Origin of the sequence: Streptomyces crystallinus, assembly GCF_039521265.1 — a bacterium.
GTDB lineage: Bacteria > Actinomycetota > Actinomycetes > Streptomycetales > Streptomycetaceae > Streptomyces > Streptomyces crystallinus.
On record NZ_BAAACA010000066.1, the window covers coordinates 155,452 to 249,563 of the forward strand.

Consider the following 94,112-nt stretch of genomic DNA (forward strand, 5'->3'; position numbering starts at 1 on the left):
GAGCGCCCGCCGGGGGCGCTCACCGCGTACAACACGGGCAGCGGGACCCCGCACACGGTGGGCGAGATGGCCGCGGCGCTGGCGGACGCGTACGGCGGGCCGGCGCCGGTGGTGACCGGCGAGTACCGGCTCGGGGACGTCCGCCACATCACGGCCGACTCGGCGCGGCTGCGCGAGCAGCTCGGCTGGCGTCCGGCGGTGGGGTTCGCGGAGGGGATGGCGGAGTTCGCGCGCGCGGAGCTGCGGCCCGCGGTGGGGTGAGACCCCGTCAGAGCGGGTGTGCCGGGCGGCGGGCCAGGGACGGGGTCCAGCGGCAGGCTCTCAGGAGCCGGCCGCCGGCAGGATCAGCTCGAAGCGGCAGCCGCCGTGCACGTTGTGGACGGCGGCGCTGCCCGCGTGGGCCTCGACGATGCCCCGCACGATCGCCAGGCCCAGGCCCGCGCCGCCCGGCGGGGTGCGCGCCTCGGTGCCGCGCCAGCCGGTGTCGAAGACACGGGTCAGATCGTCGTCGGGGATGCCGCCGCAGCCGTCCGTCACCGACAGCACCACGGACTGGGCGCGCGCCTCGGCGGCGACCGCGACCGTGCCGTCGGCCGGGGTGTGCCGGATCGCGTTGACCAGCAGGTTGGCCAGCACCCGGGTCATCTCCTTGCCGTCCACCTCCACCGGGACCGGCTCGACGCGGTCGCCGACCAGCCGTACGCCGTGCTCCCGGGCGAGCGGGTCGGCGCCCGCCAGCGCGTCGCCGATGAGGTCGTGGACGGACATCCGGGCCGGGTTGAGGGCCAGCGCCCCGGCGTGGATACGGGAGAGCTCGAAGAGGTCGCCCACCATGCCGTTGAGGCGCTCGACCTCGGTGCGGATCTGCCGGAAGTAGCGGTCGGGGTCCTTGGCCATGCCGTCCTCCAGGGCCTCGGCCATCGCCCGCAGCCCCGCGAGCGGGGTGCGCAGGTCGTGCGAGATCCAGGCGACGAGCTCGCGGCGGGAGGTCTCCAGGGCGCGTTCGCGCTCGCGGGAGGCGGAAAGCTTGGCGCTGGTGGCGGCGAGCTCGCGGCTGAGCGCGGCGAGCTCGGCGGTGGCCGGTCCCTCGGGCGCGGCGAAGCTGCCGCCGTCGCCGAACGAGCGGGCGGCCAGGGCGAGTCGGCGGCTGCTGGTGACGACCCGGTGGCCCAGGACGAGCGCGGTGGCCAGCGAGACGGCCGCGGCCATCGCGATGACCAGGGTGACGACCTTCAGGTCGTGCGAGGACAGGAACATCTCCCAGGCCACGGCGAGCGTTCCGGCGAGCATCGCGGTGACCGCGACGGCGGCCACCACGGCGAGCGAGGCGGTCACCGACCGGTGGCGCAGCAGCCGCAGCGCGAGGGCTCCGAGCAGCCCGGCCGCGGCGGCGCCCAGGAACGCGTAGACGGCGATGAGCAGGACGTCCTTCATGTCAGAACCCCTCGCCGGACGGGGCAGGGCTCTCCGGCTCCTCGAAGCGGTAGCCCACCCCCCACACCGTCTGGATGAGCCGGGGTTTGGCCGGGTCGTCCTCGACCTTGCCGCGCAGCCGCCGCACATGGACGGTGACGGTGGACAGGTCGCCGAACTCCCAGCCCCACACGTCCTGCATCAGCCGCTCGCGGGTGACGGCCTCGCCGGGGTGGCTCATCAGATAGGCGAGCAGGTCGAACTCCCGCAGGGTCAGGGCGAGCTCGGTGCCCTGTTTGACGGCCCGGCGGGCGGCCGGGTCGAGGACGATGCCCGCGCGCCGCACCGGCGGCCCCGGCCGGGCGTCGGCGGCCCTGCTGCGGCGCAGCACCGAGTCGACACGCAGCACCAGCTCGCGCGGGCTGAACGGCTTGGTCACATAGTCGTCCGCGCCTATCTCCAGGCCGAGCACGCGGTCGTCCTCGTCGCCGCGCGCGGTGAGCATGATCACCGGTACGGGTCCGGTGCCGCGCAGGGTGCGGCAGACCTCCAGGCCGTCCATGCCGGGCAGCATCAGGTCCAGGACGACGAGGTCGGGGCGGCGGGCCCCGGCGGCGCGCAGGGCGGCGGGGCCGTCACCGACGTGCTCGACCTCGTATCCGGCGCGTTCCAGATAGCCGGTGACCACCTCGGCCACGGTCGGGTCGTCGTCGACGACGAGGATGCGGGACCGGTCACTGTGCATGGCCACAGGGTCGCATCCGGCGGGCGCCCGCGTCGCCACCCGGATGGCGGAGCCGGGACGATGTCCCTGTTTCGTAAGAACCCGAAGTCCCGGTTTGTCCGCCGCTCCTTCGTACCGTGAGGGGCGTGACCGACTCGATCCCCACGACGGTGGACGTCGTACTCCCCTGCCTCGACGAGGCTCAGGCGCTGCCCTGGGTGCTGGCCAGGATCCCCGAGGGCTGGCGGGCCGTCGTCGTCGACAACGGCTCGACGGACGGCTCGGCCGAGATCGCCCGCGCGCTCGGCGCGAGCGTGGTGCACGAGGCCCGCCGCGGCTTCGGCGCGGCCTGCCACGCGGGCCTGCTCGCGGCCGAGGCCGAGTACGTCTGCTTCTGCGACTGCGACGGCTCCCTCGACCCCGGCCTGCTGGCGCCCTTCGTACGGGAGGTGGCCGCCGGGGACGCCGACCTCGTCCTCGGGCGGCGCCGGCCCACCGCGCGCGGGGCCTGGCCGCCGCACGCGCGCGCCGGGAACCTGGCCCTGGCCAGGATGCTGCGCCGGCGCACCGGGCTGCGGCTGCACGACCTGGGCCCGCTGCGGGCGGCCCGGCGGGCGCCGCTGCTCGCCCTCGGTGTCGCGGACCGGCGCAGCGGCTATCCGCTGGAGACGGTGGTGCGCGCGGCGGACGCCGGGTGGCGGGTGCGCGAGCACGACGTGCCGTATCTGCCGCGCACCGGCAGGTCCAAGGTGACCGGCACCTGGCGGGGCACCTGGCACGCCGTACGGGACATGCGCGCGGTGCTCAGCCTGCCGCCCGCCGCACCGGCGGACGCCCGATGACGGCCCCGGGCGCGCCGGTCGCCCTGCTGGTGATCGCCAAGGCGCCGGTGCCGGGCCGGGTCAAGACACGGCTGACCCCGCCGTACTCGCCCGGGGAGGCCGCGCGGATCGCCGAGGCGGCGCTCGCCGACACCCTGGACGCGGTGCTGGCCGCGCCGGCCCGGCGCCGGGTCCTGGTGCTGGACGGGGAGCCGGGCCGGTGGCTGCCGCCGGGCATCGAGGTCGTCCCGCAGTGCGCGGGCGGCCTGGACGCGCGGCTGGCGGCGGCCTTCGCGCTCGACGCGGGCCCGGCCCTGCTCGTCGGCATGGACACCCCGCAGCTGAGCCCGGCGCTGCTGGCTCCGGCGCTGGGCGGCTGGGGGCCCGGGGAGGCGTGGTTCGGCCCGGCGGCCGACGGCGGCTTCTGGGCACTCGGCCTGACCGCCCCCGACCCCTCGCTGCTGCTCGGCGTGCCCATGTCGGTGCCCGAGACGGGCGCCGTCCAGCGGCGGCGGCTGCTCGACGCGGGGCTCGCGGTGCACGAGCTGGCGCCGCTGCGCGACGTCGACACCGCGGCCGACGTGGCCGAGGTGGCGGCGCTCGCCCCGGACGGCCGCTTCGCACGGGCGGTGGCCGCCTGCCGGGGCGGCGCCGCGACGGCCGCCGGGCGGCAGGGCGCCGCGCGATGACCCTGACCGCCGTGTCCACCGCGCTCGCCTGGCGGGCCGATCCGTACACCGACGCCCTGCGCAGCGGGCGCGGGCCGCTGTTCCTGCACCGCCAGGACGGCTGGCTGCTGCCGCTGGAGGTGGAGCGCTGGTGCGCGGCGCCGGACCCGGCCGACCTCACCGTGCTGCGGCGGTGCCGGGGCGCCGTGCTCGACATCGGGTGCGGGCCCGGCCGTCTGGTGGTGGCGCTGGCCGCGCTCGGTACGGCCGCGCTCGGCGTCGACGTCAGCCCCGAGGCGGTCCGCCGCACCCGGCGCTCGGGCGGCAGCGCCCTGTGCCGCTCGGTCTTCGACCCGCTGCCCGGCGAGGGCCGGTGGCACACCGCGCTCCTGCTCGACGGCAACGTCGGCATCGGCGGCGACCCGGCGGCGCTGCTCACGCGGGCGGCCCGACTGCTGGAGCCGGAGGGGCAGTTGATCGTGGAGGCGGCGCCGCTCGACGTGGACGAGCGCGTCGAGGTGCGGGTCGCCGACGGCCGGGGCGCCTTCGGGGCGGCCTTCCCCTGGTCGCGGCTGGGAAGCGCGGCTCTGCTGCGGTACGCGCGCGCCACCGGCTGGCGGGCGGCCGAGCGGTGGACGTCCGCCGGGCGCCCGTTCGTCGTGCTGCGGCGGGCGTGAGCCGGGCCGGACCCGGACTCCGGGTGGGAGTCCGGGCCCGGCCTTCCTTCACCGTGGGGGGTCAGCTGAGGGTCAGCGCCGTGTCGTCGACGACGAACGACGTCTGGAGGCTGGAGTCCTCGACGGCGTTGAACTTGAGGGTCACCGAGGAGCCGGCGAGCGACGACAGGTCGAAGCTCTTCAGCGCGTACCCGGAGTTCTTGTTGAGGTTGGAGTAACCGGAGAGGGTGGTCGAGTTGGCCGTCACCGTCAGCTTGTCGTAGGCGGTGGAGGTGGTCGTCTCGCCCGTGTCGATGTGCAGGTAGTAGGTCAGCGTGGCGTGGCAGCCCTGCGGGATGGTCACCGTCTGGGACAGCGTGTCGGTGTGGGTGGTCCCGTAGCCGTCCAGCCACGCCTTCCAGGAGCCGGCGTGCGCGGGCTCGCCGCTGCTGCTGTCGATCACCCCGGCCGTGGCCGCCCAGGGCGCGGCCGAGCCGGTCTCGAAGCCGGGGTTGCCGAGCAGCTGGGCGGGCTGGCAGTTGCCGGTCTGGGTGACGGTCCAGCTGAAGGAGGTGCTGCCGGTGGCCCCGGTGGTGTCCCGGACGGTGACGGTCACATTGGAGGTGCCGACGGCCGTCGGGGTGCCGGAGATCAGCCCGGTCGAGGAGTTGATGGACAGCCCCGCCGGAAGGCCCGTGGCGCTGTACGTCAGGCTCTGGCCCGGGTCCGAGTCGGTCGCCTTGACAGCGAGCGAGACCGCCGTGTTGACCTGGGTGCTCTGGTTGCCGGGGTTGGTCACGGTGACCGTGTTGCCCTGGCTGGTGCCGCCGGTGAAGGCCGCGGCGCCGTTCGGGGTGCCCAGGCCCGTCGGGCCGTCGTAGCCGGTGCCCGCCTTGCAGAGGTAGGTGCCGCAGGAGCCGTTGGCGCCGGTCGTCACGTCGTAGAGCGAGGAGGTGTGCGCGTACGGGTAGGAGGCCGGGTAGCTGCCCGCCGCCGGGGTGCCCGCCAGGGCGTAGACGCCCGCGATGATCGGCGCGGAGGCGCTGGTGCCGCCGTACACGTTCCAGCCGCTCGCCTGGTAACTGTCGTACACCGCGAGGCCGGTGGCCGGGTCGGCGACCGCGGAGACGTCCGCGACGGACCGCTTGGCGCAGCCGGTGTCCTTCTGCCAGGAGGGCTTGGCGTCGTACGCGGAGCAGCCGGAGCCCGCGCCCTGGCCGCCGGAGCTGGTGCCCCAGACCGACTCGGACCAGCCGCGCGCGTTGCTCGCGCGGCTGAGCGAGGTGCCGCCGACCGAGGTGACGTACTGGGAGGCGGCCGGGTACTCGACGCCGTAGCCGCTGTCGCCTGAGGAGACGGTGATGGCGACGCCGGGGTGGTTGAAGTACGCGGAGTCGGAGGACGGGTCGGTGGAGTCCTCGCCGCCGCCGTAGCTGTTGGAGACGTACTTGGCGCCCATGGTGACCGCGCGGTTCACGGCCGCGCCCAGGTCCTCGATGGTGGGCTGGGCGGCCTCGACGAGCAGGATGTGGCAGGACGGGCACACCGCGCTGACCATGTCGACGTCGAGGGAGATCTCACCGGCCCAGCCGGAGTCGGGCGTCGGGTAGCTGGTGCCGCCGTTCTGGTCGACCTTGCGGAAGCAGCCGTTGGCCGTGGTGCAGGCGGGCAGGCCGTACTGCGAGCGGTAGGTCGCCAGGTCCGACTCGGCGTTGGGGTCGTCGTAGGCGTCGATGATCGCCACGGTGGCGCCGGAGCCCCCGGAGGGCAGGGCGTAGGCGCCCTGGAGGTCGGAGGGTCCGTAGCCGGAGGGCGCGGCGCCCGGCACGACGCCGAGGTGGTGTGCGACGTCGGTACGGGCCAGGGCCAGGCAGGACATCCGGCCCGGCTGGGTGGCCTGCGCGCACAGCCGCTCGGTGGGGGCGGCGGCCGTGCGGGGAGCGGCCGGTGCGGGTGCGGCGGAGACGGACGGGGCGGCGGCCAGCAGTCCGCCGGTGGCCAGCGCCACCAGGGACACGAGTGCGGCGGCGGCTCCGCCGCTCGGCTTTCTCAGGCCGAAGGGTCTCTTCGCGTACATGGAACTGCCCTCCATGGGGGGTCGGCTCGCCGGGATGAGGAGCGAGCGGAAGGCGACCGTCAGCGGATCTTCCAGGGGAGCGGATCTTTATGGCGAGTGCATGACAAGATCGCCTCGGAGAAAGTGCCACCCGGCTGAGTGGTGGCACGGTTGAACGTAGGACAGCCGCCTCGCGCCGACAACTCCCGTACGGGCAAAGCGAAAGGCAAGGATTCTTCTCGGTTTCGGCTGGATCACACCGCACTGATCGCGTATACCGTGGTTGACCATGGAGCCGGAGCAGGAGTCGGTCAACGGCCTTGTCGCCCTCGGTCTTTCGCGGTACGAGGCGCGGGTCTACCTCGCGCTGGTGCGGCGCGACTCCTACACGGCGGCGGAGGTGGCGCGCGAGGCCGAGGTGCCCCGCCAGCGGATCTACGACGTGCTCGACGGGCTGGTCAGGGCGCAGTTGGCGGTCGCCCACCAGGGGCGGGTGGCCACCTTCGGCGCGGTGGCCCCGGAGCTCGCGCTTACCCGGCTGATGGCCCGTCAGCGAGAGGCGCTGGAACGGCTGGAACACGTCTCGACGGGACTCACGGCGGCGCTGCTGCCGCTGTGGGAGGCCGGGCGCTCGCACACCGACCCGCTGGACTACATCGAGGTGCTGCGCGATCCGAGGACGATCGCCGAGCGGTTCGCGGACATCCAGGACCAGGCGGGCCGCGAACTGCTCACCTTCTGCCGCCCGCCGTTCGTCGCGCCCGCCGCCAACCTGCCGGGCCTCAGGGCGGCGCGGCGGCTGCGGCGGGGCGGCGGCACGGTGCGGGCGCTGTACACCTACGACGCGCTCCGCGACGAGGAGGTCCTGGAGAACGTCGCCCGCTTCGGCGAGGCGGGCGAGGAGGCCCGCTTCACCGAGGAGCTCCCCCTCAAGCTGGTGATCGCGGACGCGGCGCTGGTGCTGTGCGACATGCCGGATCCGGTGGCGGGCACCGGGGCGACGACCGCGCTGTACATCGAGCATCCGGCGCTCGCGGCGTGCCTGCGGCTGGCGTTCCTCACGGTGTGGGAGGGGGCGGAGACGATGCGGGGTGCGCGTGCGCAGTAGGTGCGGCGCGTGTGGCCGCGGTGCGTGTTCACCCGCGGGCCGGTGGACGCTTCTCGCGCAGTTCCCCGCGCCCCTTACGGGGCGCCCGGTGCCCCCTTTGCCACCGCTTGACCAGCAAGGCCAGGCCGGACCCGACCCCCACCACCCCCAGCAGCGCCAGCCAGTTGCGTACGTAGTCCAGCGGCAGCACCGTCGCGTTGTTCACCGGGCCCGGGCGCAGGATGTCCGGGAGGGCGATCGCGGTGAGGCAGCCCGCGGTGACCAGGGCCGCCCGCACCGGGCCGCGCGCCCAGGGGCGGGCCGCCAGCACGCCCAGGCCGACCAGCAGCACCAGCGGCGCGACCACGCCGTCGTGCAGCACGACCGCGCCCACCAGCCACACCGCCACGTCGTACGGCGACTGCGCCCACACCAGCGACACCCCGAGGCCCATCAGCGCGAGCCCGAGCGCGCCCACCACGTAACGCCCCGCCATCACCGCACCTCCAGCCGCGAGACCCACTTGGTCTGGAGCACGCCGGGGCGGTTCGGGGCGATGATACGGGCCGGATAGCCGTGGTCGGGGGTGAGGACGCGGCCGTTGAGCCGGAGCGCGAGGAGGGTGAGCGGGTCGCGCGCGTAGGTGCGGCCCATGTCCATCACGCGGTACGCGCCGTGCCGCTCCAGCGAGACGACCCGCAGCGCGGCCCCGGGCGCCCCGGCCCGCTCGGTGAGGTCCTTGATCCGTACACCGGTCCAGCGGGCGTTCTTGCTCCACCCCTCGACACAGGCGATGGGCAGCTCCACCTCGTACTGCGGCAGTGCGTTCAGCTCGTCGAGCGTCAGCTCGTACGGGCGCGGCCCCGCCACCGTCAGCCGCCAGGCCGCCATGTCGACCCGGGTCGTCCCGGCGGCCGCCGCCGTGCGGTTGACCGGCAGGCCCAGCGGGCCGTGGTCGGGGTGGCGCGGCGCCAGCAGGTCGAGGGACTTGAGCGGGGTGAGGGACTGGCCCACGGTCGTCACGGTGACCGCGCCGACCGCCACCGCGAGCCCGGTGAACAGCGAGCGCCGGTCGAGCGCGTTCTCCGCCTCGCCCGGCAGCGCGCGCGTGGCGGCCGAGCGCCGCCACCAGTACGCCTTGATGTCCGGCCACTTGACGGCCAGGTGGAGCAGCAGGGCGCCGGTGAGCAGCCAGGAGACGGCGAAGTGGACGGGGACGAAGCTGAACGGCCACGGGTACCACTGCACGGTGTTCAGCAGCCCGGTCAGCACCTCGAAGACCGCGCCCGCCACGAGCACCGCCACCGAGAGCCGCTCCAGCGCGTGCCGTACGCCGGTGAAGGCGGGCCACACGAACAGCTTCGGGTAGACGGACCACAGCTTGCCGAAGAGCAGCGGGATCGCGGCGATGCCGACGCCCACGTGCAGGCCCTGGGTCAGCCGGTACCCCCACAGGGGGCGGGCCGGAAGCTCGTTCGCCAGCCAGCCCGGCGGGTCCTGGAGGTAGTGGCTGAGCACCCCGGTGACCATGCAGACGAGCATGGCGACGCCGAGCAGCCGGCCGATCGCCGTGGTGGTGCGCCTGTCGTGCAGAGGGCCCCGGAAGGACGGCAGCAGTGCCGACGGCGGCGGGGGGAACGGAAGTCGTGGCCTCATGTCTCCATGACACCCCCGGACCACCCTGAACAGGGCTCCTGACACCTTACGGTTCACGGACGCGTGGTGCTCTGGGCCGTCCGGGCGCCCCTTCGCCTGCGAATGTGGACGGGTGATCACACCGCGTACCGCCACCGCCCGGGCCGCCCGCCCGGCCGACGCGCCGCCCGCGCTGCGCCGCTCGGCGCCGACCGCCGTGCTGCTGGCCGCGCTGACCGCCGTCCTCGCCCTCACGGTCGTCGAGGACGGCTACTACGTCCACCCGGGCACGCTCTCCTGGTGGTATCTGGCCTGCTGGCTGCTGTTCGCCGCGGCCGCCCGGTCGCTGCGGCGGGTGCCGGTCCGCCACCGGGCGGGGCTGGTCCTGGCGGGCGGAGTGCTGGTCGCCGCGACCGGCCTCGCGGCGCCGCCGACCACCAGTACGGACATGTTCCGCTACGCCTGGGACGGCCGGGTGCAGGCCGCCGGGATCTCGCCGTACGACCATGCCCCCGCCGACCGGGAGCTGGCCCGGCTGCGCGACGGCTGGCTGTTCCCGAGCGGCGCCGGCTGCGAAGGCCCGGACCGGGCCCGGTTCGGCGAGCCGGACCGCTGCACCCGCCTCAACCGCCCCAAGGTGCACACGATCTATCCGCCGGTGGCCGAGGTGTACTTCCTGGGGGTGCACGGGCTCTCCCCCGGCGGCGCCCGCCACAAGCCGTTCCAGGTGGGCGGCGCCGTGCTGGCGGTGGCCACCACGGGCGTCCTGCTGCTGGTCCTGCGGCGGCGCGGGGACGACGCGGCGCGGGCGGCGTACTGGGCGTGGTGCCCGGCGGTGCCGATCGAGGCGGTGAACAACGCGCATGTGGACGTGCTGGCCGTGCTGTTCTCGGTGGCGGGGCTGGGCGCGGTCGCGGTGCGCCGCCGGGCCGCCGGGGGCGTGCTGATCGGCGCCGGGATCGCGGCGAAGATGCTGCCCGCGGTGGTGCTGCCGGGCGCCCTCGCGGGCGTCCTGGCGGGGCGCCGCCCGGACTGGCGGCGCGCCGCGGCCGTACTCGTCCCGGCGGCGGCGTGCGTGGCCCTCGCCTACCTCCCGTACGCCCTGGTCTCCAATGCCTCCGTCTTCGGCTATCTCGGCGGCTACGCGAAGGAGGAGGGCTACGACGACGCCTCCGCCCGCAGCCGCTACGGGCTGCTGCGGCTGGTGGTCCCGGACGACTGGGCGCTGCCCGCCGCGCTGGTCCTGATCGCCCTCGTCGTCCTGTACGTGCTGCGCCGGGGCGATCCGGAACGGCCGTGGAGCGGCGCCCTGTTGGTGCTGGGCTGGGCGTTCTGCCTGATGACGCCCGGCTACTCGTGGTACGCGCTGCTGCTCGTCGCGCTCGTGGCCCTGGACGGCCGCTGGGAGTGGCTGGCCGTCGCGGCGGCCGGGGCCGTCTGCTATGTGACGGCGTGGGCGGTGCCGCACTCCTTCGACGTGGTGCGGACCAGCGCCTATGCGGTGGCGGCGGCGATCGCGCTGGCCGGGTGGGGGGTGCGGCGACGGGCGGTGTCACAGGCCCGGGTTAGTGTCTGACGTATGACCGCAACTGCCGTGATCGAGACGCGAGTAGGGCCGATGCTGCGCGGCTGGCGCGAGCAGCGCAGGATCAGTCAGCTGGAGCTCGCGCTGCGCGCCGACTCGTCCGCGCGGCACATCAGCTTCATCGAGACCGGCAGGTCCCGCCCCAGCCAGGAGATGATCCTGCGCCTCGCGGAGCATCTGGAGGTGCCGGTCCGCGAGCGCAACGCCCTGCTGCTGGCCGCGGGCTACGCGCCGCAGTACGCGGAGACGCCCCTCCAGGACCCCTCCATGGGCGCCCTGCGCGAGGGCATGGAGCAGCTGCTGCGGGGCTACGAGCCCTTCCCGGCGCTGATAGTCGACGGCACGTACACGGTCCTGGCGGCGAACCGGGGCATCGAGATGCTCCTCGAAGGCGTGCCCGAGCGGCTGCTCGCCCCGCCGCTCAACGCGATGCGGCTGACCCTGCACCCGGAGGGGCTGGCCCCGCGCATCCGCAATCTGCGCCAGTGGCGCGGGCACCTGCTGGAGCAGATGGAGCGTCAGATCGCCCTGCTGCGCTCGGACTCCCTGCGCGAGCTGTACGAGGAGGTCGCGGCGCACCCCGTGCCCGAGGCGGCGGACGAGGCCGCCGCGGACCACCCCGTCTGCCCCATCGCGCTGCCGCTGCGCATCGAACACCGGGGCACGGTCCTGTCGTTCATATCGACGATCGCCACGTTCAACACACCGATGGACGTGACCGTCTCCGAGCTGGCCATCGAGACGTTCCTGCCGGCCGACCCGGAGACGTTCGGCTACCTCCAGTCGCTCACGCCGTAGGGGGTACGCGGTCGAGGAACCCGGCGACGGTCGCGATCCGGCCGTCGGCGGCGAGCGTGACCACATCGGACCCGGCGACCGGCGCGGACCCGTCCGCGACCGAGACCAGCTCCCAGCGGAACCGGGCCACGTCGTGGTGCCCGTCGACGGCCCCCTCCAGACAGAACTCGTAGCCGGGGAACTGGGCGTGGGCCCCGCCGATGAGCGCGGCTATGGCCTCGTGGCCGGTGACGTCGGCCAGCGGGTCGGTGTAGGAGCCGTCCGCGCTCCAGGCGGCCTCGACGGCCTTGGCCAGCTCCTCGGCCGAGCCGGTGGCGTTCCACGCCTCGAAGTAGCGGGCGACGGCGGTCTCATAGCGGTTCTCGGACATGGGGGATCGGCCTCCATAAGGGCATCGGGTTCAGGGACGTGTTCACTGCGGGAACCCGGGCCCCGGCCGGAGTGCGCCGCCCGGGACCCGATGGCTCCACCTTGCCCGGCGGGGGTGGCGGGGGTCGATTACCCGGCAGGTAATGCGGGCGGCGCGGAGGAGGGGCCGTTCCGACCGACCCCCGAGGACCGCCGCGCGCCCGCTTCTCGGGGGCCTCCCGTCACCCGAGTGACGTACCCGGTCCGCAATATCCCTCTAATCGGTTAATTGCCCTGATCGAGGACATGCGCATGATCACGCTCGGGGATACCTGCCAGGCACACGACCGCACACCCCTGGAGCACCCGCGTGGAAACCGCAGGCGTCCGCCCGGCAGGAGACAAGGAAGTTCCATGGCCACCCTGTGCCGCCCCTCAGTAGCCGTACCCGACCATGTGATCACGCAGGAGGAGACGCTCGCGCTCGCCCGTGAGACACATGCCGACCACCCCCAGCGGGACCTCGTCCTGCGCCTCATCCAGAACACCGGGGTCCTCACCCGCCATATCGTGCAGCCCATCGAGGACACCCTGCGCCACCCCGGCTTCGAGGAGCGCAACCTGCTGTACGAGGCGGAGGCCAAGGCCCGGGTGCCCGGTGTCGTACGGCAGGCGCTGGCCCACGCCGAGGTGGAGCCCAAGGACATCGACCTGATCGTCTATGTCTCCTGCACCGGGTTCATGATGCCGTCGCTGACCGCCTGGCTGATCAACACCATGGGGTTCAGGACCGAGACCCGGCAGCTGCCGATCGCCCAGCTCGGCTGTGCCGCCGGGGGCGCGGCGATCAACCGCGCGCACGACTTCTGCACCGCCTATCCGCGCTCCAACGTACTGATCGTGTCCTGCGAGTTCTGCTCGCTCTGCTACCAGCCGACCGACATCGGCGTCGGCTCGCTGCTCTCCAACGGTCTGTTCGGGGACGCCATCTCGGCCGCCGTGGTGCGCGGCGAGGGCGGCACCGGTATGCGGATCGAGCGCAACGGCTCCCATCTGGTGCCCAACACCGAGGACTGGATCTCGTACGCGGTACGGGACACCGGGTTCCACTTCCTGCTCGACAAGCGCGTCCCGGGCACCATGGAGATGCTGGCACCCGCCCTCAAGGCGCTGGTCGCGCAGCACAGTTGGGAGATCCCGCAGATGGACTTCTTCATCGTCCACGCGGGCGGGCCGCGCATCCTGGACGACCTGTGCCACTTCCTGGAGCTGCCGCCGGAGATGTTCCGCTTCAGCCGGGCCACCCTCACCGAGCGCGGCAACATCGCCAGCTCCGTGGTCTTCGACGCGCTGGCCCGGCTCTTCGACGAGGGCGGCGCGGCCGACGGCGCGGGCGGCCTGATCGCGGGCTTCGGCCCCGGCATCACCGCCGAGACGGCCCTCGGGCGCTGGGCCAGAGCGGCCCCGATGGCCGCCGCGATGAGCAACTGAGAGCCCGCGGCCCTCAGTGCTCCGGGGGCGTCTCGCGGGCGCAGGACGTCCCCTCGGCGGGCAGTGCGCCGTCGAGCAGGAAGGCGTCCGCCTCGTCCCGGACGCACTGCGAGGCGCTGTACCCGCCGTGGCCCTCGCCCTCGTAGGTGAGGACCCTGCCCCTGCCCAGGCGGCGGGCGGTCTCCGCGGCCCACTGGTACGGCGTGGCGGGGTCGCCCCGGGTGCCGATCAGCAGGACGGGCGGCGCGCCGGTGCGGTCGATCCCGCGGAGGTAGTCCGTACCGGCGGGCCAGCCCGTGCAGGAGATCGCGGCGCCCACCTGCTCGGGGCCGAACATCGGGGAGGCCTTGGCGAACTTCTCCTCCAGCGAGGCGAGTTCCGCGGCCGGGTCCTTGGCGCGCACCGGGTCGTCGGCGCAGTTGACGGCGAGCATCGCCTCGCGGCTGTTGTCGTCGGCGGCGCGGTCGCCCTGCGCGTCCTCCCCCGCGAACCGCTTGTTGATCTCGTCGAGGACCGCCGGGTCGCCCTTCTCGTGGAGGGTCGCGATGCCCTGGGCGAGGACCGGCCACAGCTGCTCGGCGTAGAGCGAGTTGGTGATCGCGGTGCGCAGGTCGCCCGAGGTGAAGTCGGCGCCGGAGGCGGTCTTGGCGCTCTTGCGGTCCAGCTGGGCGACGGTCGCGTCCAGGGTGCTGGTGGCCTTGGACGTGGTGGCGCCGAGCGGGCAGGTCGCGCCCTGGGCCGCGCAGTCCGCGAGGAAGGTGTCCAGGCCCTTTTGGAAGGCCGTGGTCTGGGCGAACGCCGACTGCGCGGCGTCGGCCGTCAGCGAGTCCACCGCGTCCAGGACCATCCGCCCGGTCCGCTTGGGGAACTGGGCCGCGTAGACCGCGCCGAGCCGGGTGCCGTAGGAGATGCCGAAGTAGTTGAGCTTCTTGTCGCCGAGCGCCTGCCTCAGCACGTCCAGGTCGCGCGAGGCGTTGATGGTGCCGACGTGCGGGAGCAGCTTGCCGGTGGTCCTGAGGCACTCGCGGGCGACCGTCCGCAGCTCCTCGACGAGCTGCGCCCGGCTCTCGGCGTCGTTCGCCGAGGCGCTGTCCGAGGAGCTCTCGATCTCCTGCTCGGCCTCGTCGCCGCAGTGCACGGGCGCGCTGCGGCCCACCCCCCTGGGGTCGAAGCTCACCAGGTCGTACGCCGGGGCCAGGCGCGCGGTGTCCGCCATGAAGCCGCCCAGGCCCTTGAGCCCGGACTCGCCGGGGCCGCCGAAGTTGAAGACCAGCGAGCCCTTGGGGGCGGGCGCGGAGGCCGCGCCGCCGGATGAGTCCGTGCCCCTGCCGGTCGGGCCCTCGCCCGCCTCGGCGGCCCGCACCCGGGCCACCGCCAGGGCGATGGTGCCGTCCTCGGGCCGGGCGTAGTCGACGGGCACGGTCAGCTCGGCGCACTCCATGCCCTTGGGGGCGTCCTTGACGGTGCAGCCGCCCCAGGTCAGGCGCTGGGCGTAGAAGCGGCTCAGATCGGGCTCGGCGCCGTCCGCCGCGGCCGGGACCGCCAGGGCGAGCAGCGCCATCGCGGCACCGGCGGCGCCCGCTGTCGTACCTGCGCGCATGGCAGACCTTTCGGTCGGGTGCCCCCCGAGCAAACGTAAGCCGCCGAACGGAGTACCGCACGACGGATCGCCCGCTGTCGTCACTCCCTGTGAGAACAGCAGGTCACCAGGGCGGCGGCCCGGACCGGCCCACCGCCCTGCCGTGGCGGTCCCGGCTACTCGCCGTGCGGGTCGGCCGGGTTTCGGCGCTGCTCCTCTGCGGGCTCGGGGTCCTCGCGCTCGGCGGGCACGGGGGCCGGTCGGATCCGGGCGGCCTCGGCGCGCAGCATCGCGTTGAGCGCCGCGAAGGGGTCGATGGGCATGGCTGAACCACCTCGCTGGGCTGGTGAGTTGACGTACCGCTGGGCTCGTTCCGCACGGAACGCTCAGCAGCGCAGCACCACACCGCGCACGGCATCGAGGGAGGCGGGACGGCCGGGGGCCCGATGGGCAGGCCGTACGGGCCCGCGCGGGGCGGGCCGGGGCGCCGTCGGCGCGGGCCGGGCGTCCGGGGCCGGGCGGCTGCTCCGGGCCGCCACCGGGGGTGCGGGCGCGGCCTCGTCGGGCAGCTCCTCGCTCACCGGGCCCGGCACGGCCGACGACACGGCGGCCCGGTCCACGGCCGGCGGCCCCGCCGCCTGCGCCCCCGGCGCCGCCCCGAGCAGCGCGGCCACCACGAGCAGCACCGTACAGGCGCGGCGCGCGGCGGCGAGGACAGCGGGCGGCATGTCTCAACCCTGCCCGCCCACGCCCATGGCCTGCCCGGATCGGGGCGAGAACCGCTCTCCCGGGTGAACGTGCGTCAGCTCACCGGGAGGACTTGCACCTTGGGGGTGGCCGGAAGCGGGCGGGTCCCGCGCGCAGCGGGTCTCCTACGCGCGGGCGTCCTCCCGTACGGCCTGCTCGGGGAGTTCCACCACGTCCGCCACGTCCGCCGTGTCCTCCCGCCGGGCCTGCTTGCGGGCCGCCAGCAGCGCGTACACCAGCACGCCCGCGAAGAGGAACAGCACGCCCTGGTAGACCGCCTGGTAACCGGAGCCCGCGACCAGCCACAGCGAGAAGGCGGCGGCGAGGGCGGCGAGCAGTCCGTCGCGCACCAGGCGGCCGCGGTGGACGCGGTCGGCGCGGCCGGAGGCGAGGAAGTAGATCTGGGCCGCCGTGGACAGCAGATACGGGACGGTCGCCGTGAAGGTGGTGACCAGGACCAGCATCTCGAAGACGCCCTGGGAGCCGGCCGTGTAGTTGTAGACGGTCAGGGACGAGGCGAGGACGACCGTGACCAGGACGCCGACGGTGGGAACGCCCCGCGTCCTACGGGCGAAGGCCTTGGGGAACAGGCCGTCCTGGGCCGCCGCGTACGGGGTCTGGGCGCTCAGCAGGGTCCAGCCGTTGAGGGCGCCGACCATGGAGACCAGCGCGGCGACGGCGACCGCGGTGCCGCCCCAGGCGCCGCCGAACATGGCGTTCACCGAGTCGGTGAAGGGCGCGGTGGAGGCCACCAGGCGGTCGTGCGGCACGGTGCCGAAGACCGAGAGGGTGCCCAGGAGGTAGATCAGGGCGGCGCCGAGCGTGCCGAGGACGGTGGCGCGGCCGACGTTGCGGCGCGGGTCGCGGACCTCGCCCGCGCTGACCGCGGCGGACTCCACGCCGAGGTAGCTGAAGAGCAGGATCGCGGCCGAGGCGGAGACGGCGCCCATCGCGCTGTGGTCGTCGGCCTGGAGGGGGCCGAGGTTGGCCGGGTCGAAGAAGAAGAGCCCGCCCACCGCCACGAGCAGCAGCGGCGCGAACTTCAGGACGGTCGAGACCAGTTGGACCGCGCCCACATAGCGGGTGCCCGCGAGGTTGGCGAGCGCGGGCAGCCACTGGAGGGCGAGCGCCGCCGCGATGGTCGCCGCCTTGTCGCCGTGCAGCGGTATCAGCACGTCGAGGTAGCCCACGGCCGCCACGGCGAGCGCCGCGTTGGAGACCCAGGTGGTGATCCAGTAGCTCCAGGCGGCCAGGAAGCCGGCGAAGTCGCCGAAGGCCTCGCGGGCGTAGACATAGGGGCCGCCGGTCCGCGGCAGCCGCTGGGCGAGCCGCCCGAAGACCAGCGCCAGCGCGATCGCGCCGACGGTCAGGACCGCGAAGGCGAGCAGGCTGATGGTGCCGAAGGGGGCCACCGACGCCGGCAGCAGGAAGATCCCGCCGCCGATGATGTTGCCCATGACCAGAGCGGTCGCCACCGGCAATCCGAACTGCCGGGCATGCCTGCTCTGGGTCTCTTGCGTGGTCATGGGGTGGTGCGCCTCTCTCCGTGCCAAAACCCGTTCATGGTCGGGTACGGAGGGCTCCGCTCAAAATCACGCGGATTTGTCCCGCAGGGCGGCCCCCTCAACCGGAAAAGGTTCGTCCGCTTCGCTCTCGGACCGGGGAATCTGCGTGGCCGCCACCAGAGGCACCTGTGGCCCCATGGACTCGCGCAGCCAGCGCCGCAGCACGTGGTGCACCTGCTCGGCGCCCACCAGCGGCCCCGCGTCCGGGACCGGCGCCGACAGCTCGCGCGGCGACAGCAGGAACGGGCGCCCCTGCTCGCCGCCGAGGCCGCCGTGCGAGCCGATCTGCTCCTCGAAGGCGTGCACCTCGCCGGTGACCGGGTCGTACATGGAGTTGACCATGATGTCGGCGGTGTGCGGGAAGGTGTCGGTGCGCCGCACGGCCTCGGCGGCCCCCGGCCCGAACCCGGTCAGCGGGCCCTTGTCGTCCTGAAGTTCGGCGATCGGCACCTCCTGGATCCGCTCGCCTGCCGCGCCCCCGATGACCACCGCGCCGCACTCCTCGCTGCGCACCAGCAGGAACCCGATGCCGGGGTGCCCGGCGAGGGTGCGCAGCAGCGCGGGGTGGCGGCGGTCGATCTCCTCACGGCTGAGCCGCCCCGCGGTGTCCGGGAAGGAGACGAGCCCGAGGTTGCCGGAGGCCAGCACGATCGGGTCGGAGGCGGGCCCCGGCTCGCCGCCATGCGGAACCGGCCGGTGCAGGGCCACCCGCACCGCGTCGCGCGCCTCCGCGCCGCTCTTGGTGCGCCCGGCGCTGCGCGGCACGGGCAGCCCGCACCCGGCCCGCACCAGGTCCTTCAGGGTCAGCCCGTAGGCACTCGCGAACGTCTCGCCGGGGCTCTGCCCGTGGTCGGAGAGCAGCACGATCCGGTATGCGCGCGGGGCGTGCTCGGCGACCTTGGCGAGCAGCGCGATCGAGCGGTCCAGCCGCTCCAGGACCTTCTGGGCGTCCCGGCCGCGCGGCCCGGAGTGGTGGGCGACCTCGTCGTACGCCACCAGGTCGGCGTAGACCGCGGTGCGCCCGGCGAGCATGTCGCCGAGCACCGCCGCGACCACCACATCGCGCTCGACGACCGTCGCGAACGCCCGGATGAACGGGTAGAGCCCGCCGCGCCGCACCCGTGGCGCGTCCCCGCGCAGCCGGGCGCGGGTGGACTGGCCGATCTCGCGGCCGACCTCGGCGACGAAGGAGAGCGCGGTGCGCACCGCGTTGGCGGGGTCCGAGAAGTACGCGAAGTAGCCCGCGCGGGAGCGGTTGCGGCGGCCGCGCCGGGCCGCCATCGACAGGACCAGGGCGAGCTGGTCGGCGCCGCCGGAGAAGAGGTTGCCCCGGCTGGCGCCGTCGACGGTGAGCAGTCCCCCGTCGCCGGTGCGCTGCACCGCGCGGCGCTGGAGCTCCACCGCGGAGGCGGGCCGGTTGGAGACCATCAGCTCGCCGCTCTCCTTCTCGTACCAGCGGAAGGCCGGCACGTCGAAGGTGCAGCCGTGCAGGATGCCCAGCTGGCTGGCGCCGGTCTGGCTGGACCAGTCGGTGTGCCAGGGGGTGAGCCGGTGGGTGGTCTCCAGCCAGCTGGCCACCGTGGGCATCAGACCGGCGGCGACCGCGTGGCACAGCACGTCGTGGCCGACGCCGTCGAGCTGGAGGAAGACCGTGCCGGGCGGCTCGGCGCCGCGGTCCTCGTCGCCGCGCCGGCGGCGGCGCCGGTCGGCGAGCCGGGAGAGCCTGCGCCGGTAGGCGTTGTCGTCCCGCACCGCGAGCGCGGTGGAGGTCGCCGAGGCGACGGCCGACATGGCGGCGGCCACCACCACCGCGGTCTCCGGCTGGGCCGCGCCGCGCCCGCTGGGGATCAGGCTCAGCGCGACCAGCAGCAGCGAGCCGTTGAGGAAGAACACCAGAAGGCCCAGGACCAGGGCCGGGACCAGCAGGAAGGCCCGCACCACCAGCGGCCACACCAGGGCAGAGAGCAGACCGAACGCCCCCGCGCCCCAGGCGGCCGTGAGCGCGACGCGGGTGACGCTGTCGCCGCCCGCCGACTTCAGCTGGAAGTCCGGCAGGATCCCCGCGAGCACCATCATGGTGAGCGTGGAGACCGCCCACACCACGACCACCCGTACCAGGGCGCTGCCCGCGGTCCGCCATCGCCCTGTGTTCACGCCGCTCGTCACTGCCTTCCGCCTAGCCGTTCCCTCCCAGCCTGTCACAGGGGTGGAAACCGGCCGACGCAATTGTCTGTGGGCGGGCGGCGGCCCGGGTCAGCAGCCGTCGTACCCGGCGGTCGGCATCGAGAGCCTGCGGTGGATGTGGGCCTTCTTGGCCGCGTCGTACGACGGTTCGTCCAGGCCGGCCGTCTCCAGCCGCACCCCGCGCCGCTCGCACTCGGCGGAGAAGTCCGCCACCGACGTCAACGCCCGCTCCAGGACGCGCTCGTTGGGCGCGACGAAGAGGTCCACCTGGCCCGCTTCCACGTCCGCCCACAGGCCGAGGTGGTCGGGGCGCAGTCCGTAGAAGAGCAGCTGGCGGGTGACCACGTACCCCTTGTCGGCGGCCCAGCGCGCGCACATCTCGTGCTGGCTGCGGGTGTCCACCAGGAAGGGATCCAGGTCGAGTTCCTCCAGCGGGGTCAGACTGGCGATCGCCGCCACTCGCACGTCACCCATGACCGACCCCCATGCCCTTCGTTGTGGTGCCGACCCTACTCCTGGTTCAGGGCGGCGAGGAGTAGCCGCAGGAGTGGCAGATCTTCCAGCCGTCCTGGGTCACCGCGAGTATCCCGCCGCAGCGCGGGCACTGCTCAGAGTGCATGATCATGCCGGGCCTTCCCTTCGTGCACCGATGCCTACCCGGACTCCGTCCTGTGCGCCCCACGACACTTAGGCTCGTACCCAACAGCGCGCACGGTGGTTTTCGAGCGGAGGAGATTTTCGGTGCCGGTGGAGATCACCTGGTGGGGGCATGCCACCTGCACGGTCGAGGACTCCGGGGTACGGGTGCTCACCGACCCGCTCTTCGCCCGCCGCCTGGCGCATCTGCGCAGGCGGCGGGGGGCGGTGCCGCCGCCGGACGCGGCCGTCGCCGAGGTCGTCCTCGTCTCGCATCTGCACTCCGACCATCTGCACCTGCCCTCGCTGGCCCAGCTCCCGCCCGGCACCCGGCTGGTGCTGCCGCACGGCGCGGTCCGGGCCGTGCCGGGCTTGCGCAGGCTGGGGCTGCGGCTGACCGAGGTGCGGGCCGGGGACCTCGTCGAGGCCGGTGACCTGCGGATCCGTGCGGTGAGCGCGCGCCACGACGGGCGGCGGCTGCCGTTCGGGCCGCATCGCGCGTCCGCGCTCGGCTATGTCGTCGAGGGCCAGGCGCGCACCTACTTCGCCGGGGACACGGGGCTGTTCGACACGATGGCCGAGGAGGTGGGCCCGGTCGACGTGGCGCTGCTGCCGGTGGGCGGCTGGGGGCCGTATCTGGGCCCGGGCCATCTGGACGCGGGCCGGGCTGCCGAGGCCCTGGCACGGCTCGGGGCGCGGGCGGCGATTCCGGTGCACTACGGCACGTACTGGCCGATCGGGCTCGACGGGGTGCGCCCGCACGAGTTCCACGCGCCCGGCGAGGACTTCGTCCGCCACGCGGCCCGGCTCGCGCCCGGGGTGCGGGTGCACCGGCTGACGCACGGCGAGAGCGTACGGCCCGAGGTCGCCCGGTGATCGCGGCGGTCCTGGCGCGGGCGGCGGGCCAGGTGCCGGCCGAGTCGACCCAGCAGGCGCTCGGCTATCCGTCCCTGTTCATCCTGGTGGTGCTCGGCTCGCTGGTGCCGGTGGTGCCCACCGGGGCGCTGGTGTCGACGGCGGCGGTGGTCGCCTTCCACCAGACCGCGTGGTTCTCGCTGCTGCTGGTCTTCGGGGTGGGCGCGCTCGCCGCGTTCCTGGGGGACGTCGGGCTGTACTGGCTGGGGCAGCGCGGGGTGCGCTCGCACAGCGGGTCGCGGTGGCTGGCGGCGCTGCGGGACCGGGCGGCGCCGGACCGCCTGGAGCAGGCCCAGGAGAAGCTGAACCGGCACGGGGCGGCGGTCCTGGTCCTTTCCCGGCTCGTCCCGGCGGGCCGGATCCCGGTGATGCTGGCGTGTCTGCTCGGCGGCATGCCGCTGCGCACCTTCGTCCGCGGCGACGTGCCCGCGTGTGTGGCCTGGGCCGGCGCGTACGGACTGATCGGCATCCTGGGCGGCTCGCTCTTCCCGGAGCCGTGGCAGGGCGTGGTCGCGGCGGTGGTGCTGACGGTCGTGATCAGCGGGGCCCCGACGGTGTGGCGCCGGCTGCGGCACGGGGCGCACGCGGAACCGGCCGAGGCCCCGCACCCCAAGTAGCCGAAAGCGGGTGTGGCGGCTGCGGTCACGCCCGAGTTCACAGCCCGTCGAGCGCCTCCTCGAACGCGGCCAGCGCCCGCCGTACGTGCGGCAGTTCCAGCGGGTCCGCCGCGTCCAGCGTCCCCGCCCACTCCTCCTCACTCGTCCCGAGCAGCGGGCCCGTGGCGAGCCGGGCGCGCAGGGCGCCCAGTTCGTCGCCGAAGCGGTGGCCGCCCGGGGCCGGGGCGCCGAGCCGGGCGGTCAGAAGCTCCTCCAGCTCCATCGAGTCGGTGACCCCGCGTGCGGCCAGCCGGTTGCGGAGGGGGCCGAGGTCGGCGTAGAGGTGGCGGCCCGCCTGCGGGGGCCGGGCGAAGGCCCCGGCGGCCAGGACCAGCCGGTGGGCCTCGGCGGCGACGGCGCCGTGCAGCGCGGCCGCCCGGCGCATCCGTACCGCCACCGGGTCCGGCTCGCCCAGGGCGTACGCGGCGGCCACGGCGACCGGGCCCGCCACGACCGAGCCCAGCGCCGTGAGGACGTCGAGGGTGCGGGCCCGGCGTTGGGCGCCGCGCTCGGTGGCCGGGAAGCGGGCGACGGCGGCGGGCCACCCGGCGGGGGTGAGCGCGCCCGACAGGTCGGACAGGACGGTGACGTCGTCCGGGCACATCTCGGCCGGGCTGAACAGGACCGTGTCGTGCGGCCGGTGCAGGGTGTCGCGCCAGGTCTCGTCGCTGATGATGTGCAGCCCCTCCCCCACGGCCGCCTCGCACGCCTCCCGTACGGTCTCCGGCGGCGCGACCGTCGCGGTCGGGTCGTCGGCGACGGAGAGCACCAGGAGCCGGGGCACCCCGCCCTCGGTGCGCACCCGGCGCACGGTCTCCAGCAGCGCGAACGGGTCGGGGACGCCGCCGCACTCCGCCGGGGTCGGCACATGGTAGGCGGGCCGCCCCAGCAACCGGGCCTGCGGGGTCCACCAGGCCGGACAGGGACGGGGCAGCAGCACGTCGCCCCCGTACGAGGCGAGCAGCGCGAACAGCAGCGGCTGGGCGCCGGGCGCGGCGGCCACCAGGTCGGGCTCAGCGCGCAGTCCGCGCCGCCCCCAGTGGCCGCACGCGGCCGCGCGCAGCTCCAGGCCGCCGCCGGGCGGCTCGGGAGCGGTGCGCCGGGCCGCGCCCGCCAGGACCCCGGCCAGCGCGGGCAGGACGGGCAGCCCGGTGCCGGGCGCGGGTGGTCCGTAGCGGACGGGTCCCCGGCCTTCCGCCACCGTCCCGTGCATGCGCCGCCTCCTTCGCGCCCCGCGGTCCGCCGTTTCGGGCCCTTGAGCCCTTTATACGGACGTTTGCTCAGCGGCGCCGCTCCGCACGCGTACCCGCGCGGGCCGGATCGATCCCCGGCACGCGGCCGTCAGGCGGGGCGGGTGAGGGCGGCGAGCTCGTCCTCCAGGCCGCGGCCCTTGGTGCGCACCACGCCCTCGGCGACCTCGGACAGCTTGCGGTTGGCGTGCTGCGAGACGGTGCGCAGCAGCGCGAACGCCTCCGGGGCATCACAGCCGAGCACATGCATCACGATACCGCTGGCCTGGTCGATCACCGGGCGGGAGCGCAGCGCCGTCTCCAGCTGCTCCACCTCGGCGAGCGCCGCGTGGTAGCGGCGGTCGCGGACGAGCCCCGCGGTGGTCTCCTCGCCGAGGATGCGCACGGCGCCGCCCATGGCGTCGTCGAGCGAGCCGGGGCGGAAGCTGTAGAGGCTGAGGGTGACTTCGATGCCGGAGCGGCGGAAGGGAAGGGTGACACAGGACCGTACGCCCGACTTCAGGGCGAGGGCTCGGTATCCGGGCCAGCGCCGCTCCGTCAGCAGGTCCTCGGTGTCCACTGGGGCGCCGACGTCCAGCGCGGTCGGGATCGGCCCCTCGCCGCAGGCCAGCTGGACGCCGGCGAGGGGGTCGAGGTCCGGGTGGGTGGCGGTGACCCGGCGATCGGCTCCGCTGTCGGCGAGGGTGGCGACGGCGCCGCAGGAGGCGGGCGCGCAGCGCACCGACTGCTCGGCGAGCCGGGAGAGCCGGCCCACGGGCGAGACGGAGTGCGGTCGTTGACGTTCCGGCTCGGAGAACATGGGAGAACCTCCTGAACGGCGCTTTCCCCGGCCCCGGCCCGGGAAACGGTACGAGCGGCTAACTTGCTGGTATGACGCGGACTGCGGACGAATTCGGCGAGGAACTGGCGGACTTCGTCAGACGGGTGGGCGAGCTGCGCACCGCGCGCTCACAGGACGTCGGGGAGCAGCTCCTGGACGCCGCGCTCTTCGAACTCCAGCACGTGGCCGACCGGTTGTGGCCCCGGTACGAGCAGTGCGTCGCCGACGCCGCGGGCGCGGCCGGCTCGCCGGGCGACCGGCAGGAGCGGCTGCTGCTGAAGGCGCTCTTCCAACGGCTGCCGCTGCCGGTGGTCCTGGTCGACCGCGAGACCGTGGTGCGCCGGCTGAACTTCGCGGCCACCGGGCTGACCGGGGCCCGCGCGGGCTACGCCGCCGGACGGCCGCTGGCGTCCTGGCTGACGCCCGGCGACCGCGGCGCGTTCCGCTCCCAGGTGGCGGCCGTGGCCCGCGGCGAGGGCGACCGCGGCCTGACCCTGCGCCTCCAGCAGCGCCCCGAGGAGCCGCTGCTGGCCACCCTCACCGCGCTGCGGCCGCCGGACGAGCCGCACCCGGCCGTCCTGGTGGTCTTCCAGGCGGGGCGGTCCGGGACGGCCTCGGCCGCCGCCCCGGCGCCCGAGGTGGCCGATCTGGACGAGTCGACGCGGCACGCCCGGCTGATGGACCTGGTGGACACGATGGCGGCGGCGCTGCTGCGGCTGCCGCCGGGCGAGGGCACCGAGGTGCTGGGGACGGCCGCCCGGGTGCTGTGCGGGCGCTTCGCCCAGTGGGTGATCGCCGATGTGGTGGAGGGCGGGGTGCGGCGGGTCGCCGTCCTCGGCCCGGCGGCCGCCGAGGACGCCGAGCTGCGCCGCGCGGTGGCCGGGCAGGACCCGGCGAGGGCCCCACTGGTGGCGGAGGCCGCGCGGGCCGGGGCCACCTCGCTCCAGGTGCAGCCGGAGGACACCGACGGCTTCGGTCACGACCCCTCGGGCGCGCCGGTGCTGGCCCGCGCGGGCGTGACGTCACTGCTGTGCGTACCGCTCGGCGCGCCCGGCCCCGTACAGGGAGTGCTCACGCTCTTCCGTACGGGGCCGACGCGGCCGTTCTCCATGGCCGAGGCGCAGGCGATGGATGTGATGGCCCGTCATGTGGCGCTGGCTATGCGGCGTCCCGGTCCACCGGCCGATGAGCGGCCGGAGCCTGCTCCCGCAGGGCCTGGTCCCGCAGCCGAGTGCAGCAGCGACTGATCAGCCGGGAGACGTGCATCTGGGAGATGCCCAGGTCCTCGGCGATGCTGCTCTGCGTCATGTCGCGGAAGAACCGCATGTAGAGGATCTGCCGCTCCCTCGGCGGCAGCCGCCGCAGACCCGGTTTCACGGACTCGCGGTCGACGACGACGTCGAGCGCCGGGTCGGGCGCGCCCAGCGAGTCGCTGAGGGTGTAGCCGTCCTCGGCGCCCGGCAGTTCGGCGTCGAGGGAGAGCGCGGAGAAGCTGTCCAGGGCTTCCAGACCGGCCTTGACCTCGTCCTCGGTCATCCCGGTGTGGGCGGCGATGTCCGCCGCGGTGGGATTGCGGGTGCCCGCGGTCTGCATGAGCTCCTGGCGGGCGGCGCGGACCCGGCCGCGCAGGTCCTGCACCCGGCGGGGCACGTGCAGGGTCCACATGTGGTCGCGGAAGTGGCGCTTGAGCTCGCCGGTGATGGTCGGCACGGCGAAGCTCTCGAACGCGGCGCCGCGCTCCGGGTCGTACCGGTCGACGGCCTTGACCAGGCCGAGGGCGGCGACCTGGCGCAGGTCGTCGAGGGCCTCGCCACGGTTGCGGAACCGGCCGGCCAGCCGCTCGGCCATCGGCAGCCAGGCCCGCACCAGCTCCTGGCGCAGGGCGTGCCGCTCGGGCCCGGCGGGCAGGGCGGCGAGACGGGTGAACGCGGCCGCGGTGTCGGGCGCGTCGTCGTGCGGGTGCTTGGCTGTTGCGGGTGCGTGCGTACGCATGCGGACAGCTCCCTGAACGGTGGAATCGGATGGTGGTCACCGCTGGGAAGGGGCTGCGCCGGGGACCCCGTCCTGAGCACGGGCACGCCCGGAGCGGACAGCCGCTCCCACGGACGTGCCTCCGGTCCGAAGCACGAGCTGCGCCTGCCCGGAGTCATCCGCTCCAAACTCCTCCGGTCGGGCATGGCCGGCGCGGGGCGGGGTACTGCGCCACAACCGGCTGCGACACAGAAGGGGCGAACAGCGATGGCACGGTACGTCCGGGAAGTCATGACGGCGGGGGTCGCGGCCGTGCGGCCGGACGCCTCGCTGGTCGAAGCCGCCCAGCTGATGCGCGCCCAGGACGTCGGGGATGTGCTGGTCGCCCGGGGCGACCGGCTGATCGGGGTGCTGACCGACCGGGACATCGCGGTGCGCGCGGTGGCGGACGGCGTCGACCCGCTGGCCGTCAGCGCCCAGTCCGTGTGCACCCGTTCACCGGTGTGCGTGGGGCCCGACGACGAGGTGGCGACGGCGCTGCGGCTGATGCGGCGGCACGCGGTGCGGCGGCTGCCGGTGGTCGAGGACGGTCGGCCGCTGGGCCTGGTGCGGCTGCGCGATGTCACCGCGCCCCAGGAGCCCCGTATCGCGCCGGCGGAGGTCGGCCGGGCGGCGCCGCGCGGTACCGAGGTGCCCCGGCAGGGCCGCCGCAGCGACGTGCCGGGACCCCCTCACTCTCCCTGATCTGCCGTCAGGCGGCCCGGCCCAGCATCGCGAGCAGCCGCGTCTGGGCGTCGGCCCCCTCGGGCACCTCGACGGGCGGGTCGAACAGGCTCGGGGGCAGTTGGTCGGCGTATCCGCCGAACTCCCGCGCCGCCGCGTCGACCAGGTCGTCCGGCAGCCGCTCGTCCGCCCCGATCGCCCGGGACAGGTCCCAGGAGTGCACCACGGCGTCCGCCACCATCTGCGAGCAGTAGGCGGCGGTGGGCGTCTTGCCGTACGAGAGGTCGACCGTGCCGTCCAGCGCGCCCGGCCCGGCGAACGCGGCCACCGCGGCGGCCCGGGCCTCCTCCCAGACGGCCACCGGGTCGGTGCCGAGGACGTCGCCGTCGAAGGCGTCGCCGACGTCCGCGATGGTGCGGCCCTGGGCGACCAGCGGCGGCACCCACAGCTGCTCGACGGCGAGATGGTTGACGAGGTCCCGCACGGTCCACTCGGCGCACGGCGTGGGCAGCTCCCACTGGTCGGGCCGGACGGCGTGGACACGGGAGCCGAAGAGGGCGACGGCCTCGCGGTGGCGGTCGAGGAGCCGGGCGTGGTCCGCAGGCGCTGGGGATTCCATGGGGCCACTCTGGCCGAGCGGGGCGTCCGGCTCAAGCACGATTGCGCTCGCGGCGCGCGGGTACCCATGGTCCATGTCTTTTCCGTCCCAGCCGTCCGAGCCGCCCGCCACCACCCGGTCGTTCTGGACCGGTGGCCTGCCCCGCCGCCTCAGTGACAAGGACCGCGCGCTGTTCCAGGTGGCCGCGGGCCGGAACTGGCCCGGCGCCCGCGCCGTGTTGCCCCGGCTGAGCCGGGCCGCCGACCACGGGCTGCTGTGGTTCGGCGCCGCCGCCGCGATGGCCGCCACCGGCTCGCCCCGGGCGCGCCGGGCCGCGCTGCGCGGGGTGGCCTCGCTGGCGCTGGCCTCGGCGACCGTGAACACGGTGGCCAAGCGGTCGGTGCGCAGACCCCGGCCGATACTGGAAATGGTTCCGCTGGTACGGCAGTTGAAGAGCCAGCCGATCACCACCTCCTTCCCGTCCGGGCACTCCGCCTCGGCGGCGGCCTTTGCGACCGGGGTGGCCCTGGAGTCGCTGGGCTGGGGCGCGCTGGTCGCTCCGGTCGCCTTCTCGGTGGCCGCCTCACGTGTGTACACGGGGGTCCACTATCCGGGTGACGTCGTGGTCGGCGCGGCCCTCGGCGTGGGCGCCGCGTTCGCGGTACGGGGTCTGGTGCCCACCCGGCGCCAGCTGCCCGCGCCCGGGCGGCCCTACACGGAAGCGCCCGCGCTGCCCGGCGGCGAGCACCTGGTGGTCGTGGTCAACGAGGCCTCCGGCACGGCCGCCGCGAAGGCCTCGGCGGTGCGTGACGCGCTGCCGCTGGCCGAGGTCATCGAGTGCGCCCCGGACGAGCTGACCGCGACCCTCGACAAGGCGGCCCGCAGCGGCCGGGCGCTCGGGGTGTGCGGTGGCGACGGCACGGTGAACCGGGCGGCGGTGGCGGCCGCCCGGCACGGTGTGCCGCTCGCGGTGTTCCCCGGCGGCACCCTCAACCACTTCGCGTACGACCTGGGCATCGAGGAGGTCCAGGACACCGCCCGCGCGTTGGAGGCGGGGGACGCGGTCAAGGTGGACCTGGGCCGGTTCACACCGGGCCCGGACGGCGCGGCCGCCGGGTACTTCGTGAACACCTTCAGCCTCGGCGTCTACCCGGAGCTGGTGCGGCTGCGCGAGCGCTGGTCGCCCCGGATCGGCAGCTGGCCGGCCGGGGTCCTCGCGGCGTACGAGGTGCTGCGCGGCGAGCGCCCCCTGGAGGCCGAGGTGCACGGCGAGCCGCACGCGCTGTGGCTGCTGTTCGCGGGCAACTGCATCTACCAGCGCCTCGGCCCGGCCCCGGCGCACCGCTACGACCTGGCCGACGGGCTGCTCGACGTCCGGGTGGTGCACGGCGGCCGGCTGCCCGGGCTGCGGCTGCTGGCGGCGGCGCTCGCCGGGCCGCTCAGCCGCTCCCCCGTCCACGCGGCCCGAAGGCTGCGCCGACTGCGGATCGGCGCGCTCGCGCCGCGTACCCCGGTGGCGTACGACGGGGAGGTCGCCCACATAGAGGGCGAGTTGACGGTCGACAAGCTGCCCGAGGCGCTGACGGTGTACCGGCCGCCGGTACGGGCGTGACGTGGGGGGGCCGGATAACCGGCCCCCCCACGTACTTCTCCTCAGAAAGCAGCCGCCGGTTACTCCGTGAAGGTGGCCCCCGGCTTCAGCAGCCGCAGCCGCTCGCTGAGCCCGGCGGCGGCGAACGCCTCGGTCAGGGTGTCCGCGCCCTCGCTGAAGTGACCCCAGTGCTCGAAGTGCAGCGGCACCACGTGGCGGGCGCCCAGGATCTGGGCGGCCTCGGCGGCGGCCTCGCTGGTCAGCGTCAGCGGGGCGCCGTCGAAGAGCGGGGTGCGGGCGGCCCCGGCGAAGAGCACGGCCACGTCGACCGGGCCGAAGCGCTCGGCGACCGCGCGGACGTGGTCCAGCGAGGCGTTGTCGCCGCTGACGTAGACGGTCGGCACCGCGTCGCCGTGCAGCACGAAGCCGGTGACCTCACCGGCCAGCGCCTCGGCGCCCTCGGGTCCGTGCAGCGCGGGCACACCGGTGATCCGCAGCCGCTCACCGAGCTCGTACGTCTCCCAGTTGGGCAGCGCCGTCACGGCGTCCCCGAGTCTGCCGTGCGCGGCCGGTGTCGACAGGACGAGCGGGACCCGGGCCAGATAGGCGCGCCCTGACTCGTCCAGGTTGTCGGGGTGCTGGTCGTGCGAGAGCAGGACCGCGTCCACCGCCCCGGTCTCGTCGGCCTCGACGGCCGGGCCGGCCGTCTTCACCAGCTTGCGGTTGCCGATCGGATAGTCGCCGGGGGCGTCGAAGGTCGGGTCGGTGACCAGCCGGAAGCCGCAGATCTCCACGACGGCGGTCGGCCCGCCCACGTACCGGATCGATACCTCACCCATAGTGCCCTCCCAAGTGATCTTCCTAGCTCGGCAGGGGTAACGCACCTGACGCTACGGCTTGTTCCACCCCGGCGGTAGTGCCGACTGGGCGGCCCGCGGCTGCCCCGGAGCGCGCCGGGCGGACGAGCCCGCGCTGTCCACATGTCGAAACACTCATCTCAATATCCGACATGGCGGCGTACGGTGGCCCTACCGACCGCACGTCGAGAGCGTCGAGAGAGGGAGCCGGTCATGCCGAAGGAGACCGCCGTCTACACGCACGGCCACCACGCGTCCGTACTGCGTTCGCACACCTGGCGCACCGCCGCCAACTCCGCCGCTTACCTCGTCGGTGAACTGCGTTCGGACGCACGGGTCCTGGACATCGGCTGCGGACCCGGCACCATCTCCGCCGACCTGGCCGCACTGGTCCCCGACGGCCACATCACCGCCGTCGACGCTGCGCCCGGCATCGTCGAGCAGGCGCGGGCGTACGCCGAGGAACGCGGGCAGTCCAACATGAGCTTCGCCGTCGCGGACGTCCACGCCCTCGACCACCCCGACGCCTCCTTCGACGTCGTCCACGCCCACCAGGTGCTGCAACACGTGGGCGACCCCGTTAGGGCGCTGCGCGAGATGCGCCGCGTCACCCGGCCGGGTGGTCTGGTCGCGGTGCGCGACAGCGACTACGGCGCCTTCACCTGGTTCCCCGAAGTCCCGGCCCTGGACACCTGGCTGGAGCTGTACCACCGGGTCGCCCGGGCCAACGGCGGCGAGCCCGACGCGGGCCGGCGGCTGCGGTCCTGGGCACGCGCGGCCGGGTTCACCGACATCACCTCCACCGCCACCACATGGTGTTTCGCCACACCCGAGGAGCGCGCGTGGTGGAGCGGGCTGTGGGCCGAGCGCACGGTGGCGTCGTCGTACGCGCGACTGGCGGTGGAGGGCGGCCACACCACCGAGGCGGGCCTCGCGGCGATCGCCGAGGGGTGGCGGGAGTGGGCGGCCGACGACGACGCGTGGTTCATGGTGCCCCACGGCGAGATCCTCTGCCGCGTGTGACGGTCACCAACTAGGCTCGTTCATATGGAGATCCTCGGAACGACCCTGCGTATCTGCGTCGACGACCTGGAGACCTCGGTGGCCTTCTACGAAGGGCTCACCAGGAGCAAAGCCCTGCGCTTCGAGCGCGGCGGGGTCTCGGTCGCCGCGGTCGGCTGCTTCCTGCTGATGAGCGGCCCGGAGTCGGAGCTGGAGATCCTGCGCAAGGTATCGGCCACGATCGCCGTGAAGGACGTCGAGGACGCCTACCGCGCCCTCACCGACGTGGGCGCCCACGTCATCGCGGGCCCGGTCCCGACCCCGGTGGGCCGCAACCTGATCGCGGTACATCCGGACGGGTCGGTGTTCGAGTACGTGGACCACAAGGGGTGAGTACGCGGACGGGGGCGCCCGTCAGGGGCGCGGGGAACTGCGCGACCAGCCACACCGCACCCGCAGACGAAAACGCGCCCCCTAATGCGGCGACGGCGAAGCCGGCCGCATCCGATACGCGTACCGGTCCGGCAACGGCTCATCCGTAAGACGCGCCCACACCTCGTCCAGCACCTCCGCCCCCTCCCGAAGATCCGCCACTTCGAACCCCGCGTCGAAGACGGCCCGCGCTCCGCCCAAGTCCCCCTCGGCCAACAGAATCTGAGCCTCCAGCAGCCGGAACGCCCCCCGCCCCTGCACAGGGGAACGCAACCGCTCCCACACCGCACGCGCGCCCGCGGGGCGCCCCGCCGCGAGCAGCGCCGTGATCGCCTCCCGCCCCAGCGCGGCGACCGCGGCCACCCAGTGCTCGCCCTCCCGCCGCTCCTCGCAGAGGTCGTCGAACGCCTCGGCGTACAGATCGGCGGCCCGGTCCACGTGGCCCGCGAGCCGGTCGGCGACCGCCAGACAGCGCAGCAGCGGCCAGCGCGAGGGCGCGAGCGGCAGCCCGCGCTCCCAGCTGCGCACGGCCTGCGCCCGGTCGCCCGCGTGCCACTGCGCGACCCCGAGGTGGTACTCGGTGAGCGGCGAGGCGGGCGCCGTCTCCAGCATGTCCCGCCAGTGCGGGGCCACCAGGGTCGGTCCCGGCGGGACGACCCGGCGCGGTTCGGGCAGCACCCCGGTGTGCAGCAACTCCAGCCACGGCGCCTGTTCCTCGCCCATGGCCGACTCGGCGAACGGCGTCCCGGGCAGCTTCAGGTTCCCCCGCAGCACCTCCAGCGCGCCCCACCCGGACCCGGTGGCGAGCGCCGTGGTGGGCTCGGTGTCGGCGTACGGGCGCCAGGCCGCGTACGCCTGCTCGACGCGCTCGCGCGGCAGCGCCGCCTCCAGCCGCCGCGCCACCTCCTCGCGGGCGGCCGGCCAGTCGTCTCCGTGCACCGGCCCGGGGGCCGCGGCGAGCGGGCCGTACGCCTCCAGCCAGGCGAACTCCCCGCCCGCCTCCAGCGGGATGTGCTCCAGCTGGGTGCGGGCCAGGCCCGCCTGGATCTCCGCGTAACCCGGGGTGCCGGGCTCGGTCAGCCACTGCTGCCAGCGCCGTCCGCCCCGGCCCGAGCCCCACAGGAACAGCTTGCGCCCGCGCAGCAGATCGGTCGACGTCTGGACCAGGCCCCGCCCGGACTCGTCGAGCGAGGCGATCCAGCGGCGCTCGCCGTCGGGCAGGTCGTAGAAGTAGTCGGCGGGGTACTCGCCGTTCAGCGGATACGTACGGTCGGCGCCGTCCCACTCGGGCACCGGCACCCGCCGCAGCGTACGGGCGTATCCGAAGTGCCAGGCGTGGTCGGCGGGAGCGAGGACACGGGTGCGCTCGGCCTCCTCCACCGCGATGTTGGACCACCAGTAGACGGGCGCGGGCCGCTCGTGCGGATTGCGTACGCGGACGCCCACGTACAGGAAGTCGGAGTCCTCGGGCAGCCAGAGGTCGACCTGGAACGGCAGGTCGCGCAGCCGCTCCCACTCCCACAGGCGCAGCATCTCGCCGCCGTCGGGGGCCGGGACGGCAGCCGCGTGCACGGGGGCGCAGGAGAGGGTGGTGTGGCCGGTGGCACCGATGTTCCACTCGATCCCGCCGGAGAACCAGGCGCCGTTGAGCGCGAAGTCGGCGGGCTGCAACACGGGGTTGACGTAGAGGAGTTCGCGGCCGGACGGCTTGTGGAAGAGGGAGCGGATCCGGCCGCCGAAGCCGGGCAGCACGGTGACGCGCAGCCGGGAGTTCTCCAGGACGAGGGTGTCGAGCTCGGTGGGGGTGCGGTCGCGGCCGTATCCGTCGAGGATCCGTACCGGCAGGACCGTTCGCAGCGGCTGGTGGCCGATCTGCCGGGCCATGTCGCGCGGCAGGCCCTCGCGGTCCTTCTCGTCGAGGGTGTGCACCTCGTCGAGCGGCCGCAGCGCGGGCAGCGGGTTGGGCTGCCCCAACGGGGCGGCGGGCAGGGTCAGTACGGAACGTCGCACGGTCGTGGCCAAGACACCCTCATTCCCTCGCGCGGCCGGCCGCCCCGTCCCCGCGGCCGCCCCGTGACCATGGAACACGGCGCGCGCCGCACTGACCAGAGGACCCCCTGGTCAGGATTGCGCAAAGGCGTCCGCGCGGCGGGCGTCCGTACGGCGGCGCATCAGCGGGGCTCGACCATCTCGGCCGTGATCGCCCAGCGCTGGTGGTCGCGCCAGGCGCCGTCGATGAAGAGGAAGTCCGGCGAGAAGCCCTCCAAGCGGTATCCGGCGCGGCGGACCAGGGCGATGGAGGCGGTGTTGGCGGGCTGGATGTTGACCTCCAGGCGGTGCAGTCCGAGCGTGCCGAACGCGTACCGGGTGACCAGGTCGAGCCCCTCGCCCATCAGCCCGCGCCCGACGGCGTGCGCGAAGGCGCCGTAGCCGAGGGCGCCGCTCAGGAACGCGCCCTGGACGATGTTGTTGATGTTGATGAACCCGGCGATCCTGCCGTCCTCGCGGGTGCAGACGAGGAAGCCCTGCCGGGTCGGGTCGTCCACCAGCCGTCCCGCGTACGCCGCGTACGCCTCGGGGTCGGTCGGCGGGAAGAGCCAGGGCGCGTGCAGCGCCCGGCTCTCGCGCGCGAGCGCGGTGAACTCCCCCGCGTCCCGCGGCGTGAAGTAGCGGATGCCCACGCGGGGGCCCTCGGCCAGGTACGTGATCTTGTCGGGCATCGGCTCAGGGTACTGGGCGCCCACGGACGGCCGTCAGGGCTCGGGGGGCGGGCGGCCGGGGGCGCTCGGGGTCACTTGCCCCGGAGCGACTCCACCAGCTTGTCGATGCGCCGCTGCCGCGTCTCGGGGCTCTTGGCGCTCTCGATCTCCCCCACCTGCTTGCGCTTGAGGCTGAAGGCCATCCGCTCGTACGCGCCGCGCAGCGCGGGGTCCGCGTCGAGCACGGCCGCGAGGTCCTCGGGCGCCTCCACCACGCGCGGCTCGTCGTCGAGCCGGAGGTCGACCTCGATCTCCTCGCCGAGGTCCACGCCGCTCGCCTCGCGGTTGGCCGCGCTGATGCCGATGAGGATCTGGCCGCGCATGGCGGCGACCCGGGTGCGCCAGGAGTGGCCGTTGATGTCGACGACCACCGGGGGCCGCTTGCCCTGGCCGAGTTCGTCGATGACCTCCTGCGGCACCTCGACGCCCAGCGCGTTGCCGGACGGGATGACCGTGGCCTTGAACTTCATGCTCGCACTCCTCGCCCGTGCCGTGTGTGGTGTCAACCGGTCACGATATACGGGGAGTCGCCGCGGCTCCGCCCGTTCTCACCGTCCCCGGCGGCGGATGAAGTAGCCGCCGCAGATCACCCCGACCACGAAGACCGCGAGCAGCGCCAGATAGAGCGGCATGGAGACCTCGGGGATCAGCAGCCGGATCTTGACCTCGCGGGTGTTCTCAAAGATGAAGACCAGGGCGAGGATCCCGATCACGATGACCGCGACCCGCGACGGTGTCAGGGCACCCCCGGCCCCGGTGCCGCCCTTCGTCCCGCCCGACGCGTCCTTGGGGCTCATGACCCGGCCCTTTCTGAGGTGCTTGGTCAGGGGTGCTTCGGTGGGTGGTGCCACCCCTTCCGTACAGGATGGGCGGATCCCGTACGGGAAGGGCTCCTGGAGTGGTCCGTACGGGTGAGCCGGGCATCCGGGGCCATGGCCCGCCCGGGCCGCCTTGTCAGACAAGTGGCGGCCGGGCCATGCTTGCGGCATGGCAGTCAGCGGACAGCAGCGCAGACCGGTCGTCGCCCTGTACGAGCGGATCGCCGACGCGATCCACGACGGCACCTATCCGCCGGGCTCCACCCTGCCCTCGGAGCCCCGGCTCGCGGGCGAGCTGGGGGTGAGCCGGCCGGCGCTGCGCGAGGCGCTGCTGCTGCTCCAGGAGGACGGGCTGCTCACCGTGCGCCGGGGGGTCGGGCGGACCGTGAACGACCGGCCGCCCCGGCGCGGCTTCGAGCAGCTCCAGCCGCTGGAGGAGCTGCTGGGCGCGGGCGGTCCGGTACGGGTGCGCGCCCTGTTGCGCAGCGTCGAGGAGCCGACCGACTTCACCACCCAGCATCTGCTCCCGACCGCCGGGGCGGAGTTGCGGTTCTGGGAGTCGGTGCTGGTCGGCGAGGCCTTGGCGGTGGCGCTGTGCCATGAGTGGGCCGCGCCCCAGGACGTGCTCGAACGGCTGCACCCGGCGTTCGCCGCCGCGCTGGCCGACGAGCCCGCCCGCTCGATGCTGGCGGTGCTGGCGGACGCCTCACGGGGGGTGGCACTGACCGCGCACAGCGGGGTGACGGCGACCCTGCTCGGCCGCCGCCGGGGCGAGCAGCTGGAGCGCCCGGCCGAGACTCCCGCCGTCCTGGTCACGCAGGTCGTACGGGTGGCGGGCACCCCCGTCCTGGCCGCCAAGCACATGCTGCCGAGCGGGGCCCCGGCACTGCCGCTGCTCCAGAACGGCTAGCGACGGCGGCTGGGCCGCGGGCACGGCGGCCGGGGGTCGGAAGGGGCTGGCGGGCGGGGGCCGGAAGGGGCTGGCTGTCGGGGGCCGAGGATGTACACTCCCCGGTCATGCACTTGTCTGACAACCTCGCCGCCCAGCCCGTCGCCGACTGGATACGCCGCGCGCCCAAGGCCGTCCTGCACGACCACCTCGACGGTGGTCTGCGCCCCGCCACGATCGTGGAGCTGGCCCGCTCCTGCGGCTACGGCGGACTGCCGACCGAGGACCCGGCCGAGCTCGCGGTCTGGTTCCGCGACGCGGCCGACTCCGGTTCCCTGGAGCGCTATCTGGAGACCTTCGCCCACACCTGCGCGGTGATGCAGACCCGCGAGGCGCTGGAGCGGATCGCGGCCGAGTGCGCCGAGGACCTGGCGGCGGACGGGGTCGTCTACGCGGAGGTGCGGTACGCGCCCGAGCAACACCTGGAGCGCGGTCTCACCCTCGACGAGGTCGTCGACGCGGTGAACGCGGGCTTCCGCGAGGGCGAGCGCCGCACCGGCGGCCGGATCACCGTGCGCGCCCTGCTCACCGGGATGCGCCACACCGACCGCTCCCTGGAGATCGCCGAGCTGACCGTCGCCCACCGCGACCGCGGGGTGGCCGGGTTCGACATCGCGGGCGGCGAGATCGGCAACCCGCCGGCCCGCCACCTCCCCGCCTTCCAGCACCTGAAGCGGTCGAACTGCCACTTCACCATCCACGCGGGCGAGGCCGTCGGCGCCGAGTCGATCCACGAGGCCGTGCAGATCTGCGGCGCCGAGCGGGTCGGCCACGGGGTGCGGATCACCGACGACATCACGGTCCACGAGGACGGCACGGCGCAGCTAGGCCACCTCGCCTCGTATCTGCGCGACAACCGCATCGCCCTGGAGGTCTGCCCGACCTCCAACCTCCAGACGGGCGCGGCCAAGGACTACGCCTCGCACCCCATCGACCTGCTGCGCCGCCTCGGCTTCCGGGTGACCCTGAACACCGACAACCGGCTGGTCTCGGGCACCACCATGAGCGAGGAGTTCCAGCACATGGCGGACGCCTTCGGCTACGGGCCCGAGGTGTTCGAGCAGTTCACCGTCGCCGCCGTGGAGGCCGCGTTCCTGCCGCTGCCGGAGCGCCGACGCATTATCGACGAGCTGGTCCGCCCCGGCTACGCGGCCCTGTAACCCTGAGGTCTGTAGCTCTGTAGCGGACGCATGCCCGGTGCGCGCCCCGTCCGGCGCGCACCTGCCCGCCGTACGCCTCCCCCTCCCCCGGCGTACGGCCTACGCCGTCGCGGGCACCTCCAGCGTGAGCGTGCCCGCGCCGGCGTCGAGCACCGCGGGCACCCCCAGCGGCATGGTGAGCGAGGGGGCGCAGTGGCCGAAGCCGAAGTGCTCGACCACCGGCACCCCGAGCGGGGCGAGCCGCTCGTACAGCACGGCCCGCACCCTCTCGTACGGTCCGCACTCCTCCCAGGAGCCGAGCACGACCCCGGCGACCCCGTCCAGCCAGCCCGAGCGCAGCAGTTGGGTGAGGATGCGGTCGATCCGGTAGTCCTCCTCGCCGACGTCCTCGATCAGCAGCAGTCCGCCGCGCACGGAAGCCCTGCTGTGCGGGGTGCCGAGGCCCGCCGCGAGCAGGGCGAGGCAGCCGCCCACGGTGACGCCCCGGGCCCGGCCGCCCACCATCGGGCGGGCGCTCTCCAGGCCGAGGGTCAGGGCCGACTCGGGTGCGAAGAGCGTGGTGCGCAGGGAGCGCTGGGTCGGGTCGTCCTTGAGGAACGTCGCGGCCGACACCATCGGCCCGTACAGAGTGGAGAGCCCCAGGCGCACCGCGAACGCCTCGTGCAGCGCGGTCACGTCGCTGTAGCCGACGAACACCTTGGGTCCGGCGGCCCGCATCGCGTCCCAGTCGAGGAGGTCCACCATGCGCTGCGCCCCGTAGCCCCCGCGCGCGCAGAGCACCGCGTCGACCGACGGGTCGCACCACGCCTCCTGGAGGTCACGCGCGCGGCCCTCGTCGCCGCCCGCGAGATAGCCGAACTCGGGGTGGCGGTCGCGGACGTGGGGCATCACTATCGGGTCCAGGTCCCAGCCGCGCAGGATGTCCAGTCCCGCGTCGAGCCGCTCCCCCACCACCGGCCCGCTGGGGGCGACCACCGCCACCCGGGCGCCGGGGCGCAGCCGGGCGGGCCGGGTGAGCGGGACGGGGGCGTGGTGCGTCGAGGTCACTTCTTCAGCTCCAGAAGGGGGACGTCGGGCCGGTCGATGCCGAACGTCTGGGCGTACAGGGAGAGTTCGGCCTCCAGGGCGCGGACCATGGTGTCGGCCCGGCGGAAGCCGTGTCCCTCGCCCTCGAAGGCGATGTACGCGTGCGGAATGCCGCGCCCCGCCGTCCTGGCCAGGAACCGTTCGCACTGTACGGGGCGGCAGATCACGTCGTCGAGGCCCTGGAGCAGCAGGAACGGCGCGGTGATCCGCTCCGCGTGGTTGATCGGCGAGCGCTGCGCGTACCTCCCGGGGAGCTCGGCGCGGGGACCGATGAGGGACTCCATGTACTGCGACTCGAAGTCGTGTGTGCCGTCGTCCGACGACCAGTCGGTGAGGTCGAGGACGGGGTAGAGCACGGTGGCGCAGGCGTAGACATCGGTGGTGGCGAGGGAGGCCGCGGCGGTCCAGCCGCCCGCGCTGCCGCCCCGGATCGCGAGCCTCCCGGGGTCGGCGGTGCCCTCGTCGGCGAGCGCCTGGGCCACGGCCGCGCAGTCCTCGACGTCGACGACGCCCCACTGCTCGCGCAGCCGGTCGCGGTACTCCCTGCCGTATCCCGTCGAGCCGCCGTAGTTGACCTCGGCCACGCCGATGCCGCGCGAGGTGAAGTAGGCGATCTCCAGGTCCAGGACGAGCGGGACCTGGCCGGTCGGGCCGCCGTGGACCCAGATCACATACGGCGGCAGCTCGTCGGCGGGCGCCGCCCGGCCGGGGTGGTGCGGCGGATAGACCAGGGCGTGGATGTCGCGGCCGCCCGGGCCGGTGAAGGTGCGGATCTGGGGTTCGGGGTAGTACGCGGGGTCCACCGCGTCGTCGTGGGCGCGCCCGACCACGCGGGTGCGGCCCGAGCGGGTGTCCAGCTCGACGACCTCGGCCGCCGTGCGCGGGCTCGCGGCGACGCCGGCGACCCGGCTGCCGTGCACCGCGAGCGTGCTGCCCCAGGCGGTCCAGGGTCCGGCCGCGTCCACGACCTCGCCGCTCTCCGGGTCGAGTATGCCGAGCGCGGTCGCGCCCCGGCCGTGGACCACCGCGATCAGACCGCTCTCCAGCGGGTGGAACCAGCGGCGGCCGACCTGCCAGAGCGGCCCGCCGAACTCCTCCTCGCGCGGACAGAGCGCCTCCGGCGCGCCCGGGCGGTCCGCCGGGTGGGAGGAGGGCGTGAGGGCGGGCGGCGGGTCGGCGCGGTAGAGGTTCCACCAGCCGGTGCGGTCCGAGGAGAACAGCATCCTGCCGTCGGGCGCCCACTCCACCTGGGCGACGGACTCACGGGGTCCGCCCGCCACCAGGCGCGTGTCGGCGAAGCGGCCGTCGTCCCCGAGGTCCGCGAGCAGCAACTCGGTGCCGTCCCAGGGCATGTTCGGGTGGTCCCAGGCGAGGTAGGCCACGCGGGAGCCGTCCGGGGAGAGCCGGGGGCCGGTGACGAAGCGGTGCCGCCCGTCGGAGAGCTCGCGCACCCGGCCGCGGTCCTCGGCGGCGGTGCCGTCGAGCGGTACGGCCGCGATCACCCGGCGGACGTCGGTCGGCGCGGGGCCGGTGAACTCCTCCAGGACGCACCAGACCTCGCCCCGCTCCGGCACCAGGACCGGGTCGGCCCAGCGCAGTCCCTCGCCCACCTGCGAGAGCGGCGTGAGCGGCCTGGGATCTCCGGCGCCGTCCGGCTCGTACACGTAGAGCCGCTGGTCGGGGAAGTGGGCGAAGACCACCAGCGGGCCCTCGGGGCCGCGCGCGAGCGCCGCCCAGGGCTGGCCGCCGTACTCGATGACCCTGGTGCGCACGTTCCACGGAGACGGCAGCAGCGACCGCGCCGTGCCGTCGGCCCGGCGCCGCATCAGGGCGCGGCGGCCGCCCTCGGTGGGGCGCGGCTCGGTCCACCACACCTCGTCGCCGACGATGCCGACGAAGTCGGGCGCCCCGTCGCGGGAGGCGGCGAGCTCGGCGTCGATGGGCGACGGCCAGGTTCCGTAAGGCCCGATGGGCACCATGTCTTCCAACTCCCCCTACGCGGAACGCAGATAGTGATCGAGGACGCGGACGCCGAAGTGCAGGGCGTCCACCGGGACCCGTTCGTCGACGCCGTGGAACAGCGCCTGGTAGTCGAAGCCGGGCGGCAGCTTCAGCGGCGAAAAGCCGTAGCCCGTGATGCCGAGGCGGGAGAACTGCTTGGCGTCGGTGCCGCCGGACATGCAGTACGGCACGACATGGCCTTCGGGGGCGAACTTCTCCACCGCCGCGCGCAGTCTGGCGAAGGTCGGCGAGTCCACCGGGGCCTGGAGGGCGACCTCGTTCTGGTAGAACTCCCAGTCGACGTCGGGGCCGGTGAGCCGGTCGAGCGTGGCGCGGAACTCCTCGGCGCCGCCCGGGAGGATCCGCCCGTCCACATACGCGGTGGCGCTCCCGGGGATCACATTGACCTTGTAACCGGCCGAGAGCATGGTCGGGTTGGCGCTGTTGCGCACGGTCGCCTCCACCAGGGCGGCGGCCGGGCCGACCTTGCCGAGGAACTCGTCCACGTCGAAGCCCTCGGCGTGCGGGTCGGCGTCGATCCCGTACAGCGCGGCCAGTTCGGCCAGCGCCGCCTGGACCGTCGCGGTGAGCCGGACCGGCCACTGGTGCTCCCCGATCCGGGCGATCGCGGCGGCCAGCCGGCTGACCGCGTTGGCCCGGTTGACCCGGGAGCCGTGGCCCGCGCGGCCGTACGCGGTGAGCTTCAGCCAGCCGGTGCCGCGCTCGCCCGCCGCGATCGGGTAGAGCTCCCTGCCGGGGCCCGCGTGGAAGGTGAACGCGCCGGCCTCGCTGATGCCTTCGGTGCACCCCTCGAACAGGGCGGGGTGGTGGTCGGCGAGGAAGCCGGCCCCGTCGACGGCGGTGGACTCCTCGTCCGCCGTGTACGCGATGACGAGGTCGCGGCGGGGGCGGATCCCCGCGCGCGCCCAGGCCCGCACGACCGCCAGGACCATCGCGTCCATGTTCTTCATGTCGACCGCGCCGCGCCCCCACACGACGCCGTCGCGGACCTCGCCGGAGAAGGGGTGCACGCTCCAGTCGGCCGGCTCGGCGGGCACCACGTCGAGGTGGCCGTGGACCAGGAGGGGGTCGGCGGACGGGTCGGTGCCCTCGATGCGCGCCACCACGTTGGTGCGCCCCGGCGTCCGCTCCAGCAGGGTGGGCTCGAGGCCGGTGGCGGCGAGCCGCTCCGCCACGTACTCGGCGGCGGGGCGCTCGCGGCAGTCGCCACCGCCGCGGTTGGTGGTGTCCATGCGGATGAGCTCCGAGGTGAACGTCACCACCTCGTCCAGCGCCCTCGCGTCGATGTGCTCAGCCATACTGCTCCTCCACCGCGGCCGAGACGATCGTGGTGACCGCCTTGAAGGTGCGGATGCCGTCGTACATCGTGTCGCTGGTGTAGGCGACGCGGCGCTCGCCGGAGGGCGCCGTGCCGGGGACCACCGTGGCGGCCATCGCCAGGTGCTCCGCGTCGAATTCGAGCTCCACGGTGAACGGGCCGCCAGCCACCGGCTCATGACGCACCGCCAGGCCCGTCGCCTCCTTCGCGGCCGCCCGGATGTCGGCGCCCGTGCGCGAGGGGGTGCGGCACACCGCCGCGTACCGCGAGACGTGGTCCTTGACCGCCACCTTGTGCGCCGCCGGTGCGTACCCCTCCGCGTCCGCGCAGGTCAGGTCGTCCCCGGTGACCAGGACCACCGGCACCCCGTACTCCGCGACCACATGGGCGTTGAGCAGGCCCTCGCTCGCCCTCCTCCCGTTCAGCCAGACGCCCGTGATGGAGTTGGCGAGATAGGTGTGGGCCAGCACGCCTTCGGTGCCCGCGCCCGTGTGGTACCCGACGAAGGCGATCCCGTCCACGTCGCCGTGCTGTACGCCCTCGACCATGGACAGCGACTTGTGCCGGCCGGTGAGCATCTGCACGCGCCCGTCCAGTCGCTCCAGCAGCAGATTGCGCATGGACCAGTGCGCCTCGTTGATGAGGACCTCGTCGGCGCCGCCGTCGAAGAAGCCCAGCGCCGCCGCGTTCACGTCGGAGGTGAACAGGGCGCGGCAGCGCTCCCACTGCGGCGTGCCGGGCAGCACGTCGGCGGGCCAGGTGACACCGGTGGCGCCCTCCATGTCGGCGCTGATGAGGATCTTCATGCCACGAAACCGTACGCGCCGTGGAACGCCCTCACCAGCCCTGTGGATAACCCCCGGCGCGTGTCCTTCCGCGAGCCCCGTCGACCGCCCGCGGGCGAGCCAATTGGTGCAGACCTCTTGCGTGTTGGTCCAGACCAATGCCAGCCTCTGGTCCGAACCAGCTGAGAAGGAGCCCCCACATGTCCGTACGACGTACCGCAGCCTCGCTCGGTGTTCTCGGTGTGGCGTCCGCGTCACTGCTCTCCGTCGCCATCTCGCCCGCCGCCGCGCACGGCGCCGTGTTCAACCCCGTCAGCAGGGTCGCCGCCTGCTACGCCGAGGGCCCCGAGACGCCCAAGTCGCAGGTGTGCAAGGACCTGGTCGCCGACTCCGGCACCCAGCCGCTCTACGACTGGAACGAGGTGAACATCGCCAATGCCGACGGACACCATCAACAGCTCATACCGGACGGCAAGTTGTGCTCGGCCAACCGCGCGAAGTACCGCGCGCTGGACTGGGCCCGCACCGACTGGCCGGCCACCGGCGTCTCGACGGGGTCGTTCAACTTCAAGTTCCGGGTGACGGCCCCCCACGCGGGGACGATGACGCTCTACGTCACCAAGGAGGGCTTCGACCCGACGAAGCCGCTGAAGTGGTCCGACCTGGATCCCCAGCCGGTCGCCACGTACGCCACGACCAGGACGTCCACCGACGGCTACTACAACTTCACCGGGAACCTGCCCGCCCGCACCGGCCGCCACATCATCTACAAGGTCTGGCAGCGCAACGACAGCCCGGAGGCGTTCTACAGCTGCTCGGACGTCGTGTACGGCAAGTCCACGCAGGCCGCGGCCCAGCCCGTCGCGCCCAGCCAGCAGAAGATCGACGCGGGCGCGGCCAGGTCCACCGTCAGCCACCACGGGCACGGCGGCGGCGCGGCGCCCAAGGACTCGTTCGCTCTGGGCGCGGCGGCGCAGCCCGTGGCGGCGCTGTCCATGGCGGGCGTCCTGGCCGGCGGCGTCCTGCTGCTGCGCCGACGCAAGGACTCCTGACCCACCGCCGGCCGGGCATGCCTTCCTGAGCCGCCGGCCGGCCATGCGTCAGCCGGTGCGCCCGACCACCCACCACTTGGAGGGCAGGGCGATCCGGGTGCCGTCCGGCCGGTACTCGGTCGTGGTCAGCGGCAGTTCGCCGCGGGCCACGACCGTCAGGCCCGCCGCGCCGAGCAGGGCGGGCACGGCCGCGTCGGCGACCTCGCCCGGGGTGAGGCCGTGGGCGAAGACCGGCCGCAGCTTCGGCGGGGCGCCCGCCGGGTCCTGGGCCAGCCCCGCCAGGACCTGCTTGGCGGACTCCGCGAGCTCCACCAGGAGGGCCCGGCCGCGCGTCCCCACCAGCGTGGCCACGGCGTCGGCCAGCGGCTGACGGTCGGCCGGCTCGCACTGGTGGAGCACCCCGCGTACATAGACGTTGGCGTCGCCCAGCCGCGCGTGCAGCTCCTGGACCGCCTTCTCGTCGGTCGCGTCCAACTGCTCGAACCGGGCCCGCTGCTCCGGGTCCTGGTTTCTGGCCCGCTCCACCGCCGCCGGTGAGAGGTCGACGCCGAGCACGCTGTCGTAGCGGTCGGCGAGGAAGCGGGTCTGGGTGCCGTTGCCGCACCCCAGATCGATCATCGGCAGCGCCAGATCGGTCAGATGGGGCTCGAAGAGGGCGAGGTGGGGGCCCGCCGTGAGGGCCGGCTCGGCATCCCAGAACACCGCGCCCGTCTCATCGGGCGCCTCGTTCCAGAAGCCCTCCCAGGCATCCCTGTACCGACTCGTCACGCTCATGACCGACTCCCCAGGCTGGCACGCACAGTGTCAAGATCGGTCTATCGCTCCCGGGGCACGCCGACAAGCGCCCGGCGCAATCATTCACCTCGCGTTCGAGCCGGTTCAGCGCCTCGTGCGCCCCCTGCGCGGCAGCGGCACCTCGAACCACACGGTCTTGCCCTCGCCGGTACGGCTGGTGCCCCACTCCCGGGCCAGCCGGCTCACCACCCGCAGCCCGCGCCCGGCCTCGTCGAGCGGTCCCGCGTGCAGCAGCATCGGCAGGGTGTGGTCGTCGTCCACGACCTCGCAGCGCAGCGTCTCGGCCCGTACCATCCGCAGCCGCACCTGGTGGCTGTGCGCATGCCGTACGGCATTGGTGACGACCTCGCTGACCAGCAGCTCCACCGCCTCCGCCACCTCCTCGAGGCCCCAGTCGCGCAGTTGACCGACGGCCAGCCGACGGGCCCGGGCCACCTCGCGCGCGTCGATGGCGAGCGGCCACTCGGCGACGTCCTCGCGCGCGATGCCGTTGAGCCGGGCCATCAGCAGGGCGACGTCGTCCTTGCGGCCGCCGCGGATGTTGAGGGCGCGGATGATGGTGTCGCAGGCGTCGTCCATGGAGGCGGCCGGGTGCGCGGCGGACTCGCAGAGCGTCGCCAGGCCCACGCCGATGTCCTCGCCGCGCACCTCGACCAGGCCGTCGGTGCACATCACCAGGCGGTCGCCCGGCTCGACGGGCAGCCGCACGGCCTCGAACGGCACGCCGCCGACGCCGATGGGCGCCCCGGTCGGCAGCTCCAGGAGTTCGCTGCGGCCGTCGGCGGCGCGCACCAGGACCGGTGGCACATGGCCCGCGTTGGCCAGCAGGAGCTCGCCCTTGATGGGGTCGTAGACCGCGTACAGACAGGTCGCCAGATAGTGCTCGCCGAGGCGCTGGGCCAGGTCGTCCAGGTTGCGCAGGAGCTGGGCGGGCGGCAGGTCGAGGGCCGCCATGGTCTGCACGGCGGTACGCAACTGGCCCATCATGGCGGCGGAGTTGAGGCCGTGGCCCATGACGTCGCCGACCACGAGGGCGATCCGCGAGCCGGGCAGCTTGATGGAGTCGAACCAGTCGCCGCCGACCCGGCCGAGCAGCGTGCCGGGCAGATAGCGCGTCGCCGTGTCGCAGCCGGTCATCTGCGGGGTGACCTGCGGCAGCATCGAGTCCTGGAGGGTCTCCGCGACGCTCTCCTGGTAGGTGTACATCCGGGCGTTGTCGAGGACGAGCCCGGCGCGGGCGGCGAGTTCGGCGCCGGTCACCCGGTCCATGTCGTTGAACTCGGCCCGCTCGGCGTGGCGCAGCAGGATCATGAAGCCGAGCACCACATTGCGCGCCTTGAGGGGAACCACCAGCATCGACCGGCCGTTGATCAGAGGCCGGATGTCGCGCTTCTCGAACTGCGAGGCGATGGCGGTGCCCATCTGCTCGCTGATGCGCGGGACGAGCACGGGCTCGCCGGTGGTCATGCACTGGAAGAAGGGGGTGTGCGCGGGGAACGGCATGGACTCGCCGACCGGTACGACGTCGTCCCACCGCCCGGGTGCGTCGACGTGCTCGACGGCGACCCGGTGCCACAGGGTGGTCTCGTCCGGTGGCCCTTCCGGGAACCCCTCACCGGCGATGACCTGTTCCCGCAGATAGGTCCCCGCGACATCGGTGAAGCGCGGCACCACGGCGGCGCTCACCTCCTGGATCGTCCGGGACAGATCGAGGGAGGAACCGATTCGGCCACTGACCTCGTTGAGGAACTCCAGCCGCTCGCGCACGGCGGCGTACTCGAGATCCTGGGCGAACTCGGGCGCGGGCGCCGTACCGGCGGCGGCCGGAGCCTGCCCGGCCGGGGCCACCCGGCGCCGCGGCCGGCGGGGCACACCCCAGTCGGGCGTCACGGGCACCCGGTCGTGCTGGCTGAACTCAAGCACCGGATAACCGAGTTCGAGCACCTGCGAGACGATCCGCGAGCTCTCCCCGACGCTCATGCTGGGCAGGATCTCGGGCAGCCGCCCGGCGAGCTCCTCGGCGCCCTGGAACTCGGTGTGCAGGGCGAAGCCGGGCGCTATCCGCTCCACGCTGCCCCGGTCGGGGCCCGCGTGCTCGGCGTGCAGCAGCCGGGCGTCCGCCGCCAGCACGAGCAGCCGTTCGGAGCCCGGCCCGACCAGCGGATACGCCCACCAGAGCACATCGACACGGGGCCGCCCGGGATCCGACAAGGTGGCCCGGCCCGCGGTGGGATACGAGGTCAGGCCGTTGAGCGAGGCGTCCAGACCGGGGCCGAACGCGTCGTACTCGTCCATCTCCCGCAGCACGTCCCCGGCCGGATCCGGGCGCAGCGCTCCGGACACGGGGAGCAGGTCGAGAGCAAGCCGGCCGACCGCCTCCTCGCGGGCGGGACCGAAGAGCCGGCGCGCACCGGTCGACCAGTGCGAGACCAGCCCGTCGCCGTCCACGACGATCACGGCAAGCGGAATCCGTCCGGCCACGGCGGACTGCCGCGGCAGCGTCGGCGGAGTGCCACTGTCCATGGGTGGAGGCTCCTTCCCCGCCGCAAGGATCTGCGGCTGTGGCACCTACCGTACGGCTATGCGAAGGCGCTGCGCGGGGCAACGGCGGAATAGGGCGCACGCCCGCGTGTAGCGGGCAATCGGCTGAAGAATAGTCAGTCCTCGTGGCCCAGTTGGAGGTCCCTTTCGGTGCGTCCGCCGCCCGCGACCTGGAGGACCGTGGCGACCGGCGGGTACCCGGCCGCGATGACCGTGTACTCGCCGGAGGACAGGTCGACGAAGCGGAAGGTGCCGTCGGGTCCGGTGGTGAGGGTGTCCACCACGTTCCCGGCGGCGTCGAGCAGCGTCACGCGCGCGTCCTCGACGGGCCGCCCGCCGCTGGCCCGGACCGTGCCGCGCAGTACGGCGCCGCCCGCGAGCTCGATGTCCTGCCGGGTCTCGCGGGAGGCCTGGACGCTGACGGGCAGGGCCGCGGGCCGGAAGGCGGGGGCGCTGGCGGCCAGGGTGTACTCCCCCGCCACCAACTCGCTGATCACATAGGCGCCTTCGCGCCCGCTGCGGGTGGTGGCGACCACCTCGCCGCGTACGTCGGTGAGGGTGACGGCGGCGTCCCGTACGGGAGTGCCGTCGGCCGTGTTGACGACCCCGGCGAGCCGGCCGGCGCCGCCGAGGACCACGTCGAGCTCGACCGGGCGCTCGCCCACCGTCACGGCGACGGCCTGTGGCTGGTGTCCTCCCGCGGCGGCGATCAGGACGTACGACCCGGAGCCCGGCACGCTCAGCGCGTACCGCCCGTCCTCGCCGCTGCCGCCGCGCCCGACCTGCTGTCCGCGCACGTCGACGAGGGTGAGCGCGGCGCGCGGCACGGTGGTCCCGTCGCTGTGCTGGACGGTCCCGCAGACGGGAACTCCGCTCGTGTACGGGGCGTTGGGCATACGGGCGGGCGGTACGGGGGCGGGCACGGGTGCCGGTTCGACGGCGGGGGCGTTCTGGGACACCAGCGGTTTCTCCTTGAGGAAGAAGGCGAGCAGGAGGCCGAGCACGAGCACGGGCACCAGATAGAGGAAGATCCGCGGCATCGCCTCTGCGTAGGCGCGGATATAGCCGTCGCGCAGGGCGGGCGGCATGGTGTGGACGAGCTGGGGGGTGATCGACTCGGGGTCGGGCAGATGCGCGCCCGCGGGGAACTCGTCACTGAGGGAGTGCGCGAGGCGGTTGGTGAACAGGGTGCCGAAGACGGCGGCCCCGACGCTGCCGCCGATCTGCCGGAAGTAGTTGTTGGCGCTGGTGGCGGTGCCCAGGTCGGCGGGGTCTGCGGCGTTCTGCACGGCCAGGATGAGCACGGGCATCACGAGTCCGATGCCGATGCCGAGGACGGCCATCCAGACGCTGTAGTCGAGCCGGGGCGTGTCAATCTCCAGCCGGGAGAGCAGCCACATGCCGACGGCCGAGACGGCGCTGCCGAGCACCGGGTAGATCTTGTAGTGGCCGGTGCGGCTGATCAGCTGGCCGGAGATGATCGAGGCGGCGACGATGCCGCCCATCATGGGCAGCACCAGCAGTCCGGACTCGGTGGCGCTGACGCCGTCGACCATCTGGAGGAAGGTCGGCAGATAGCTGGCGGCGCCGAAGAGCGCGACGCCGATGACCGCGCCGACCAGAGCGGAGACGGTGAAGACGGATTCGCGGAACAGCCGCAGCGGGATGACCGGTTCGCGCGCGTAGTTCTCGACCACGACGAAGAGCAGGGTGGTGCCGACGGCTCCGGCGGCCAGCCCCAGGATGGTGCGCGAGCCCCAGGCGTACTCGGTCCCGCCCCAACTGGTCAGCAGCACCACGCAGGTCGAGGCGGCGACCAGCAGCAGCGCGCCGAGGACGTCCAGGCGCGGACGGACCGCGGGCCTGGGCAGTCTGAGGACGACGGCGATCACGGCGAGGGTGACCAGGCCGAAGGGGACGTTGACGTAGAAGCACCAGCGCCAGGAGGTGTGGTCGGTGAAGAAGCCGCCGAGCAGCGGCCCGGCCACCGAGGCCAGGCCGTAGACCGCGCCGATCAGACCCATGTAGCGGCCGCGTTCGCGGGGCGGCACGATGTCCGCGATGATCGCCTGTACGCCGATCATGAGCCCGCCGCCGCCCACCCCCTGGACGGCGCGGAAGGCGATGAGCTGGTCCATGGTCCGCGACCAGCCCGCCAGCGCCGAGCCGATCACGAAGACGACGATGGCGAACTGGAAGACGGGTTTGCGGCCGAAGAGGTCACCGAGCTTGCCGTAGATGGGCAGCCCGATGGTGGAGGCCAGCAGATAGGCGGTGACGGCCCAGGAGACCTTGTCGAGGCCGTGCAGATCCCCGACGATCTTCGGCAGCGCGGTCGCCACGATCATCTGGTCGAGCGCCGCGAGCAGCATGGTGAGCATCAGGCCGACGAAGACCAGCCGCACCCGGCGCGGGGAGAGCCCCACCGGAGCCCCGGCCGGGCCGTCCACCGGCGGCGGGGCCGTGGACGTGTCCGCCGGCCCCGCCTCCGAGAGCTCCGGGGCGGGCTCCCGCACCGCCCGCCGCGCCCGCCGCCGCTCCCCCGAAGGCCCCTTCTGCGCCGGGTCCTTCACCAGAGTGATCCCACCCACGTCTGCTCCCCTCGTCGCGCCGCCTGATTCGCCTGCGCGGCGTACATACTGCGCATCGGGCGCTAATAGGGAGCAAGCGGAAGAGAAGCGGGGCGCGGGCGCACAACTCGCCCTGGAGGGGCGCGCGTCCACCGCCCCATCAGCGTGTTTCACCCGGCCCCGGACGCGCGGGCGCACCACCGGGCCGCCGTGAAAACCACTCGAACCGGTGATGGTGGCCGCGACCCCCAGGGGCGGGCGGTCAGGCGGGAGTTACTTCTCCACCTCGGCGGCGAGCTTGTCGAGCACGGTGTCGTAGATGCGGTTGAGGCCCTTGGGGGCGAAGGTCTTCTCGAAGAAGCCGCCGATGCCGCCCGCGCCGGTCCACACCGTGGAGACGACGACCTTGGAGCGGCCCTCCCCGGCGGGGGTGACGGTCCAGGTGGTGACCATGGACGAGTTGCGGTCCTTCTCGACGAGCTGCCCCTCGGTCGGCTCGGAGACCTCCAGCAGGCAGTCGCGCACCCGCTTGCTGGTGGCCTGGAGCTTCCAGTGGACGAGGGTGCCCTCGCCGTCGCCGCCCTCGCGCACCTGGTACTCGCTGAAGTGCTCGGACAGGAGCTTGGGACGGCTGTCCTTGTAGTCGGCCACGGTGTCGAACACCGTCTCCGGGCTCGCCGCGACGATCCGCTCCGTGGTGGCCTCGACCTGCGCCATGGATCTTCCTCCAGCACTCGTGACATCCGGGAACGGGCCCGGAATCGGGGTGGTCAAAGCCAATCACCTCAGGGACGGGCCCCCAAAATCGGGGTTGCTGCGATCATGGGAACAGATGTTCTATTCTGAGATCAGTGCTACGTACGAGGCCTGAGGAGGCGTGTATGCGCTGGGACAATCTGGCCGAGAACGATCCGGCGCCGCCGGGAGCGGGCCGCGCGGCCGCGCTGTTCGACGCGGACGCGGTGGTCACTCGTACCTTCGACACCCCCGAGTTCCGCGGGGTGACCTTCCATGAGGTCCGCGCGCGTTCGATCGTCAACCGGGTGCCCGGGGCGTCCCGGATGCCGTTCGAGTGGACCGTCAACCCCTACCGGGGCTGCACCCACGCGTGCGTGTACTGCTTCGCCCGCAAGACGCACAGCTATCTCGACCTCGACACCGGGCTCGGCTTCGACTCGCAGATCGTCGTCAAGGTCAACGCGCCCGAGCTGCTGCGCCGCCACCTCTCGTCGGGCCGGTGGCAGGGCGCGCACATCGCCATGGGCACCAACGTCGACTGCTACCAGCGCGCCGAGGGCCGCTACCGGCTGATGCCGGGGATCATCGAGGCGCTCCGCGACCACGCCAACCCGTTCTCCATCCTCACCAAGGGCACGCTGATCCTGCGCGACCTGGAGCTGATCCGGCAGGCCTCCGAGGTGACCCGCGTCGGGATCTCGGTCTCCGTGGGGTTCATCGACCACGACCTGTGGCGCACGGTCGAGCCCGGCACGCCCGCGCCCGAGCGCCGCCTCGACGTCGTACGGACGCTGGCCGAGCTCGGCATCGACTGCGGGGTCCTGATGGCCCCGGTGATCCCCTTCCTCGGGGACCACCCGGACCAGCTGCGCGCCACCGTCCGCGCGATCGCGGCCTCCGGAGCCACCTCGGTGACACCGCTGGTGCTGCATCTGCGGCCCGGGGCGCGCGAGTGGTACATGGCGTGGCTCGCCGCGCACCACCCGCATCTGGTGCGGCGGTACGAGCGGCTGTACGCGGAGGGTGCCTACGCGCCGAAGTGGTACCAGCGCCGGATCACCCGGCAAGTGCACGAGCTCGCCACCGAGTTCGGCATCGGACCGGCGCACCGGGGCGCGGCCCGGCGCATTCCTCAGCGGGTGGAACCGGAGCCGGCCGGTCCGACGCAGCTCACCCTGCTCTGAACCAAAACCCGCCGACCCGGTTGTCAGTGGGATGGTCCAGGATGGACGCATGACTTCGCTCACGCACATCGCCACCCCGGACGGCGTCGCACCCGGCGTCAACTACAGCCATGTGGTGTGGGGCACCGGACGGTTCATCGCGATATCCGGCCAGTGCGCCTTCGACGAGAAGGGGAACGTGGTCGGGGAGGGCGATCCGGTGGCGCAGGCCCGGCAGATCTTCGAGAACCTGCGCCGCTGCCTCCAGGCCGCCGGGGCGACGTTCGAGGACGTGGTGAAGCTGACGGTCTTCGTCACCGACATCGCGTATCTGCCCGCCGTCCGCGAGGCGCGCGACGAGCACCTCGACAGCGGCCGGCTGCCCGCCAGCTCGGCGGTCCAGGTCGTCTCGCTGTTCCGCCCCGAACTCCTGATGGAGATCGAGGCGTTCGCGGTGGTCGGGGACCGTTGAGCGGCCGGACACAGCTGCGGGACATGACCCCGGCCGACTGCGAGGCGGTCGCGGCGGCGCGCGTCACGGGCTGACGCACGGCCTACCGGGGCCTGGTGCCGCAGTCGTATCTGGACTCGCTGAGCGTGGCGGCGGACGCCGAGCGCCGCCGCGAGCGGCTGGCCCACGGCGACGGCTCGGTCGTCAACCTGGTCGCGGAGCGGGCGGGCCAGGTGATCGGCTGGGGGTGCTACGGGCCGTACCGGCAGGACGGCGGCGGACGGACGGCCGACGGCGAGGTGTACGCGCTGTATGTGCACCCCGACCACTGGTCCTCGGGCGCCGGGCGGCTGCTGCTCGCGGAGCTGACCGGGCGCGCGGCGGCCGAGGGCCGTCCACGCGTACTGCTCTGGGTGCTCAAGGCCAACGACCGGGCCCGGCGGTTCTACGAGCGCGCCGGTTTCGCCCCGGACGGCGCCGAGGAGGACTTCGTCGTGGACGACGTCGCGGTGCCCGAGGTGCGGTACGTGAGGGATCTGCGGGGCCCTGGGGGCCCTGCGGGACCCGGTGGGGCCGGCGGGGCCAGGTCGGGTGATACGGCCCGGGTCAGGTGACGCGGGTCCGGGTCAGGTGAGGCGCCTGAGGGCCACGGCCGCCGCCGACGCCAGGCGGGGGCGGGCCAGGGCCGTCTCCAGGACCTCGACCGCCCGTTTGTCGCCGAGCTCGCCCAGCCCCTCCACACAGGCCAGGGCGACCCGCCAGTAAGGGGTGTCGGGCGAGAGCAGCGGCCGCAGGGTGGTGATCAGCGCCGGTACGGACTCGGGGGCGCGCAGTGCGGTGAGCAGCCGGACCGGGTGCAGGGCGTAGGCGGTGCGCAGCTGGTTGGTGGCGAGCGCCGCGGCGGCCCGTGCCGTGCGCGGGTCGCCCAGCCGGGCCAGGGCGTGCGCGGCCGAGACACAGCGCTCGGGGTCGCGGTGGTTGAGGAGCAGCACCAGCGACTCGAAGGCGCGCCGGTCGCCCGCGCAGCCGAGCCGGAAGGCCGCGATCTCGCGTGCCCACAGGGGGCGTTCGCGCTCGGTGAGCACGGCGGCGAGCTCGTCGTGGTCCCTGGTCGAGAGCAGCCGCTCGTACGCGGACATCGCGTCCGACGCCCTGGCCTCGTCCCGCAGCCGGTCCGCCAGGGACCGCAGCTCCTCGTCCATGCGGGAAGCGTAGTGTGCCCGGTCTTTGTCTGCGGGTGAGTGGTGGGTTGCTCGCGCAGTTCCCCGCGCCCCTTGACCCCCTTTTCGTCTGCGGACCGTGGACGGCTGGTCGCGCAGTTCCCCGCGCCCCTAGGGGGTCGGCCGCAGCCGGAGCACCCAGCTCGGCCACAGGCTTTTAGGGGCGCGGGGAACTGCGCGAGAAGCGGCCACCGGCCCGCAGACGAAGGCGGGTTTAGGGGCGCGGGGAACTGCGCGAGAAGCGGCCACCGGCCCGCAGACAAAGACCGGGCGCAAGAAGGGGCGCGGGGAACTGCGCGAGCAGCCCACCACCCAGCCGCAGACGAACACCGGGCACAAAGCGACGCGAGGCAGATCACACGGACTGGGCCGCTCCGCCCTATGGCGCGCTCGTTACTCACCAGTTAATCTCAAGTGAGCGGGCACCCCCCGCGAACTCCGGTGGCCTGGTGACGCAGCCACCGCGAGTGTTCGTCGGTTCGGCAGTTTCACGGCGTGGCCCCGGGACCGGGTCCGCCGGCCCTCAGCACCACCACGACACACCCCCGCACGCCGTGCGCCCATGCCGCGCACCCGCGTCCTCGTTGACGCCTTCGCGACAGCCGGACGCCGGCCGCGTGCGCCCTCTCCTCAGTCGTCACTCACCCAGGAGTCCCGTGATGGACACCCCTCTGCACACCGTCGCCGTGGTCGGTCTCGGCACCATGGGCACCGGCATCGCCGACGTGCTCACCCGCGCGGGCCGCGAGGTCATCGGCATCGACATCAGCGAGCAGGCCGCCCGCCGGGCCGTGGCCTCCCTGGAGGCGTCCACCGCCCGGGCCGTGGCCCGCGAGCGCATCACCGAGGAGGAGCGGCGCGACATCCTCGCCCGGTTCCGCACCTTCACCGACCTCCAGGCGGCGGCCGACGCGGAGCTGGTCATCGAGGTCGTGCCCGAGTCGTACGAGCTCAAGCAGCAGGTGTTCGCCGCGCTGGACGCGGTCGTCGCCCCCACCGCGATCCTGGCCACCGGCACCAACGCGCTGTCCGTGACCCGGCTCGCCGCCGAGTCGGCGCACCCCGAGCGCGTCCTGGGCCTGCACTTCTTCAACCCGGCCCCGGCGATGAAGCTCGTCGAGGTGGTCTCCTCGGTGCTGACCGCGCCGCCCGCCGTGGACGCGGTCACCCAGCTCGCGCTCGACCTCGGCAAGGAGCCGGTCGCGGTCGGCGACCGCCCGGGCTTCGTCGCGGACGGGCTGCTCTTCGGCTACCTCAACCAGGCCGCGGCGATGTACGAGTCGAAGTACGCCTCGCGCGAGGACATCGACGCGGCGATGAAGCTGGGCTGCGGACTGCCGATGGGCCCGCTCGAACTGCTCGACCTGATCGGCATCGACACCGCCCGCACGGTCCTGGAGGCGATGTACAGCGACTCGCACGACCGGCTGCACGCCCCCGCCCCCATCCTCGGCCAGCTCGCCGAGGCGGGCCTGACCGGCCGCAAGGCGGGCCGCGGCTTCTACACGTACGAGACCCCCGGCAGCGCCACGGTGGTGGCGGACGGGCAGACGCCCGACACGATCGCCGGCACCGGCGGCGGCCGTGAGATCCGCTCGGTCGGCGTGGCCGGGTCCGGGACCATGGCCTCCGGCATCGCCGAGGTCTTCGCCAAGGCCGGGTACGACGTGGTGCTCGCCGCGCGCGGTCTGGAGAAGGCCGAGACCGCCAAGTCCCGTATCGCCAAGTCGCTTTCGCGCTCTGTCGACAAGGGCAGGATGACGGCGGGGGCCCGCGACGAGACGCTCGCCCGCATCACCCCGGCCGGGGCCCTGGAGGCCTTCGCCGAGGTGGACCTGGCGGTCGAGGCGGTCGCCGAGGACCTGGGGGTCAAGCAGCAGCTGTTCGCCTCCCTGGACAAGATCTGCAAGCCGGGCGCGGTGCTCGCCACGACCACCTCCTCGCTGCCGGTCGTCGCCTGCGCCCGCGCCACCTCGCGCCCGCAGGACGTCATCGGGATGCACTTCTTCAACCCGGCGCCGGCCATGAAGCTGGTCGAGGTGGTCCGTACGGTCCTGACCTCCGACGAGGTGCACGCCACCGTCCGCCAGGTCACCGCCAAGATCCGCAAGCACCCGGTGGACTGCGGCGACCGGGCCGGGTTCATCGTGAACGCGCTGCTCTTCCCGTACCTCAACAACGCGATCAAGATGGTGCAGGAGCACTACGCCACGCTGGACGACATCGACGCGGCGATGAAGCTCGGCGGTGGCTACCCGATGGGTCCCTTCGAACTCCTCGACGTGGTCGGCCTGGATGTGTCCCTGGCCATCGAGAAGGTGCTGCACGCCGAGTTCCGCGACCCGGGCCTGGCGCCCGCGCCGCTCCTCGAGCACCTGGTCGCGGCCGGGTGCCTGGGCCGCAAGACGGGCCGTGGATTCCGCGAGTATGCCCGGCGCTGAGCCGTGGGGCTCCCCCGTCCAGCGGCCGGGGGAGGGCTGGGGCGGGCTGCTCGACCCCTCGGGCGGTCCGCCCCCGCGAGCGCGACTTCCTGCACATATGCAGTACGTTCGGTCCATGCCCCAGCCCGCTGCCTCATCGAAACGGCCGACCCGAGCGGCCGCCGCGCCCGACGCCCCGGAAAGTGCCGCCGGCAGCCGCGCGGCCGCCCAGCGGCTCAAAATGCGCCGCGAGCTGGCGGCCGCGGCAATGGAGCTCTTCTCGGCCAAGGGGTACGAGGCCACCACGGTCGACGAGATCGCGGCCCGTGCCGGAGTGGCCCGCCGCACCTTCTTCCGCCACTTCCGCTCCAAGGAAGAGGCGATCTTCCCCGACCACGACGACACCCTGGTGCGGGCCGAGGCGGTGCTCAACGCCGCTCCCCCGCACGAGCATCCGCTGGACACCGTGTGCCGGGGGATCAAGGAGGTCATGAAGATGTACGCCTCCTCCCCCTCGGTCTCCGTGGCGCGCTACAAGCTGACCCGTGAGGTGCCCACCCTGCGGGAGGCCGAGATCGCCTCGGTGGCCCGCTACGAGCGGCTCTTCACCCGCTATCTGCTCGGCCACTTCGACGAGCACGACCACCACGCCGGCAACGACGACCCGCTGCTCGCGGAGGTGGCCGCCTCCGCGGTCGTCACCGCCCACAACCACGTGCTGCGGCGCTGGCTGCGGGCCGGCGGCCAGGGCGATGTGGAGACCCAGCTCGACCACGCCTTCGCGATCGTCCGGGACACCTTCGGCTCCGGGATCGGGGCGGGCCGCACCGCCGGGCCGAAGCCCGCCGCCGCGTCCGTCTCCGCCAGCGACGAGGTGCTGGTCGCGGTGGCGCGTACGGACGCGCCGCTGGACGAGATCATGCAGGCGGTCAAGAAGGCGCTGCGGCAGCGCTGACCTGTCCGGAAAGTGAAGGCCCGCCCCTGTCCGGGGCGGGCTTTTCGCGTTCCCAGGGGTGCCATTCGATCGATCATCGCTCATCCGTGCAGGTCATTACGCAATTGAGAGAAATTGTTGGCACGCAGTGTCTTGCCGACTGGCACCGCGTGCCATACGTTGATGTTGTCCGGGCGGCCGGCGTGCAGAGACCTTTCGTACGCCGGCTGTCCCCGCAAGCTGCTCCAGCGAGCGCGCCCGGACGCCTGCGTCACAGGCACCCTCCCGCGCCCACCAGGCGCCGCCGATCCCGTAGTACCGCCGAACCGACGGCACACCTCCACAGCAGCAGTCCCCTCAGCGTTCCCAACGCGCTTCGCCGGAGGCAACACCGTGAAGGAAATCCTGGACGCGATTCAGTCGCAGGACAGCACCACCGCCGACATCGCGGCTCTGCCCATCCCCGAGTCGTACCGCGCGATCACCGTGCACAAGGACGAGGCGGAGATGTTCGCCGGGCTCACCACCCGGGACAAGGACCCGCGCAAGTCGATCCACCTCGACGAGGTGCCGGTCCCCGAACTCGGCCCGGGCGAGGCCCTGGTGGCCGTCATGGCCTCCTCGGTCAACTACAACTCGGTGTGGACCTCGATCTTCGAGCCGGTGTCCACCTTCAACTTCCTGGAGCGCTACGGCCGGCTCAGCGAGCTCACCAAGCGCCACGACCTGCCGTACCACGTGATCGGCTCCGACCTCGCGGGCGTCGTCCTGCGCACCGGCCCGGGCGTCAACGCCTGGAAGCCCGGCGACGAGGTCGTCGCGCACTGCCTCTCGGTCGAGCTGGAGTCCAGCGACGGCCACAACGACACGATGCTCGACCCCGAGCAGCGCATCTGGGGCTTCGAGACCAACTTCGGCGGCCTCGCCGAGATCGCGCTGGTCAAGTCCAACCAGCTGATGCCCAAGCCCGACCACCTCAGCTGGGAGGAGGCGGCGGCCCCGGGCCTCGTCAACTCCACCGCGTACCGGCAGCTGGTCTCGCGCAACGGCGCCGGGATGAAGCAGGGCGACAACGTGCTGATCTGGGGCGCCAGCGGAGGCCTCGGCTCGTACGCCACCCAGTTCGCCCTCGCCGGCGGCGCCAACCCCATCTGTGTCGTCTCCAGCCCGGAGAAGGCGGAGATCTGCCGGTCGATGGGCGCCGAGGCGGTCATCGACCGCAACGCCGAGGGGTACCGGTTCTGGAAGGACGAGCAGACCCAGGACCCCAAGGAGTGGAAGCGCTTCGGCAAGCGCATCCGCGAGTTCACCGGCGGCGAGGACATCGACATCGTCTTCGAGCACCCGGGCCGCGAGACCTTCGGCGCCTCCGTGTACGTCACCCGCAAGGGCGGCACCATCACCACCTGCGCCTCCACCTCCGGCTATATGCACGAGTACGACAACCGCTACCTGTGGATGTCCCTCAAGCGCATCATCGGCTCCCACTTCGCCAACTACCGCGAGGCCTGGGAGGCCAACCGCCTGATCGCCAAGGGCAAGATCCACCCCACCCTCTCCAAGGTGTACTCCCTGGAGGAGACCGGCCAGGCCGCCTACGACGTCCACCGCAACCTCCACCAGGGCAAGGTCGGCGTCCTCGCCCTCGCCCCCCGCGAAGGCCTCGGCGTCCGCAACCACGAACTCCGTGCCCAGCACCTCGACGCCATCAACCGCTTCCGCAACATCTGAGCACGGAGCGAACAATGACTGAGCGTCACAAGGACCGGCCCTGGCTCATGCGGACGTACGCCGGTCACTCGACCGCCGAGGCGTCCAACGAGCTGTACCGGCGCAATCTCGCCAAGGGTCAGACCGGCCTGTCGGTCGCCTTCGACCTGCCGACGCAGACCGGCTACGACCCGGACCACATCCTCGCCCGCGGGGAAGTGGGCCGGGTCGGGGTCCCGGTGTCCCATCTGGGTGACATGCGGCGGCTGTTCCAGGACATCCCCCTGGAGCAGATGAACACCTCGATGACCATCAACGCCACGGCGATGTGGCTGCTCGCCATGTACCAGGTGGTCGCCGAGGAGCAGGGCGCCGACATCACCCGGCTGCAGGGCACGACGCAGAACGACATCGTGAAGGAGTACCTGTCGCGCGGGACGCACGTCTTCCCGCCCGGTCCGTCGCTGCGGCTGACTACCGACATGATCACCTACACGGTCAACCACATCCCCAAGTGGAACCCGATCAACATCTGCAGTTACCACCTCCAGGAGGCGGGGGCCACCCCGGTCCAGGAGATCTCGTACGCGATGTCCACCGCGATCGCCGTGCTCGACGCGGTGTTCGCCTCGGGGCAGGTGCCCGAGGACCGTAAGGGCGATGTGGTGGCGCGGATCTCCTTCTTCGTGAACGCGGGCGTCCGCTTCATCGAGGAGATGTGCAAGATGCGCGCCTTCGGCCGCATCTGGGACCAGGTCACCCGCGAGCGGTACGGCATCGAGGACGCCAAGCAGCGCCGCTTCCGCTACGGCGTCCAGGTCAACTCCCTCGGGCTGACCGAGGCGCAGCCGGAGAACAACGTCCAGCGGATCGTGCTGGAGATGCTGGCCGTGACGCTGTCCAAGGACGCCCGCGCACGGGCCGTCCAGCTCCCCGCCTGGAACGAGGCGCTCGGTCTGCCGCGCCCCTGGGACCAGCAGTGGTCGCTGCGCATCCAGCAGGTCCTGGCGCACGAGAGCGACCTGCTGGAGTACGAGGACATCTTCGCCGGGTCGCACGTCATCGAGGCCAAGGTCGACTCGCTGGTCGAGGAGTGCCTGGCCGAGATCGAGCGGATCCAGGAGATGGGCGGCGCGATGGCGGCCGTCGAGTCCGGCTACCTCAAGTCGCAGCTGGTCTCCTCGCACGCCGAGCGGCGGGCCCGGATCGAGGGCGGGGAGGAGAAGATCGTCGGCGTCAACGTGTACGAGTCGACCGAGCCCAGCCCGCTCACCTCCGACCTGGACACCGCGATCATGACGGTGGACCCGGCGAACGAGGCGCGGGTGGTGGCGGCGCTCCACGAGTGGCGCGACAACCGGGACGAGACGCGTGCCTCGGAGGCGCTGGCGGCCCTGAAGAAGGCGGCCGCCGGCTCCGAGAACCTGATGGCCGCGACCCTGGAGTGCGTCCGCGCGGGCGTCACCACGGGCGAGTGGTCCTGGGCGCTGCGTGACGTCTTCGGCGAGTTCCGCGCGCCGACCGGCGTCTCGTCCGCTCCCGTCGCGGTCACCGCCGAGGCGGGCACGCCGCTGGCGCTGGTGCGCGAGAAGGTGACCCGTACGGCCGACGAGCTCGGCTCGGGCCGGCTGCGCCTGCTGGTGGGCAAGCCGGGCCTGGACGGCCACTCCAACGGGGCCGAGCAGATCGCCGTACGCGCGCGTGACGCCGGTTTCGAGGTGGTCTACCAGGGGATCCGGCTCACCCCCGAGCAGATCGTCAACGCCGCTCTGGCGGAGGATGTGCACTGCGTGGGCCTGTCGATCCTCTCCGGCTCGCACGCCGAGCTGGTCCCGGACGTGCTGACCCGGCTGCGTGAGGCCGGCGCGCCCGACATCCCGGTGATCGTGGGCGGGATCATCCCGCCGGCGGACGCCGAGGAGCTGTGCAGGGCGGGCGTGGCCGCCGTGTTCACCCCGAAGGACTTCGGTATCACGGAGATCATCGGCCGTATCGTCGACGAGATCCGGAAAGCGAACAAGCTCGACCCTCTGGAGGTCCCCGCATGACTGTCAACCGTCTCCGCCCGCGCCGTTCGTGCCTCGCCGTCCCGGGCTCGAACCCGCGCTTCCTGGAGAAGGCGCAGGGCCTCCCCGCCGACCAGGTCTTCCTGGACCTGGAGGACGCCTGTGCGCCCCTCGCCAAGCCCGAGGCCCGGCACACCATCGTGAAGTTCCTGAACGAGGGCGACTGGACCGGCAAGACCCGGGTCGTGCGGGTCAACGACTGGACGACCGAGTGGACGTACCGCGACGTCGTCACCGTCGTCGAGGGCGCGGGCCACAACCTCGACTGCATCATGCTGCCGAAGGTCCAGGACGCCCAGCAGATCGTGGCGCTGGACCTGCTGCTCACCCAGATCGAGAAGACGATGGGCTTCGAGGTCGGCAAGATCGGCATCGAGGCGCAGATCGAGAACGCCCAGGGCCTCAACAACGTCAACGCGATCGCGCAGGCCTCCCAGCGGGTCGAGACGATCATCTTCGGCCCGGCCGACTTCATGGCCTCCATCAATATGAAGTCGCTGGTCGTGGGCGAGCAGCCGCCCGGCTACCCGGCCGACGCGTACCACTTCATCCTGATGAAGATCCTGATGGCGGCCCGTGCCAACAACCTCCAGGCGATCGACGGCCCCTACCTCCAGATCAAGAACATCGACGGCTACAAGGCGGTCGCCCAGCGCGCCGCCGCCCTGGGCTTCGACGGCAAGTGGGTGCTGCACCCCGGCCAGGTCGAGGCGGCCAACGAGGTCTTCTCGCCCTCCCAGGAGGACTACGACCACGCCGAGCTCATCCTCGACGCGTACGAGTACTTCACCTCCGAGGCGGGCGGCAAGAAGGGCTCGGCGATGCTCGGCGACGAGATGATCGACGAGGCCAGCCGCAAGATGGCGCTGGTCATCTCGGGCAAGGGCCGGGCGGCCGGTATGCAGCGCACGTCGAAGTTCGAGATCCCGGAGGCGTAAGACCATGCAGTTCGGCCGCACCTACGAAGAGTTCACCGTCGGGGACGTGTACAAGCACTGGCCCGGGAAGACGGTCACCGAGTACGACGACCATCTGTTCTGTCTGCTCACCATGAACCACCACCCGCTCCACATGGACGTCAACTACGCCGAGAACACCACGGACTTCGGCAAGAACGTGGTGGTGGGCAACTACATCTACTCGCTGCTGCTCGGCATGTCCGTACCGGACGTCTCCGGCAAGGCCATCGCCAACCTGGAGATCGAGTCGCTGCGGCACGTGGCGCCGACCTTCCACGGCGACACGATCTACGGCGAGACCACGGTCCTGGACAAGACGCCCTCGAAGTCGAAGAGCGACCGCGGGATCGTTTACGTCGAGACCAAGGGCTACAAGCAGGACGGCACCCTCGTCTGTGTCTTCCGGCGCAAGGTGATGGTCCCCACCGAGACGTACATCAAGGAGCGCGGCGGCGAGCAGCCCGGCCGCCCCCAGCTCAAGTCGCAGGAGAAGTAGCCATGGCCCGTCTCGCGCAGACCGCCGGTCTGACCGACGTCCAGCAGGAAATCCTGGCCACCGTCCGGGACTTCGTCGACAAGGAGATCATTCCGGTCGCGACCCAGCTGGAGCACAAGGACGAGTACCCGACCGAGATCGTCGAGGGCCTCAAGGAGCTCGGCCTGTTCGGGCTGATGATCCCCGAGGAGTACGGCGGTCTGGGCGAGTCGCTCCTGACGTACGCGCTGTGCGTCGAGGAGATAGCGCGTGGCTGGATGTCGGTCTCCGGCATCATCAACACGCACTTCATCGTGGCGTACATGCTCAAGCAGCACGGCACCCAGGAGCAGAAGGACACCTTCCTGCCTCGGATGGCGCTCGGCGAGGTGCGCGGCGCGTTCTCGATGTCGGAGCCGGCGCTCGGCTCGGATGTGTCGGCGATCACGTCCAAGGGCGTCAAGGACGGCGACGAGTACGTCCTGAACGGCCAGAAGATGTGGCTGACCAATGGCGGAACGTCATCGCTCGTCGCCGTTCTGTGCCGGAGTGACGAAGGACACCCGGAGGGCACCGCCCCGCACAAGTCGATGACGACCTTCCTGGTGGAGAAGGAGCCCGGCTTCGGCGAGGTCCGACCGGGTCTGACCATCCCCGGCAAGATCGACAAGATGGGTTACAAGGGCGTCGACACGACCGAACTCATCATGGACGGACTGCGCATTCCGGCCAATCGGGTCCTGGGCGGGGTCACCGGCCGAGGGTTTTACCAAATGATGGACGGCGTCGAGGTCGGCCGCGTCAACGTCGCTGCCCGTGGCTGCGGTGTCGCTCAGCGTGCATTTGAGCTGGGTGTCTCGTATGCCCAGCAACGTCACACTTTCGGCAAGGCCATCGCCCAGCACCAGGCGATCCAGTTCAAGCTGGCCGAAATGGCTACCAAGGTCGAGGCCGCTCATGCCATGATGGTCAACGCAGCACGCAAAAAGGACTCCGGGGAACGAAACGACCTTGAAGCAGGGATGGCGAAGTACCTCGCCTCCGAATACTGCAAGGAGGTCGTGGAGGACGCCTTCCGTATCCACGGTGGTTACGGCTTCTCGAAGGAGTACGAGATCGAGCGCCTGTACCGCGAGGCGCCGATGCTGCTCATCGGTGAAGGTACCGCCGAGATCCAAAAAATGATCATTGGGCGTCGGCTTCTCGAAGAGTACCGATTCCAGGGTTGATTGTCGCTTTTGAGTCGGTTCGGCCGCGAAGTAGATCACACCCTGTAAGCGTTTTCTGAGGGGTTCCGGCCGACCGACTCGGCTTCTGGCTTTCCCAGTTGCGGCTCGCAACCGATAGCATCGCTGGTAAACCAGCCGCCGTCCCCCACTTGCCAGCGCGGCATCATCCGCTACGAAGGTCATCCATGCCCCACAGCCAAACCTCTGCATCTCGCGACGGTTTCCTCCAGGGACGTCTTGCTCGCGGAGCATCGCCGTGGCTTCTGCCGACCGTCGCCACCGCAGCCCTCAGCCTCGCCCGCGCGCGCCGCTCCGGCGCCGCCAAGGCCGTGGCCGTACCCGCCACCGCGCTCGCGGCGGGCATGCTGTGGTTCTTCCGCGACCCCGAGCGCGAGATCGCTTCCGGGCGGGTCATCTCCCCCGCCGACGGCGTGGTGCAGAGCATCATGCCGTGGAAGGACGGACGCACCCGCGTCGCGATCTTCATGAGCCCGCTGAACGTCCACGTCAACCGCGCGCCCCTGGCCGGCACGGTGACGTCCGTCGAGCATGTGCCCGGCGGATTCGTTCCGGCGTTCAACAAGGAGAGCGAGAACAACGAGCGCGTTGTCTGGCACTTCGACACCGAGCTCGGCGACATCGAGATGGTGCAGATCGCGGGTGCGGTGGCGCGGCGGATCGTCCCCTACATCCCCCAGGGCACCAAGGTGGAGCAGGGCGAGCGCATCGGTCTCATCCGGTTCGGCTCCCGCGTCGACATCTACCTTCCGGAGGGGGTCGAGGTCGCGGTCGAGGTCGGCCAGAAGACCACTGCGGGGGTGACTCGAATTGACCGTGATTGATCCGGACACCACCGACTGGGTGCCGGGCACGGACGCCGACGACGACGCGGAGGAGATGCCCCTCTCGCTGCGGCTGTCGATAGCGGACACCCTCACCCTCGGCAACGCGACCTGCGGGTTCATGGCGGTGTACTTCACCACCACCGGAATCCTCATCCCGCATCTGTCGGGCAGCGCCGAGACCGGCATGGCGCGGCACTCCGCCGCGACCGCCGTGATCCTGATGCTGCTCGCGGCGATCTTCGACCTCTGCGACGGCCTGGTCGCGCGGAAGCTGCGGAGCTCGCCGATGGGCGCCGAGCTGGACAACCTCTCGGACCTGATCAGCTTCGGGCTCGCCCCGGCGTACTTCGTGCTCGTGTACGGGATGGTCGCCGACGACGCCCACCAGCGCGTCGCGGCCGTGGCGGCGATCACGGTGCTGCTCGCGGTGGTGCTCAGACTCGCGCGGTTCTCGTGCGTGACGATGAAGGACGGCATGTTCCAGGGCATGCCGAGCCCGTTCGGCGCGCTCACCGTCGTCTCGATCGTGCTGCTCGAGCTGCCGTTCGTGCCGACGCTGCTCGCCGTCATAGGGGTGGCGTGGCTGATGGTCAGCCGGGTCGAGTACCCGAAGCCGCGGGGGATCCTCGCGGTGGCCATGCTCAGCTGGATCGTGGGGGCGATGGGGCTGCTGGCGGCCTGGGCGTTCGACGCGCCCGGCGGGCAGCTGCTGCTCCAGACGGGGTGTGTGCTCCAGGTCGTCCTGGGCGCGGTGATCCCGCTGTTCGCCACGGCTCGCCGGGTGAACAACATCCGCGACAACCGCCGGGAGGCGCGGGCGGCACAGCCGTAACGCCTGCCGGCGCGGTGTGGGGCCCTGGACCGTTTCGGTCCAGGGCCCTTCGTTGTGCCCGGCCTTTGTCTGCGGCTGAGTGGTGGGCTGGTCGCGCAGTTCCCCGCGCCCCTTCTCGGCCCGGCCTTTGTCTGCGGCTGAGTGGGTGGCTGGTCGCGCAGTTCCCCGCGCCCCTAGGGGATTGGGGTCAGCCGGAGAGCCCTGCTCAGCCACGGCCTTGAGGGGCGCGGGGGCTCCCAAACATTCCGGCTCAGCCACAGGCTTCTAGGGGGCGGGGCCGCCGAAGAGCCCAGCTCAGCCACCGGCCTTTAGGGGCTCGGGGCCGCCGAAGGAGCAGCTCAGCCACCGGGCTTTTAGGGGCGCGGGGAACTGCGCGAGCAAGCGGCCACGGTCCGCAGACGAAGAGGGTTTCCAGGGGCGCGGGGAACTGCGCGAGCAGCCACCCACCCGGCCGCAGGCGAACCCCGGGCCCAGAAGGGGCGCGGCGCGGGCGCCGAGGGGCCCGGGGCCGGGCGGTTAGGCCAAGAAGTCCTTGGCCAGGCGCTGCGCGCTGCGTTCCAGGAGCGGTCCCGCCTCCGCCATGCACCGCGCCGGATCCGGCTCCAGGTCCATGAGGGCGTACGCGCGGCGGATCCCGGCCCCGGCCAGGGCCTCGGGAGGCAGCGCGAGGCGGCCGCAGACCGCGACGACCTCGATCCCCGCCGCCCGGGCAGCCGCAGCCACCCCCGCCGGCGCCTTGCCGTGCAGGGTCTGCTCGTCCAGCGAGCCCTCACCGGTGATCACCAGCGTGGCCCGGGCCAGCGCCGGGGCGAAGCCCAGCACGTCCAGCATGACCTCGATACCGGGCCGGAACGTCGCCCCCAGGGCCACCAGCGCGCCATAGCCGATGCCGCCCGCGGCCCCCGCGCCCGGGGCGAGCGCCGCCTCGGCGGCCCGGGCGCCCACGGACGCCTCCAGGACCTTCGCGAAGTGGCCGAGCGCCGCGTCCAGGACCGCCACGTCCTCGGGCGAGGCACCCTTCTGCGGGCCGTACACCGCGGGCGCGCCCTTGGGCCCCGTCAGCGGGTTGTCCACGTCGCTGGCCAGGACCAGGTCGACCGAGGCGAACCGGGGGTCGAGGCCGGAGAGGTCGGCGGTGGCCAGCGTCGCCAGCGGGCCGCCGCCCGGCGCCACGGGCTCCCCCGCCGCGTCCAGGAAACGCGCGCCGAGCGCCGCGAGCATGCCCGCGCCGCCGTCCGTGGTGGCGCTGCCGCCCACCCCGAACACGATGGTCCGCGCCCCCGCGTCCAGCGCGGCCAGCAGCAGCTCGCCCGAGCCGTACGTGGTGGCGGTCAGCGGGGCGAAGACCCCGGAGGGGAGGTGCTGGAGGCCGGACGCCTCCGCCATCTCCACCACGGCGACCCCGTCCCGTACCGCGAAGGCCGCGGTGACCGGGGTGCCGAGCGGACCGGTGACCCGGGCCTCGCGGCGGTCGAACCCGGCCGCGACCGCCGCCGCGACCGTGCCGTCGCCGCCGTCGGCGACCGGCAGGGTCTCCACCGCCAGACCGGGCACGACCCGTCGCAGCCCGGCTGTCACCCGCTCCGCGACCTGTACGGCCGTGAGCGAGCCCTTGAACTTGTCCGCCGCCACCAGCACGCGCGCGGCCTCCAAAACTGCTCCGTCCGTCACCTTGCTATCCCTTGCTATCGAACAGGCAGTCGCGCCGCCCACGACCCTAGCCGCCGTACGCGCCCCTGCCCATAGGCGTCATGCACGGCGGGACGGCGTGCCACCCGACAAAACCTCCATATCGCGGACCATAGTGGGGCGCCATGAGCACGGATTCGATCGATCATTCCGCCCCCGGCACCCCGCCCGGCGCTCCCCGCGACCCGGCCCCCGACCTCACCGTCATCGCGATCGGGGTGGGCGCGGTGGTGGCCGCGGTCGCCTGGGCCGCGCTCGGCAAGCACTCCTTCGACAGCGCCACCGCCACCGCGCTGGCCTGGGTGCTCGCCAATTTCGCCTGGCTGTTCGTGATCGCCGCCGATGTGTTCCTGGTACTGGCCGTGGTGCTCGCGATCAGCCGGTACGGGCGGATCCGGCTGGGCGCCGACGACTCCGAGCCCGAGTTCACCAACCTCGCGTGGATCGCGATGATGTTCAGCGCGGGCATGGGCATCGGCCTGATGTTCTACGGGGTGGGCGAGCCCCTCACGCACTACCTCACGCCTCCCCCGGCCGGCGGCGCGGCCCCCCGCACCGGTGACGCGGCGCGCACGGCCCTGGAGTACTCGTTCTTCCACTGGACGCTCACCCCGTGGGCGATCTACGGCATGGCCGGTCTCGCCCTCGCGTACGCCGGTTTCCGCAAGGGCCGCGGCAACCGGCTCTCCGCCGCGTTCGTCCCGCTGATGGGCGCCCGGCGCGCGGACGGCTGGCCGGGCCGGTGCATCGACCTGCTGGCCGTCTTCGCGACCGTCTTCGGCACCGCCACCAGCCTCGGCCTCGGCGCGCTCCAGGTCGCCAAGGGCCTGAACATCACGGCGGACGTCGAGGACTCCACGGCCACCGAGCTGATCATCATCGCCTCGCTCTCGGCCGCGTTCGTGCTGTCCGCGTTCTCCGGTCTGCACAAGGGCGTGAAGTGGCTGTCCACGCTGAACATCGTGCTGGCCGCGGCGCTGATGCTGTTCGTGTTCCTGCTCGGGCCGACGGTGTACGTACTGGACACGATCCCGGCGTCGGTGGGCGGCTATCTGCATCAGCTGCTGCCGATGGCCAGCCGCACCGGCGCCTTCACCGACCGGACCTGGCTGGGCGCCTGGACGATCTTCTACTGGGCGTGGTGGCTGTCCTGGGCGCCGTTCGTCGGGACCTTCATCGCGCGGATCTCGCACGGCCGGACCGTCCGCGAGTTCCTGGTCGGGGTGCTGCTGGTGCCCAGCGGGGCCACCGTCCTGTGGTTCTGCGTGATGGGCGGCACCGCGATCCGCCTGGACTCCACCGGCACCGCCGATCTGGCCGCCAAGGTGAAGGACGGCGCCGAGGCCTCGCTCTTCGCGATGCTGGACGCGCTGCCCATCGGCACGGTCACCTCGTACCTCGCGATGGTCCTGGTCATGACGTACTTCATCACCAGCGCCGACTCGGCCTCGCTGGTGATGGGCTCGCTGACCAGCCGGGGCTCGCTGCACCCGCCGACCTGGCTGGTGGTGCTCTGGGGCGTGCTGATGGCGGCGGTCGCGGCGGTGCTGCTGGTCGCGGGCGGCCTCAAGTCGCTCCAGACGGCGACGATCCTGGTGGCGCTGCCGTTCGTCCTGGTGATGCTCGGTCTGTGCTGGGCGCTCCTGAAGGAGCTGCGCGAGGACCCGGGCGCCGGCCCCGCACGCGGCCAGGCGCTGCACGGCGTACGGGACGCGGTGCGCGCGATGGTCGGTGACGCCCTCACCGAACAGGGTCCCGCCCGCCACCACCGCCTGCACCGCGCCGCCAGGTCCCGGGCGGGGGAGGACGATCCACCGGAGGGCCGCTCCTGAGGGTTCGGGCGGTCCACCCGGCCCGCCGTCACGGGCGTGCGCCGCCACCTCATCGCATTCCGTCAACTGGGCTCCCCTTGCGGACCGTTGGAAGCACAATGTCCCCGTGCCGCATGACAACTACAGGGAACTCATCCTCGACGACGGGGCCCGGGTCAGAGTCGAGCTCGCTCCCGTCGGCGGGAGCGGGCCGCCGCCCCCGGCGCCGGACGACGACCTGCCGGGCGGGGTCGGCGGCGGGACACCGGCCGGCCGCGGCGAGCGGGTCGCCGCGCTCGCCACGGACACGCTCGCGGCGGTGCTGCGGCCGCTGGGGCCCGTCCTCCAGCAGGTGCACGACTCCGTACGCGACATCCAGGACCCGCCCGAGACCCTGACCGTCGGCTTCGGACTCCAGATCGGCCATGATCTGAAAATCGGGATCGTGGGCACCAACGGCCACGCCAGCATGACCGTCTCGGCCACCTGGCAGCTGCGGCCGGACGGCGCGGGCGCCGCGACCACCGGCTCCGGCGGCAACTGAGCCGTGGGCTGGTTCAAGGCGCCGGACGCGGACCCCTCGGCCGACGCGCGCGGCGCGCTCGTACGGGTGCTCTCGGCCGACCAGGGCCGGACCGCGGGCGCGGGCGTCTATCTCGCCGGACGCAGACTGCTGACCTGCGCGCACGTCGTCAACGCGGCGCTGGGCCTGCGGATGCTGAGCCCGCGCGACCCGGGCGCGGTCACCCTCGACGTGTCCTTCCCCGCGCTCGCCACGGGCCCCGCGGACGCCCGGCAGGCCCGGCTGGTGGCCTGGGTGCCGCCGCGCGCCGCGCACCACCAGGGCCCGGTGGCCGACGGCTCCCTGGAGTGGGGCGGCGACCTGGCCGTACTGGAGCTGGAGGAGGAACCGCCGCCGCCGGTCGGCCCGGTGCGCTGGCAGGACATGCGGGCCGGACAGCTGGTGCGGGCCTGGTACGGCGGCGGCCAGCCCTTCTCGTACGCGGACGTCCAGGTCGGCTCGTGCGACGGGCGGATCGGCTATCTCGACGGGCAGCTCTCCGGCGCGGCCGTCGACGACGGCTACAGCGGCGGACCCCTGTGGTCGCCCGCGGACGGCGCGGCGGTCGGTCTGGTGATGGGCCGGATCACCCCGCCGACGGGCGCGTTCGACGCGCGGCACACCGTGCGCCGCAGCTGGGGTCTGACCTGGCAGTCGGTCCGCCAGGAGCTGTCGCGGGTGGGGGCCGCCCCCGATCCGCTGTCGCCCGGGGCGCGCGCGATGGCCGGGGCGGCGGTCGACGACGCGGTACGGGACATGATGGTCGGCCCGCTGCACGCCCTGCTGGGCGACCCCACGGCTCGGGCGGCGCACTCCACCGCGCTCGGGGCCGCCCTCGGGCTGCGCACCCGCACGGACGGGACGGCGCCGACGGTGGAGGAGCTGGCGGAGCTGCTGTGCACGGTCGAGCGGGCGCTGCCCACGCTGGCCGAGTCGCTCGCCTCGTCCCTGGACGGCGCCCGGGGCCGCGCGGAGCTGGACCGGCTGCTGGCGCTGGGCCGGCTCACCGACGCGGCCGGGCTGCTCTCCGTCGCCGAGCACCGGGCGCTGCTGGTCAAGTGGGACCACCTCACCCGCCAGGACCCGGGGCTGCTGCCCCGCGCGGCGACGGCGGCGCTGCCGTACGTGGACCTGCCCCGGTCGCTGACGGCCGCGCGGCTCGCCCCCGAGGGCGTGCCCGGCGCGGTGCGCGAGCTGGAGGAGTGGCCCGGCGACGGCTCACCGGTGCCGGACGAGACGCCCCGGCTGCCCGCCCTGCTGCGGGTGGTGGAGTACGCGGCCGCGGAGACCGGCGGGATGGCCTGCCAGGCACTCCAGGACTGGAGCGGGCGGGTGGCCGCCCGGCTCGGCATCCACCCCTCGGCGCTGGGTGAGCGCCGGGCGGACGCGGCCCGCTGGTCGGACCGGTCGGCGGGCACCGGGGTGCGCGTCCTGGTGGAGCTCAGCCGCCACCCCCAGGACCCGGCCGACCGCTACCGGTGCGCGGTGTGGCGGATGCGGGCCGACGGCACCGCCGCCCGGACCGCCACCGGCACCGAACGGCCGCGCACCGGGCGGGAGATCGCCCGCCTGGTGCGCGAGGTGGCCGGGGGCGCGGAGGGCGCCGGGCGGAACGTGGCGCTGGTCGCGGTGTCCGTCGCCCCGGACGCGCTGCACCTGCCGGTGGACGAGTGGGACGGGGCGAGCGCGGAGGAGTTCTTCCCGGCGCCGCTGGGCGAGGACTTCCACCTGGTGCTGCGCTGCCCGCAGATCAGACGCCGCTCGCGCACCGGCGCGGGCGACCTGCTGCGCCGCTGGAGCGCCCGCCACCAGAGCGAGCCGCTCGTCGCGGACCACCGGATCTCCGACGAGATGGAACTCATCCGACTGCTGAAGACAACCCACTACGACGCGGCCCGCGTCATAGTGCACGGGCCCGTGGGCAACCGGACGCGGCTGCTGCACTTCTGTCTGGCGATGGGGGTGCCGATCGTCCTGTGGGACCGCGCGGCCGTCGCAGGCGGCGACGCGGCCCGGCTCGACGGGGCGGGCCCGTACGGCCCCGTCGACGAACTCCCCGAAAGGGTCCGGCACTTCCGGGTCCGCGCCTATATGGACCCGGAGGTGCCCGCGCGGCCGGCGCTGGTGTGGGAGGACGCGGGGCTGCCGCTCCCCGACGAGTTGCAGCTCGCCGACCCCTCGCTGGGGCCGCAAGGACCGGACGCGACCGCCCGCCCCTCACAAGGAACGGATCAGGCGACATGACGGAGAACGACGGGTGGCGGCTCTTCCGCGGCGACCGCACGGCCCGCGAGGTGGACTTCCCCGAGGCGCCGCCGTGGCGGCAGTTCGCCGAGGGCACCCCGGGGACCCGGGTGCGCCACCGCCCGTATCTGATCGGCCGCACCGAGGCCGACGTGGTGAGCGCCGCGCTGCACCTGCGGCGCCCGCTGCTGGTCACCGGGCACCCGGGCACCGGAAAGTCCTCGCTGGCGCACGCCGTGGCACACGAGCTGTCGCTCGGCCCGGTGCTCCAGTGGCCGGTCAACAGCCGGTCGGTGCTCAAGGACGCGCTGTACGGGTACGACGCCATCGGACGGCTGCGCGAGACGCATCTGCGCCAGGAGCGCGACGCGCCCGAGCCCGACATCGGCACCTTCGTGCGGCTGGGGCCGCTGGGCACCGCGCTGGTGCCGCGCGAGCGGCCCCGGGTCCTGCTGGTGGACGAGCTCGACAAGGGCGACGTGGACCTGCCCAACGACCTGTTGACCGTGTTCGAGGAGGGCGAGTTCGAGATCCCCGAGCTGTCGCGGCTGCCGGAGGCGCAGTCCGAGGTGCCGGTGCTCACCCATGACCCCGACGGCGGGCGGGTGACGGTCACCCGGGGTGTGGTGCGCTGCCGGGAGTTCCCGGTGGTGGTGATCACCAGCAACGGCGAGCGGGACTTCCCGCCCGCGTTCCTGCGCCGCTGCGTCCGCCTGGACCTGCCGGACCCGGACGAGGAGCGGCTGCGGGACATCGTGGCCGCGCACCTGGGCGAGCACGCTCTCGAAGGCGTGGACGACCTGCTGCACGCCTTCCTGAACCGCCGCGCGCCGGGCGAGCTCGCCACGGACCAGCTGCTCAACGCGGTGTTCCTGCGCAAGGGCGGGGTCAACCTGAACGCCGAGGGGCTGCTGGACGCGGTGCTGCACCGGCTGGGCGGATCGGTCTAGCCGTGCCGCCCGCCGAGCCCTCCGACGCCCTGGCGAGGCTCGCCGCCCTGGTGGGCCACGAGCTGTCCACGCACGAGCTCCTGGACACCCTGTGGCTGGCCACCCGGCTGCCGGGCGGCGCCGGCGCGCCGCTGGCGAGCGCCCTGGCCCCGGACCGGGCGCGGCAGCCCGCGCCGGGGACATGGGAGGGCATGCGGACACCGCCCGACGGCACGGTGGTGCCGCCGGACGGGCCCGAAGCCAAGGAGGGTGCGGACGCCCAGCCGCCGCTGCCCACCCAGTTGCTCGGCGCCCTGCACGCGGCGGCGGCCGCCCGCGGCGCCCCCGAGTTCGCCGAGTACACCGCCGCCGCGCCCCGCCCGGAGCGCGGCGCCGGGGCCATGCCGGTGCGGGTGCCGGAGGAGAAGGCGCTCGGCGACGGGGAGCTGCGGCTGAGCCGGTCCCTGCGGCTGCTGAAGCAGCCCCACCCGGGCTCGCACTTCTGGGAGTTCGACGAGGACGCGACCGCCACCGCGATGGCCGAGAGCGGTCTGCCCGACGTGGTGCTGCGGCCCGCGCGGCGGCGCTGGCTCGATCTCACGCTGCTCATCGACGACGGCCTCTCGATGCTGCTGTGGCGCAGGCTCGCCACCGAACTGCGGTCCGTCTTCGAGCGGTTGGGCGCCTTCCGGGACATCCGGGTGCACGGCCTGGACGCCCGCTCGCCCGAAGCGCCGGGCCTCAAGGTCCGCCCGTTCGACCCCGGCGGGCCGCTGCTCTCGCCCGCGTCCGCCGCCGACCCGTCGGGGCGCACCCTGGTCCTGGTGATCAGCGACGGGGTGGGGGCCTGCTGGCGGGACGGGCGGATGCACGCGGCCCTGGAGCGCTGGGGCCGCCAGGGCCCGACGGCCGTGGTGCACGCGCTGCCGTCCCATATGTGGGACGGCTCGGGCATCCGCTGCGAGCAGTGGGCGGTGACCACCCGGCGGCGCGGCGCGGCCAACCACACCTGGGAGGTGACCGACCCGCTGCTGCCGCCGGGCCTCGGCGACCGCTTCCGGGGCGTGCCCGTCCCCGTACTGCAGCCGTATCCCCCGGCCGTCGCCGCCTGGGCCCGCCTCGTGGCCTCGCCCGGGGCCGGGGCGGAGCTGCCGCTGCTCGCGCCGCCGGGCGCGCGCAGCCCCCGGGGCGAGGCGGCCACCCGGGGCGCCGACCCGGCCGACGCGGTGCTGCGGTTCCGGGACGCGGCGTCCCCGCAGGCCTACCGGCTCGCCGCGCACCTCGCGGCCATCTCCCCGCTGACGGTGCCGGTGATGCGCCTCGTCCAGGCGGCCGTGCCATGGCGCTCCGACACCGCGCACCTCGCGGAGGTGTTCCTCGGCGGGCTGATGCGCCAGGCCGACCCGCCGGGCGCCGGGCTGCCCGCCCAGCACCGCCGCTTCGGCTTCCTCGACGGCGTCCAGGAGATCCTGCTCGACACCGCCTCCCCCATCGACCTGCTGCGCACCACGCGCGCGGTGACCGACCGCCTGGCCACGCTGGTGGGCCGCTCCCCCGACTTCCCCGCCTGGCTGGCGCACCCGGCGGGCACGGGCGAACTCCTGCCGGGCACCCGGCCGTTCGCCTGGCTGGAGGACCGCCTCCTGACCCATCTCGGGGCCCGGCCGATGACACCGGCGCGGGCACCGGTCGCGGCGTCCGAGTACGAGGACACCCAGCTGCCGTCCGTGCTGGAAGCGGCCCCTTCATGGCAGCCGCTCCAGATGCTGGACCTGCGCACCCTCGGCCCGTACACCCTGCGGATGCGCGACGAGTCCGGCGGCAAGGCCGTCGCCTACATCGGCGAGGACATCGACGGCGAGCAGGTGCTGCTCCGGGTCGCCCGCTCCCCCGACTCGCCCACCGCGCGCGAGATCCTCGCCACCGAACGGCGGGCGCTCCGCCGGATGGACGGGCTGTACGCCCCAGCCGTGATCGCCAGCGATCTGGACGAGACGACCACCACCCCCTGGATCGCGCTGCGCTTCGCCCCCCTCAGCACCGGACTGCCCGCGCCCACGCTGCGGGCGGTCATGCAGGCGGCCGGGCCGCTGCACGACTCGCCGCTGCTGGCCTGGCTGGGCTGGAGCCTGGCCCGGGCGGTCGCCCGGTGCCACGCCAAGGGGCTGGTGCACGGCGCGCTGACCCCCGGCACCGTCCTGATCACCGAGCGGACCCTGCACATCATCAGCTGGGCCTCGGTGCGCATCGACGGCGCCTCCAGCGCGTCGCTGCTGACCGTGCCGCCCAGCTCGCCCTACCGGGCGCCGGAGGTCACCTCCTGGGGCGAGTCCCGGATCGCGGCCGGTGACGTGTACTCCGTCGGCGCCATCCTGCTGCACGCGGTGACGGGCAGGCACTGGCGGCGCTACCAGTTCGACCTGCTGCGGCACGACCCCGAGTTCCGCCGGCTCGACGACAGCCTGCGCGAGCTGCTGATGCGCGCGGTGGACGAGGAGCCCGAGGCCCGGCCGACCGCCCGCGAGCTGGCGGAGGCCTTCGGAGCGCTGCTGCCGGTGCCGGTGGAGTGGGAGGACGAGGCGGCGGAGGAGTTCGCGGAGGGGCAGCCGGACGAGGAGACGGACGAGCACGAGGGGTGGATCCGTACGATCCGGGCGCCGCTGCGCCAGCCCCTGCGGATCGCCGTGGTCGGGGTCAAGGACCGGGCCGGCTGTACGACGACGACCACGGTGCTCGGCGCGGTGCTGGCCGAACAGCGCCAGGAGGCGGTACTGGCCGTCGACACCGACCGGCACGCGGGCACCCATATCCACATCGCCCGGCGGGTGTACCGCTCCACGGAGGCCCGGCTGACCGAACTGGCCAGGTCCGGAGCGGACGTCCGGGACTTCGACGACCTGCGGGTGTTCCTGTCGCAGCACCGCTCGGGTCTGATGGTGCTGGCCAACGACTCGGTGACGCATCCGCCGACGGCCGACCAGTTCTCCGACTCCCAGTACCGCGAGGTGTCGGAGGTGACCGGGCCGTACTTCCAGGTGACGCTCGCCGACACGGACAAGTTCCCGCAGAGCGTCCTGGAGCTCGCCAACCGGGTGGTGATCGTCTCCCGCGCCGACCCGGCCGGGGTGACCCAGGCCCAGCGGGCCGTGGACCGGCTGGTGGCCATGGGGCGGCCCGATCTGGTGCCGGAAGCCGTACTCGTGCTCAACCACAGCCGCCCGGCGGCCGGCTGGGCGCTGGACGCGGCGACCCTGCGCGGGCTCGGCTCCCGCTGCCGGGGGGTGGTCATGGTGCCTCGCGACGGCCATCTGACCACCGGCAGCACGGTGGAGCTGTCCTGGCTGGCGCCGGAGACGTACAAGGCGTTCCTGCGCCTGGGCGCACTGCTGGTGGCCGACTGAACGGGCGGCTCCGTTCAGAACAGCGCGTCCTCGGCCGCCCCCTTCTCGAAGGCCAGCAGCCGCTGCTTGCGGTCCAGACCGCCGCCGTACCCGGTCAGACTGCCGCCGGAGCCGATCACCCGGTGGCAGGGGACGATGATCCCCACCGGGTTCCTGCCGTTGGCCAGGCCCACGGCGCGCGAGGCGCCGGGGCTGCCGAGCGCCTGGGCCAGTTCGCCGTACGAGCGGGTCTCGCCGTACGGGATGCGGCGCAGCTGGTCCCAGACCGCGCGCTGGAAGTCGGTGCCGCGCAGGTCGAGCTCCAGGGTGAACTCGGTGAGCCCGCCCGCGAAGTACGCGTCGAGCTGGCGGATCACCTCGGGGAACGGGCCGCCGTCGTCGGGCTCGCCGAACGTCTCCTGCCCGGGGCGGTGGCGCTGGCCCTCCATGTGGAGGCGGCTGAGCACGCCGTCCTCGGCGACGAGGGTGAGTGGCCCGTACGGGCTGTCGGTGACGGTGTGGGTGGTGGTCATCGCGGACGTCCTCATACGGGAAGGTGGTTGATGGGGTGGTCGTCGGTCGCCCAGAGGTACTGGACGGCGTAGGCCCGCCACGGGCGCCAGGCCGCGGCGCTCGCGGTGAGCGCGGCGGGCGAGAAGGGCAGCCCGAGCGATCTGGCGGCGCGGCGCACGCCGAGGTCGGAGGGGAGGAAGGCATCCGGGTCGCCGAGCGCCCGCATCGCGATCACCTCGACGGTCCAGGGGCCGAACCCCGGCAGCGCCAGGAGCTGGGCGCGCGCCCGGTCCCAGTCGGTGTCGAAGCCCAGCGCGATGCTGCCGTCGGCCAGGCCCGCGACCAGGGTGGTCAGGGTGGTGCGACGGCTGCGCGGCAGGGCCAGCGACTCCGGGTCGAGCCCGGCCAGCGCCCGCGGGCTCGGGAAGAGATGGGTCAGCCCGCCGCCCGGGTCCTCGACCGGTTCGCCGTGCGCGGTCACCAGCCGGGCCGCGTGGGTGCGGGCGGCGGCGGTGGAGACCTGCTGGCCGAGCACCGCCCGTACCGCGAACTCCGCCGCGTCCACGGTCCTCGGCACCCGCCGTCCGGGCGCCTTGTCGACCAGCGGGGCGAGCAGCGGGTCGGCGCGCAGCCGGTCGTCGACGGCGACCGGGTCGGCGTCGAGGTCGAGCATCCAGCGGCAGCGGCTGATGGCGATGGTGAGGTCGCGCAGATCGGTGAGCGAGAGCAGACAGCCGATGTGGTCGGGGGCGGGGGTCAGTTCGACGATGCCGTGCCCGTATGGGAGGGAGAGCGTGCGGCGGTACGCGCCCGCCCGCCACTCCTCCACGCCCGGTACCGCCGTCGCCGCCAGATGCCCGAACAGGTTGTCCGGGTTGAGCGGGGCGCGGTAGGGCAGCCGCAGCGCGATCGTGCCGGGGGCCTGGCGGGCGATGCCGCGCGCGGCGCGGGCGCGCAGCTCGGTGGGGGCCAGGGCGAAGACCTCGCGGACGGTGTCGTTGAAGGTCCGCACCGAGGCGAAGCCCGCCGCGAACGCCACGTCGGCCATCGGCAGCGCGGTGGTCTCGATGAGGATCCGGGCGGTCTGGGCACGCTGGGCGCGGGCCAGGGCGAGCGGTCCGGCGCCGAGCTCGGCGCGCAGCTGGCGCTCGATCTGGCGGGCGCTGTACCCGAGCCGCCCGGCCAGCCCCGACACGCCCTCGCGGTCGACGACGCCGTCCCGGATGAGCCGCATGGCCCGGGCGACGGAGTCGGCCCGGGCGTTCCACTCCGGCGAGCCGGGCGTGGTGTCCGGCCGACACCGCTTGCACGCCCGGAACCCGGCCTGCTGGCAGGCGGCGGCGCTCGGATAGAAGGTCATGTTCGCGACCTTCGGGGGGACGGCGGGGCAGCTGGGCCGGCAGTAGATACGGGTGGTGAGCACGGCGGTGAAGAACCAGCCGTCGAACCGGGCGTCCTTGGACTGCACGGCCCGGACGCAACGTTCGGCATCGAGGTGCATGGCCCCGGGGGCCGGGGCGGGGGCGGGGTCGGCTGGGTTCATGACCCCAGGATCGTCGAGGGCGGGGGCGGGGCGCTGGCAGAAATCCGACATCAACGTGTTGGTGTGCCCGGGCTTCGTCTGCGGCCCGGTGGATGGCTGCTCGCGCAGTTCCCCGCGCCCCTTCTTGTGCCCAGGCTTCGTCTGCGGGCCGGTGGCCGGTTGCTCGCGCAGTTCCCCGCGCCCCTAGGGGGTGGGGGCGGGCGTTTTCGTGGATCGTGCCGGTTGTTCTGGGCTGAGCGCGCAGTTCCCCGCGCCCCTAAAGACTCCGTGGCTGAGCTGGGGTTTCCGGCTGCGGCCTCCTGCCTAAGGGGCGCGGGGAACTGCGCGAGCAACCCACCACACACCCGCAGACGATGGCCGGGCTCACTGCCGAAGCGCGCGCCACACCGCCTTCGCCGCGTTGTGGCCCGACATCCCGTGGACCCCCGGCCCCGGCGGCGTCGCCGAGGAGCACAGGAACACCGACGGGTGACGCGTCGTGTACGGGAACAGCGACAGCGTGGGCCGGAGCAGCAGCTGCAACCCCCGCGCCGCGCCGCACGCGATGTCCCCGCCCACATAGTTCGCGTTGTGCGCCGCGAGCTGCGGCGGCCCCGCCGTGGCCCGCGCGAGCACCAGGTCGCGAAAGCCCGGCGCGAACCGCTCGATCTGCCGCTCTATGGCATCCGTGAGATCGCCGTCCCACCCGTTCGGCACGTGCCCGTACGCCCAGAAGACGTGCTTGCCCTCGGGCGCCCGCGAGGGGTCGACGAGGCTGGGCTGGGCGGTGATCAGGAACGGCGTCCGGGGCGCGGTCCCCCCGGACGCCTGGCTCAGCGCGGCGCCGATCTCCCGGCTGGACGGCCCGACCTGCACCGTCCCGGCCCGGCGCGGCTCGGCCGCGGTCCACGGCACGGGGCCGTCCAGGGCGTAATCGACCTTGAAGACCCCGGCCCCGTACCGGTACCCCTCGTACGCCCGCCCCAGGCCCGCGATCCGGGCGAGCGCGGTGGGCGAGGTGTCGAAGACGTACGCGCGCGCGGGCGGCAGGTCGTCCAGCCGCTTCACCTCGAAGCCGGTGTGCACCGAACCGCCGAGGTCGCGCAGATACGCGGCGAGCGCGTCGGAGATCGACTGCGAGCCGCCGCGCGGCAGCGGCCAGCCATTCTCGTGCGCGGCCAGCGCGAAGACCAGGCCGACGGCGGAGGTCGCCAGCCCGTTCAGCGGGGCGATGACATGGCCGACGAGCCCGGCCAGCAGGGCGCGCGCCCGGTCGTCCCGGAAGCGGCGCATCAGCCAGGTGTACGGCGGGAGGCCGTCGAGGCCGAAGCGGGCGAGGCCGACCGGGTCGCGGGGCAGGGCGGTCAGGGGCAGCGACATGAAGTCGCGCGCCAGGACGTCCCACTTGCCGCGGTACGGCGCCACCAGTCTGCGGTACGCGCCCGCGTCGCGCGGTCCGAACGACGCGGCGGTCTCGGCGACCGAGCGGGCGAGCACGGCCGCGGTGCCGTCGTCGAACGGGTGCGCCATGGGCAGTTCGGGGTGCAGCCACTCCAGCCCGTACCGGTCGAGCGGCATCCGGCGGAAGGCCGGCGAGCCGATGCCCAGCGGGTGCACGGCCGAGCAGGGGTCGTGGCGGAAGCCGGGGAGGGTGAGCTCCTCGGTCCGGGCGCCGCCCCCGACGGTGTCCTTGGCCTCGAAGACCTCAACGGACAGACCGCGCCTGGCCAGTTCGACCGCGGCGGTCAGTCCATTGGGCCCCGCCCCCACGACGACGGCATCGAGCATCGACGGCACCTTCGGACTCCTCACGCCCTTGTGGCCAAGACACCCAGCATATTCCGGGACGCGGACAATCCGGCCCGGGGTGGGTGCGGTTACGGCCGGGGGGCGGGCGGCGCCGCGGGGCCCGTCGCAGCCGAAGACCCCCGGGCGCCGCGCCCGCTCACTCGCCCGCCAGCAGCCTGCGCACCCGCTCGGCCGTCGCCGCGTCCCGGGCGGCCGTGAACGGCAGTGCGTTGCCCCCGGTTATCCGGAACGGCTCGCCCGTCAGCGTCAGGTCGGCGCCGCCCGCCTCGGCCACCAGGAGCAGGCCCGCCGCGTGGTCCCAGGCGAGCTCCCAGGAGAACGCGGTCGCGTCCAGCTCGCCGCGCGCGACCGCCAGGTACTCCAGCCCGGCCGAGCCGCACGGGCGCGGATGGACGCCCTCGGTGCGCAGCCCGAGCAGCGCGCGCTTCTGGTCGTCCGTCGTGTAGTCCGGATGCGAGGTGGCGACCTCGATCGCTGCGCCGGGCTCGGGCGACCCGGACCGGATCGGCTCGCCGTTGAGGGTCGCGCCCTTGCCGCGGACCGCGACCGCCATGAGGTCGAGCGCCGCCCCGTACGTCCACGAGGCCAGCACCTCGCCCCGGTGGGCCAGCGCCACCAGCGTGCAGAAGCCCTCCTCGCCGCGCACGAACTGGCGGGTGCCGTCGACGGGGTCGACGATCCACACCGGCGCGTCGCCGCCCAGCGCCTCGTACGACAGCGGGTCGGCCGCGACCGCCTCCTCGCCGACGACGACCGAGCCGGGCAGCAGCGCGGGCAGCGCCTCGGTCAGGAACTCCTCGGCGCGCCGGTCGGCGACCGTCACCAGGTCGTGCGGACCGCTCTTCTCCAGGACTTCGTGTGCGGCGAGCTGGCGGAAGCGCGGCATGATCTCGACGGCCGCCGCCTTGCGGACCGCCTCTTCGACGTCGGACGACCGGTCTTCCAGAAACTGTGCGAGCAAGCCTTCGATCATGCGTCCAGCAAAACACGCCCCACTGACAATCGACGAACGTGCCCCCAACCCCGGGCGTCATCGAGGTGACGTCGCCGTGCGCCGCCGGTCACCGTCCCACCGCGTACCCCTGCATCCCGCGCGGGTTCGCGGCGGCGGACAGGATCCCGGAGCGCGGATCCCGGGCGACCGCGCACAGCCGCCCCTCCGACCAGGGACCGCCGACGGTGACCCGGTGCCCGCGCCGCCGCAGCCCCGCCACCACCTCCTCGGGGGTCCGGGCCTCGACGGTGAGGCTGCCGTGCCGGGTCGCCCGGGGGTGGAAGGAACTCGGGAAGGAGTCGTTGTGCCAGTTCGGCGCGTCGACCGCGCGCTGGAGGCCGAGGCCGCCGCGCTCCTGCGCGCCGAGGGCGACGGCGAGGAAGAAGTGCAGCTGCCACTGGTCCTGCTGGTCCCCGCCGGGCGTACCGAAGGCCAGCACCGGCACCCCGTCGCGCAGCGCCAGGGTGGGCGACAGCGTCGTACGGGGGCGGCGCCCCGGGGTGAGGGTGTTCGCCAGCCCCTCCTCCAGCCAGGTCATCTGGAGCCGGGTGCCGAGCGGGAAGCCGAGCTCGGGCACGACCGGGTTGGCCTGGAGCCAGCCGCCGCTCGGGGTCGCGGCGACCATGTTCCCCCAGCGGTCCACCACGTCCAGATGGCAGGTGTCGCCCCGGGTGGTGCCGTCCGGGCCCACGGTCGGCTCCCCCGCGCCCGCCCCCGGCAGACCGGCGGCCGAGGCACGCGCGCGCAGTGCCTCCCGGGCGATCCGGGGCGCACGCCCGCCGGGGCTGCCCGGCCGCAGCGCGTACGAGGCCTCCTCGCCGACCAGCGCGCGCCGGTCCGCGTTGTAGCCGTCCGAGAGCAGCTCGGCCAGCGGCACCGCCGCCGCGTCCCCGTACCAGGCCTCCCGGTCGGCCATGGCGAGCTTGCACCCCTCGACGAGGAGGTGGACGTACTCGGCGGAGCCGTACGGCGGCAACGCGTCCGGAAGCAGCGCCAGTTGCTGGAGGAAGGCCGGGCCCTGGCTCCAGCCGCCCGCCTTGCAGAGGGTCCAGCCGTTCCAGTCGTACGTCACCGGGTCCTCGTAGGCCGCGGACCACCCGGCGAGGTCGGCCGCCGTGAGGGTGCCGGTGTGGCGCTCCCCGCTGGTGTCCAGGGTGGGGCGGCCGGCCTGCGCGACCAGCGCCTCGGCGACGAAGCCCTCCCGCCATATCCGCCGGGCCGCCTCTATCTGCCGCACCCGGCCGTCACCGTGCGCCCACGCGCGCGTGGGGGCCGACTCGGCGAGGAGGCGGCGCCAGGTGCGGGCCAGGGCCGGGTTGCGCAGCAGCCGCCCCGGCCGCGGGGCGCGGCCGCCCGGCAGATACACCTCGGCCGAGGTGGGCCACTCGCTCTCGAAGAGCGCGCGCACCCGCTCCACGGTGTCGCCCACCTGCTCCACGGGCGGGTGGCCGTCCTCGGCGTAGCCGATGGCGTACTTCAGGACGTCGGGCAGCGGTCTGGTGCCGTGGTCGCGCAGCAGGAGCATCCAGGCGTCGAACGCGCCCGGCACGGCGGCCGCCAGCGGGCCGGTGCCGGGCACGAGGTCGAGGCCGAGTGAGCGGTAGTGGGCGGCGGTGGCCCCGGCGGGCGCGGGCCCCTGGCCGCACAGCACCCGTACCGCGCCCCCGGCGGGCGCGAGCAGGATCGGTACCTCGCCCGCCGGGCCGTTCATGTGCGGCTCGACGACCTGGAGGACGAAGCCCGCGGCGACGGCGGCGTCGAAGGCGTTGCCGCCGTCTTCGAGCACGGCCATGGCGGACTGCGAGGCGAGCCAGTGGGTGGAGGACACCATGCCGAAAGTGCCCTGGAGGGTCGGTCGGGTGGTGAACACCTCCGCAGGCTAGACGGGTCCGCGCCGGAATGTCAGACCCCGCCCGTAACGTTGATCCGGCGCGGAACGGATGGAGGTGCGGCGGTGCACGGTGAGTACAAGGTCCCCGGCGGCAAGCTCGTGGTGGTGGACCTGGACGTCGAGGACGGGGTCCTGAGCGGTGTGCGGGTCGCGGGCGACTTCTTCCTGGAACCGGACGAGGCGATCCTCGCCATCAACAGCGCGCTGGAGGGCGCCCCGGCCGACACCGACGCGGCCGGGCTGGCGGCCCGTATCGACGCGGCGCTGCCGCCGGGCACGACGATGTACGGGCTGACCTCGGAGGGGGTCGGCGTCGCGGTCCGGCGCGCGCTGGCCCACGCGACGGACTGGACGGACTACGACTGGCAGCTGATCCACGACGGCCCCCAGTCCCCCGCCCTGCACATGGCGCTCGACGAGGTGATCACCGCCGAGGTCGCGGCCGGCCGCCGCCCGCCGACGCTGCGGGTGTGGGAGTGGGGCGCGCCCGCCGTCGTCATCGGCAGCTTCCAGTCCCTGCGCAACGAGGTCGACCCGGAGGGCGCCGAGCGCCACGGGATCACGGTGGTGCGCCGGGTGTCCGGTGGCGGGGCCATGTTCATCGAGCCCGGCAACACGATCACGTACTCGCTCTCGGTCCCCGATGCCCTGGTCCAGGGCCTCTCCTTCGCGGACAGCTACGCCTACCTGGACGACTGGGTGCTGGGCGCCCTCGGCGACATGGGGGTGAAGGCCTGGTACCAGCCGCTGAACGACATCGCCACGGACGCGGGCAAGATCGCGGGCGCGGCGCAGAAGCGGGTGGTGGCGGACGGGGGCGCGGTCCTGCACCACGTGACGATGGCGTACGACATCGACGCCGACAAGATGGTCGATGTGCTCCGCATCGGGCGGGAGAAGCTGTCGGACAAGGGGACGAAGAGCGCGAAGAAGCGGGTCGACCCGCTGCGCCGCCAGACGGGGCTGCCCCGGGAGGCGGTCATCGAGCGGATGATCGCCTCGTTCCGGGGGCGGTACGGGTTGGCCGAGGGGCGGGTCACGGAGGGGGAGATGGCGCGGGCACGGCAGCTGGCGGAGACGAAGTTCTCCAGCGAGGAGTGGACGGCGCGCGTGCCTTGAGGTCGGCCCGGTCCTTGTCTGCGGCTGGGTGGGTGGTTGCTCGCGCAGTTCCCCGCGCCCCTGAAGGCCTGTGGCTGAGCCGGCTTCTCCGGCTGACCCGACTCCCCAGGGGCGCGGGGAACTGCGCGAGCAACCCACCACACACCCGCAGACGAAGGCCGGGCACAATCGGGGCGCGGGGAACTGCGCGACCAGCCCGCCCCGCACCCGCAGACAAAGGCCGGCCATACAGGTCGGGTACGTCGAGGGCCGTGTGTGGGAGCGAGAGCCCCCGGCCTCAGTTCAACGCGGGGATCACCCGCTCCCCGTAAGCGTCGATGACGTCCTCGCGCGCGTCGTGCATCGCGTACACCGCGAACTGGTCGACGCCCAGGTCGCGCAGCGCCTTGAGCTTCTCGATGTGCGCTTCCACGGGGCCCAGCAGACAGAAGCGGTCGACGATCTCGTCGGGGACGAACGCGGTGTCCGGGTTGTCGGTGCGGCCGTGGTGGCTGTAGTCGTAGCCCTGGCGGGCCTTGATGTAGTCGGTGAGCGCTTCCGGTACGAGGCCGGAGTGCTCTCCGTACCGGGACACCAGGTCGGCGACGTGGTTGCCGACCATGCCGCCGAACCAGCGGCACTGCTGGCGCGCATGGGCGAGGTCGTCGCCCACATAGGCGGGGGCGGCGACGCAGATGGTCACGGAGGCGGGGTCGCGCCCGGCCTCCACGGCTGCCGCGCGGACCGCCTTGACCATCCACTCGGTCAGGAACGGGTCCGCGAGCTGGAGGATGAAACCGTCGGCCTTCTGCCCGGCCAGCGCCAGCGCCTTCGGCCCGTACGCCGCCATCCAGACGGGCAGTTCGCCGCCCTTGACCCAGGGCAGCCTGAGGCGCTGTCCATCGACCTCGGCCTCACGGCCCTCGGCGAGGTCGCGGATGACGCCGATGGCCTCGCCCAGGCGCGCCAGTGTGTTGGGCTTGCGCCCGGCGACGCGCATCGCCGAGTCGCCGCGGCCGATCCCGCACACCGTGCGGTTGCCGTACATGTCGTTGAGGGTGGCGAAGGTGGAGGCGGTGACCTCCCAGGTGCGGGTGCCCGGGTTGGTCACCATCGGGCCGACGTGCAGTTTCTGCGTGTTGGCCAGGATCTGGCTGTAGATGACGAACGGCTCCTGCCACAGCACGGCCGAGTCGAAGGTCCAGCCGTAGCGGAAGCCGTTGCGTTCCGCGCGGCGCATCAGACCGACGACGGTCGAGGCGGGCGGGTCGGTCTGCAGGACGAGTCCGAAGTCCATGTGGTGCTGCTCCTGGTGACTAGCCGAGGTACTGGGTGGTGGCTCGCGGGGTGTAGACGCCGTGCCCGGCCCGGCCGGTGAACCGGCGCTCGTCGATGACGAGTTCGCCGCGCGAGAGGACCGTCTCGACGCGGCCGGTGATCCGCCTGCCCTCGTACGCGGAGTAGTCCACGTTCATGTGGTGGGTCTCGGCGGAGAGGGTCTGCTCGGCGTGCGGGTCGTAGATGACGACGTCGGCGTCGGCGCCCGGCGCGATGGTGCCCTTCTTCGGGTACAGCCCGAACATCCGCGCGGGACTGGCGCAGGCGATCTCGATCCAGCGGCGCCGGCTGAGGTGGCCGTCGAGCGCGGCCTGATGGAGCAGGTCCATCCGGTTCTCCACGCCCGGCAGCCCGTTGGGGATCTTGGAGAAGTCGCCCCGGCCGAGCTCCTTCTGGCCCACGAAGCAGAACGGGCAGTGGTCGGTGGAGACCACCTGGAGGTCGTTGGTGCGCAGCCCCCGCCAGAGCGCGGCCTGGTGCTCCTTGGGCCGCAGCGGCGTCGAGCACACGTACTTGGCGCCCTCGAACCCGGGCTCGGCCAGGTTGTCCGTGGACAGGAAGAGGTACTGCGGACAGGTCTCGCCGAAGACGGGAAGCCCCTTGTCCCGGGCGGCGGCCAGCTCGGCGACCGCCTCCTCGGCCGACACGTGCACCACGTAGAGCGGCGCCCCGGCGACCCGGGCCAGCTGGATCGCGCGGTGGGTCGCCTCGGCTTCGAGCAGGGCGCGGCGCACCTCGCCGTGGTAGCGCGGGTCGGTGCGGCCGGCCGCCAGCGCCTGCTCGACGAGGACGTCGATGGCGATGCCGTTCTCCGCGTGCATCATGATCAGCCCGCCGTTGGCGGCGGAGCGCTGCATGGCCCGCAGGATCTGGCCGTCGTCGCTGTAGAAGACGCCCGGATAGGCCATGAACAGCTTGAACGAGGTGATGCCCTCCTCCACCAGCAGGTCCATCTCCTTGAGCGAGTGCTCGTTCACATCGGAGAGGATCATGTGGAAGGCGTAGTCGATGGCGCACTGGCCGTCCGCCTTGGCGTACCAGGCGTCCAGCCCCTCGCGCAGCGCGTGGCCCGGCGACTGCACGGCGAAGTCCACGATGGTGGTGGTGCCGCCCCAGGCGGCGGCCCGGGTCCCGGTCTCGAAGGTGTCGGAGGCGAAGGTCCCGCCGAACGGGAGCTCCATATGCGTGTGGGCGTCGACGCCGCCCGGGATGACGTACTTGTCGGTCGCGTCGATCGTACGGTCGGCGCTCCAGCTCTGCGCCGCGCTCGAACCGTGGGTGGCGAGGGCGGCGATACGGGTGTCCTCGATGAGGACGTCGGCGTGGATCTCGTCGGCGGCGGTGATCACCAGGCCGCCGCGGATGACTGTGCGGGTGCTCATGGGTGGTCCCTTGTTCTTCGTCTGCGGGCCGTCGTGGGCTGAGCGCGCAGTTCCCCGCGCCCCGGGGGGTGCGGGCGCGGCACCCTGAAAGCGCGGGCGTCACACGCCTCGCAGTGCCCTCTCCAGGATCGCCGCGCCCTCCTCCGCCTCCGCCACCGTCAGGCTCAGCGGTGGGGCGACACGGAGCACGCTCGTGTTGTGGCCGCCGCCCTTGCCGATCAGGAGGCCGCCCTCGCGGGCCGCTTCCAGGACCGCTGCCGCCGCCTCCGGGTGGGCCTCGTCGGTGCCCGGCTTGACCAGTTCGATGCCCGCCATCAGGCCCCGGCCGCGTACCTCTCGTACGAGGGGAAGCTGGGCGCCGATGGCCCGCAGCCGCTCGATGAGCAGACCGCCGACGCGGCGCGCGTTGCCCTGGAGGTCGTGTTCGAGCAGATACGAGAGGTTGGCGAGGCCGGCCGCCATGGTGACCGGGGAGCCGCCGAAGGTGGAGATGGAGTTGGCGTCCAGGCAGTTCATGACGCGGGCGCTCGCCACCACCCCGCCGATCGACATGCCGTTGCCGATGCCCTTGGCGAAGGTGAGGATGTCCGGCGGGCCGTTCTCCGCGTGTGCCTGCCAGCCCCAGAAGTGGTCGCCGGTACGGCCCCAGCCGGTCTGCACCTCGTCGCTGATCCACAGGATGCCGTGGCGGTCGAGGACTTCACGGAAGGCGGCGTAGAGCCCGTCGGGCGGTGAGGTGAAGCCGCCCACGCCCTGGATGGGCTCGGCGATGAGGGCGGCGACCTCGCGGGTGTGGCCGAGCAGGTCCTCCAGGTCGGCCACACAGGCGTTGATGAACTGACGGTCACTCAACTCCGCGTAGGGGCCCCGGGAGCGGACGCCGCCGTGCACGTACAGCGTCTGGAGCGGCGAGAGGCTCGTCGGGGACCAGGAGTGGTTGCCGGTGATGCCGACGGCGCTGAACGAGCGGCCGTGGTAGCTGTTGCGCATCGCCAGGATCTGGTTGGAGCCCCGGTGGGCGGTGGCGAGCAGCAGCGCGGTGTCGTTCGCCTCGGTGCCGGAGGTGGTGAAGAAGACCCGGGCGTCCGGGATGCCGGAGAGGTGGGCGATCCGCTCGGCGAGCTCGACCATCGGGCGGTTGAGGTAGAGCGTCGAGGAGTGGATGATCCGCTCGGCCTGGTCGGAGACCGCCTTGGTGACCTCGGGCAGGGCGTGCGCGGTCATCGTGGTGAGGATGCCGCCGAAGAAGTCGAGGTACCGGTTGCCCTCGGCGTCCCAGACGTGCCGGCCCTCGCCGTGGGTGATCTCGATCGGGTGGCGGTAGTAGAGCGCGAGCCACTCGGGCAGGACCGCGCGGTGGCGGTCGAAGAGGGAGGTCACGGCTGCACCAGCCCCTCGTAGGCGTCGGGCCGCCGGTCGCGGTAGAACGCCCACTGCTGGCGCACCTCGTCGATCAGACCGAAGTCGAGGTCCCGGACGACGAGTTCCTCCTCCTTGTCGCTCGCCTTCTCGCCGACGAACTGGCCGCGCGGGTCGACGAAGTAGCTGGTGCCGTAGAAGTCGTTGTCGCCGTACTCCTCGCGGCCGACCCGGTTGATGGCGGCGACGAAGTACTCGTTGGCGACCGCCGAGGCGGGCTGTTCCAGCTGCCAGAGATAGGCCGAAAGTCCACGGGAGGTGGCGGACGGGTTGTAGACGAGCTGGGCGCCGTTGAGCCCCAACTGCCGCCAGCCCTCGGGGAAGTGGCGGTCGTAGCAGATGTAGACGCCGACCTTGCCGACGGCGGTGTCGAAGACCGGCCATCCCAGGTTGCCCGGTTTGAAGTAGTACTTCTCCCAGAACCCCTTGACCTGGGGGATGTGGTGCTTGCGGTACTTGCCGAGGTAGCTGCCGTCAGCGTCGATCACGGCCGCGGTGTTGTAGTAGAAGCCGGAGCCCTCGATCTCGAAGACCGGCACGACGATCACCATCCCGGTCTCCCGGGCGAGCTCGCGCATCCGCCGCACGGTCGGCCCGTCCGGCACCGGCTCCGCCCACCGGTAGTGCTCCGGCTCCTGCACCTGGCAGAAGTACGGGGCGTTGAAGACCTCCTGGAAACCGATGATCTTCGCGCCCTGGCGGGCCGCCTCGCGGGCGTGTTCCTCATGTTTGGCGATCATGGATTCGGTATCGCCGGTCCAACTGGCCTGGACCAGTGCGGCGCGGACAACAGTGGCCATGAGCTGCTCCTTAGACGGGCCGTCAGCCAGGCATCGACACGCGTAGATTGCGTGTGGAGAGACCGTAAAGCCCGTCACGCACCGTGGCAAGACCATCTCCATCACGCCACGAAGTCGATCAGATTTCCCTCGGTACGGGGGCGGGCAGCCGGGCCCAATTGCCGCGCCGGGCGTGCCTCAGCAGCACCGGGTCCGCGCCGACGACCACCGGATTGCCCACCTCGGCGAGCAGCGGCAGGTCGGCCGCCTCGTCCGCGTACGCGTAGCAGTCGGCGGCGAGCAGGGCGTGCTCGCGCAGCAGGGCGCGGGCCGCGTACCCCTTGCCCTGGCCGGTCATCGGGGCCTTCGGCCGGGCGCAGAGCACCGCGTGGGCGCCCAGCTCGCGGGCGACGGGCGCGACGGCTCCGGCCGGCGACGGTGTCACCAGGACCACCAGGTGCCCCCGGGCGGCATGGGTGTGCAGGGCCGCGAGGACCGGCGGGTGCCAGAGGCGGCCGAGCGGCGGCCCGGGGCCGTCGGGGGGCAGCTCGGGCAGCGCCAGGAGCGTGCCCTCCACGTCGAAGAACGCGGCGGCGCGGGGCCGGGGCGCACGGCAGCGGGGTATATGGGCGTCGTTGTCCATCCTTACCGACCATGCCCAGCCGCACCCCCTTCCCAATCCAGGATTTCAACGTTCTGTTGCAATTCTGGCCACCCGGAAGGCGTGCACGACGTCCCGTCGGCGCCCCTCGGAGACGGCGCCGGCCGCGGCCAGCAGCTGGGGGCCGAGGCGCGCCGGGGCGTGCGCGGCCAACTGCGCCGCGTCCTCCGGCGTACGGACCCGGACGAAGGCGTTCAGGAGCGCGTCCGCCTCGCGTGCGCGCCCCGCGTCGCCCAGCGCGAGCACCGCGTCCGCGATCTGCTCGGCGGGCCGGGTCACGCCCTGGCGCAGCAGCCGGTGGCAGTCGGCGCTCTGCCCCGCGGCGGCGAGCGCGGCGGCCGCGGCGGCCAGCCGGTCGGGCGGCAGCGAGGCCGCCTCCCACAGCAGGGTGGCCCAGTCGGCGCCGAGGCCCGCGCGGTGCAGCTCGCCCGCGAACAGCGGCAGCAGGGCGGCGGGCCCGGCGGCCGCCTCGCACAGCACGGCGTGCGCCTCGCCGGTACGGCCCCGGGCGCGCAGCCGCACCAGGCGGACGACGGCCTCGCGGACGACGCGGCGCTGATCGCGGTCGTCGAGCCCCTCCTCGCGCCGCTGCGGTTCGCCCTTGCCACGGGCGTGCTCGGGCTGTCTGCGCAGGTGCCAACCGCCGCCGAACCGGGCCCCGGTGGGCGCGGCGGCGGCGACCGGCGGCAGTAAGGGCCCGCTGTCCTCCGCCTCGGCGCCGCCGGCCTCCAGCCCGGCGAACCGGGCGCCGCGCGAGGTGCGCCGCGCGGCCGGCCGGGGCGCGGGGACGCGCGCGGGCCGCTCGGGAACCTCCCGGGCGGCCTCGCCCCGGGGCCGCGCGACCGCCCCGCCGCCGAACCAGCCGCTGGGGACCTCCGGACCCAACGCGGCGATACGGGCGCGCAGTTCGGCGCAGCGCGCGGTGGCCCGGGCCAGGTCGTCCTGGATCCAGGCCAGCTCGTCCGGGGCGGCGCCCGGCAGCCGGTCGGCCGCGTACGCCTGGTCGCGCAGCATCAGGGCGAGGCGTTCGCGCAGGGCCTCGCGCCCGCCCGGGCGGGCGTCGTACGCGGCGGCGGCCGCGGTGTGCAGCGCCCGGGCCCGTACCGTCTCACGGGCCACCGCCTCGGGGCCGTGGGTGGGGGCGAGGTCCTGGAGCAGTGACTCGACCACGTCCCACGGCGGGATACCGCTGCCGTCGAAGCAGGCCGCCATGCCGTCCGGGTCGCGCTGCCAGAAGACCGCGTACCAGCCGCCGTACCGGTCGAGCAGCGCCGCCATCCGGCCCATGTACTGAACGAACGCCCCGATGTCCACCGAGAGTTGATTCACCGTCACCGCGCAATCCCCCCACCGCCGACTGAACCCCCACGGTCCTCGGGCATTCGATACCCGCCGTGTTGCGCCCGTGTTACGCCGAGGTCTTCGCCGCGATACCGGTGGGTGGCCGTGCGCCGAACGGCGTGGTGATGTCCGAGTCCGCACGCCCCCCGGCGGCGCCCCCTTCGCGCCCCGGTGTCATACGGCCGGCGGCCGCCCCGGGTTGTCGGCGTGCGTCAGCGTCTCCCAGGCCACGAACAGGTCGTCCGTCCCCGCCGGGCGCTGCTTCTCGGCGAGCTTCTCGGTCTCGGGGAGCTTCAGGTGCATCCGGTTGCGCAGATGGTTGAGGGCGACCTCGACGTCCGGGCCCATGGTGCGCTCCACCTTGCCGCCGCACAGCCAGGGCGGCGCCGCCTCGCCCAGCTGGTAGCGGGCGTGGAACTCCAGCGCGGCCCGCAGCCGCTCGGCACTCGGCCCGTACAGGTCGACGCCCTGCTGGTGGGCGGTCTCCGCGATGTGCGCGGACGCGGCGAGCGCGTAGCCGATGTGCATGAAGTTGCGGCAGGTCTCCTGGCCGAGCCCGTCGGCGTAGGTGCGCTGGCCGAACCAGTACGTGGCGAGCTTCTCCGGGCTGGTCATCGTGCCGCCGGGGGGCGCCTTGGGCAGCTTGCCGTCGGAGGCGAGGTAGAAGTACGCGGGGACGCGCGCCCGATAGCGGGCCAGGGACTGGGTGAACAGCTCGCGGTCCTCCAGGAAGACGGCGATCCCGATGGCCGCGTCGGTCATCGCCAGCTCCCAGTTCCCGTTGTAGTCGGGCACCTTGGCGGTGACGGCGGGCAGATACGCCTTGCGCAGCATCCACTTGAAGCGCTGGACGTCCGCGGCGCCCCACTTCGGGTAGCCCGCGTGCACGATGTCGGCGGCCCGCGCCCAGGACGAGCCCGCCCAGGCGGTCTGGAGTCCGGCGTTGCCCTCGGTGTGCTCCTTCATCACCTTCGACCAGCCGTCCATGATCTCCACGGCCTTGCGGGCGTGCGCCTCTTCGCCGCTGACGGACCAGAGCAGCGCCTGGGTGTACGCGGCGATGGCGTCCTCGCGCTCGGCCAGGCACGCGGGGGGTCCGGCGTTCGGGGGGCAGGGCACGACGGCGGCCGGGTGCGCGGTGTACCCCGGCGCCCCGTACCGGCTGGTGCGCATCCTCTCGTACGCCGACCGCCAGGGCTCCCGCCCCTCCCGCACCCGCTCCCGCACGACATCGAGCTGACTGCGGCCGACGACGACGCCGGGGTGGTGGAAGGGGGTGTCCTGGGCGGCGGAGATCTTCGAGGCGGGGGCGCAGGCGGGCGCGGCGAGCGCGGCGAGCGCCGCGAGGAGGGCGAGGGCGGCGCGGCCCCGGGCGCGGGGGCGGCGCGTGGCGGTCGGGGGCTGGGGGCTCACCCTTCCACGGTGGGGGGCGCTCGGGGCGCGCGCAGATCTATTGAGCCGAGCGGGGTGGGGTGGGGAGGGGAGGGGGCGGGTTGTTCGTCTGCGGGTGCGTCGTGGCTGAGCGCGCAGTTCCCCGCGCCCCTAGGGGGATGGGGTGAGCCGGGGGCGGATGCTTCGCGGGGGCGTGGGTGGTTCTCTGCGGGTGCGTCGTGGCTGGGCGCGCAGTTCCCCGCGCCCCTAGGGGGTTGGGGTGGGCCAGCGGAGTTGCGTCACGGCCCCTTCGCGGCCGCATGCACCCCGACCCCCTCAGCGGCGCGGGGAACTGCGCGACCAGCCACCCACGGCCCGCAGACAAACGAGAGGCACAACCAGCCCCCACCCAGGGGCGCGGGGAACTGCGCGCTCAGCCAGCCACGGTCCGCAGACGAACGAGAGGCACAACCAGCCCCCACCCAGGGGCGCGGGGAACTGCGCGACCAGCCACCACGCACCCGCAGACGCACAACCCGCTCCCCAGCGGAGCGCCCGGCGGGGAACTGCGCGACCAGCCACGACGCGCCCGTAGACGAACAGTCGCTCACGCCGGGAGCAAGCTGCACGCCCCCGCGACCTCGTCCAGTGAGAGCCCGAGGACCGACGCCAACGCGGCCACCGTGAAGAACGCCGGGGTCGGGGCGCGGCCCGTCTCGATCTTGCGGAGCGTCTCCGCGGAGAGCCCGGCCGCCGCCGCGACCTCACTCATGCTGCGCCCGCCCCGCGCGACCCGCAGCAACGCGCCCAGCCGCTCGCCACGCTCGCGCTCTTCGGGGGTGAGAGGGGTGCGGACCATGGCGCCGAGTCTAGTCCGGCGCGGGCCAGGTCGGACCCGTACGCCCAGGAATCCCCGTACGGCCAGCGTTCAGTGCGCCGATCCCTCCGCCGACCACCCCTCCACCTGGAACCGCGGCGTCACATCCCGCCGGTGCACCTCGTCCCCACACGCCCGGCACGTGATCACCGGATCCAGGTCGGACCCGCACGAGTGCCGCCACACCGTGGGCGGGACGTCCGCCAGATGCCGGTCGCCCCACCGCATCAGCATCAGCAGCACCGGCCGCAGCTCCTGCCCCGCCTCGGTGGCCCGGTACTCGTACCGCGCGGGCCGCTCGTTGTAGAGCACCTTCTCCAGGACGCCCGCGTCGACCAGCCGGCGCAGCCGGGCGGTGAGGATGTCGCGGGGGGCGCCCACATTGCGGGCGATCGCGTCGAAGCGGTGCACGCCGAAGAAGACCTCGCGCAGGACGAGCAGCGCGTACTTCTCCCCCACGACCGCCAGCGCGTCGGCGATCGAGCAGGGCCGGGAGTTCTTCTGCGACGTCGTCATGGCTCCACGGTAAGCCAGGAACAGCCGTGCATTGGATTTTCCAACCCAGGGAGTTACAGTGAATCCAGTTTCCAAACCTACTCGCCGGTAGCGCGGGCAGGTCCCGAAGCCACAGCCCGAGCCAGCCGAGGAGCACCCGATGCGTGACGCCGTGATCGTGGAAGCCGTCCGTACCCCGATAGGAAAGGGCAAGCCGGGCGGGGCCCTCTCCGGGACGCACCCCGTCGAACTGCTCGCCCACACCCTGCGCACCCTCGTCGAGCGCAGCGGTGTCGACCCGGCGCTCGTCGACGACGTGATCGGCGGGACCGTCGACCAGGTCGGCGAGCAGGCCATGAACACCACCCGGTACGCCTGGCTCTCCGCCGGGTTCCCGGACAGCGTCCCCGCGACGACCGTGGACCGCCAGTGCGGCTCCTCGCAGCAGGCCGTCCACTTCGCCGCCCAGGGCGTCCTCTCGGGGGCGTACGACCTGGTCGTGGCCTGCGGGGTCGAGTCCATGAGCCGGGTCCCGATGTGGTCCAACGTGCCCGCCGGCAAGGACCCGTTCGGGCCGGGCGTGGCCGCCCGCTTCCCCGACGGCCTCGTTCCGCAGGGCATCAGCGCCGAGCTGATCGCCGCGAAGTGGTCGATCGGGCGGGAGCGGATGGACGAGTTCGCCACCGCCTCGCACCAGAAGGCCGCGGCGGCTTGGGACGCCGGGCTCTTCGACGCCGAGACCGCGCCGATCGCGGGGCTGAGGCGGGACGAGTCCGTACGCCCCGCCACGACGCCCGAGATCCTCGCCGGACTGAAGCCGTCCTTCGTGGACCCGGCCTTCGCCGAGCGCTTCCCGCAGATCGACTGGTCGGTGACGGCGGGCAACAGCAGCCCCACCAACGACGGCGCCTCGGCCGTACTGATCACCTCCAGCGAGACCGCGGCGCGGCTCGGCCTGCGCCCGCTCGCCCGGCTTCACAGCTTCGCCGTCACCGGCTCGGACCCCGTCCTGATGCTCACCGGGGTCATCCCCGCGACCGAGAAGGTGCTGCGCAGGGCCGGGCTCGACCTCGGCGACATCGACCTCTTCGAGGTCAACGAGGCCTTCGCGAGCGTGGTGCTCGCCTGGCAGCAGGAGACCGGCGCCGACCTGTCGAAGGTCAACGTGCACGGCGGCGCGATCGCGCTCGGCCACCCGCTGGGCGCCAGCGGCACCCGGCTGATGACCACGCTGGTGCACGCGATGCGCCGGCGCGGGGCGCGCTACGCCCTCCAGACGATGTGCGAGGCGGGCGGACTGGCCAACGCCACCGTCCTGGAGGCGCTCTGACGACATCTCAGCCGCTGTCACCCGTACGGCCGACTGCGTGACCCCGCCACCCGACCGTTATAGTAATTGGAATGGTGGAGATCAAGACGGACACACAGATGGACGCGATGCGCGAGGCCGGGCGGGTGGTCGCGCGGGCGCTCGCCGCGGCCCGGGACGCGGCGGGCGTCGGCGTCAGCCTGCTGGACCTCGACACGGCGGCCCACGAGGTGCTGCGGGCGGCGGGCGCGTCCTCGCCGTTCCTCGGCTACCACCCGGACTTCGCCCCGGTCCCCTTCCCGGCCGTCGCCTGCGTCTCCGTCAACGACGCGATCGTGCACGGCATCCCGGACGGCTACCGGCTGCGCGACGGCGACCTGGTGAGCGTCGACTTCGGCGCGGTCCTGGACGGCTGGGCCGGGGACTCGGCGATCAGCTTCACGGTCGGCCGGGCGCGGAGCGAGGACGTACGGCTGATCTCGACGGCGTACGAGGCGCTGGAGGCGGGCATCGCGGCGGCGGTCGTGGGCAACCGCATCGGCGACATCGCGCACGCGATCGGCAAGGTCTGCCGGGGCGCGGGCTACGGCATCCCGGACGGCTTCGGCGGCCACGGCATCGGCCGCCACATGCACGAGGACCCGGGAGTGCCCAACGAGGGCCGCCGGGGCCGGGGCATGACGCTGCGGCACGGCATGGTCCTGGCGATCGAGCCGATGCTGATCGCGGACGGTACGGACGACTACTACCCGTGCCCCGACGGCTGGACCCTCCGCACCCTCACCGGCACCCGAGCGGCCCACGCGGAACACACGGTGGCGATAACGGACAAGGGCCCCCGCATCCTCACGCAACCCTGAGCAGGCCGCACCTCCAGGGGCGCGGGGAACTGCGCGAGCAACCGGCCACTCACCCGCAGACAAAGACCGGGCACAAGAAGGGGCGCGGGGAACTGCGCGAGCGACCACCCACTCAGCCGCAGACAAAGACCGG

Annotated in this window: 83 protein-coding genes (1 of these 83 running past the window's edge); 38 read left to right on the plus strand and 45 right to left on the minus strand. The window is 73.4% G+C overall.

The window, feature by feature from the left end; translation table 11 throughout:
* Nucleotides 1-261 carry the end of an NAD-dependent epimerase/dehydratase family protein gene (locus tag ABD236_RS34210; RefSeq protein ID WP_344081413.1) on the plus strand. 753 nt of this gene lie to the left of the window's left edge, so only the last 261 of its 1,014 coding nucleotides appear in the window; its start codon lies off the left edge, out of view; its stop codon occupies nt 259-261.
* Between the two features lie 60 nt (nt 262-321).
* Here the strand turns inward: ABD236_RS34210 and ABD236_RS34215 are convergent, their stop codons facing one another.
* Together ABD236_RS34215 and ABD236_RS34220 are read right to left on the minus strand one after the other, a co-directional pair.
* Nucleotides 322-1,434, minus strand: a complete 1,113-nt coding sequence (locus ABD236_RS34215) for a sensor histidine kinase (protein ID WP_344081417.1) — start codon at nt 1,432-1,434, stop codon at nt 322-324.
* Between the two features lies 1 nt (nt 1,435).
* Nucleotides 1,436-2,158 (minus strand): response regulator transcription factor, encoded by a 723-nt coding sequence (locus ABD236_RS34220; protein WP_344081420.1) that lies wholly within the window; start codon nt 2,156-2,158, stop codon nt 1,436-1,438.
* A gap of 116 nt (nt 2,159-2,274) precedes the next feature.
* On the opposite strand from ABD236_RS34220, the gene ABD236_RS34225 reads away from it, so the two are divergent.
* Genes ABD236_RS34225 through ABD236_RS34235 form a run of 3 tightly spaced genes read left to right on the plus strand, consistent with a single transcriptional unit; the run spans nt 2,275 to nt 4,303 of the window.
* Nucleotides 2,275-2,979 (plus strand): glycosyltransferase family 2 protein, encoded by a 705-nt coding sequence (locus tag ABD236_RS34225; RefSeq protein WP_425544017.1) that lies wholly within the window; start codon nt 2,275-2,277, stop codon nt 2,977-2,979.
* A complete protein-coding gene (locus ABD236_RS34230; RefSeq protein WP_344081426.1) occupies nt 2,976-3,647 on the plus strand; it encodes a TIGR04282 family arsenosugar biosynthesis glycosyltransferase in 672 nt (223 codons plus the stop codon). The genes ABD236_RS34225 and ABD236_RS34230 overlap by 4 nt, the downstream gene beginning before the upstream one ends.
* On the plus strand, nt 3,644-4,303 hold the full coding sequence (locus ABD236_RS34235) for a methyltransferase domain-containing protein (RefSeq protein ID WP_344081429.1): 660 nt from the start codon (nt 3,644-3,646) through the stop codon (nt 4,301-4,303). The genes ABD236_RS34230 and ABD236_RS34235 overlap by 4 nt, the downstream gene beginning before the upstream one ends.
* Before the next feature lie 61 nt (nt 4,304-4,364).
* Here the strand turns inward: ABD236_RS34235 and ABD236_RS34240 are convergent, their stop codons facing one another.
* Complete coding sequence (locus tag ABD236_RS34240; protein ID WP_344081432.1) at nt 4,365-6,359, minus strand: putative Ig domain-containing protein; 1,995 nt, start codon at nt 6,357-6,359, stop codon at nt 4,365-4,367.
* A gap of 268 nt (nt 6,360-6,627) precedes the next feature.
* Here ABD236_RS34240 and ABD236_RS34245 point away from each other — a divergent pair, with 268 nt between their 5' ends.
* Nucleotides 6,628-7,446 carry a TrmB family transcriptional regulator gene (locus tag ABD236_RS34245; RefSeq protein ID WP_344081435.1) on the plus strand — a complete coding sequence of 273 codons (819 nt, stop codon included), beginning with the start codon at nt 6,628-6,630 and terminating at the stop codon, nt 7,444-7,446.
* 28 nt (nt 7,447-7,474) lie between these two features.
* Here ABD236_RS34245 and ABD236_RS34250 read toward each other — a convergent pair whose 3' ends face one another.
* Both ABD236_RS34250 and ABD236_RS34255 read right to left on the minus strand, forming a co-directional pair.
* On the minus strand, nt 7,475-7,921 hold the full coding sequence (locus ABD236_RS34250) for a hypothetical protein (RefSeq protein WP_344081438.1): 447 nt from the start codon (nt 7,919-7,921) through the stop codon (nt 7,475-7,477).
* Entirely contained in the window at nt 7,921-9,081 is a 1,161-nt protein-coding gene (locus ABD236_RS34255; protein WP_344081441.1) for a molybdopterin-dependent oxidoreductase, read from the minus strand. Before ABD236_RS34255 ends, ABD236_RS34250 begins: the two co-directional genes overlap by 1 nt.
* A 112-nt stretch (nt 9,082-9,193) precedes the next feature.
* Between ABD236_RS34255 and ABD236_RS34260 the strand changes: the two genes are divergently transcribed.
* Nucleotides 9,194-10,636, plus strand: a complete 1,443-nt coding sequence (locus tag ABD236_RS34260; RefSeq protein ID WP_344081444.1) for a glycosyltransferase 87 family protein — start codon at nt 9,194-9,196, stop codon at nt 10,634-10,636.
* Between the two features lie 3 nt (nt 10,637-10,639).
* A complete protein-coding gene (locus ABD236_RS34265; protein WP_344081447.1) occupies nt 10,640-11,443 on the plus strand; it encodes a helix-turn-helix domain-containing protein in 804 nt (267 codons plus the stop codon).
* On the opposite strand, the gene ABD236_RS34270 is transcribed toward ABD236_RS34265, so the two are convergent.
* Nucleotides 11,433-11,813, minus strand: coding sequence for a nuclear transport factor 2 family protein (locus ABD236_RS34270; protein WP_344081450.1), 381 nt, complete (start codon nt 11,811-11,813; stop codon nt 11,433-11,435). The two genes, ABD236_RS34265 and ABD236_RS34270, sit on opposite strands and share 11 nt — an antisense overlap.
* Before the next feature lie 392 nt (nt 11,814-12,205).
* Between ABD236_RS34270 and ABD236_RS34275 the strand changes: the two genes are divergently transcribed.
* Entirely contained in the window at nt 12,206-13,282 is a 1,077-nt protein-coding gene (locus tag ABD236_RS34275) for a type III polyketide synthase (protein WP_344081453.1), read from the plus strand.
* 13 nt (nt 13,283-13,295) lie between these two features.
* Here the strand turns inward: ABD236_RS34275 and ABD236_RS34280 are convergent, their stop codons facing one another.
* From ABD236_RS34280 to ABD236_RS34305, 6 genes are all read right to left on the minus strand, one after another.
* Nucleotides 13,296-14,882, minus strand: a complete 1,587-nt coding sequence (locus ABD236_RS34280; protein WP_344081456.1) for an alpha/beta hydrolase — start codon at nt 14,880-14,882, stop codon at nt 13,296-13,298.
* Nucleotides 14,883-15,037: 155 nt separating this feature from the next.
* A complete protein-coding gene (locus ABD236_RS34285) occupies nt 15,038-15,184 on the minus strand; it encodes a hypothetical protein (RefSeq protein WP_344081459.1) in 147 nt (48 codons plus the stop codon).
* Nucleotides 15,185-15,247: 63 nt separating this feature from the next.
* On the minus strand, nt 15,248-15,589 hold the full coding sequence (locus ABD236_RS34290) for a hypothetical protein (protein ID WP_344081462.1): 342 nt from the start codon (nt 15,587-15,589) through the stop codon (nt 15,248-15,250).
* Nucleotides 15,590-15,733: 144 nt separating this feature from the next.
* Complete coding sequence (locus tag ABD236_RS34295; RefSeq protein WP_344081465.1) at nt 15,734-17,134, minus strand: amino acid permease; 1,401 nt, start codon at nt 17,132-17,134, stop codon at nt 15,734-15,736.
* 66 nt (nt 17,135-17,200) lie between these two features.
* A complete protein-coding gene (locus ABD236_RS34300; RefSeq protein ID WP_344081467.1) occupies nt 17,201-19,327 on the minus strand; it encodes a phage holin family protein in 2,127 nt (708 codons plus the stop codon).
* Between the two features lie 99 nt (nt 19,328-19,426).
* Entirely contained in the window at nt 19,427-19,831 is a 405-nt protein-coding gene (locus ABD236_RS34305) for a hypothetical protein (RefSeq protein ID WP_344081470.1), read from the minus strand.
* Nucleotides 19,832-20,098: 267 nt separating this feature from the next.
* Between ABD236_RS34305 and ABD236_RS34310 the strand changes: the two genes are divergently transcribed.
* Entirely contained in the window at nt 20,099-20,869 is a 771-nt protein-coding gene (locus ABD236_RS34310; RefSeq protein ID WP_344081473.1) for an MBL fold metallo-hydrolase, read from the plus strand.
* Complete coding sequence (locus tag ABD236_RS34315; RefSeq protein ID WP_344081870.1) at nt 20,869-21,525, plus strand: DedA family protein; 657 nt, start codon at nt 20,869-20,871, stop codon at nt 21,523-21,525. Before ABD236_RS34310 ends, ABD236_RS34315 begins: the two co-directional genes overlap by 1 nt.
* Before the next feature lie 37 nt (nt 21,526-21,562).
* Here ABD236_RS34315 and ABD236_RS34320 read toward each other — a convergent pair whose 3' ends face one another.
* Nucleotides 21,563-22,777 carry an aminotransferase class I/II-fold pyridoxal phosphate-dependent enzyme gene (locus ABD236_RS34320; protein ID WP_344081476.1) on the minus strand — a complete coding sequence of 405 codons (1,215 nt, stop codon included), beginning with the start codon at nt 22,775-22,777 and terminating at the stop codon, nt 21,563-21,565.
* Between the two features lie 128 nt (nt 22,778-22,905).
* Nucleotides 22,906-23,613: an ANTAR domain-containing response regulator gene (locus ABD236_RS34325; RefSeq protein ID WP_344081479.1), complete on the minus strand. Its 708-nt coding sequence runs from the start codon at nt 23,611-23,613 to the stop codon at nt 22,906-22,908.
* 71 nt (nt 23,614-23,684) lie between these two features.
* Between ABD236_RS34325 and ABD236_RS34330 the strand changes: the two genes are divergently transcribed.
* Nucleotides 23,685-24,881 (plus strand): PAS domain-containing protein, encoded by a 1,197-nt coding sequence (locus tag ABD236_RS34330; protein ID WP_344081482.1) that lies wholly within the window; start codon nt 23,685-23,687, stop codon nt 24,879-24,881.
* Here ABD236_RS34330 and ABD236_RS34335 read toward each other — a convergent pair.
* On the minus strand, nt 24,793-25,626 hold the full coding sequence (locus ABD236_RS34335; protein ID WP_344081485.1) for an RNA polymerase sigma factor SigF: 834 nt from the start codon (nt 25,624-25,626) through the stop codon (nt 24,793-24,795). The genes ABD236_RS34330 and ABD236_RS34335 overlap by 89 nt on opposite strands.
* A 246-nt stretch (nt 25,627-25,872) precedes the next feature.
* On the opposite strand from ABD236_RS34335, the gene ABD236_RS34340 reads away from it, so the two are divergent.
* Complete coding sequence (locus ABD236_RS34340) at nt 25,873-26,349, plus strand: CBS domain-containing protein (RefSeq protein WP_344081488.1); 477 nt, start codon at nt 25,873-25,875, stop codon at nt 26,347-26,349.
* Nucleotides 26,350-26,356: 7 nt separating this feature from the next.
* On the opposite strand, the gene ABD236_RS34345 is transcribed toward ABD236_RS34340, so the two are convergent.
* Nucleotides 26,357-26,947, minus strand: a complete 591-nt coding sequence (locus ABD236_RS34345; RefSeq protein WP_344081491.1) for a TIGR03086 family metal-binding protein — start codon at nt 26,945-26,947, stop codon at nt 26,357-26,359.
* Nucleotides 26,948-27,020: 73 nt separating this feature from the next.
* On the opposite strand from ABD236_RS34345, the gene ABD236_RS34350 reads away from it, so the two are divergent.
* Nucleotides 27,021-28,538 (plus strand): bifunctional phosphatase PAP2/diacylglycerol kinase family protein, encoded by a 1,518-nt coding sequence (locus ABD236_RS34350; protein ID WP_344081495.1) that lies wholly within the window; start codon nt 27,021-27,023, stop codon nt 28,536-28,538.
* Between the two features lie 59 nt (nt 28,539-28,597).
* Here the strand turns inward: ABD236_RS34350 and ABD236_RS34355 are convergent, their stop codons facing one another.
* Nucleotides 28,598-29,356 (minus strand): MBL fold metallo-hydrolase, encoded by a 759-nt coding sequence (locus ABD236_RS34355; protein WP_344081498.1) that lies wholly within the window; start codon nt 29,354-29,356, stop codon nt 28,598-28,600.
* Nucleotides 29,357-29,587: 231 nt separating this feature from the next.
* Between ABD236_RS34355 and ABD236_RS34360 the strand changes: the two genes are divergently transcribed.
* Entirely contained in the window at nt 29,588-30,397 is an 810-nt protein-coding gene (locus tag ABD236_RS34360; protein ID WP_344081501.1) for a methyltransferase domain-containing protein, read from the plus strand.
* Between the two features lie 24 nt (nt 30,398-30,421).
* A complete protein-coding gene (locus tag ABD236_RS34365; protein ID WP_344081505.1) occupies nt 30,422-30,769 on the plus strand; it encodes a VOC family protein in 348 nt (115 codons plus the stop codon).
* Between the two features lie 81 nt (nt 30,770-30,850).
* Here ABD236_RS34365 and ABD236_RS34370 read toward each other — a convergent pair whose 3' ends face one another.
* The 4 genes from ABD236_RS34370 to ABD236_RS34385 form a co-directional block, all read right to left on the minus strand.
* Nucleotides 30,851-32,830 (minus strand): DUF5107 domain-containing protein, encoded by a 1,980-nt coding sequence (locus ABD236_RS34370; protein ID WP_344081508.1) that lies wholly within the window; start codon nt 32,828-32,830, stop codon nt 30,851-30,853.
* 149 nt (nt 32,831-32,979) lie between these two features.
* Entirely contained in the window at nt 32,980-33,528 is a 549-nt protein-coding gene (locus ABD236_RS34375; RefSeq protein ID WP_344081511.1) for a GNAT family N-acetyltransferase, read from the minus strand.
* Between the two features lie 71 nt (nt 33,529-33,599).
* The gene (locus ABD236_RS34380) at nt 33,600-34,037 is read right to left on the minus strand and encodes a YdeI/OmpD-associated family protein (protein ID WP_344081514.1); all 438 of its coding nucleotides are present in this window, start codon (nt 34,035-34,037) and stop codon (nt 33,600-33,602) included.
* A gap of 78 nt (nt 34,038-34,115) precedes the next feature.
* Entirely contained in the window at nt 34,116-34,364 is a 249-nt protein-coding gene (locus ABD236_RS34385) for a lipopolysaccharide assembly protein LapA domain-containing protein (RefSeq protein WP_344081517.1), read from the minus strand.
* A gap of 190 nt (nt 34,365-34,554) precedes the next feature.
* Here ABD236_RS34385 and ABD236_RS34390 point away from each other — a divergent pair, with 190 nt between their 5' ends.
* Nucleotides 34,555-35,295 (plus strand): GntR family transcriptional regulator, encoded by a 741-nt coding sequence (locus tag ABD236_RS34390; protein WP_344081520.1) that lies wholly within the window; start codon nt 34,555-34,557, stop codon nt 35,293-35,295.
* Nucleotides 35,296-35,402: 107 nt separating this feature from the next.
* Nucleotides 35,403-36,494 (plus strand): adenosine deaminase, encoded by a 1,092-nt coding sequence (locus ABD236_RS34395; RefSeq protein WP_344081523.1) that lies wholly within the window; start codon nt 35,403-35,405, stop codon nt 36,492-36,494.
* Nucleotides 36,495-36,593: 99 nt separating this feature from the next.
* Here the strand turns inward: ABD236_RS34395 and ABD236_RS34400 are convergent, their stop codons facing one another.
* Genes ABD236_RS34400 through ABD236_RS34415 form a run of 4 tightly spaced genes read right to left on the minus strand, consistent with a single transcriptional unit; the run spans nt 36,594 to nt 41,726 of the window.
* Nucleotides 36,594-37,541 (minus strand): S66 peptidase family protein, encoded by a 948-nt coding sequence (locus ABD236_RS34400; protein ID WP_344081526.1) that lies wholly within the window; start codon nt 37,539-37,541, stop codon nt 36,594-36,596.
* Nucleotides 37,538-39,559, minus strand: a complete 2,022-nt coding sequence (locus ABD236_RS34405) for a S9 family peptidase (RefSeq protein WP_344081529.1) — start codon at nt 39,557-39,559, stop codon at nt 37,538-37,540. The genes ABD236_RS34400 and ABD236_RS34405 overlap by 4 nt, the downstream gene beginning before the upstream one ends.
* Nucleotides 39,560-39,574: 15 nt before the next feature.
* Nucleotides 39,575-40,900 (minus strand): M20/M25/M40 family metallo-hydrolase, encoded by a 1,326-nt coding sequence (locus ABD236_RS34410; protein WP_344081531.1) that lies wholly within the window; start codon nt 40,898-40,900, stop codon nt 39,575-39,577.
* A complete protein-coding gene (locus ABD236_RS34415) occupies nt 40,893-41,726 on the minus strand; it encodes a M55 family metallopeptidase (protein WP_344081534.1) in 834 nt (277 codons plus the stop codon). The genes ABD236_RS34410 and ABD236_RS34415 overlap by 8 nt, the downstream gene beginning before the upstream one ends.
* 179 nt (nt 41,727-41,905) lie before the next feature.
* Here ABD236_RS34415 and ABD236_RS34420 point away from each other — a divergent pair, with 179 nt between their 5' ends.
* Nucleotides 41,906-42,757 carry a lytic polysaccharide monooxygenase auxiliary activity family 9 protein gene (locus ABD236_RS34420; protein ID WP_344081537.1) on the plus strand — a complete coding sequence of 284 codons (852 nt, stop codon included), beginning with the start codon at nt 41,906-41,908 and terminating at the stop codon, nt 42,755-42,757.
* Nucleotides 42,758-42,805: 48 nt separating this feature from the next.
* Here ABD236_RS34420 and ABD236_RS34425 read toward each other — a convergent pair whose 3' ends face one another.
* The 4 genes from ABD236_RS34425 to ABD236_RS34440 all read right to left on the minus strand — a co-directional run bounded on the left by ABD236_RS34425 (nt 42,806) and on the right by ABD236_RS34440 (nt 49,380).
* Nucleotides 42,806-43,531 carry a class I SAM-dependent methyltransferase gene (locus ABD236_RS34425; RefSeq protein WP_344081540.1) on the minus strand — a complete coding sequence of 242 codons (726 nt, stop codon included), beginning with the start codon at nt 43,529-43,531 and terminating at the stop codon, nt 42,806-42,808.
* A gap of 105 nt (nt 43,532-43,636) precedes the next feature.
* Nucleotides 43,637-46,075, minus strand: a complete 2,439-nt coding sequence (locus ABD236_RS34430; protein WP_344081543.1) for a SpoIIE family protein phosphatase — start codon at nt 46,073-46,075, stop codon at nt 43,637-43,639.
* A gap of 134 nt (nt 46,076-46,209) precedes the next feature.
* A complete protein-coding gene (locus tag ABD236_RS34435) occupies nt 46,210-48,684 on the minus strand; it encodes an MFS transporter (RefSeq protein WP_425544018.1) in 2,475 nt (824 codons plus the stop codon).
* 252 nt (nt 48,685-48,936) lie between these two features.
* Nucleotides 48,937-49,380, minus strand: coding sequence for an SRPBCC family protein (locus ABD236_RS34440; protein ID WP_344081546.1), 444 nt, complete (start codon nt 49,378-49,380; stop codon nt 48,937-48,939).
* Nucleotides 49,381-49,544: 164 nt separating this feature from the next.
* On the opposite strand from ABD236_RS34440, the gene ABD236_RS34445 reads away from it, so the two are divergent.
* The 3 genes from ABD236_RS34445 (at nt 49,545) to ABD236_RS34455 (ending at nt 51,629) form a co-directional block, all read left to right on the plus strand.
* Nucleotides 49,545-50,585 (plus strand): Rv2578c family radical SAM protein, encoded by a 1,041-nt coding sequence (locus tag ABD236_RS34445; RefSeq protein WP_344081549.1) that lies wholly within the window; start codon nt 49,545-49,547, stop codon nt 50,583-50,585.
* A gap of 49 nt (nt 50,586-50,634) precedes the next feature.
* Nucleotides 50,635-51,036 carry a RidA family protein gene (locus ABD236_RS34450; protein ID WP_344081552.1) on the plus strand — a complete coding sequence of 134 codons (402 nt, stop codon included), beginning with the start codon at nt 50,635-50,637 and terminating at the stop codon, nt 51,034-51,036.
* Between the two features lie 95 nt (nt 51,037-51,131).
* Complete coding sequence (locus ABD236_RS34455; protein WP_344081555.1) at nt 51,132-51,629, plus strand: GNAT family N-acetyltransferase; 498 nt, start codon at nt 51,132-51,134, stop codon at nt 51,627-51,629.
* A gap of 12 nt (nt 51,630-51,641) precedes the next feature.
* On the opposite strand, the gene ABD236_RS34460 is transcribed toward ABD236_RS34455, so the two are convergent.
* Entirely contained in the window at nt 51,642-52,217 is a 576-nt protein-coding gene (locus tag ABD236_RS34460) for an adenylosuccinate lyase (protein ID WP_344081558.1), read from the minus strand.
* A gap of 677 nt (nt 52,218-52,894) precedes the next feature.
* Here ABD236_RS34460 and ABD236_RS34465 point away from each other — a divergent pair.
* From ABD236_RS34465 to pssA, 9 genes are all read left to right on the plus strand, one after another.
* On the plus strand, nt 52,895-54,676 hold the full coding sequence (locus tag ABD236_RS34465) for a 3-hydroxyacyl-CoA dehydrogenase family protein (protein ID WP_344081561.1): 1,782 nt from the start codon (nt 52,895-52,897) through the stop codon (nt 54,674-54,676).
* Between the two features lie 115 nt (nt 54,677-54,791).
* Nucleotides 54,792-55,610 (plus strand): TetR family transcriptional regulator, encoded by an 819-nt coding sequence (locus tag ABD236_RS34470; RefSeq protein WP_344081564.1) that lies wholly within the window; start codon nt 54,792-54,794, stop codon nt 55,608-55,610.
* A 372-nt stretch (nt 55,611-55,982) separates the two neighbouring features.
* On the plus strand, nt 55,983-57,320 hold the full coding sequence (gene ccrA, locus ABD236_RS34475; RefSeq protein ID WP_344081567.1) for a crotonyl-CoA carboxylase/reductase: 1,338 nt from the start codon (nt 55,983-55,985) through the stop codon (nt 57,318-57,320).
* Nucleotides 57,321-57,334: 14 nt separating this feature from the next.
* On the plus strand, nt 57,335-59,347 hold the full coding sequence (locus ABD236_RS34480) for a protein meaA (RefSeq protein ID WP_344081570.1): 2,013 nt from the start codon (nt 57,335-57,337) through the stop codon (nt 59,345-59,347).
* Entirely contained in the window at nt 59,344-60,303 is a 960-nt protein-coding gene (locus ABD236_RS34485) for an HpcH/HpaI aldolase/citrate lyase family protein (RefSeq protein WP_344081573.1), read from the plus strand. Before ABD236_RS34480 ends, ABD236_RS34485 begins: the two co-directional genes overlap by 4 nt.
* Before the next feature lie 4 nt (nt 60,304-60,307).
* Entirely contained in the window at nt 60,308-60,820 is a 513-nt protein-coding gene (locus ABD236_RS34490; protein WP_344081576.1) for a MaoC family dehydratase, read from the plus strand.
* Between the two features lie 2 nt (nt 60,821-60,822).
* Nucleotides 60,823-62,028, plus strand: a complete 1,206-nt coding sequence (locus tag ABD236_RS34495) for an acyl-CoA dehydrogenase family protein (RefSeq protein WP_344081579.1) — start codon at nt 60,823-60,825, stop codon at nt 62,026-62,028.
* A gap of 185 nt (nt 62,029-62,213) precedes the next feature.
* On the plus strand, nt 62,214-62,870 hold the full coding sequence (locus ABD236_RS34500) for a phosphatidylserine decarboxylase (protein ID WP_344081582.1): 657 nt from the start codon (nt 62,214-62,216) through the stop codon (nt 62,868-62,870).
* Nucleotides 62,857-63,705, plus strand: a complete 849-nt coding sequence (gene pssA, locus ABD236_RS34505) for a CDP-diacylglycerol--serine O-phosphatidyltransferase (RefSeq protein ID WP_344081586.1) — start codon at nt 62,857-62,859, stop codon at nt 63,703-63,705. Before ABD236_RS34500 ends, pssA begins: the two co-directional genes overlap by 14 nt.
* A gap of 516 nt (nt 63,706-64,221) precedes the next feature.
* Here the strand turns inward: pssA and ABD236_RS34510 are convergent.
* Nucleotides 64,222-65,376, minus strand: coding sequence for a glycerate kinase (locus tag ABD236_RS34510; RefSeq protein ID WP_344081590.1), 1,155 nt, complete (start codon nt 65,374-65,376; stop codon nt 64,222-64,224).
* A 143-nt stretch (nt 65,377-65,519) separates the two neighbouring features.
* On the opposite strand from ABD236_RS34510, the gene ABD236_RS34515 reads away from it, so the two are divergent.
* The 5 genes from ABD236_RS34515 to ABD236_RS34535 all read left to right on the plus strand — a co-directional run bounded on the left by ABD236_RS34515 (nt 65,520) and on the right by ABD236_RS34535 (nt 74,341).
* Nucleotides 65,520-67,226, plus strand: a complete 1,707-nt coding sequence (locus ABD236_RS34515; protein WP_344081593.1) for a BCCT family transporter — start codon at nt 65,520-65,522, stop codon at nt 67,224-67,226.
* A 106-nt stretch (nt 67,227-67,332) separates the two neighbouring features.
* Entirely contained in the window at nt 67,333-67,749 is a 417-nt protein-coding gene (locus tag ABD236_RS34520; RefSeq protein ID WP_344081596.1) for a CU044_2847 family protein, read from the plus strand.
* A 3-nt stretch (nt 67,750-67,752) separates the two neighbouring features.
* A complete protein-coding gene (locus ABD236_RS34525) occupies nt 67,753-70,011 on the plus strand; it encodes a VMAP-C domain-containing protein (protein WP_344081599.1) in 2,259 nt (752 codons plus the stop codon).
* Entirely contained in the window at nt 70,008-70,961 is a 954-nt protein-coding gene (locus tag ABD236_RS34530) for an AAA family ATPase (protein ID WP_344081602.1), read from the plus strand. The genes ABD236_RS34525 and ABD236_RS34530 overlap by 4 nt, the downstream gene beginning before the upstream one ends.
* Before the next feature lie 2 nt (nt 70,962-70,963).
* Nucleotides 70,964-74,341 carry an SAV_2336 N-terminal domain-related protein gene (locus ABD236_RS34535; RefSeq protein WP_344081605.1) on the plus strand — a complete coding sequence of 1,126 codons (3,378 nt, stop codon included), beginning with the start codon at nt 70,964-70,966 and terminating at the stop codon, nt 74,339-74,341.
* Between the two features lie 14 nt (nt 74,342-74,355).
* On the opposite strand, the gene ABD236_RS34540 is transcribed toward ABD236_RS34535, so the two are convergent.
* The 5 genes from ABD236_RS34540 to ABD236_RS34560 all read right to left on the minus strand — a co-directional run bounded on the left by ABD236_RS34540 (nt 74,356) and on the right by ABD236_RS34560 (nt 81,028).
* Nucleotides 74,356-74,853: a methylated-DNA--[protein]-cysteine S-methyltransferase gene (locus ABD236_RS34540; RefSeq protein ID WP_344081608.1), complete on the minus strand. Its 498-nt coding sequence runs from the start codon at nt 74,851-74,853 to the stop codon at nt 74,356-74,358.
* Between the two features lie 11 nt (nt 74,854-74,864).
* Nucleotides 74,865-76,334 carry an AlkA N-terminal domain-containing protein gene (locus tag ABD236_RS34545; RefSeq protein WP_344081876.1) on the minus strand — a complete coding sequence of 490 codons (1,470 nt, stop codon included), beginning with the start codon at nt 76,332-76,334 and terminating at the stop codon, nt 74,865-74,867.
* 405 nt (nt 76,335-76,739) lie between these two features.
* Nucleotides 76,740-78,152 carry a phytoene desaturase family protein gene (locus tag ABD236_RS34550; RefSeq protein ID WP_344081611.1) on the minus strand — a complete coding sequence of 471 codons (1,413 nt, stop codon included), beginning with the start codon at nt 78,150-78,152 and terminating at the stop codon, nt 76,740-76,742.
* 148 nt (nt 78,153-78,300) lie between these two features.
* Nucleotides 78,301-79,125, minus strand: a complete 825-nt coding sequence (locus tag ABD236_RS34555; protein ID WP_425544019.1) for an inositol monophosphatase family protein — start codon at nt 79,123-79,125, stop codon at nt 78,301-78,303.
* Nucleotides 79,126-79,225: 100 nt separating this feature from the next.
* Nucleotides 79,226-81,028 carry a gamma-glutamyltransferase family protein gene (locus tag ABD236_RS34560; protein WP_344081620.1) on the minus strand — a complete coding sequence of 601 codons (1,803 nt, stop codon included), beginning with the start codon at nt 81,026-81,028 and terminating at the stop codon, nt 79,226-79,228.
* 84 nt (nt 81,029-81,112) lie between these two features.
* On the opposite strand from ABD236_RS34560, the gene lplAB reads away from it, so the two are divergent.
* A complete protein-coding gene (gene lplAB, locus ABD236_RS34565) occupies nt 81,113-82,168 on the plus strand; it encodes a lipoate-protein ligase LplAB (RefSeq protein ID WP_344081623.1) in 1,056 nt (351 codons plus the stop codon).
* A 277-nt stretch (nt 82,169-82,445) separates the two neighbouring features.
* On the opposite strand, the gene ABD236_RS34570 is transcribed toward lplAB, so the two are convergent.
* The 9 genes from ABD236_RS34570 to ABD236_RS34610 form a co-directional block, all read right to left on the minus strand.
* Nucleotides 82,446-83,444: a TIGR03842 family LLM class F420-dependent oxidoreductase gene (locus ABD236_RS34570; protein ID WP_344081626.1), complete on the minus strand. Its 999-nt coding sequence runs from the start codon at nt 83,442-83,444 to the stop codon at nt 82,446-82,448.
* 19 nt (nt 83,445-83,463) lie between these two features.
* Nucleotides 83,464-84,867, minus strand: coding sequence for a dihydropyrimidinase (hydA, locus tag ABD236_RS34575; RefSeq protein WP_344081629.1), 1,404 nt, complete (start codon nt 84,865-84,867; stop codon nt 83,464-83,466).
* Between the two features lie 99 nt (nt 84,868-84,966).
* Nucleotides 84,967-86,247 (minus strand): aspartate aminotransferase family protein, encoded by a 1,281-nt coding sequence (locus ABD236_RS34580; protein ID WP_344081632.1) that lies wholly within the window; start codon nt 86,245-86,247, stop codon nt 84,967-84,969.
* Nucleotides 86,244-87,086, minus strand: coding sequence for a nitrilase-related carbon-nitrogen hydrolase (locus tag ABD236_RS34585; protein WP_344081635.1), 843 nt, complete (start codon nt 87,084-87,086; stop codon nt 86,244-86,246). Before ABD236_RS34585 ends, ABD236_RS34580 begins: the two co-directional genes overlap by 4 nt.
* Before the next feature lie 118 nt (nt 87,087-87,204).
* Nucleotides 87,205-87,708, minus strand: coding sequence for an HAD family hydrolase (locus ABD236_RS34590; protein WP_344081638.1), 504 nt, complete (start codon nt 87,706-87,708; stop codon nt 87,205-87,207).
* Nucleotides 87,709-87,753: 45 nt separating this feature from the next.
* Nucleotides 87,754-89,061, minus strand: a complete 1,308-nt coding sequence (locus ABD236_RS34595; protein WP_344081642.1) for a hypothetical protein — start codon at nt 89,059-89,061, stop codon at nt 87,754-87,756.
* Between the two features lie 180 nt (nt 89,062-89,241).
* The gene (locus ABD236_RS34600; RefSeq protein ID WP_344081645.1) at nt 89,242-90,480 is read right to left on the minus strand and encodes an alginate lyase family protein; all 1,239 of its coding nucleotides are present in this window, start codon (nt 90,478-90,480) and stop codon (nt 89,242-89,244) included.
* Between the two features lie 565 nt (nt 90,481-91,045).
* Nucleotides 91,046-91,297, minus strand: a complete 252-nt coding sequence (locus ABD236_RS34605) for a helix-turn-helix domain-containing protein (RefSeq protein WP_344081648.1) — start codon at nt 91,295-91,297, stop codon at nt 91,046-91,048.
* Nucleotides 91,298-91,366: 69 nt separating this feature from the next.
* A complete protein-coding gene (locus ABD236_RS34610; RefSeq protein WP_344081651.1) occupies nt 91,367-91,831 on the minus strand; it encodes a winged helix-turn-helix transcriptional regulator in 465 nt (154 codons plus the stop codon).
* 139 nt (nt 91,832-91,970) lie between these two features.
* Here ABD236_RS34610 and ABD236_RS34615 point away from each other — a divergent pair, with 139 nt between their 5' ends.
* Both ABD236_RS34615 and map read left to right on the plus strand, forming a co-directional pair.
* Nucleotides 91,971-93,140, plus strand: a complete 1,170-nt coding sequence (locus tag ABD236_RS34615) for a thiolase family protein (protein WP_344081654.1) — start codon at nt 91,971-91,973, stop codon at nt 93,138-93,140.
* Between the two features lie 71 nt (nt 93,141-93,211).
* On the plus strand, nt 93,212-93,979 hold the full coding sequence (gene map / locus ABD236_RS34620) for a type I methionyl aminopeptidase (RefSeq protein ID WP_344081657.1): 768 nt from the start codon (nt 93,212-93,214) through the stop codon (nt 93,977-93,979).
* Nucleotides 93,980-94,112 lie beyond the last annotated feature (133 nt).

Excerpts from the sequence above, each read along its gene's own strand:
- ABD236_RS34340 (WP_344081488.1), top strand. The coding sequence starts at position 25,873 with ATGGCACGGTACGTCCGGGAAGTCATGACGGCGGGGGTCGCGGCCGTG.
- ABD236_RS34445 (WP_344081549.1), top strand. The coding sequence starts at position 49,545 with ATGCGCTGGGACAATCTGGCCGAGAACGATCCGGCGCCGCCGGGAGCG.
- ABD236_RS34255 (WP_344081441.1), bottom strand. The coding sequence starts at position 9,081 with ATGAGGCCACGACTTCCGTTCCCCCCGCCGCCGTCGGCACTGCTGCCG.
- ABD236_RS34450 (WP_344081552.1), top strand. The coding sequence starts at position 50,635 with ATGACTTCGCTCACGCACATCGCCACCCCGGACGGCGTCGCACCCGGC.
- ABD236_RS34610 (WP_344081651.1), bottom strand. The coding sequence starts at position 91,831 with ATGACGACGTCGCAGAAGAACTCCCGGCCCTGCTCGATCGCCGACGCG.
- ABD236_RS34590 (WP_344081638.1), bottom strand. The coding sequence starts at position 87,708 with ATGGACAACGACGCCCATATACCCCGCTGCCGTGCGCCCCGGCCCCGC.
- ABD236_RS34420 (WP_344081537.1), top strand. The coding sequence starts at position 41,906 with ATGTCCGTACGACGTACCGCAGCCTCGCTCGGTGTTCTCGGTGTGGCG.
- ABD236_RS34365 (WP_344081505.1), top strand. The coding sequence starts at position 30,422 with ATGGAGATCCTCGGAACGACCCTGCGTATCTGCGTCGACGACCTGGAG.
- ABD236_RS34385 (WP_344081517.1), bottom strand. The coding sequence starts at position 34,364 with ATGAGCCCCAAGGACGCGTCGGGCGGGACGAAGGGCGGCACCGGGGCC.
- ABD236_RS34380 (WP_344081514.1), bottom strand. The coding sequence starts at position 34,037 with ATGAAGTTCAAGGCCACGGTCATCCCGTCCGGCAACGCGCTGGGCGTC.
- ABD236_RS34320 (WP_344081476.1), bottom strand. The coding sequence starts at position 22,777 with ATGCACGGGACGGTGGCGGAAGGCCGGGGACCCGTCCGCTACGGACCA.
- ABD236_RS34410 (WP_344081531.1), bottom strand. The coding sequence starts at position 40,900 with ATGGCTGAGCACATCGACGCGAGGGCGCTGGACGAGGTGGTGACGTTC.
- ABD236_RS34285 (WP_344081459.1), bottom strand. The coding sequence starts at position 15,184 with ATGCCCATCGACCCCTTCGCGGCGCTCAACGCGATGCTGCGCGCCGAG.
- ABD236_RS34425 (WP_344081540.1), bottom strand. The coding sequence starts at position 43,531 with ATGAGCGTGACGAGTCGGTACAGGGATGCCTGGGAGGGCTTCTGGAAC.
- ABD236_RS34275 (WP_344081453.1), top strand. The coding sequence starts at position 12,206 with ATGGCCACCCTGTGCCGCCCCTCAGTAGCCGTACCCGACCATGTGATC.
- ABD236_RS34270 (WP_344081450.1), bottom strand. The coding sequence starts at position 11,813 with ATGTCCGAGAACCGCTATGAGACCGCCGTCGCCCGCTACTTCGAGGCG.
- ABD236_RS34245 (WP_344081435.1), top strand. The coding sequence starts at position 6,628 with ATGGAGCCGGAGCAGGAGTCGGTCAACGGCCTTGTCGCCCTCGGTCTT.
- ABD236_RS34545 (WP_344081876.1), bottom strand. The coding sequence starts at position 76,334 with ATGCACCTCGATGCCGAACGTTGCGTCCGGGCCGTGCAGTCCAAGGAC.
- ABD236_RS34460 (WP_344081558.1), bottom strand. The coding sequence starts at position 52,217 with ATGGACGAGGAGCTGCGGTCCCTGGCGGACCGGCTGCGGGACGAGGCC.
- hydA (WP_344081629.1), bottom strand. The coding sequence starts at position 84,867 with ATGAGCACCCGCACAGTCATCCGCGGCGGCCTGGTGATCACCGCCGCC.
- ABD236_RS34495 (WP_344081579.1), top strand. The coding sequence starts at position 60,823 with ATGGCCCGTCTCGCGCAGACCGCCGGTCTGACCGACGTCCAGCAGGAA.
- ABD236_RS34360 (WP_344081501.1), top strand. The coding sequence starts at position 29,588 with ATGCCGAAGGAGACCGCCGTCTACACGCACGGCCACCACGCGTCCGTA.
- ABD236_RS34470 (WP_344081564.1), top strand. The coding sequence starts at position 54,792 with ATGCCCCAGCCCGCTGCCTCATCGAAACGGCCGACCCGAGCGGCCGCC.
- ABD236_RS34585 (WP_344081635.1), bottom strand. The coding sequence starts at position 87,086 with ATGGCCACTGTTGTCCGCGCCGCACTGGTCCAGGCCAGTTGGACCGGC.
- ABD236_RS34490 (WP_344081576.1), top strand. The coding sequence starts at position 60,308 with ATGCAGTTCGGCCGCACCTACGAAGAGTTCACCGTCGGGGACGTGTAC.
- ABD236_RS34430 (WP_344081543.1), bottom strand. The coding sequence starts at position 46,075 with ATGGACAGTGGCACTCCGCCGACGCTGCCGCGGCAGTCCGCCGTGGCC.
- ABD236_RS34405 (WP_344081529.1), bottom strand. The coding sequence starts at position 39,559 with ATGGTGCCCATCGGGCCTTACGGAACCTGGCCGTCGCCCATCGACGCC.
- ABD236_RS34250 (WP_344081438.1), bottom strand. The coding sequence starts at position 7,921 with ATGGCGGGGCGTTACGTGGTGGGCGCGCTCGGGCTCGCGCTGATGGGC.
- ABD236_RS34540 (WP_344081608.1), bottom strand. The coding sequence starts at position 74,853 with ATGACCACCACCCACACCGTCACCGACAGCCCGTACGGGCCACTCACC.
- ABD236_RS34390 (WP_344081520.1), top strand. The coding sequence starts at position 34,555 with ATGGCAGTCAGCGGACAGCAGCGCAGACCGGTCGTCGCCCTGTACGAG.
- ABD236_RS34615 (WP_344081654.1), top strand. The coding sequence starts at position 91,971 with ATGCGTGACGCCGTGATCGTGGAAGCCGTCCGTACCCCGATAGGAAAG.
- ABD236_RS34395 (WP_344081523.1), top strand. The coding sequence starts at position 35,403 with ATGCACTTGTCTGACAACCTCGCCGCCCAGCCCGTCGCCGACTGGATA.
- ABD236_RS34350 (WP_344081495.1), top strand. The coding sequence starts at position 27,021 with ATGTCTTTTCCGTCCCAGCCGTCCGAGCCGCCCGCCACCACCCGGTCG.
- ABD236_RS34295 (WP_344081465.1), bottom strand. The coding sequence starts at position 17,134 with ATGACCACGCAAGAGACCCAGAGCAGGCATGCCCGGCAGTTCGGATTG.
- ABD236_RS34465 (WP_344081561.1), top strand. The coding sequence starts at position 52,895 with ATGGACACCCCTCTGCACACCGTCGCCGTGGTCGGTCTCGGCACCATG.
- ABD236_RS34265 (WP_344081447.1), top strand. The coding sequence starts at position 10,640 with ATGACCGCAACTGCCGTGATCGAGACGCGAGTAGGGCCGATGCTGCGC.
- ABD236_RS34485 (WP_344081573.1), top strand. The coding sequence starts at position 59,344 with ATGACTGTCAACCGTCTCCGCCCGCGCCGTTCGTGCCTCGCCGTCCCG.
- ABD236_RS34500 (WP_344081582.1), top strand. The coding sequence starts at position 62,214 with ATGCCCCACAGCCAAACCTCTGCATCTCGCGACGGTTTCCTCCAGGGA.
- ABD236_RS34515 (WP_344081593.1), top strand. The coding sequence starts at position 65,520 with ATGAGCACGGATTCGATCGATCATTCCGCCCCCGGCACCCCGCCCGGC.
- ABD236_RS34235 (WP_344081429.1), top strand. The coding sequence starts at position 3,644 with ATGACCCTGACCGCCGTGTCCACCGCGCTCGCCTGGCGGGCCGATCCG.
- ABD236_RS34335 (WP_344081485.1), bottom strand. The coding sequence starts at position 25,626 with ATGCGTACGCACGCACCCGCAACAGCCAAGCACCCGCACGACGACGCG.
- ABD236_RS34280 (WP_344081456.1), bottom strand. The coding sequence starts at position 14,882 with ATGCGCGCAGGTACGACAGCGGGCGCCGCCGGTGCCGCGATGGCGCTG.
- map (WP_344081657.1), top strand. The coding sequence starts at position 93,212 with ATGGTGGAGATCAAGACGGACACACAGATGGACGCGATGCGCGAGGCC.
- ABD236_RS34480 (WP_344081570.1), top strand. The coding sequence starts at position 57,335 with ATGACTGAGCGTCACAAGGACCGGCCCTGGCTCATGCGGACGTACGCC.
- ABD236_RS34375 (WP_344081511.1), bottom strand. The coding sequence starts at position 33,528 with ATGCCCGACAAGATCACGTACCTGGCCGAGGGCCCCCGCGTGGGCATC.
- ABD236_RS34440 (WP_344081546.1), bottom strand. The coding sequence starts at position 49,380 with ATGGCGCAGGTCGAGGCCACCACGGAGCGGATCGTCGCGGCGAGCCCG.
- ABD236_RS34305 (WP_344081470.1), bottom strand. The coding sequence starts at position 19,831 with ATGGGTGACGTGCGAGTGGCGGCGATCGCCAGTCTGACCCCGCTGGAG.
- ABD236_RS34215 (WP_344081417.1), bottom strand. The coding sequence starts at position 1,434 with ATGAAGGACGTCCTGCTCATCGCCGTCTACGCGTTCCTGGGCGCCGCC.
- ABD236_RS34230 (WP_344081426.1), top strand. The coding sequence starts at position 2,976 with ATGACGGCCCCGGGCGCGCCGGTCGCCCTGCTGGTGATCGCCAAGGCG.
- ABD236_RS34290 (WP_344081462.1), bottom strand. The coding sequence starts at position 15,589 with ATGCCGCCCGCTGTCCTCGCCGCCGCGCGCCGCGCCTGTACGGTGCTG.
- ABD236_RS34325 (WP_344081479.1), bottom strand. The coding sequence starts at position 23,613 with ATGTTCTCCGAGCCGGAACGTCAACGACCGCACTCCGTCTCGCCCGTG.
- ABD236_RS34530 (WP_344081602.1), top strand. The coding sequence starts at position 70,008 with ATGACGGAGAACGACGGGTGGCGGCTCTTCCGCGGCGACCGCACGGCC.
- ABD236_RS34240 (WP_344081432.1), bottom strand. The coding sequence starts at position 6,359 with ATGTACGCGAAGAGACCCTTCGGCCTGAGAAAGCCGAGCGGCGGAGCC.
- ABD236_RS34220 (WP_344081420.1), bottom strand. The coding sequence starts at position 2,158 with ATGCACAGTGACCGGTCCCGCATCCTCGTCGTCGACGACGACCCGACC.
- ABD236_RS34570 (WP_344081626.1), bottom strand. The coding sequence starts at position 83,444 with ATGGACTTCGGACTCGTCCTGCAGACCGACCCGCCCGCCTCGACCGTC.
- ABD236_RS34605 (WP_344081648.1), bottom strand. The coding sequence starts at position 91,297 with ATGGTCCGCACCCCTCTCACCCCCGAAGAGCGCGAGCGTGGCGAGCGG.
- ABD236_RS34415 (WP_344081534.1), bottom strand. The coding sequence starts at position 41,726 with ATGAAGATCCTCATCAGCGCCGACATGGAGGGCGCCACCGGTGTCACC.
- ABD236_RS34330 (WP_344081482.1), top strand. The coding sequence starts at position 23,685 with ATGACGCGGACTGCGGACGAATTCGGCGAGGAACTGGCGGACTTCGTC.
- ABD236_RS34355 (WP_344081498.1), bottom strand. The coding sequence starts at position 29,356 with ATGGGTGAGGTATCGATCCGGTACGTGGGCGGGCCGACCGCCGTCGTG.
- ABD236_RS34345 (WP_344081491.1), bottom strand. The coding sequence starts at position 26,947 with ATGGAATCCCCAGCGCCTGCGGACCACGCCCGGCTCCTCGACCGCCAC.